The sequence below is a fragment of the Mycobacterium sp. 852013-50091_SCH5140682 genome, assembly GCF_001665685.1.
Classification (GTDB): Bacteria; Actinomycetota; Actinomycetes; order Mycobacteriales; family Mycobacteriaceae; genus Mycobacterium.
The window spans coordinates 113,541-196,945 of the sequence record NZ_LZTB01000057.1 but is presented as its reverse complement, the minus strand read 5'-3'; the positions used below and the strand labels follow the sequence as shown (position 1 = coordinate 196,945).

Annotated in this window: 85 protein-coding genes and 1 pseudogene (1 of these 86 only partly in view); 53 read left to right on the top strand and 33 right to left on the bottom strand. The window is 65.5% G+C overall.

The features are described from left to right. The coding region (locus A5784_RS17770) for a serine/threonine-protein kinase (protein WP_232006097.1) at nt 1-926 on the bottom strand (926 nt) is incomplete at its 3' end. A 111-nt stretch (nt 927-1,037) separates the two neighbouring features. Between A5784_RS17770 and A5784_RS17765 the strand changes: the two genes are divergently transcribed. Both A5784_RS17765 and A5784_RS17760 read left to right on the top strand, forming a co-directional pair. After that, on the top strand, nt 1,038-2,420 hold the full coding sequence (locus tag A5784_RS17765) for a sigma 54-interacting transcriptional regulator (protein ID WP_064946206.1): 1,383 nt from the start codon (nt 1,038-1,040) through the stop codon (nt 2,418-2,420). After that, nucleotides 2,413-4,401 (top strand): vWA domain-containing protein, encoded by a 1,989-nt coding sequence (locus tag A5784_RS17760; protein ID WP_064946205.1) that lies wholly within the window; start codon nt 2,413-2,415, stop codon nt 4,399-4,401. Before A5784_RS17765 ends, A5784_RS17760 begins: the two co-directional genes overlap by 8 nt. Here the strand turns inward: A5784_RS17760 and A5784_RS17755 are convergent. Then, nucleotides 4,398-4,994 carry a YdcF family protein gene (locus tag A5784_RS17755; protein ID WP_064946204.1) on the bottom strand — a complete coding sequence of 199 codons (597 nt, stop codon included), beginning with the start codon at nt 4,992-4,994 and terminating at the stop codon, nt 4,398-4,400. The two genes, A5784_RS17760 and A5784_RS17755, sit on opposite strands and share 4 nt — an antisense overlap. Before the next feature lie 118 nt (nt 4,995-5,112). Between A5784_RS17755 and A5784_RS17750 the strand changes: the two genes are divergently transcribed. Then, complete coding sequence (locus A5784_RS17750; protein ID WP_064946203.1) at nt 5,113-5,970, top strand: type IV toxin-antitoxin system AbiEi family antitoxin; 858 nt, start codon at nt 5,113-5,115, stop codon at nt 5,968-5,970. On the opposite strand, the gene A5784_RS17745 is transcribed toward A5784_RS17750, so the two are convergent. Continuing rightward, nucleotides 5,929-6,600 carry an HAD hydrolase-like protein gene (locus tag A5784_RS17745; RefSeq protein ID WP_064946202.1) on the bottom strand — a complete coding sequence of 224 codons (672 nt, stop codon included), beginning with the start codon at nt 6,598-6,600 and terminating at the stop codon, nt 5,929-5,931. The genes A5784_RS17750 and A5784_RS17745 overlap by 42 nt on opposite strands. Nucleotides 6,601-6,825: 225 nt before the next feature. On the opposite strand from A5784_RS17745, the gene A5784_RS17740 reads away from it, so the two are divergent. From A5784_RS17740 to treS, 3 genes are all read left to right on the top strand, one after another. Then, nucleotides 6,826-7,719 (top strand): dihydrodipicolinate synthase family protein, encoded by an 894-nt coding sequence (locus tag A5784_RS17740; RefSeq protein WP_064946201.1) that lies wholly within the window; start codon nt 6,826-6,828, stop codon nt 7,717-7,719. A gap of 78 nt (nt 7,720-7,797) precedes the next feature. Continuing rightward, on the top strand, nt 7,798-8,826 hold the full coding sequence (locus tag A5784_RS17735; RefSeq protein WP_064946200.1) for a proline racemase family protein: 1,029 nt from the start codon (nt 7,798-7,800) through the stop codon (nt 8,824-8,826). Nucleotides 8,827-8,909: 83 nt separating this feature from the next. Next, nucleotides 8,910-11,153, top strand: a complete 2,244-nt coding sequence (gene treS, locus A5784_RS17730; protein WP_064946199.1) for a maltose alpha-D-glucosyltransferase — start codon at nt 8,910-8,912, stop codon at nt 11,151-11,153. Here the strand turns inward: treS and A5784_RS17725 are convergent. The 12 genes from A5784_RS17725 to A5784_RS17675 all read right to left on the bottom strand — a co-directional run bounded on the left by A5784_RS17725 (nt 11,138) and on the right by A5784_RS17675 (nt 22,361). After that, nucleotides 11,138-11,596 (bottom strand): allene oxide cyclase family protein, encoded by a 459-nt coding sequence (locus A5784_RS17725; protein WP_064946198.1) that lies wholly within the window; start codon nt 11,594-11,596, stop codon nt 11,138-11,140. The genes treS and A5784_RS17725 overlap by 16 nt on opposite strands. A 20-nt stretch (nt 11,597-11,616) precedes the next feature. Continuing rightward, nucleotides 11,617-13,146, bottom strand: a complete 1,530-nt coding sequence (locus A5784_RS17720; RefSeq protein WP_082944910.1) for an APC family permease — start codon at nt 13,144-13,146, stop codon at nt 11,617-11,619. Between the two features lie 129 nt (nt 13,147-13,275). Further along, nucleotides 13,276-14,613 carry an alpha/beta hydrolase-fold protein gene (locus A5784_RS17715; RefSeq protein WP_064946197.1) on the bottom strand — a complete coding sequence of 446 codons (1,338 nt, stop codon included), beginning with the start codon at nt 14,611-14,613 and terminating at the stop codon, nt 13,276-13,278. Nucleotides 14,614-14,646: 33 nt separating this feature from the next. Then, nucleotides 14,647-14,904, bottom strand: a complete 258-nt coding sequence (locus tag A5784_RS17710; protein ID WP_064946196.1) for a hypothetical protein — start codon at nt 14,902-14,904, stop codon at nt 14,647-14,649. After that, a complete protein-coding gene (locus A5784_RS17705; protein ID WP_064946195.1) occupies nt 14,901-16,331 on the bottom strand; it encodes an aldehyde dehydrogenase family protein in 1,431 nt (476 codons plus the stop codon). Before A5784_RS17705 ends, A5784_RS17710 begins: the two co-directional genes overlap by 4 nt. Before the next feature lie 28 nt (nt 16,332-16,359). Beyond that, nucleotides 16,360-17,832: an APC family permease gene (locus A5784_RS17700; protein WP_082944909.1), complete on the bottom strand. Its 1,473-nt coding sequence runs from the start codon at nt 17,830-17,832 to the stop codon at nt 16,360-16,362. Nucleotides 17,833-18,079: 247 nt separating this feature from the next. Then, entirely contained in the window at nt 18,080-18,799 is a 720-nt protein-coding gene (locus A5784_RS17695; protein WP_064946194.1) for a GntR family transcriptional regulator, read from the bottom strand. A 47-nt stretch (nt 18,800-18,846) separates the two neighbouring features. Then, complete coding sequence (locus A5784_RS38350; protein ID WP_156750628.1) at nt 18,847-18,990, bottom strand: hypothetical protein; 144 nt, start codon at nt 18,988-18,990, stop codon at nt 18,847-18,849. A 6-nt stretch (nt 18,991-18,996) separates the two neighbouring features. Further along, complete coding sequence (locus A5784_RS17690; protein ID WP_064946193.1) at nt 18,997-19,488, bottom strand: hypothetical protein; 492 nt, start codon at nt 19,486-19,488, stop codon at nt 18,997-18,999. Further along, nucleotides 19,485-21,104, bottom strand: coding sequence for a GMC family oxidoreductase (locus tag A5784_RS17685; RefSeq protein WP_064946192.1), 1,620 nt, complete (start codon nt 21,102-21,104; stop codon nt 19,485-19,487). The genes A5784_RS17690 and A5784_RS17685 overlap by 4 nt, the downstream gene beginning before the upstream one ends. Before the next feature lie 30 nt (nt 21,105-21,134). Next, nucleotides 21,135-21,893, bottom strand: coding sequence for an SDR family NAD(P)-dependent oxidoreductase (locus A5784_RS17680; RefSeq protein WP_064946191.1), 759 nt, complete (start codon nt 21,891-21,893; stop codon nt 21,135-21,137). 159 nt (nt 21,894-22,052) lie between these two features. Next, on the bottom strand, nt 22,053-22,361 hold the full coding sequence (locus tag A5784_RS17675; protein WP_064946220.1) for an SDR family NAD(P)-dependent oxidoreductase: 309 nt from the start codon (nt 22,359-22,361) through the stop codon (nt 22,053-22,055). Between the two features lie 483 nt (nt 22,362-22,844). On the opposite strand from A5784_RS17675, the gene A5784_RS17670 reads away from it, so the two are divergent. Beyond that, on the top strand, nt 22,845-23,435 hold the full coding sequence (locus tag A5784_RS17670; RefSeq protein WP_156750627.1) for a hypothetical protein: 591 nt from the start codon (nt 22,845-22,847) through the stop codon (nt 23,433-23,435). A gap of 53 nt (nt 23,436-23,488) precedes the next feature. On the opposite strand, the gene A5784_RS17665 is transcribed toward A5784_RS17670, so the two are convergent. The 4 genes from A5784_RS17665 to A5784_RS17650 all read right to left on the bottom strand — a co-directional run bounded on the left by A5784_RS17665 (nt 23,489) and on the right by A5784_RS17650 (nt 26,074). After that, nucleotides 23,489-24,076 carry a DUF1707 SHOCT-like domain-containing protein gene (locus A5784_RS17665; protein WP_064946189.1) on the bottom strand — a complete coding sequence of 196 codons (588 nt, stop codon included), beginning with the start codon at nt 24,074-24,076 and terminating at the stop codon, nt 23,489-23,491. A gap of 95 nt (nt 24,077-24,171) precedes the next feature. Further along, on the bottom strand, nt 24,172-24,933 hold the full coding sequence (locus A5784_RS17660) for an SDR family oxidoreductase (RefSeq protein WP_064946188.1): 762 nt from the start codon (nt 24,931-24,933) through the stop codon (nt 24,172-24,174). Nucleotides 24,934-25,001: 68 nt separating this feature from the next. After that, nucleotides 25,002-25,508, bottom strand: coding sequence for a hypothetical protein (locus A5784_RS17655; protein WP_156750626.1), 507 nt, complete (start codon nt 25,506-25,508; stop codon nt 25,002-25,004). 269 nt (nt 25,509-25,777) lie between these two features. Beyond that, a complete protein-coding gene (locus A5784_RS17650) occupies nt 25,778-26,074 on the bottom strand; it encodes a hypothetical protein (protein ID WP_064946186.1) in 297 nt (98 codons plus the stop codon). A gap of 436 nt (nt 26,075-26,510) precedes the next feature. Between A5784_RS17650 and A5784_RS17645 the strand changes: the two genes are divergently transcribed. Both A5784_RS17645 and A5784_RS17640 read left to right on the top strand, forming a co-directional pair. Then, nucleotides 26,511-27,779, top strand: coding sequence for a hypothetical protein (locus A5784_RS17645; protein ID WP_064946185.1), 1,269 nt, complete (start codon nt 26,511-26,513; stop codon nt 27,777-27,779). Nucleotides 27,780-28,015: 236 nt separating this feature from the next. Beyond that, complete coding sequence (locus tag A5784_RS17640; protein WP_156750625.1) at nt 28,016-29,227, top strand: hypothetical protein; 1,212 nt, start codon at nt 28,016-28,018, stop codon at nt 29,225-29,227. Nucleotides 29,228-29,294: 67 nt separating this feature from the next. Here A5784_RS17640 and A5784_RS17635 read toward each other — a convergent pair whose 3' ends face one another. Continuing rightward, a complete protein-coding gene (locus A5784_RS17635) occupies nt 29,295-31,388 on the bottom strand; it encodes a hypothetical protein (protein WP_064946183.1) in 2,094 nt (697 codons plus the stop codon). Nucleotides 31,389-31,603: 215 nt separating this feature from the next. Between A5784_RS17635 and A5784_RS17630 the strand changes: the two genes are divergently transcribed. Beyond that, nucleotides 31,604-31,819 carry a hypothetical protein gene (locus A5784_RS17630; RefSeq protein WP_156750624.1) on the top strand — a complete coding sequence of 72 codons (216 nt, stop codon included), beginning with the start codon at nt 31,604-31,606 and terminating at the stop codon, nt 31,817-31,819. A gap of 172 nt (nt 31,820-31,991) precedes the next feature. Here A5784_RS17630 and A5784_RS17625 read toward each other — a convergent pair whose 3' ends face one another. The 3 genes from A5784_RS17625 to A5784_RS17615 all read right to left on the bottom strand — a co-directional run bounded on the left by A5784_RS17625 (nt 31,992) and on the right by A5784_RS17615 (nt 36,679). Next, on the bottom strand, nt 31,992-34,043 hold the full coding sequence (locus A5784_RS17625; RefSeq protein ID WP_064946181.1) for a beta-propeller fold lactonase family protein: 2,052 nt from the start codon (nt 34,041-34,043) through the stop codon (nt 31,992-31,994). A gap of 480 nt (nt 34,044-34,523) precedes the next feature. Then, nucleotides 34,524-35,483 (bottom strand): 2-hydroxyacid dehydrogenase, encoded by a 960-nt coding sequence (locus tag A5784_RS17620; RefSeq protein ID WP_064946180.1) that lies wholly within the window; start codon nt 35,481-35,483, stop codon nt 34,524-34,526. Further along, nucleotides 35,480-36,679 (bottom strand): pyridoxal phosphate-dependent aminotransferase, encoded by a 1,200-nt coding sequence (locus A5784_RS17615; RefSeq protein WP_064946179.1) that lies wholly within the window; start codon nt 36,677-36,679, stop codon nt 35,480-35,482. The genes A5784_RS17620 and A5784_RS17615 overlap by 4 nt, the downstream gene beginning before the upstream one ends. Nucleotides 36,680-36,823: 144 nt before the next feature. Between A5784_RS17615 and A5784_RS17610 the strand changes: the two genes are divergently transcribed. After that, the gene (locus A5784_RS17610; RefSeq protein WP_064946178.1) at nt 36,824-37,975 is read left to right on the top strand and encodes a glycerate kinase; all 1,152 of its coding nucleotides are present in this window, start codon (nt 36,824-36,826) and stop codon (nt 37,973-37,975) included. 8 nt (nt 37,976-37,983) lie between these two features. Here the strand turns inward: A5784_RS17610 and A5784_RS17605 are convergent, their stop codons facing one another. Continuing rightward, complete coding sequence (locus tag A5784_RS17605; RefSeq protein ID WP_064946177.1) at nt 37,984-38,397, bottom strand: DUF3060 domain-containing protein; 414 nt, start codon at nt 38,395-38,397, stop codon at nt 37,984-37,986. Nucleotides 38,398-38,415: 18 nt separating this feature from the next. Continuing rightward, entirely contained in the window at nt 38,416-38,799 is a 384-nt protein-coding gene (locus tag A5784_RS17600; protein ID WP_082944907.1) for a DUF3060 domain-containing protein, read from the bottom strand. A 143-nt stretch (nt 38,800-38,942) separates the two neighbouring features. Between A5784_RS17600 and A5784_RS17595 the strand changes: the two genes are divergently transcribed. From A5784_RS17595 to A5784_RS17550, 10 genes are all read left to right on the top strand, one after another. After that, a complete protein-coding gene (locus A5784_RS17595) occupies nt 38,943-39,494 on the top strand; it encodes a DUF3558 domain-containing protein (RefSeq protein ID WP_064946176.1) in 552 nt (183 codons plus the stop codon). A gap of 1 nt (nt 39,495) precedes the next feature. Beyond that, nucleotides 39,496-40,011 carry a DUF3558 domain-containing protein gene (locus A5784_RS17590; protein WP_064946175.1) on the top strand — a complete coding sequence of 172 codons (516 nt, stop codon included), beginning with the start codon at nt 39,496-39,498 and terminating at the stop codon, nt 40,009-40,011. Between the two features lie 101 nt (nt 40,012-40,112). After that, nucleotides 40,113-40,727, top strand: coding sequence for a TetR/AcrR family transcriptional regulator (locus A5784_RS17585; protein WP_064946174.1), 615 nt, complete (start codon nt 40,113-40,115; stop codon nt 40,725-40,727). Nucleotides 40,728-41,008: 281 nt separating this feature from the next. Next, nucleotides 41,009-41,383, top strand: coding sequence for a 30S ribosomal protein S12 (gene rpsL / locus A5784_RS17580; protein ID WP_003881867.1), 375 nt, complete (start codon nt 41,009-41,011; stop codon nt 41,381-41,383). Continuing rightward, nucleotides 41,383-41,853, top strand: a complete 471-nt coding sequence (gene rpsG / locus A5784_RS17575; RefSeq protein WP_018601866.1) for a 30S ribosomal protein S7 — start codon at nt 41,383-41,385, stop codon at nt 41,851-41,853. Before rpsL ends, rpsG begins: the two co-directional genes overlap by 1 nt. An 88-nt stretch (nt 41,854-41,941) precedes the next feature. Continuing rightward, entirely contained in the window at nt 41,942-44,044 is a 2,103-nt protein-coding gene (fusA, locus tag A5784_RS17570; RefSeq protein ID WP_064946173.1) for an elongation factor G, read from the top strand. 83 nt (nt 44,045-44,127) lie between these two features. Further along, complete coding sequence (gene tuf / locus A5784_RS17565) at nt 44,128-45,318, top strand: elongation factor Tu (protein ID WP_064946172.1); 1,191 nt, start codon at nt 44,128-44,130, stop codon at nt 45,316-45,318. 180 nt (nt 45,319-45,498) lie between these two features. Beyond that, the gene (locus A5784_RS17560) at nt 45,499-46,311 is read left to right on the top strand and encodes a cutinase family protein (RefSeq protein WP_064946171.1); all 813 of its coding nucleotides are present in this window, start codon (nt 45,499-45,501) and stop codon (nt 46,309-46,311) included. Between the two features lie 153 nt (nt 46,312-46,464). Next, nucleotides 46,465-46,761 (top strand): hypothetical protein, encoded by a 297-nt coding sequence (locus tag A5784_RS17555; RefSeq protein ID WP_156750623.1) that lies wholly within the window; start codon nt 46,465-46,467, stop codon nt 46,759-46,761. 480 nt (nt 46,762-47,241) lie between these two features. Beyond that, on the top strand, nt 47,242-47,934 hold the full coding sequence (locus A5784_RS17550) for a hypothetical protein (protein WP_064946169.1): 693 nt from the start codon (nt 47,242-47,244) through the stop codon (nt 47,932-47,934). A 63-nt stretch (nt 47,935-47,997) separates the two neighbouring features. On the opposite strand, the gene A5784_RS17545 is transcribed toward A5784_RS17550, so the two are convergent. Further along, the gene (locus tag A5784_RS17545) at nt 47,998-49,371 is read right to left on the bottom strand and encodes an MFS transporter (RefSeq protein WP_232006094.1); all 1,374 of its coding nucleotides are present in this window, start codon (nt 49,369-49,371) and stop codon (nt 47,998-48,000) included. 86 nt (nt 49,372-49,457) lie between these two features. Here A5784_RS17545 and A5784_RS17540 point away from each other — a divergent pair, with 86 nt between their 5' ends. The 4 genes from A5784_RS17540 (at nt 49,458) to A5784_RS17525 (ending at nt 53,981) form a co-directional block, all read left to right on the top strand. Continuing rightward, nucleotides 49,458-50,276 carry an SHOCT domain-containing protein gene (locus tag A5784_RS17540; protein ID WP_064946168.1) on the top strand — a complete coding sequence of 273 codons (819 nt, stop codon included), beginning with the start codon at nt 49,458-49,460 and terminating at the stop codon, nt 50,274-50,276. 30 nt (nt 50,277-50,306) lie between these two features. Next, a complete protein-coding gene (locus A5784_RS17535; RefSeq protein WP_064946167.1) occupies nt 50,307-51,755 on the top strand; it encodes a basic amino acid/polyamine antiporter in 1,449 nt (482 codons plus the stop codon). A gap of 31 nt (nt 51,756-51,786) precedes the next feature. Further along, nucleotides 51,787-53,031 carry an arginine deiminase gene (locus tag A5784_RS17530; protein WP_064946166.1) on the top strand — a complete coding sequence of 415 codons (1,245 nt, stop codon included), beginning with the start codon at nt 51,787-51,789 and terminating at the stop codon, nt 53,029-53,031. A gap of 101 nt (nt 53,032-53,132) precedes the next feature. Next, the gene (locus tag A5784_RS17525) at nt 53,133-53,981 is read left to right on the top strand and encodes a mycofactocin-coupled SDR family oxidoreductase (RefSeq protein ID WP_064946165.1); all 849 of its coding nucleotides are present in this window, start codon (nt 53,133-53,135) and stop codon (nt 53,979-53,981) included. Between the two features lie 88 nt (nt 53,982-54,069). Here the strand turns inward: A5784_RS17525 and rocD are convergent, their stop codons facing one another. Further along, the gene (rocD, locus tag A5784_RS17520; RefSeq protein ID WP_232006103.1) at nt 54,070-55,299 is read right to left on the bottom strand and encodes an ornithine--oxo-acid transaminase; all 1,230 of its coding nucleotides are present in this window, start codon (nt 55,297-55,299) and stop codon (nt 54,070-54,072) included. Nucleotides 55,300-55,301: 2 nt separating this feature from the next. Next, nucleotides 55,302-56,147, bottom strand: a complete 846-nt coding sequence (gene ddaH / locus A5784_RS17515; RefSeq protein ID WP_082944905.1) for a dimethylargininase — start codon at nt 56,145-56,147, stop codon at nt 55,302-55,304. 116 nt (nt 56,148-56,263) lie between these two features. Between ddaH and A5784_RS17510 the strand changes: the two genes are divergently transcribed. Together A5784_RS17510 and A5784_RS17505 are read left to right on the top strand one after the other, a co-directional pair. Continuing rightward, the gene (locus A5784_RS17510; RefSeq protein WP_029369136.1) at nt 56,264-56,710 is read left to right on the top strand and encodes an Rv2324 family transcriptional regulator; all 447 of its coding nucleotides are present in this window, start codon (nt 56,264-56,266) and stop codon (nt 56,708-56,710) included. A gap of 59 nt (nt 56,711-56,769) precedes the next feature. Then, complete coding sequence (locus A5784_RS17505; RefSeq protein WP_064946163.1) at nt 56,770-57,945, top strand: NAD(P)/FAD-dependent oxidoreductase; 1,176 nt, start codon at nt 56,770-56,772, stop codon at nt 57,943-57,945. A gap of 67 nt (nt 57,946-58,012) precedes the next feature. Here the strand turns inward: A5784_RS17505 and A5784_RS17500 are convergent, their stop codons facing one another. From A5784_RS17500 to mftR, 3 genes are all read right to left on the bottom strand, one after another. Then, nucleotides 58,013-59,296: a VOC family protein gene (locus A5784_RS17500; RefSeq protein WP_064946216.1), complete on the bottom strand. Its 1,284-nt coding sequence runs from the start codon at nt 59,294-59,296 to the stop codon at nt 58,013-58,015. Continuing rightward, nucleotides 59,296-59,811 (bottom strand): RNA polymerase sigma factor, encoded by a 516-nt coding sequence (locus A5784_RS17495; protein ID WP_064946162.1) that lies wholly within the window; start codon nt 59,809-59,811, stop codon nt 59,296-59,298. Before A5784_RS17495 ends, A5784_RS17500 begins: the two co-directional genes overlap by 1 nt. Before the next feature lie 62 nt (nt 59,812-59,873). Further along, entirely contained in the window at nt 59,874-60,458 is a 585-nt protein-coding gene (gene mftR / locus A5784_RS17490) for a mycofactocin system transcriptional regulator MftR (RefSeq protein WP_064946161.1), read from the bottom strand. Between the two features lie 93 nt (nt 60,459-60,551). On the opposite strand from mftR, the gene mftA reads away from it, so the two are divergent. From mftA to mftG, 7 genes are all read left to right on the top strand, one after another. Continuing rightward, a complete protein-coding gene (gene mftA / locus A5784_RS37645) occupies nt 60,552-60,647 on the top strand; it encodes a mycofactocin precursor MftA (protein ID WP_063827636.1) in 96 nt (31 codons plus the stop codon). A 2-nt stretch (nt 60,648-60,649) separates the two neighbouring features. Next, entirely contained in the window at nt 60,650-60,961 is a 312-nt protein-coding gene (mftB, locus tag A5784_RS17480) for a mycofactocin biosynthesis chaperone MftB (protein WP_064946159.1), read from the top strand. After that, a complete protein-coding gene (gene mftC / locus A5784_RS17475) occupies nt 60,958-62,151 on the top strand; it encodes a mycofactocin radical SAM maturase (protein WP_029369128.1) in 1,194 nt (397 codons plus the stop codon). Before mftB ends, mftC begins: the two co-directional genes overlap by 4 nt. A gap of 2 nt (nt 62,152-62,153) precedes the next feature. Beyond that, nucleotides 62,154-63,347, top strand: a complete 1,194-nt coding sequence (gene mftD, locus A5784_RS17470) for a pre-mycofactocin synthase MftD (RefSeq protein ID WP_064946158.1) — start codon at nt 62,154-62,156, stop codon at nt 63,345-63,347. 147 nt (nt 63,348-63,494) lie between these two features. Next, on the top strand, nt 63,495-64,238 hold the full coding sequence (gene mftE, locus A5784_RS17465) for a mycofactocin biosynthesis peptidyl-dipeptidase MftE (RefSeq protein ID WP_064946157.1): 744 nt from the start codon (nt 63,495-63,497) through the stop codon (nt 64,236-64,238). Then, nucleotides 64,235-65,647 carry a mycofactocin biosynthesis glycosyltransferase MftF gene (mftF, locus tag A5784_RS17460; protein ID WP_064946156.1) on the top strand — a complete coding sequence of 471 codons (1,413 nt, stop codon included), beginning with the start codon at nt 64,235-64,237 and terminating at the stop codon, nt 65,645-65,647. The genes mftE and mftF overlap by 4 nt, the downstream gene beginning before the upstream one ends. 1 nt (nt 65,648) lies before the next feature. Then, nucleotides 65,649-67,073, top strand: coding sequence for a mycofactocin dehydrogenase MftG (gene mftG / locus A5784_RS17455; RefSeq protein WP_064946215.1), 1,425 nt, complete (start codon nt 65,649-65,651; stop codon nt 67,071-67,073). Nucleotides 67,074-67,087: 14 nt separating this feature from the next. Here mftG and A5784_RS17450 read toward each other — a convergent pair whose 3' ends face one another. After that, complete coding sequence (locus A5784_RS17450) at nt 67,088-68,341, bottom strand: cytochrome P450 (RefSeq protein ID WP_064946155.1); 1,254 nt, start codon at nt 68,339-68,341, stop codon at nt 67,088-67,090. Between the two features lie 188 nt (nt 68,342-68,529). Between A5784_RS17450 and A5784_RS17445 the strand changes: the two genes are divergently transcribed. Together A5784_RS17445 and A5784_RS17440 are read left to right on the top strand one after the other, a co-directional pair. Continuing rightward, complete coding sequence (locus A5784_RS17445; protein ID WP_232006102.1) at nt 68,530-70,056, top strand: carboxylesterase/lipase family protein; 1,527 nt, start codon at nt 68,530-68,532, stop codon at nt 70,054-70,056. Nucleotides 70,057-70,058: 2 nt separating this feature from the next. Next, entirely contained in the window at nt 70,059-70,412 is a 354-nt protein-coding gene (locus A5784_RS17440; protein WP_064946154.1) for a nuclear transport factor 2 family protein, read from the top strand. A gap of 4 nt (nt 70,413-70,416) precedes the next feature. Here A5784_RS17440 and A5784_RS17435 read toward each other — a convergent pair whose 3' ends face one another. Further along, nucleotides 70,417-70,902 (bottom strand): hotdog fold domain-containing protein, encoded by a 486-nt coding sequence (locus A5784_RS17435; RefSeq protein WP_064946153.1) that lies wholly within the window; start codon nt 70,900-70,902, stop codon nt 70,417-70,419. Nucleotides 70,903-71,356: 454 nt separating this feature from the next. Here A5784_RS17435 and rpsJ point away from each other — a divergent pair, with 454 nt between their 5' ends. The 17 genes and pseudogenes from rpsJ to A5784_RS17350 form a co-directional block, all read left to right on the top strand. Next, nucleotides 71,357-71,662: a 30S ribosomal protein S10 gene (gene rpsJ / locus A5784_RS17430; protein ID WP_003883485.1), complete on the top strand. Its 306-nt coding sequence runs from the start codon at nt 71,357-71,359 to the stop codon at nt 71,660-71,662. A 14-nt stretch (nt 71,663-71,676) separates the two neighbouring features. After that, nucleotides 71,677-72,330 carry a 50S ribosomal protein L3 gene (gene rplC, locus A5784_RS17425; RefSeq protein ID WP_064946152.1) on the top strand — a complete coding sequence of 218 codons (654 nt, stop codon included), beginning with the start codon at nt 71,677-71,679 and terminating at the stop codon, nt 72,328-72,330. Further along, nucleotides 72,330-72,977, top strand: coding sequence for a 50S ribosomal protein L4 (rplD, locus tag A5784_RS17420; protein ID WP_064946151.1), 648 nt, complete (start codon nt 72,330-72,332; stop codon nt 72,975-72,977). Before rplC ends, rplD begins: the two co-directional genes overlap by 1 nt. Further along, a complete protein-coding gene (gene rplW / locus A5784_RS17415; protein WP_064946150.1) occupies nt 72,977-73,279 on the top strand; it encodes a 50S ribosomal protein L23 in 303 nt (100 codons plus the stop codon). Before rplD ends, rplW begins: the two co-directional genes overlap by 1 nt. A 28-nt stretch (nt 73,280-73,307) precedes the next feature. Next, entirely contained in the window at nt 73,308-74,144 is an 837-nt protein-coding gene (gene rplB, locus A5784_RS17410) for a 50S ribosomal protein L2 (protein ID WP_029369115.1), read from the top strand. Between the two features lie 12 nt (nt 74,145-74,156). Further along, entirely contained in the window at nt 74,157-74,438 is a 282-nt protein-coding gene (gene rpsS / locus A5784_RS17405; RefSeq protein WP_011558433.1) for a 30S ribosomal protein S19, read from the top strand. Continuing rightward, nucleotides 74,435-74,923 (top strand): 50S ribosomal protein L22, encoded by a 489-nt coding sequence (gene rplV / locus A5784_RS17400; protein ID WP_064946149.1) that lies wholly within the window; start codon nt 74,435-74,437, stop codon nt 74,921-74,923. The genes rpsS and rplV overlap by 4 nt, the downstream gene beginning before the upstream one ends. Continuing rightward, nucleotides 74,923-75,753 (top strand): 30S ribosomal protein S3, encoded by an 831-nt coding sequence (gene rpsC / locus A5784_RS17395; protein WP_064946148.1) that lies wholly within the window; start codon nt 74,923-74,925, stop codon nt 75,751-75,753. Before rplV ends, rpsC begins: the two co-directional genes overlap by 1 nt. Nucleotides 75,754-75,755: 2 nt before the next feature. Then, on the top strand, nt 75,756-76,172 hold the full coding sequence (gene rplP / locus A5784_RS17390; RefSeq protein ID WP_064946147.1) for a 50S ribosomal protein L16: 417 nt from the start codon (nt 75,756-75,758) through the stop codon (nt 76,170-76,172). Further along, entirely contained in the window at nt 76,172-76,405 is a 234-nt protein-coding gene (rpmC, locus tag A5784_RS17385) for a 50S ribosomal protein L29 (protein ID WP_029369110.1), read from the top strand. The genes rplP and rpmC overlap by 1 nt, the downstream gene beginning before the upstream one ends. Beyond that, nucleotides 76,405-76,701: a 30S ribosomal protein S17 gene (gene rpsQ / locus A5784_RS17380; protein ID WP_064946146.1), complete on the top strand. Its 297-nt coding sequence runs from the start codon at nt 76,405-76,407 to the stop codon at nt 76,699-76,701. Before rpmC ends, rpsQ begins: the two co-directional genes overlap by 1 nt. A 159-nt stretch (nt 76,702-76,860) precedes the next feature. Continuing rightward, nucleotides 76,861-78,030: pseudogene (locus A5784_RS17375) on the top strand (cytochrome c biogenesis protein/redoxin); the annotation flags it as partial. 33 nt (nt 78,031-78,063) lie between these two features. Next, a complete protein-coding gene (gene sigK, locus A5784_RS17370) occupies nt 78,064-78,627 on the top strand; it encodes an ECF RNA polymerase sigma factor SigK (RefSeq protein WP_064946144.1) in 564 nt (187 codons plus the stop codon). Further along, entirely contained in the window at nt 78,624-79,310 is a 687-nt protein-coding gene (locus tag A5784_RS17365; RefSeq protein WP_064946143.1) for an anti-sigma factor, read from the top strand. The genes sigK and A5784_RS17365 overlap by 4 nt, the downstream gene beginning before the upstream one ends. 316 nt (nt 79,311-79,626) lie before the next feature. Further along, on the top strand, nt 79,627-81,153 hold the full coding sequence (locus A5784_RS17360; protein WP_232006092.1) for a hypothetical protein: 1,527 nt from the start codon (nt 79,627-79,629) through the stop codon (nt 81,151-81,153). 81 nt (nt 81,154-81,234) lie between these two features. Then, a complete protein-coding gene (locus tag A5784_RS17355; RefSeq protein ID WP_232006090.1) occupies nt 81,235-83,160 on the top strand; it encodes a cellulose biosynthesis cyclic di-GMP-binding regulatory protein BcsB in 1,926 nt (641 codons plus the stop codon). A gap of 2 nt (nt 83,161-83,162) precedes the next feature. Beyond that, nucleotides 83,163-83,405 carry the beginning of a hypothetical protein gene (locus A5784_RS17350; RefSeq protein ID WP_082944903.1) on the top strand. The gene runs 1,284 nt beyond the window's last position, so only the first 243 of its 1,527 coding nucleotides appear in the window; it begins with the start codon at nt 83,163-83,165; its stop codon lies beyond the right edge, outside the window.

Here is an 83,405-nt window from a genome sequence, read left to right as displayed (position 1 = left end):
TATGCGATCGTCGGCAGCGTCAGATGTGTATAAGAGACAGCCGGCGGCGGGGGCGCGAGCGCAGGCATCTTGAGGGTCGCCGACGCGCCCGCGGCTGCCTCGGCCAACGCATTGGCGAAGTCGTGGCAGGTGTCGTACCGGTCCTTGGGATCTTTCGCCAAACCCTTGGCCATCACCGAATCAAACACGGCCAGTTCAGGTTTGGTGGCCGCGAGCTTGGGAACCGGGGAGCTCAGGTGGTGGCTGATGACGACTGCCGGGTTGCTGTGCGCATACGGCGGCGACCCGGTGAACAGGCGGTAGGCGGTGGCGGCCAGCGAGTACTGGTCGGCCCGGCCGTCGAGGGTCTGGCCCATCAGCTGTTCAGGCGCGGTGTAGGACATCGAGCCCACAGTGATGTTGGTGGACGTCAACCCGTTCACCTCGTCGGCCCGGCGTGCGATGCCGAAGTCGGTGAGCATGATCCTGCGTTTGGCACCGTGTTTGCCGGCGACCAGTATGTTGGCCGGTTTGACGTCGCGGTGCAGCAGCTTTCGCTGATGGGCGTAGTCGAGCGCGTCGCCCACCGCGGCTATGATCTCGATCACATCGGCGGCGGGCATCCCGGACGGATACACGTCGTGCAGCAGCCGGGCGGCGTCGTGACCGTCGACGTAGTCCATCGAGATCCACAACCGGCCTTCGAACTCGCCTCGATCGTGGACGCCCACGATGTGTGGGTGCCACAGCGTGGCGGCCATGTCGGCTTCGCGGATGAACCGCTGCCGGAACTCATTATCTGCGCTAACGGTCTGCGGAAGCACCTTCAGGGCGTCTTCGCGCGGCAGCCGGGGATGGGCCGCCAGATAGACCTCGCCCATGCCACCAGTGCCCACCAACCTGACGATGGTGAACCCCGCGAAGACTTGACCGCTAGCCAACGGCATGGGCGCAGACTACCGGGCGAGTGCCAGTCGCCACGACTTTGTGGCCCTATGGTGACCGCAAGTCAGACCGGTGACCATGCCGAGCCGCCGGAGCAGTCGTAGCTTGGTGTAGTGAGTCTTCCCAAGGATCTGCCTCGCACGGTCGGTGAGCTGCGCGCATCCGGGCACCGTGAGCGAGGCGTCAAAGCCGAAATTCGGGAGAATCTGCTGGCGGCCCTTGCCGACCGGCGTGACGTATGGCCCGGCATCCTCGGATTTGACGACACCGTGATTCCGCAACTGGAGCGGGCCCTGATCGCCGGACACGACGTGGTGCTGCTGGGCGAACGCGGTCAGGGCAAGACGCGACTGTTGCGGGCGTTGACCGGGCTTCTCGACGAGTGGACACCGGTGATCGCCGGCGCCGAACTGGGGGAGCACCCCTACAGCCCGATCACGCCGGAATCCATCCGGCGTGCTGCCGATTCCGGTGAGGACCTGCCGATCGAATGGCGGCACCGCAGCGAGCGGTACACCGAGAAGCTCGCTACTCCGGACACCAGCGTCGCCGACCTGGTCGGTGACATCGACCCGATCAAGGTGGCCGAGGGCCGCAGCCTCGGCGACCCCGAAACCATCGCCTACGGCCTGATTCCGCGGGCGCATCGCGGCATCGTGGCCGTCAACGAGCTGCCGGACCTCGCCGAGCGGATCCAGGTGTCGATGCTCAATGTGATGGAGGAGCGCGACATCCAGGTGCGTGGCTACACGCTGCGGCTGCCGCTCGATGTGCTCGTCGTCGCCAGCGCCAACCCCGAGGACTACACCAACCGCGGTCGCATCATCACCCCGCTCAAGGACCGGTTCGGCGCTGAGATCCGCACGCACTACCCGCTGGAGATCGAATCCGAGATCGGAGTGATCCGCCAGGAGGCGCACCTGTCCGCCGAGGTGCCCGACTATCTGCTCGGCGTGCTTGCCCGCTTCTCGCGCAATCTGCGGGAGTCGAGCTCGATCGATCAGCGATCGGGTGTGTCGGCGCGGTTCGCCATCGCGGCGGCCGAGACGGTCGCCGCCTCGGCCCGGCACCGTGCGGCGATCATCGGCGAGGACGATCCGGTGGCGCGCGTGGTGGATCTCGCCACCGTGATCGATGTGCTGCGCGGCAAGTTGGAGTTCGAGACCGGCGAGGAAGGCCGTGAGCAGGCCGTGTTGGAGCATCTGTTGCGCCGGGCAACCGCCGACACCGCGCAACGGCTGTTGGGCGGCATCGACGTCGGCCCCGTGGTGGCTGCTGTCGAGGAGGGCTCACCGGTGACCACCGGCGAGCGGGTGTCCGCCAAGGACGTACTGGCAGCCCTTCCCGCCCTGCCTGCACTGGACGCGGTGGCCGCACGACTGGGAGCCCGATCGGTCGGAGAACGGGCCGCAGCGATCGAACTGGCCCTGGAAGCGCTCTATCTGGCCAAGCGCATCGACAAGGTGTCGGGCGAGGGGGAGACGGTCTATGGCTAGTGGCCAGGCGGCCAGAGGGCACGGGCACACCTCGCGGTATTCGCGATACAGCGGCGGCCCGGATCCGCTGGCGCCCCCGATCGATCTGCGCGACGCACTCGAGCAGATCGGCCAGAACGTGATGGAGGGCAGCTCGCCGCGCCGCGCGCTCTCGGAGTTGCTGCGCCGCGGGACGCGTGACATGCGTGGCACCGACCGGCTGGCCGCCGAGGCCAATCGGCGTCGGCGGGAACTGCTGTCCCGCAACAATCTTGACGGCACGTTGCAGGAGATCAAGAAGCTGCTCGACGAGGCCGTGCTTGCCGAGCGCAAGGAGCTCGCCCGAGCCCTCGACGACGACGCCCGCTTCGGCGAACTGCAGCTCGAGTCGCTGTCGCCGTCACCCGCCAAGGCCGTGCAAGAGCTCTCGGAGTACTCGTGGCGCTCGCCGGAGGCCCGCGAAAAGTATGAGCAGATCAAGGATCTGCTCGGTCGCGAGATGCTCGATCAGCGTTTCGCCGGCATGAAGCAGGCGCTGGAGAACGCCACCGACGAGGACCGCCAGCGGGTCAACGACATGCTCGACGACTTGAACGACCTGCTGGACAAGCACGCCCGCGGCGAGGACACCCAGCAGGATTTTCAGGACTTCATGGACAAGCACGGCGAGTTCTTCCCGGAGAACCCGTCGAACATCGACGAGCTGCTCGACTCGCTCGCACAGCGCGCGGCCGCCGCGCAACGTTTCCGCAACAGCCTCTCGGCGCAGCAGCGCGCCGAGCTGGATGCCCTGGCGGAGCAGGCTTTCGGGTCTCCGTCGCTGATGAACGCGCTGAACCGGCTCGACGCCCACCTGCAAGCCGCGCGTCCCGGCGAGGACTGGTCGGGGTCGCAGCGGTTTTCCGGTGACAACCCGATGGGCATGGGCGAGGGCGCGCAGGCGCTGTCTGATATCGCCGAACTGGAGCAGCTCGCTGACGCGCTGTCGCAGAGCTATTCCGGGGCCACGATGGAGGACGTCGACCTCGACGCGCTGGCGCGTCAGCTGGGCGACCAGGCCGCCATCGATGCCCGCACGCTCGCCGAGCTGGAGCGGGCCCTGGTCAGCCAGGGCTTCCTGGACCGCGGCTCCGACGGGCAGTGGCGGCTGTCGCCCAAGGCCATGCGTCAACTGGGCCAGACCGCCCTGCGTGATGTGGCGCAACAACTTTCGGGCCGGCACGGGGAACGCGACACCCGTCGGGCCGGCGCGGCGGGCGAGCTGACGGGAGCGACCCGGCCCTGGCAGTTCGGCGACACCGAGCCGTGGAACGTCACCCGCACGGTGACCAACGCGGTGTTGCGGCAGGCGGGCACCGGTGTCGCGGAGCGGCCGATCCGGTTCGCCGTCGAAGACGTCGAGATCTCCGAGACCGAGACCCGCACCCAGGCGTGTGTAGCGCTGCTGGTCGACACCTCGTTCTCGATGGTCATGGAGAACCGCTGGCTGCCGATGAAACGCACGGCGCTGGCGCTACATCATCTCGTCAGCACGCGGTTCCGGTCAGATGCGTTGCAGATCATCGCGTTCGGACGCTACGCGCGCACGGTCAGCGCCGCCGAGTTGACCGCGCTGGAAGGGGTTTACGAGCAGGGCACCAATCTGCATCATGCGTTGGCGTTGGCGTCGCGGCATCTGCGGCGGCATCCCAACGCGCAGCCCGTCGTTCTCGTGGTCACCGACGGCGAACCCACCGCCCACCTGGAGGGATACGACGAGGGGGCCGAAGTGTTCTTCGACTATCCACCGCACCCCCGCACCCTCGCGCACACCGTGCGCGGTTTCGACGAGGTCGCCCGGCTCGGTGCGCAGGTGACGATCTTCCGGCTCGGCAGCGATCCGCAGCTGGCGCGGTTCGTCGACCAGGTCGCGCGGCACGTCGCCGGTCGCGTGGTGGTGCCCGATCTCGACGGGCTGGGTGCCGCGGTCGTCGGCGACTATCTGCGAACCCGCCGACGCTAAGTGCCCTGCGCCCGCCGGACCAGACGGCGGACGATTTCGTGCCCCGCCATGACCGCGTGCAGGGGACCCCACTCGGCGGGGAGGTAATCGCGGGCCCGCACCAATCGTGCTGCCAATTCCGGTGATTCGTCGTGCAATATGCGTCGCGCCCGACGCGCATGGAACGTGTTCGACGCGATCTTGATGGCCGGAGCGTCGGACAACAGCGGTATCGAATTCCTGATGTTCTCGACCGTCGTGCGCGACTGATCGTCGAGGTGAATGTTGGCCGCGGGCACTCCGCGTGACACGACGGCATAGTTGGCCATCATCTGCGCTTCCGAGAGTTCGGACCGCACGGCTCCGCCCGAGAACACGAAGCGCGCATGTGACGGATCGGTCGAGCGCATCGCGATGCGCACGCGCCAGCGGTGCAGGACAGGCTCGGGGCAGCCGAGAACGAGAATCGCCTCGCCGGGTGTGATCCGGCCGGGGTCAAGACCGTCGGCAGGCAGCGCGTCCCGTGATGCCCGCCATGTTCTCCATTCACACCACGCCAATACCGCACCGGCCGTGACCGTCGCGAGACGGAGGTTTCTGGTCCACGTGCTCATGGCGCCATTATCGTGCGTCCATTTCGACGACAGTGTTGCGCAGCCGGCCACGCAGCGACATTTGCGTCGAATTCGAGGCCGGGGGAGCCGAAATCGCTCGGCGTGCGTCTAAGCAGGTGTGCGCATTCCGTTCGTCGGCAGCGACGCCGTAGCCGCAGGTCACCTCACCAAGGGCCAACTGCGGCATCGGTACCGGCCGATCTATCGCGACGTGTACGTGCCGCTACGGCACCAGGTATCCCTACGAGATCGGATTCGCGGCGCGACGCTCACGTCCGGCGGCGTGATCGCCGGGGTGGCCGCGTCGGCGGTCCATGGCGCGAAATGGGTCGATGACGACGTCCCCGTCGAGGTGTTCACCGCGGGAAGGCACCAGCGTGGCCTGGTGATCCGCTACGACACGCTGCACGCCGACGAGGTCATGACAGTCGCAGGCATGCGCGTCACCACGCCTGCGCGTACCGCGTTCGACCTGGCCCGCCGCTTGCCTCGCGGCAAGGCCATCGAACGCCTGGATGCGCTCATGAACGCCTGCCCGTTCTCGCTCGAGGACGTCATGCTGATCGCCAAACGTCATCCCGGGGTCCGTGGCCTGCGTCGCCTCCGCGTGGCATTGCCACTCGTCGACGGCGGAGCCGAGTCGCCGAGGGAGACGTGGTTGCGGCTGCTGTTCGTCGACGCGGGATTACCCAGGCCGGCCACTCAATTCGTCGTCTCTGACCACGGCCGCTACGTGCGACGGATTGACATGTGCTGGGAGGAGTTCAAAGTGGGTGCCGAGTATGACGGCGAGCAACACCTCACCAGCCGTTCTCAGTACGCCCTGGATGTCCGGGTGAACCGCGTGCTGCAGCGCCTCGGCTGGCACGTCATCCATGTCATCAAAGAGGACGACGGCCGGGACATCGTCGACCAAGCACGCACAGCGCTGCGCTCACGTGGCTGGCAGGACAGCACGCGTGAGCGCGTCCGCTGAGCCGACCGTGGCGAGCGCCTGGGTGTGCTCGGCGGGTGTCCCGTATCCCCAGTCGACCAGGATGGTGGGGACGCCGTGTTCGGCTGCCCCGACGACGTCGTGCAGGCGATCGCCGACCATCACGGGATTGCTGGTGTCGACGCCGTCGGCGCTCAGCCGACGCAGTGCCTCGCCGACGATCGACGCCTTGTCACTGATGGTTTCGTCTCTCGACGCGCCTGAGACCGTGACGAAATAGTCGGCCAGGCCGAGCCGGCCGAGCACCTCGATCGCGGTGTGTTCAGGCTTCGACGTCGCCACCGCCATGGGAATACCTTGCTGCGCAAGTGCTTCCAGAGCCGGAAGGACCTCGTCGAACGGCCGGATGTCGGCATTGCCGATCCGTTGATAGTGCTTGCGGTACACCTGCCGCGCGTGCTCGGCCGTGGCGTCGTCGAACCCGAACCGCACCCGGAACGACTCTGCCGGTGGCGGGCCCACCCAGGTGCGCAGTTCGGCAGGCGGCGGGACGGGCAGGCCCAGCTCGCTCAGCGCCGCGGCGAAGGATTCGGTGATGTTCTTGGCGGAGTTGGCGATGGTGCCGTCGAGGTCGAACAGCACGCAGGTCCACTTGGTGTCGGGAGAACTCACTCGCCAACCCTAATCGGGTCGCGTGTGCCGATGGTGGCGGCCAAACGCGCCGAGTTCGACGAAAACGCTGCTCCCGGCGACGTGAACACGACACTTGCGTTGAAGTCGAGCTCCGCAGCATTGTGTACTTGTCGACAATCAGCAATCTCGCTATGCTGATCACGAGCGGCTCGCTCGGACAATTCGCGGTCACGAAGACCGCTCCCAGTGCAAAGGACACACACGATGACCAGGAAGCTCGGCGGCATCCTTGCCGCGGTATCCACCCCATTCGGTGCGGATGGCGAGGTCGACGAGAGCCGGCTGCGGTCTCATGTCGACTTCCTGATCGACAATGGTCTGCACGGCCTGGTGCCGGGTGGTAGCACCGGCGAGTTCGCGGCACTGACGCTCGACGAGCGCAAGCGGGTCAACGAGATCGTCATCGAACAGGCCGCGGGCCGGGTTCCCGTTGCGCCGCAGACCGGTTCGACGCGCACTGCCGAGGCGGTCGAGTTGTCCAAGCATGCCGCGGCCGCCGGAGCCGACGCGGTGCTGGTGGTGCAGCCGTTCTACGAGGCGCCGACGCGTCGTGAGGTCATCGAGTACTTCGCCACCGTCGGCGAATCAGCGGGCATCCCGGTGATCGCGTACAACCTGCCGGGCGTGACCGGCATGAACCTGGACCGGCCGTTCTACCGTCAGCTGCTTGAGCGCACCGACGCGGTCAAGTACGTCAAAGACACCTCCGGGTCCATCGAGCAGGCCTTCGATCTGATCTTCAACCTCGGCGACGTGATCGACACCTTCGTCGGCTGGGACACCATCGTGCTGCCGGCATTCTCCGCGGGCGCTGCCGGATCCATCTGGGGCGCACCGAATTTCGCCCCGAAGGAATGTGTCGCCATCTTCGAGCTGGCCAAGGAAGGCAAGACCGCCGAGGCCTTGGCCATCTTCAAGCGCCTGTGGAACGTGTTCGACTTCCTGGGCAAGGAAGGCTATGCCGTGTCGACCAAGGCGGTCGCGCAGGCCGTCGGCATCGATCTGGGCAGTGCCCGCGCCCCCTACGGCGACCTTGAGCCCGAAAAGCTCGATGAATTGCGCAAGCTGGTCGCCGAGACCGGACTCAACTACGCCTAACGTTCTGTACCGGGTCACCGGGGTCGTGGCTGCAACCGCGGCCCTGGCGACGCGAGCGCGCCGAGCCGAGGAGGACGCATGCGCTGGAGTCGGATGATCAACGTGGTGAAGTGCCACGTGGGCGGTGAGATCAACAACGTCGTCACCGGCGGCATCGGTGACGTGCCCGGCGCCACCGTGTTCGAGAAGATGAAGTTCTTCCGCGATCACGACGACGACCTGCGCAAGCTGCTGCTGCACGAACCCCGCGGCTCCGTCACTCATTGCGTGAATTACGTTGTGCCCGCCACTGATCCAGAAGCCCAGCTGGGCTATGTGATCTCCGAGTCGACGGAGTATCCGGCGATGTCAGGCTCGAACACCATCTGCGTCACCACCGCGCTACTGGAAACCGGGATGATCCGCATGGTCGAACCGGTCACCGACGTCGTGCTCGAGGCGCCCGCCGGGCTGATCCGCATTCGCTGCACCTGTCAGGACGGCAAGGTGACCAGCGTCGAGTTCGAGAATCAGCCCGCGTTCGCCTATCGATTGGCCGCGCCGCTGGAGCTCGAGGGCTATCCGACGCTGACCGTCGACGTGGCCTGGGGTGGCATGGCCTATGTGCTGGCATCGGCGCAGGAACTGGGCCTGCAGCTGACCCCCGACGAGGCCCGTGACCTGTGCGAACTCGGTCAGCGCGTGAAAACTGCTGCTGCTGAACAGATTCCGGTGACCCACCCGGAGAACCCCGAGTTTGCAGGAATCACCCAGACGGAGTTCGTCGGCCCGCTGGACCGGGTGGACGGCGTGCTGACGTCACGCAACGCCGTCATCGTCTCGCCCGGACGCCTCGACCGCTCACCGTGCGGCACCGGGACCTCGGCCCGGCTTGCGGTGCTCAAGGCCCAGGGGCTGATCGATGTCGGCGAGCCGTTCATCCACGAGTCGGTGATCGGGTCGCAGTTCGGCGCCCGCATCGACCGCATGAGCACCGTCGGGCCATACGACGCCGTCATCCCGCGGATCAGCGGCCAGGCCTACATCACCGAGATCAGTCAGGTCGGGCTCGACCCGGCCGATCCTTTCCCGACGGGATACAAGCTGTCCGACACCTGGCCGGTGTGAGCCGAATTCGACGCAAGTGTCGTGCGGACGCCCGTTGCGCGGCATTTTCGTCGAACTCGCGGAGCCTTGCCTAGGCTGGCGACATGACGGCAGAGCCGGAACCCGACGACCAGACCAACGAGCCGACCGAAATCACTTTCGACGAACACCTGCACCCCGCGCGGCCTCGGGCGTTGCGGTTTCGCCCGAGGGTCAAGTCGCCGTTCGTCCGCCGTTCGGTGGCCCAGGACGGGCCCGCCACCGGCGACAACCCGGCATATGTGTCCTGGCTGCTCAGCCAGTCGATGCTGGCCGACGCCAACGAGATCAGCCAGCAGTTTTCGGGCCAGGGCTCGATGTGGCAGAACCCCTATGCCACGCCCAGCCCGCGGGGCGCCGTCGAGACCGCGGCGGTCTGGTTCACGGCGTATCCGCTTTCGCTGATCACCCGTCCCGGGGAGTCGTTTCTCAAGGCCATGGCCGATGAGGACATGTGGAAGGCGTTCGCCGAGATCGGCGTCGATGCGATCCACACGGGCCCGGTCAAACGTGCGGGCGGCATCTCGGGCTGGCAGCTGACGCCGAGTGTCGACGGGCACTTCGACCGGATCAGCACTCAGATCGACCCGGCATTCGGGACCGAGGAAGAGTTCCGGCAGATGTGCGGGACGGCCAACTGGTACGGCGGCACCATCATCGACGACATCGTGCCCGGACACACCGGCAAGGGCGCGGATTTCCGGCTGGCCGAGATGAAATACGCCGACTATCCGGGCATTTACCACATGGTCGAGGTCGACCCCCTGGACTGGGGCCACCTGCCCGAGGTCCCGGCGGGCCACGATTCGGTCAACATCGACACCGTCACCGAGGACTGGCTCGACAAGGCCGGGTACATCATCGGGCGGCTGCAGCGGGTGATCTTCTACGCCGAAGGCGTCAAGGAGACCAACTGGAGCGTCACCCGCCCTGTCATGGGCATCGACGGCGTGGAGCGGCGCTGGGTCTATCTGCACTACTTCAAGGACGGGCAGCCGTCCATCAACTGGCTGGACCCGTCGTTCGCGGGTATGCGGCTGGTGATCGGCGATGCGCTGCATTCCCTGGCCGACCTGGGCACCGGTGGACTTCGCCTGGACGCCAACGGTTTTCTGGGTGCGGAGAAGACGGCAGCCGAGGACAGCACCGCCTGGTCGGAGGGCCACCCGCTCTCAGAGGCGGCCAACCACCTGATCGCCAGCATGGTCCGCAAGGTGGGCGGGTTCACATTCCAAGAGTTGAACCTGACCATCGACGACATCCGGGAGATCGGGGAGGCCGGCGCTGACCTGTCCTACGACTTCATCAACCGCCCGGCCTACCAGCATGCGTTGGCCACCGCAGATACCGAGTTCCTGCGGTTGACGCTGCGCACCACCCTCGAACTCGGCGTCGAGCCGGCTTCGCTGGTGCATGCGTTGCAGAACCACGACGAGCTGACCTACGAGCTGGTGCACTGGTCGACCGGCCACCGCGACGACATCTACACCTTCCGGGGTGAGGAGGTCACAGGGGAAGCCCTGGGCGACATCATCCGTGGCGACCTCACCGAGAAGCTCACCGGTGAGAATGCCCCGTACAACCTGGTTTTCACCACCAACGGCATCGCCTGCACCACTGCGACCGTCATCGCCGCGACGCTGGGCATCACCGATCTCGACGACATCGAGGATATCGATCGGATCCGGCGGGCTCACCTGTTGCTGGCGATGTTCAATGCGCTGCAGCCGGGCGTGTTCGCGCTGTCGGGCTGGGACATGTGCGGGATGCTGACGTTGCCGCGCGCCGACGTCGAGGAGCTGCTGCACGGCGGCGACACCAGGTGGATTCACCGCGCCGCGCACGACCTGATGGGGCACAATCCGACGGCAACCCGATCGATCGCCGGGATGCCCAGGGGGAGAAGCCTTTACGGGTCGATCCCGGAGCAGCTCGCGGACGAGACCAGTTTCCTGCGGCAGCTGCAGGCCATTCTGCGGGTGCGCAAGCACTACGAGATCGCGACCAGCCGACAGGTCGACATCCCCGAGGTGTCCCATCGCGGCATGCTGGTGCTCGTCCATGAGCTCGCGGGCGGTGACCACCAGCTCACGGTGCTCAACTTCGCCAACGAGGAGATCGCGGGCACTGTCCGCTCGAAGGCACTGCCGCCCGGCGCGTCGGTGTCGGACATGTTCACCGGCAAGCCCTTGGCGACCGTCGACGATCTGCACAGCTTCGCGATCGAAATGCCCGCCCACCACGGCATGTCGCTGCTGGTGGACGGGCTCGAAACGGTCGGTAAGAAAGAGTCTCAGCCCAGCCGATAGGTGAACTGGTACTTGCTGCCGTCGGGCGTGATGTGGGCCAGCGCCATTTCCCCGCGCGCCGCGAAGTAGCGTCCGGTGCCGCCGGTGATGGACAAGACCGAATCCGCGGCGTCGAAAAATGGGCCCTGGACAGTGATCTGGCCGTCGGCGAGGCTCAGTGTCCAGCCGCAGTCCCACTCCACGCCGACCACGGTGCGGGTGCACACGCCGGTGGATTTGCCCACGGGTTGCCCGTCGGCGGCGTCGAAGACCTCGTTGGAAAAGGTGAGCAGATCGCCGACGCTGTCGCCCTTGGCGCCGAGATCGGTGACGGTGTCGGTCGTGGCGTGTTCGATCACCGTGACGGTGCCGGGATCGGCAGTTGCCGCGGCCGATGTGGCGACAGCGACACCACCCAGTGCCGCGACGGCGATCATGAGGCTGGGAACAGCGTTGGGGCGCATGGTTTTTCTCCTGATGTCGGTCAGTGTTCGAGGGAGGTTTCGGGAACGGTACCCGCGCGGCGCAAGGCCCGCAGGCGATCGGCGACCTCGATCGCGTCGTTCTCAGGGATGTCGACGCTGTGGCGGTCGGGCTTGCCGAGCAGCAGATACATCGCGCCGGAACCGATCACGACCACCAGGCCGATGGCCACGATCCAGCGATTGACGAATCCTTCGGACCCGGGCACGGGGATCACCATCAGGATCATTGCGGTGATGCCGTAGAGCAGCGCGATGACGTTGACGGCCATACCGAAGCGGCCGAGAGTCCAGACCCCGCCGGGACGCCAGCCCTTCAGGCGCTGGCGCAGTGCGGCGAGCACCACGGCTTGGAATGCGATGTAGATGCCGCACACCGCGAATGCCGTGATGCGGGGGAGTGCGTCAGGATTCCAGTAGACGAAGAGGCACAAGACGATCGGCACCAGGCACGCGGTCAGCAATGCGTTCGTCGGCACGTGGTTGGCCGACATGCGCGACAGCCAGGAGCTGGCGGGAAGCATGCGGTCTCGCGCGAACGAGTACAGCAGCCGGCTGGCCGCAGCCTGCAGCGAGAGCACGCAGGAGACGAAGGCCGTCACAGCGATGACGAGAAACAGCTTGGATCCGAGATGGCCGAGTGCGCCGTCGAGGATGGACGGGATCGGGTCGGTCACTGCGCCGTTGACGATCTCCTGCAGGTTCGGGGCCGCCAGCACGTAGCCGACGTACGACATGAGCGCAGACACGCCGCCGATGACGATCGTGAGGATCATCGCCTTGGGAATACCGCGGCCCGGGTCGGCGACCTCTTCGGCGACATCGCCGCATGCCTCGAATCCGTAGAACAGGAACAGGCCCGTCAACGCCGACGCGATGAACGCGAGGACGTACGGCTGATCGCCGCCCGCGCCCATCGAGTCGAACAGGATGCCGAACGAGTGCTTACGTTCGAACAGCAGCAGATACAGCCCTAACGCGATGACGCCGATCAACTCGGCGGCCAGACCGATGCGCGCGATGCGGGCCAGGGCCTTGGTCCCGCTGAAGTTGAACGCCAGGGCCAGGAGTAGCAGACCCACGGCGATCGCGAGGCCGCTGAGGTCCGACGCCGCGATGCCGAACAGCGGTCCGACGAACGCCGCGCCGAATTCGGCGACCGACGTGACGGTCACGATCATGGCGCAGAGGTAGATCCAGGAGACCAGCCAGGCGTACTTGCGTCCCCACAGCCGGCGTGTCCACGGGTAGATGCCGCCGGCGACGGGGTACTGCGAGACCACTTCGCCCATCACGAGTGCGACGGTCATCTGACCGAGCCCGACGATCACGATCCACCACATGGACGGCGGACCGCCCAGCGTGAGACTGAACGCGAACAGCGAGTACACGCCCACCAGCGGGGACAGGTAGGTGAATCCCAGCGACAGATTGGCGAACAAGCCCATCGAGCGCTTGAACTCGCCCGTGTAGCCGAGCACGGCCAGCTGCTCGTCGTCCCCGTTACGGGCACTTTCGTTCGGCGTGGTCATCGAGTCGAATCTCTCCCTCACTCAGTCATGAATGAATGAGAGTGTGTGCCACGCCACTGCTCCACGACACGTGACGTGTTGGAGCGTCAGTGGTGCGCGGCACGCCGAATTGGCGCTTGCCAAGAACTCCTAGGCCGCGGGGCGAAGCCGGGCAATGATGCCGTCGAGGTCGATGGCAAACATCTCGGGTCGGAACACGTGGCCGCCGGGCACCTCATGCCAGTCTTGGGGAATGCCTGCGGCGTCGAGCAATCCGCGGAACTCTCGCTGGCCGGCGAGCACCTCGGTCTCGTTCGCGCTGTCGAACCAGTTGATCGGGTCCGGGCTGGTGCCGGCCACCAGGAAGACCCGCTTGTTGCGGTAACTTTCGATGCGCTCGACCGGGTTGTCGGCGCTGACCCTGGCCTGGTCCCACAGCGGTGCGCCGTAGACCGTTCCGCCGGCCAGGTCGAGAACTGCCGATGTGATGTTGGCCCAGTGCACGACGAGTCCGAAGTCGCGGCGCAGGCTCGCCGGCCCCGAGTGGGCGCTCACCGACGCGAAATGGCCGTAGTACTTGGCGGCGTACTTCAGGGCGCCGAAGCCGCCCATCGAGAATCCGCCCACTGCGCGTCCGTCGTATTCGGCATAGGCACGGAAGTTCGCTTCGATCCAGGGCAGCAATTGGGCGATGTGGAAGGTCTCCCAGTTGCGCGGCCCGACGAATGAACTGACGGGATTGGAGTACCAGCCCGCGTGCCCGCCGTCGGGCATCACGACGATGATCGGCTTACCCGCTGTCCAGTCGCGGATGCCCATGAAGTCGAACGAGCGGAAATCGTCGTTGCCACCGTGGTACATGTACAGCACGGGATAGGTGCGGCCGCTGCTCTGATAGTCGTCGGGCAGCAGCACATTGACGCCGGGGTTCCACCCGATGGCGTCGGTCTGGAAGCGGTAGTACCAGAGCCGCGGGTCGCTCTCGTTGCGGTCGACGATGCGCAGACCGAAGCCGTCGCTGCGCCCGGCGAAGATGATCAGCGACTGCCCGACCGATAAAGCGTTGGGGTCGGCGATGCCGTTGACGGTGGCGATCACGGGGAAGAAGTTGGCGTCACCGTAGAAGCGCAACGCCAGTGCCGACAACGTATCCCCGGAAGCAACGTGGTATTTCGTGACGTTCGGGATGATCAGCTGCTGACCTGCGACCAGTGCCGAGTTGTCGGCGATGCCGCTGGATGCGGCGATCAAGTGGGCCAGGCCCGCGTCGCCGTAGAAGCGCACGGCCAAGTCCGACAAGGTGTCTCCCGCGGCGGCGGGGTACCGGGTGAAGTCGGGAAAGATGAGCTGTTGTCCGATATTGATGACGTTGGGGTCGGTGACGCCGCTGGCGGTGGCGACCAGCCGGTACAACTCGGCTTCGCCGTAGTAGCGCAACGCCAATGCCCACAGCGTTTCTCCCGCGACCACCGTGTGTGTTCTGACCATTTCCGTCTCACTCCCCTCGCGTCGAAACAGGCTCTACTTCGATTGTGCGCCCGTTTCAGGGGAATCGGTGGAATGGAATTGGTAGCCGGCCGATTCGTCGTCGACGCGCCACACGTCGACCTCGCCGTCGATGAAACAGACGAGCCAGCAGATGCCGGAGGCGGACGGCACCGTCATCGCGATCTGGGCCCACGGGGTGTAGCGGTGGGGGTCTCGCGAATCCAGACGCCGCACGTATTGGCGTACCCGGACATCTGGGTCGGTCGTTGCGGTGCCGTCTTCCTCGGTCATGACAGGCTCAGGATGACCTGCTTGGTGCGGGTGAATTCCTCGAGTCCCGCGGTGCCGCCTTCTTTGCCGTAACCCGAACCTTTGAACCCGCCGAGCGGACCTTCCGGTCCGACGGCCATGTGGTTGTTCACCCACACCACGCCCGCCTCAATTGCGTTGACATTGCGCAACGCTCGGCCGATGTCGCGGGTCCACACCGAGGCGGCCAGCCCTTGTTCGACGGCGTTGGCCTTCGCGAGCGCGTCGGCTTCGTCGGTGAATGTCTGGACGGTGGCAACCGGTCCGAAGATCTCCTGCTGCACGAGATCGTCGTCCTGGCCGAGGCCGGTGATCAGCGTGGGCTCGAAGAAGAAGCCCGGCCGGTCGAGGGCGTGGCCGCCGGTGACGAGCTCAGCACCGGCGGTCCGGCCGTCCACCAGACCGACCACCCGATCGCGCTGCACCTGCGAGATGAGCGGTCCCAGAACCGTGTTGGGATCTGAGGCATCCCCGACGTTGACGGCCTTGAGCTGATCGGCCAGCGCTGCGACGAAGGTGTCGTGGATCTTCTCGCTGACCAGCATCCGCGTCGCCGACATGCACTCCTGGCCTGCGTTGAACAACACGCCGTTGGTCAGGATGGGCAACGCGGCTTCGAGATCGACGTCGTCGTAGACGATCACCGGTGCGTTGCCGCCCAGCTCGAGTACCAGTCGCTTGGGGGTGCTTCCGGCTGCGGCGGCGATCTTGCGGCCTGCCGCAGTGGAACCGGTGAACGACACCAGGTTCACGTCGGGATGACGCACGAGGGCGTCGCCGATCACGTCTCCGGATCCGTGGACGATGTTGAGCACGCCAGGCGGCAGGACCTCTTGGGCCAGTTCGGCAAAACGGATGGTGGCCAGCGGTGTCAGCTCGGCCGGTTTGATCACCACGGTGTTGCCCGCGGCCAATGCGGGCCCGAGCTTCCACACCGCCTGCCACAGCGGGAAATTCCACGGCGTGATGCCGAGGACAACGCCGAGTGGTTCGCGGCGGGTGTAGCTGCTGTTGTTCTCGACGAATTCGCCGGCCGCCTGGGCGGTGAGAACGCGTGCGGCACCGGCGAAGTGGCGCAGCGCTCCCGCGATGCCGGGCAGTTCCACATCCCTGGCCGCCGTGGTGGGTTTGCCTGCGTCAATCGTCTCCAGCCGGGCCAGTTCGTCGATGTTGTCCTCGAGGACCTTGACGAGTTGATGCAGTAGTTCGGATCGGGCGCCCGCAGTGCGCGCCGCCCACGCGGGAAACGCTGCGCGGGCCGCGGCGACGGCGCGATCGGCGTCGTCGACGGTGGACTCGGTCACCTCGGCTATCACCTCACCGGTCGACGGATTGAGCACCTCGCGGGCCTGGTCGGAGGAGCCGGGAAGTGTCTTGCCGTCAATGAGGTTCGCGACGGAGATGGTCATAGCGGAGTGCCTTTCGGTTCTGTGTGGATCAGAGGTGGCCGGTTTGCGTATCGATGGACTTGCCGCGGCGGCTCTTCGGGATCGTCATGTAGATCACTGCGCCCGCGCCGATCACCATCACCATGCCCAGCCCGACATGGATCGGGTCGGAGTAGACCAGCAGGGTGCACAGGACGGCCGACCACGCGATCGCGAGGACGAAGATCACCGGGCTCAATTTGCCGTAATGCCAAGGATGTTTGGGGAGCTTCTTCTTGAGCAGGGCGTACAGGCCGACGGTGACGACGACGCCGTAGGCCAGGCCCCACGCCAGTGCGGTCATGGCGGTCAGCACCGACAGCAGCGACGACCACAGGGCGAAGACGACCGACAGCGCGAAGATCGTCAGCGTCGCGTTGATCGGGATGCGTTGCGTGCTCACTTTGCGCATCCAGGGCGCGGCGGGAATCTGGCCGTCGCGGGCTTGCGACCACAGCACGCGAATACCGGTGAGCTGCAACATGACTACGGCGGCGAACAGGGCGACGATCGCGACCGCTTCGAAGACGTTCGCGAAGGCCGAGCCGACCGCGGTGTCGAGGATGTCCTTGACCGGCAGGGCGCTGCCCATGATGGCGGGCAGGTCCTGGATGGCCAGCATCAGCATCCCCACCATGACGACACCGACGACGTAGGACGACACGTTGGCCAGTACGGAGGCCAGCGGTGCTTTCAGCGCGGCGTTCTTGGTCTCTTCGGACGCGTTGCCGGTCGCGTCGAAGGACGATATGGCGTAGGCGGGCAGGATCATCGCGAACAGGAACGGGACGAACCAGTGGCCGCCTGTGGCGGTGCCGCCGGAGTCGGTGAGGAAGGCCAACGGCTGGGTCGGATGCTTGAAGAACACCAGCACGCCGATGAGGCCGAACACGCAGATGCATTCGGCGACGACACCGATATTGTTCAGCAGCGCCGCAACTTTGACGCCGGCGATGTTGATGATCGTGGCCAGGACGATCAGCCCGAGTGTCCAAGGCAGCGCGTCGACCGCATTCTCGAACGTCACACCGAACCAGCCGGCGATGAACGGGGCGATGCTCACCGAGCAGGCGGTGACGGCGACGGTGTGCGCGATCAGCAGCCACCAGCCGGTCTGCCATGCCAGCCAGGGCTTGCCGGTGATGCGCCCGGTGATCTGGTAGACGCCGCCGGCCAGTGGGTAGGACGACACCAGCATGGCCACGGCGAGTCCGACGGTGAACACCTGCAACGCGCCGCCGACGAGGAACGACCAGAACGCGGCAGGCCCGAAGAAGCCGATGCCGACGACCAGGGTGGTGAAAATGCCCGAGGCGATGGCGATCGAGGTGAACTGGACGCCGAACGCCGAGAACAGTCCCAGGCTGCGGTTGAGTTCCTGCTTGTAGCCGAGCTTCTCAAGGTAGGCGGCGTCGGCGTCGACTGCAGGAGTGGACGGAGGTCGACGGTGGAACACGCCAGACTCCTCGGGGGTAATCGCCATGGTGACCTCATGTTTTCAATAAGCGGGGGATGCGGCTGCGGAATGGATGACGGCTGACCCGCGACCCTTGTTTTGTACTACTGTCGACAATCTACACGTCTGGGAAGGTGATCGCAATCACTATTTGGCGGCTAGCGGCCCGTCATAGGCGTCGGCGGGAGGGGCCATCGCACGTCGACGAGCCCGCGGCCCGGCGGTCTCTGGGTGCTCAGGGCAGCGGGCATTGCGAGCTCAGGGAGCGGGCGCTTCACGCCTTCCTGGCGGCCGCTTCGGCTTGGGGCCGGCCACCGTGCACGTGCCGGTCGATTTCGGCGGTGATGGCGTCCAGATCGCCGGTGTCGATGATCTTCAGCAACCGCTTGTGATCGGCGACCATGTCGTGCAGGTCGGCGAAGGCCTGGTGATCGGCCGAGAAGAACAGTTGCAGTTGAGCTTCCCAGCTGCGCCACAACTCCAAAAGCAGTTTGTGGCCGGACAATTCATAAAATCCCCGGTGAAAGCTCATGTGAGCGTCGATGGTCGCCGTGGGATCGTTGTTGTCTGCGCCGATCTCCATGTCCTCAAGTGCGCGGGTCACCTTCACGCGCCCGCTTCCGCGCAGGCTCGGCAGCGCCAGTTCGATGGCGTATGGCTCGAGACGCTTGCGGAGGCTGGCGATTTCGGCCATCCCGTCAGCGCTGACTTCGGCGACGAACGCGCCGCGGTAGGGGATCTTGTCGACGAGCCCTTCTTCGGCGAGCAGGCCCAACGCTTCGCGCAGGGGTGCCCGGCTGACGCCGAGGTCGGTGGCGAGGTGGGTTTCGCGTAGCTGGCTTCCGGGCTTGAGGGTTCCGTCGAGGATCGCGGTACGGAGCACCTGGGCGACAGAACTCGGCGTCGTCCGTTGCGTGATTCGCCCCAGCGATACCGCGTCACGGCCTGCCTCGCTCAGCGTTGACAGCGCGCCGTCTTGCGGGACTGCAGCCATCAGGAAACTCCTCCCAGCCTTGTTGCCTAATTGTCGACAGTAGTCCTTCACGCTGTGCTGTCTACGTCGTACGGCATGTGCGGCCAGATGTCGTCGATGGGGTTGGGCAGCCAGGCTTCGTCGGTGATCAACGGGATCTCACCGGTGGCGAGCCGCTGGAGCAGCTGCCGCCCCCAGTCGACGAGGTGCACGGCTGCTCACTCCCCGGCGGCGGAGACGTAAATCGGCCCGCGCTCTATGACGGGGTCGAGGATGCCCGTCTCCAATTCGTTGGCGGCGTCCTCCAAGCCGGCGGGATCGCGGTGCTGGCCGGGATAGCCGATGAGTTTCTTGACCTGTGGCGTCATGAAGTACGCGCCGGCGATCACTGACGACAGCGGATCGAAGGTGAATTTGTCCTCGGCCCACATCTTCTTGAGGGCGCCGCGCAGCTCGCCGTCCGGCACGTCGGACAGGGCGTGCACAGCCGTCAGGACGGCGTCGAACACGTCCGCGCGCGCGGCCAGCGCGAGCTGAAGGTAGGGCTGAAACTGTTCGGCCGCACTGGCTTTGGGATTGGGGCCAGCTTCGGGGATCAGCGTGTCGGCGATGCGCAGCAGGGTGGTGAGCTCCGTGTCGGTGAGCGGACGCGGTGGCTTGGTCACCCGGGGTGGAACCGACAGACGCTTCTGATCGGACTGGATCGTCATGCCATTGCCTTTCTGGCCGTCGTCTGTTCCACGACCTTCTTGCCGACCCGCAGCGCGAGGGCGGTGATGGTGCAGGTGGGATTGGCCGATCCCGACGTGACGAAGATGCTTCCGTCGGCGATGTAGAGGTTCTCGACGTCGTGGCACTTGCCGTACGAGTCGACGACGGAGGTCTTGGGGTCGTCGCCCATGCGTGCGGTGCCCAGCAGGTGCCCGGGTTGGTCGACCCAGAGTTCTTGAGTGATAACCCGTTTGGCGCCGGCGGCCTCGTGGGCTTTGACCATCTGCTCGACGGTGAACTTGAGGAGCTTGCGGGTGTTCTCGCTGACCCGGTACTCGACTTTCGGGGCGGGCAGCCCGTCGGAATCCACCAGGGTCTTCGAGAGGGTCACGCGGTTGTGTTCCTCAGGCAGGTCTTCGGTGTTGGCCGCCCAAAGGATGCCGTTGCGGGCCGCGCGGGCCACGTCGTGGATGGCCGGACCCCAGAGCTCGTCGAAATCGAGTTCGCGGTGGGCTTCGATCGCGTTGAGCGGACCGGGTGTCGGCAGCGCGTGCAACTTGGCGCCGCGGACGAACCCGCGTGAGGCGTCGGTCTCGTAGAACTGCATGGAGTGGATCAGCTGACCGGCCGGGCCGCGCCAGCTTTCGAGGTCCTCCTCGTAGTAGCCCAGCGCGGTGCAGTTCGGATGCAGCATGAGGTTCTTGCCGACCAGGCCCGACGAATTGGCCAGGCCGTCGGGGTGGCGGTCATCTGCCGACAACAACAGCAGCCGCGGGGTGCCAATGCCGTTGGCGCACAGCACTACCGACTGTGCCGGTTGGAACCTCAGCGTGCCGTCGCGGTCGATGTACTGGGCGCCGGTGGCCAATCCGTTTTCGTCGGTGACGATCTTGGAGACCCGCGCTCCGGTGACGACCTCGGCGCCGGCTTGCTGCGCCTGAGGCAGGTAGATCAGGTCGAACGAGGCTTTCGCGCCTTGCGGACAGCCCCACTCGCAGACACCCCAGCGGGCGCACTGTTCCAGGGTCTTGTTCTTCTGGCTCGGGATCGCGTTGGTCCCGGGCCACCAATGCCAGCCGAGCGCGTTGGCCGCCGCGGCCGCTTTCATACCGGGCTTCCCCAACGGGTGCGGCGGCAGGGGATAGTCCAGGCCCTCCGGATAGGCGGTGTCCCCGCCGACGCCCGAGACACCGATGAATTCGTCGACCTCATCGTGATAGGGCTTGAGGTCGTTGTAGCTGATCGGCCAGTCATCGGCAACGCCGTCAAGGGTTTTCACGCGGAAGTCCGACGGCAGCAACCTGGGCCATTCGGCACCGTAGTAGATGGAACTGCCGCCGACGCCGTTGAACATGACCGGCCACATGTCCGAGTCGGTGACGTCGACCGGATAGTCCGACGGCAGGCCGCGGACGTTGGGGTCGTGCGCCCAATTGTGTTGGATGAGCAACTCCCATTCCGGGAAGTTGGCGGGGAAGTCGCTCGGGTTGACCCAGTCGCCCTGCTCGAGGCAGACGACGCTCAATCCGGCAGCGGCCGCCGTGTGGGTGACCACTGCACCGGACGGGCCTGCGCCGATCACCAGTACGTCGACCGGCTTGTTATCGAATGTCATTGCCTGGCCTCACTTCCTGTGCGACGTGACCTATGCGCCCGCGAGCACGCCGCCGTCGACGACGAATGCGGTGCCGGTGATAGCGGTGGAGTGGTCCGACAGCAGGAACGCTACCGAGTGGGCGATCTCGATGGGCTCGATCGCGCGTCCGATCGGTTGGAAGTCGGGCAACCCGGCCTCGAGTGCTTCTCGGCCGCCGAGTGCCTCGTAGTGCGGCACGTTGAGCGGGGTGTCGACGAAGCCGGGGCACACTGTGTTGGCGCGAATGCCCTGAGCGCCGAAGTCCAGCGCGATGGCCTTTGTCAGCGTGAGCACGGCACCCTTGCTGGCCGTGTAGGTGGTCAGCAGCTTCTCGGCGCCAATGGAATTGATCGATCCGAAGTTCACGATCGAGCCTCTGCCGGCCTTGAGCAGCTCCGGAATCGCGTACTTGGAGCCGAGGAAGACGCCCTTGACGTTGACATCGAACGTCTTCTGGAAGTCCTCGACCGAGGCGTCCAGGATGGTGCCGGGGATCAGGATGCCCGCGTTGTTGACGATGCCATCGAGCTTGCCGAAGGTGTCGACGGTGAACGCGACGAGGTCTTTGACCTGTTGCTCGTCGGTGACGTCGACAACCCGGCCGATCAGGCGGTCGTCGTCAACTTTGAGCTGCGGCAGGTGCTCCGGCGAACGAACGGTGGCGACCACCTGAGCGCCCTCTTCGTGCAGGTGGTGGGCCGTCGCCAGGCCAATGCCGCGTGCGGCGCCGGTGACGATGACGGTCTTCCCTGACAACAGCGTGCCCATCGGGTGCTCTCTTCCTGTCGATGGCCGGAGGGTCGTCCGGCGGATAGTCGAAATTGTGCATTTGTCGACAATTGGTCAATACGAGTGTGCCGTGAGAGCGCGTGGCCGTCAAGCATGAGTTTTGTGCGGGGCCGGCCGGGCGGCTGTCGAACGCGGCGATCAGGACGCCAGTGCCAGCCCCTGCCCGACGCTGTCGGTGCTCACGATGCGGTCGACGGCATGGCCGAATCGGAGTTCGACCCGGGCGATGAGATGGTCGAGCGCAGCCGCATCCGACGGGTCAGCGGCGATCGCGATGATCTGAGATGCACTGTAGCCATGCATGATCCGTGCCAGTGGTGCTGCATGCCGGGCGCTGACGGCTACGCGGCAACCCGCCTGCAACAGCTGGTGCGCGGTGCTGCGCCCACGCTCGGTGTCCGCGTCGAGTACCAGGACGACTTCGCTGTTGCGCGGCTGTGCTGACATCGTTTTCTCCTTCGCGTTCAGATGTTTCGAGCCAACCGCCGCCACCTTGGTGGCCGATGAGAAACCGATGTGATGTGCACTTGAATTGGGCGAGAAGGGGATTGGCCAGGTCGCAGACGCGCCACGCTCGGCGGGACGGGCCTTCCGTTGGGTCCCGCGGGATGACTGGGTTGTTGGCAAGCGTGGGCAGGCAAGCGGAAGTACGGGCAATACTTGATTTGCGGTGCGGGGTCTAGCAAATAATGTGCGTGATGCCGCCCACACTCGCGCCGGGGAACACGCCGAACGCGTCAGATGCCGTCGAAAATTAAGGTGTTTGTCATTGTTCTTATCGCTGACCGAACAACCGGTGAACAACATGGGTTTTCCCTTGGCGCGCTCTGTCAAAGTGCCTTACATTTCGCTCCGTCTCAGCGCCACAGCACGTCGCGGGGACCTGAATCGAGCTGCGGCGCAATGCCGAAATGACGAAGGGGTACAGGCATGGCAAAACATCGCAAGGCTTCTGAAAGATCGGTGCGCACGCGCACGTTGGTGGCCGGTGTGCTGGCCGGTGGCGCGCTGGTCGCGGTCGTCCCTGCAAGCATCGCGTCGGCGTCCACCGATCCGTCGGCTGATGCTGTCAAGCGTCCCGGATTCGGAAACCCTGCTCCTGGCGTGCGCGTCGCACAGGCCGTCGGTGACAAGGTCTTCAACCAGACGCCGGGTATCAACAAGACGCTCGACGACAGCCCGCTGGGCGAGGGCTACCACATCAACTTCGGCACACCGGCCGGCGGCGTCGACACCAGCACCCGCACGGCGAGCAACCCGAACCCGGCTCCCCTCACCACCGGCACCAACGGCGCCGTCCAGGGTGAGCTGAATGTCAACGCCGGCAAGTACTACTACGACCAGACCCAGAAGTGGGCGGAGTTGACCGTCGGCAACAAGATCCTCCCGGACGAGAGTGACCTGCCGGGCACCCTGCCGAAGGCGGTCGCCGGGGCCAACGTCCTCAATGCCACGAGCGCCAAGCCTTCCAACGCCAACAAGTCGCTTACTTGCGTCGCCGCAGCCACCTGCAACCACTGATCAGCACGAAATACAGCAGCGGGCGGGCCAATCGGCCCGCCCGTTCTTCGTCGCTACTCTTCGATCTGGTTGCGTCGCTTCTTGCGTTTGATCCCGACGCTGCCCCATAACGAGAAGCCACGGATACGCACGCGCGGGGCTCCGGGGGAGCCCTCCCCGGGAACGGACTGGTCGAAGCTGCCCATGACGGCGAGGCCATTGACTTCGACGTTGACTTCCGGTGGCACCAGAATGGTCTGCCCGCCACAAATCGAATAGCACCGGATTTCGACTTCCGGCGCGGTGAAGTCGGCATAGCGCATATCGACAACGCCGCCGCCGAAAAGGGTGAATGTGGTGAGCTTCATCGGCACATTCCACCGGCCCCGACGTTCGAATCCGCTCATGATGGCCAGCAACAGCGTCGACGGCGCGGGATGGCAAGGGCCACCTTTGTTGCATGGAATGGCGCCGGGCAGATCGTTGCTCAATCGCGCCAAATCGGCATACGTCTGCGCCGAGTAAGCCTTGGCTAACCGATCCTCGTATTCCGGCATCGGCAGGCGGCCCGCGGCTGCGGCCTCAGTGAGCAGCTGCGCCACCTGAATTCGATCAGTGTCGGCAGCTCGCGTCGACCGGCTCTGCGGCGCTGAAGTGCTCATCAGACACGAGCCTACGACGAACGCCTGCACATGCAAGACGGTTGGCCAAACTGTGGCTTCCCTCGCACCAGCGAAACCGCCAGTCTGCCGAATTTTTATCTGGCTGAACTGAGGTAATCCTGAAAAGTTTTGGTGCCGACCGCATTTTCCGGCACCAGATTGGCCCCAGCTTTGTAACCCGCGACAACACGACCGCCGAGCGTGAGACTGAACACGTGCCGCCTGCTGCCCCGCGCCGCGAGGTACATCCGCCCGAGTTCGTCGTGGCCGTGCACCGCCGGGCCCCCGATGTCGGGCACCCGCCCGGACGGAGGGGCGTCGACCAGTTCGGCCAATCTGACGGCGACATCCCGCGTGTCGATCGGCTGGAACCGCACGCCGCTCAGGGCCCACAGGACCGGTGAGAAGCGCTGGACGGCGAAGATCTTCTCGATCAGTTCGTGGAACTGGGTGGCGCGCAGGACGGTGTGCCCGACGCTCGACGCCGCCAGTGCCTCTTCGACCCGAAGCTTGGCCTTGTAGTACGGCAGCGGGATCTGGTCGATGCCGACGATCGACATGTAGACGATGTGCTCGACGCCGGCCCGGGCCGCCGCGGCGAGCAGGTTCTCCGTGGCGGTGACGTCCTTGCTGCCGGTGGGTTGCGTCGCGCAGTGGATGACGACGTCGACGCCGTCGAGCGCGGCGTCCAGGCCTGCGCCCTTGGTCAGATCGCCTTGGCACCAATGCACACCGGTGTATCCGACACGCTCCCGGCGGCTCAGCGCCCGTAGTGAGTGTCCGGCCGCCGTCACTTCCGGCACCACGTGGTGTCCGAGTGTTCCGGTGGCGCCGGTGACCAATACGCACCGAGGCATGCACCAAGGCTAGGTGCGGCTACCAAAAATCCACACCCCCGCTGCGGTGGCGATGTGCTGCGAGCGGCTCAGCCGAACGGCGAGAGTGCCTTGGCGATGCCGCCGGTGAGCTTGTCGACGGCGTTTTCCCAGGGCCCCTTGGCGTCTTTGCCCGGCCAGATCTTCTCCCACGGGCCGTTCGAGGTGGCCTGCTCCCAAGGGCCCTTGCCGCTGCTGCCACCGAAGACCTTTTCCCACGGGGCATTCGCGGTCACGGTCTCCCACGGGCCGTTGGCGGTCAACGCCTCCCATGGCGCTTGCGGAGTGCTCGCACTCGATGACTTGGACGACGTGCTGGGCGCACCGCTGGCGGTGACCGTGGTGGTCTTGCCGGACGTCGGCGGCTTGCACGGATTGGAGCAACTGACCGTGCTGCTGGGGTCGGCCAGGGCAGGTGCGGCGAAGGCCAGTGGTGCCGCGATCAGAGCGGCGCCGACCGCAGTGCGGCGAATGAGCTTCTCGAGTCCTTTGGTCTTTGCGCGCGAAGGCTTCGCACCCGGCGTCATTGTTTGCTGAAAATTTTTCACCAGCGTCATAGATCGGCACTCTAAGTCCCGGTTTCGGGTCCTGCAGCGCGGGTGGTTCGGCGCGGGCGCGGCGCTTCGTTGCAGGTCGTCTCGTTGTTGAGCCGATTGCACCCTAGGTCCGCGTTTTCCCAGGAAACATCCCGATGGTTCGACTCTTCTTCAGTGTTGTGGTTCACAAAGTTAGCCCACTGATACCTCGCTCACGCTCGTTCCTGCCAATACGACAACACCCCCGCAGGAGCCTGGCTCCCACGAGGGTGTTGTGTGAATCGAGTTTGTTACTCGGCGGGCGGGAACGCCTTCTCCCACGCGCCGCCGTTGATGGCCTCGACGCCGGACTCCCAGGCGCCCTTCTTATCGCCGAGCGTTCCGTTTGTACCGTCGAACACCGTCTCCCATGGGCCGAAGGACGTCACTTCGTTCCATACCGGGTCGTTCTTCCCGTCATTGTTGATGTCGCCGACGCATGGAGCGCAGTCGAAGTTCATGCCGCTGGGCTTGGCCATTGCCGGCGCGGCGAAGGCGAGTGGGGCCGCGATCAGAGCGGCGCCGACGGCAGTGCGTCGAAGAATCATGTCGGCTCCTTGTGATGTTTGCTGAGTGCTGTCCTTAATGTACGGCGTGAAGTCGCTGGACACCAGCTGTGAAATCGTCGTGAGTTGGCCCTTCTTTGCATATGCAATGAGCCATCGACCCTGCTCAGGCGGGCTTTCTCTGGCGAAATCGCGGCTGCCTCGGACGATGCCAATCGTGGGCCACGGACCTTGCCGACGCGGAGTGAGATATTTGCTGGTGTGTCAATCTGCCCAGGTCGGCAGTGTTCACCGCGTCGGCAGTGGCGATCGGCGCTTCGCGACATCCGGCGAAATTGCCCCGATGAGCAGGAGATACATCGCGCATCTCAGCGGACTTTAAGGTATTTTCCTACGCAACCGTGTGACAGCGTTCTTTCAAGTGGGACACAGCTGGATCACAGTCAGGCGTAGAGCATCCGAGAGAGGAACACAGACGATGGCGTGGACCAAGATTCCTGCCGCTGCGGCGTCGATCGCATGCGCGGCCTGCATCGCGGCTGCGACGGCAGTGCCGGGCGCCGAAATGCAGGCGGCCCACCTCGCCAAGGCTGTGAGCGGGGACGTTCGCCTGTCGGCCGACTTCCTCCAGCTGACCCAGCTCGACTCCTTGAATGGGATCCCGGCGCTGCTGGAGTTCCTCGTGACTCAAGACCCATGGGCATTTGTTCCGGTCTCGGACGACCCCACAACTCCGGACGTAGACGAGAGCTGGCCCGGCTATGCCGCGCTCAGCGCCCTCTGGAATTACCAGAATCTCCTCGGTGGCGACTTGGGGTATGACGGGTTGAGCGGCATTGCCGCGTTCGACGCGATTCCGATTTACCTGAGCGGACCGGACGCCATCCTCACGTATTCCGCTGCGGTCAACGGTATTCCGGGGTATGTGAATGCGCTCGGCGGTGACTTCACCGGCGTATCCGTTTTTGACGGGATCACGTCATTCCAGAATTTCCCGACCCAGGGACTCGACGCGTTTGTTCCTGTGGAAGACGATCCGACCACGCCTGACGTCAACGAATCGCAGGCGGGCTACGCCGCTCTAAGTGGGCTTGCGTCGTACCGCGACTTCATCGAATCCGGCGGTGACGTAACGAAGCTGGCTGGCATCGACGCCTTTAGTGCGATCCCGAACTGGAAGAACTTCATCGAGAGCGGCGGCCAGGATGTTTCATCCGACGGACTCGGTGGCATTGACGCGTTCAGCGCAATACCTGTGTACAAGGCGGCACTTACGACGGATCCCCCCGAAGAAACCGCGGACGTCGCAGGCGAAACGGACGATCAGGGAGCGGCGGCCAAGGTCGCGTTGAACAAGAATGTCGTGACCGAGAAGTCCGACATTGAGCCGAACAAGGTGCCAACCCTGAGCAACCCGGTGGCGGCGATGTCCAATGTCACGCCGCCGGCTGCAGAGTCGGTGGAGGCTGGAGCCCCAGCGGCCGCACCGGCCGCACCCGAAGCCGCGTCCGCTCCGGCGGCCGCTGACACGAGCTCCGGATCCTCCGGCAAGCAGTCCAACGGGTCGTACTCGGGCGTCTTCAAGCCCAACAATCCGGTCGTCCTGTTCGGGACCGGCAAGGGCGGCGGCGCCGACAACGGCATCCGCGGTTGGGACAAGGTGGCCAACGGGATTCGCGGCGCACTTGGCCTGCCCAAGGACAACAGCGGTTCCGGCGACAGCGGAAGCAGCAGCGGCGCAGAGTAGATCGCCCGAGCTAGTCGAGCCGCCAGACAGCGGACTGGCGGCTAACTCACAACATCACGTCCGGCACGCGGGCGGCGGAGGTATTTCCCCTCGCAAGCACTCCTGACGTCGGCGTCCATTACGGGGTGCGACCGCGTTCCTTTTGAGGTACTTTGCTGCCATCGTGTGGAGGGGCAACCCGGGGCGTCAGCAAACAAAACACTGTCGTCATCCACATCCGAGAAGGGTGGACGTCGATGGCGTTGTCGAAGGTTCCGAGTGCCGTAGCCGCTTTGGCTTGCGCGGCGTGCATTGCGGCTGCGGCGGCGGTGCCGGGCGCTGAGATGCAGGCAGCCCACGTTGCCAACGCTTTCAACGGTGACGTACGCCTGTCGGCGCTCACGGACCTCGACTGGCTGAGCGGTATCCCGGCACTACAGAACTTCCTCGCCACTGGCGATCTGCATTCGTTTGTTCCGGTCGCCAATGATCCTGAAGATCCTACGAATCCGAATCAGGCCGGCTACGCAGCGCTTAGCGCGCTGTGGTTCTACCAGAATTTCTTTAGTACTGGCGATATAACCAATGCGTCCGGGTTGGGCGGCATCGATGCTTTCAGCGCCGTTCCTAACCTTCTCGCCGGAGATTTCACAAAGCAGGCCGCATTTGATGCAATTCCCGTCTATCAAAAGATCGCGAGCGGTACTGCGACCGTCGATGATCTGGCACCTCTGTCATCGGTCAATGCACTAGTTGCCTTCTCGCGAGTTCCCAGCGAGGGATTGCAGGCATTTGTGCCGGACGCGACGACTGGAAACCCCGGCTACGCCGCACTCAGCGGAGCGTATGCCTGGCAGCAGTTCCTCCAGACAGGTGACGTCACAAAGTTGGCGGGTATCGATGCATTCAGCGCGATCCCGAATTGGCAGAGTTTCCTGACGAGCGGCGACATCTCGGTGAAGACCGGGCTCGGCGGTATTGCCGCATTTAGTGCGGTGCCGGTAATCGCGGACGCTGTCACCAATGCCACTCCTTTTGCCGCCACGCAGAACACGACCAAGCAGGAAGCACCTCAAACCCTCACGCCGACCACGTTGAGCAAGACGGTCGACACTCAGGCGCCTGAAGGTCAAACGCCGAAGGTCACCAACCCGATCACGACGGCTCTCTCCAACGTCACGCCGCCGTCGTTCAACACCGGTAAGCAGGACGCTCCCGAACAGGCACCGGTCACCCCGGACACGCCGAGCCTGCCGACCTCCAACGACAAGAGCACTCTTCCGACCGGCAAGCCGTCCAATGGCTCGTATTCGGGTGTCTTCAAGCCCAACAACGGCTCGCCCATCTTGTTCGGTACCGGCGGCGGTGGCAGCGCCGACAACGGCATTCGTGGCTGGGACAAGGTCGTCAGCGGCATCAAGGGCGCCCTTGGCGGTGGCGACAGCAGCAGCTCAAGCAGCGGCGGCTAGTCAGCCGAGAACCTCACGCAAATCGGGCGGGCTCGCAAGAGCCCGCCCGATTTGTCTTGATCGTGAGCTACGCCGCGGCCTTGCCGGAAGCCTTCGTGGACTTGCCCTTTGACGAGCTGTCCTTGTCGTGATCCTTCACCGGTTTGGTCGCTTGGTCGATCTTTTTGGCGATGTCCTTGCCCGCCTGTTCGACCTTGCCCGCGGTGTCGTTCACGCCGGCGCGGACCTTCGCCACGGTGTCCTTGACCGACTTCTTGAGCGGATCGCTCGGATCGGCGGCATGCTTTCCGGGCGCGCTCTTGAGCGACTCGGTGATCTTCTGCGCGGTCTTGTCGAGCCTGGTGGAGCTGCTCGCCACGTCGACAGTACGCACTGCGGTCCCCGTTGACGGAATCGAGGTGACCGGTGCCGGTGCCGCCGCGAGCGTCGTCGACTTTGCCGTCGTCTTGGCGGGTTCCTTGACCTTCAGCGCCGTGTCGATGGCCCCGGTGACCTGCGTGTTGACCCCGTCGAGTGCGCCGGTGACCGGTGCGAGCCCGGTCTCGACGGCATGGAACATCGGATCGGTGACGTTCTTCTGGATCTGGTCGATCGCGTCGCGCAGCGCCTTCGCCCCGGCTTCGGACAACGCGTTCTGTGTTACGGGGGAGAGGTCGACCCCGGGCAGCTTCGGTGTCCACTTCGACGGGGTCAAGGCGTTGGCCTCGATGCCGTCGACAAGGGCGTTGAACACGGTCTGCGTCGCAGCGAGCTGCTGAGTGGGGGTCAGCGGCGAATGCCACAGGTAGGCCTGGTCGCCGCCCATGGTGTATGTGCGCTGCAGGGTCACCGGGTCGACGTCCTGGTAGCCCATGTTGACCAGCATGCGCAGCGCGTCCTCGACACTGTCGGTCAGCGGCGTCGGAACATGAACTCCCGGAACCAGATTCAGCAGGCGTGGCGCCATGTTGAACGGTTCGAGCAAGGGCAGATTGCCCGAGTCATAGGTGATGTAGGTGGCGGTGCCCGGGAACTTGGTGGCGTCGGCGACCTTGTCCAAAGCCTCACCCAAACCGAGGTGCAGCCAGTCGATGTCTTTGGCGGTCCGGACGATGTCGGCCCACCCGGGGACCATCGCGACGCCCTGACCGCCGGTGGGGTCCAGCATCACCTTGAGGCCGTCGGCGATCCCGAGGCCCAAGGGCACTATCAGGCTGTCGATGTTGTTGCCGTCGCCGGGAATCAGGTAGGTGAGGAACACCCCGCCGGCCGCGGCGTTGGCCCAGGCCAGGGGATTCAGCGTGGTCGGAGCGTCTGACAGCGGGTTGTAGGCCCAGGTGATGTCGAGGATCGAGGTGTTGAGGACCTTGGTCATGTTGCCGTTGTTGGCGTCCGCGTTGGTATAGCTGCCGGCCGGTGGGGTCGAGAGGTTAACCCCGAGCAGGTTCGTGAAAGGCGTTGCCAGGGCGAACAATCCACCTCCGGGGCGGCTGGGGTTGTTGAAGAACACCAGCCACTGGCCGGTGACGCCCACGCCCCAGTCGGGATCGTTGGACTGCACGGCCTTGATCATGTCGCGGTAGGCCAGCGAGGTGGTCAGCCCGCCGAGGCTCTCGGAGAAGATGATGGCCCGGCGCTGGTTGAGGATCGGCGCGGTCTTCACCAGGGCTGCAACAGCGTTGGCGAACGCCTTGGCGAGGGCGGGGCCGATCACCGGGATGCCTTTGATCGGCGCGGTCAGGGCATCCGCAACGCCGGTGGTGGTGTACTGCAGCCCGTTGACAGCGTCGTAGACATCGCTGGGCAGCGGGCCTTTGACCCCGGCCTCGATCGGCGAGATCTTGTCGAGGACGTCGAGCAGCTCGTTGACGGCCGTGGCCAACTCGCTGCCGCCGACCACTCCCGCGGCTGCTTCAACGACATTCTGCGGCGTGATGCCCAACAGCTCGGCAGCCCAGAAAACCGGCCCGACCCCGTAGATGCCGACAGTTTTCGGCATCGATGGCAACTGGGGTGCCGCGGTGAGGCTGACTTCCGTTGTAAGCGTTCGTTTTTCGGCCAGCAGTGCGCCCGGCGCGGATGACGCGACACCAGCGGTGAGCGCGGCGGTGGTGGCCACGACGGCGGTCGCGACCGCGGCAGCCTTGGTCTTCTGGAGCCGCGCAGGAGTGGGGTGGGACAAGTCGCTTCGGGCCTTCGCTGTGAAGTGGCTGACAGGGCGTGCACACTTTAGCAATACTGTCTAGTTGGCCTGCGGTATTTGCCTGAAAAACTATCTCACGCGTCAAAAATGGCTGGTCGGCCGCCGTAGGCCGGGCCGCGTTTGCGAAAACGCCGCAGTCGTTGTTGTGACCAAGTCACCAAATCTTGCGGGCCGCCGGCTTCGGCGACGTCGAGATGACCGCACTGAGTGCCCCGATGTATTACGGCCGCGACATCGATGACGCGTTTAGCTTCATCGCCGCCCAGTCGGCGGGGGCATTCGGTGAACTCGACGATCGATCCCGCCGTCGTGCGCCGGACACGTTAAGAGCCAACATCGCCGATCATCTGACCGACCAAGGCGTGTTCTACGGTGCTGCCCACTGGCTCATCCGGGCTAAACGGCGTTGACGATCGCGCTCGTTGTCGAGTAGCCGAAACTGTTGTGTGCGGACAATTCCGCAGCCACCAGATGTACTTCCGAGATTGGTGATCCGATAATCTCCAGCGCGGAGTTCTCTGTCCATGGTGTGAGGCTAACGCCGGTCTCTCACGGGAGTTCTCGCTCTGCCCGCCCGGGCGGTCAGCGGTGCTGCAGGATCGAAATCGTATTGTGCAGCATGCTCACGGCGTAGACAGTCTTTCCGTCCGGGCTGACGGCCACTGGCCCGAGGTCGTCCTCGACAGGGATCGTCCTAGACATGGAGTTGGTGGTCAGATCGACTACCCCGATTCCGTAGCCGCCGGTGACATATGCGGTGGTGCCATCGGGACTCACCGCGACGTCCTTTGCGTTGGAGACTCCCTTTAGGGCCACGGTGGCCAGCACCGTCCTGCTGGAAGCATCAATGACAGTCAGCGTGCTGTCGAGAGTGTTGACGGCATAAACGGTGTCCCGGTCGGGAGCTGCCGCTATCCCGCGGGGATGCCGGCCCACCCCAACATGATTCGTGAAACCCTCATCCGGGACGAGGGTCACTACGTCGTCCTCCATGCTGTAGGTGACAAATGCGGTGCCGTTAGGAGCAATCGCGATCTCTGTGGGAGAGTCACCCTTGCCCACGACCTTTGCCTCTTTCTTTGCGGTGAGGTCGATGACCGACACTGTCCCTGCGGAATTGTTGGCCGTATAGGCGGTGGCACCGTCGGGACTTAACGCAATCCCCTCCGGGTCGCCGCTGATCGCGATGGTGTCGGTGATCACCTTCGCGCCTAAATCGACGACCGATATCGATTTTGCGCCAGAGTTGGCGACGTATGCGGTGTTGCTGTCTGCGCTGATAGCGATCCCGGCTGGATACATGCCAACCGGGATCGTGCCTGTCACAGCATTGCTGGCGGTATCGATGACAGACAGGGTGCCGTCACTGGAGTTCGTGGCGTACACAGTCTTGCCATCACGGCTGAGGGCAATACTTTTGACACCCTTGCCGACTGGGATCGTCGCAGTGATCGTATTCACTGGCAGGACAGGCGATTCGACGCTCGCGGACTGGCTCCCGTGATCGCGCACAAAGTACACGGCAGCTGACGCCAACGCAGCTACCAGAGCCGCTGCGCCAATGATCCCGACCGTGCGCAACAACCATTTCCGGTTTGACGACGGCCCTCCGTGCGCAGGCGGTTCCGGCGGTGGCTGCAGTGATGCGCCAGCTTCAGACTGAACGGGGCGCCGAGCCACCGGCATCGCCTGAGGTTGCGCACCGGGCGACGGCACCGCAGGGGCAGTCCGTCCAACGCTGACGGCGATGCCGAAAAGCGTCAGGAACACTAGCGACAGCATGAACAGCGGTCCGCTCGCTTCGATGCCGAATACAAACCACGTGATGACGTGCAAAGTCTCCAAAACGCCGTATCCGACGCCGGTAATCAGACCAAACTTCCGAAATATCGGCCGCCCGTTGACGGCGAGGACCAGCACGGCGACTCCAAAGACTGCCGACGGAGCCACAATCAACGCCGCCGCTGCAATTTCGGGTAACGCGTTGACGGTCGGCGCTGCCGCGAGCGCCGCCACAGCACTCGCCAGCGCAGCTGCGGCGGTGGTGACGGCGAGGCGTCGCGCCGACGGGGCAGTAGCGCCCATCGAGTGTGCGATGAGACCGAACGCCACAGCCAGGCCCAACCAGATAACGACCGACCACAGCGTCCACGTTCCGATGCCTTGTGCGGGTCCTGGCAGGCTGGGGTCGCGGGTGTCGCGGATCAGAAAGTCAGCCGTCTGAGAGGCAAACATAACGACCGGACTCAATGCGACGAGAATCCCGCCCGCAAGAAGCCCCGCGCGGCGCGTAGGTGACTTGGTTTTAAGGTCTGCTGGCTGGGGAGCGGGTGCACGGGTGGCCTTGGGTGCCGGCTGTGGTGGCTGAGGCGGCGCACCATTGCCGAAGCTGGCCGACGCGAGCCCACCGAGCAAGGCGCGCAAATGCCCGTCATGTTCGAGATCGATGTCGTGCTCGAAAGCCCGGCCAACGACAGCCATCACCTCGTCGCGGCTAAGGGTTCGCCCGGTCAGTGCGGTGATTCGCTCAGAAAGCGCGGCGAGCCGATCGGGCACTGTCATGGCGGTCATTCTAATGACGCGGTTGATCTGCAACTCGGCGCCGAGTTCGTCGATGCGTTCGACGGCGAGCATCGTGTCGTCCCGCGCTGTGTACCGGGGCCTCATCGATAAGCGATTCCGTCAGATCCCGCGCGTCGTAGGCTCCCTGGCCCACCTGGGTGTCACAGCAGACCTCCCAATGACTCCCGAATTCATGATCAATCCAGCAGCACAGCCACCAGAAGTGCTTCCGAGATTGGTGATCAAACGACGCCCTAATCAGCAGTCAAAATCATTTGTGCTCGGCGCAGTCTTGACCTATGTCATCCACGCGCCGACGCAGCATCAGGCTTTTGCCTTATCAGTGGCGGACGAAAAATTGCCTTGCGTGATGACCGGCGCGATGCGAACAGTGAATTCCTGCAACAGGCCCGCAACGAATTGTATTCGCCCGAAATCTTCGAGGACGACCCCGAGCGGCGCTTCAGGCTTCCGCGATTTCGCTGAGAACCAACGAACGCGAATACGCCCGACCACCCGAAGGCATACCTCCGAGTGGTCGGGCGCCAGCGGTCAGCTGATCGGGGTAGGCGGCAGCTCTCCGCCCAGCACGGCAAGGGCGTTGTCGGCGGCAAGCGTCGCCATGGCGGTTCGCGTCTCGATGGTGGCCGAGCCGAGGTGCGGCACGAGCGCCACGTTCGGAAGCTCGATGAGCTCGGGGTGCACCTCGGGCTCCCGTTCGAAGACGTCGAGGCCCGCCCCGGCGATCGTGCCGTCGCGCAACGCGGTGGCCAGCGCCGCCTCGTCGACGATCGGTCCGCGCGCCGTATTGACCAGGTACGCCGAGCTCTTCATCGCGGAGAGCTGCTCGGCGCCGATCAGATGATGAGTGGCCGGCCCGTAGGGGCAGTGCAGCGAGACGACGTCGGACACGGCCAGCAGCTCATCGAGCTCGACGCGCCGCGCGCCGAGCTCGGCCGCGACGTCGGGGTCGATCTCGCTGCGCGACTGGTAGACGACGTCCATGCCGAACGCCTTGGCGCGGCGTGCGGTCGCCTGGCCGATGCCGCCCATGCCCACGACGCCCAGGGTCTTGCCCTGCAGGCCCGTGCCGAGGAGGAAGAACATGCCCCACTTCCACGGCTGGCGGTCGCGGATGATGCGCTCGCCCTCGCCGAGTCGGCGGGTGGCCATGAGGATGAGGGCGAACGCGATGTCGGCGGTCGCCTCCGTGAGCACGCCGGGCGTGTTGGTCGCGACGACGCCGCGCTCGCGGCACGCCGCGACGTCGATGTTGTCGTACCCGACGGCCACGTTCGCGACGACCTTGAGCTGGGGGCCTGCGGCGTCGAGGAGGTCTCCGTCGACGCGTTCGGTGAGCAGGGTCAGGATGGCGTCGGCGCCGGCCACGCGGCGCAGCAGCTCATCGCGGCTGATCGACTCCGGGCCCGGCCACGCGTCGACCTCGTGCTCGACGCGCAGCTTCTCGAGGGCGGCATCGGGAACTCGCCCGGTGACCACGACGCGGCTCATTTGGCGCTGATCCACTCGTTCAGACGGCCGAGGCCCTCGCGGATGTCGTCGACCTCGATGCCGGAGTAGGCGAGGCGGATGTACTGGCGCTCCTCGCCCGGCTGGCGCCGGCCGAAGTGCTCGCGGGTGCAGAACGAGACGCCCGTCTGGTGCAGCGCGACGGCGGCGAAGTCGCCGACCGCGGTGTAACCCATCCGATCCATGGCCTCGGTGACATCGGGGAACAGGTAGAACGTCGAGTGGGGCACAGCGACATTCATACCGGGAATGGCGTTCACGGCCTCACATGCGGCGTCGCGCCGCTCGCGCAGGGCTTTGAGCATCTGGTGCACGGGTTCCTGGGTGCCGCGCAGCGCCTCGACGCCCGCCCACTGCACGTAGTGCGTCGTGCATGACTCGTCATTGGTGTTGAGCGTGCTGAACACCTTCGCGAGGTCGACGGGGGCGACGGCACAGCCAAGGCGTGAGCCGGTCATCGCGAATTTCTTGCTGAACGTGTACAGGATGACCGTGCGCTCGAGCATGCCGGGAAGTGACGCGATGGAGCTCGAGACGCCTTCGTAGCGCGTCTCGAAGTAGGCCTCGTCGGAGAGCACCCAGAGGTCGTGCTCCTGCGCGAGTTGCGCGATGGCCTCACGCTCGGCCGCCGTCGACTCGGCGGAGATGGGGTTTTGCAGGTCGTTGTAGATGATCGCGACCGTGTTCGGCGTGATCGAGGCCCGCAGCTGATCGAGGTCGATCGCGAAGCCCTCGTCGGTGGGGACGTAGCGGTAGGGCAGCGCCGTGCCGCCGAGGTACTCGATCTGCGACTCGTAGATCGGGAAGCCGGGGTTCGGGTAGAGCACTTCCTGGCAGGGGTTCATGACCGTCTGCAGGAACTTCGTGATGACGGGCTTGCCGCCGGTCATCACGACGACGTTGTCAGGGGAGAGGTCGATGCCGCGGGCCGATCCCAGGTCGTCGGCGAGCGCTTCACGCAGCTGGGGGATGCCGGGGCCCGGGCAGTAGCCCGTGTAGCCGTCGGCGATCGCCCGGTTCATCGCATCCACGATGTGTGGGGCGGTCGGGATGTTGATGTCGCCCAGGTGGAAGGGATACACGCGGTGTCCCTTCGCCTTCCAGGCCGCGGCGGCCTGCGCGACGCTGAACGCCGTCTCGGTCCCCAGACGTTCGAGCCGGTGGGCGAGTTGCTGCATCCTGTCGTACTCCTCATCAGCTGATCACGGCGATGGCCGAAAGTTTCGCCATTGGTATATGGTTGGCGTGCGACTAGTATATTACTGATGTATCAGTACGTCGAGAGGCAAACGCGGGTGAATTCCGCACGACTCGGGAGCCCCATGCGCATCGTCATCGCGCCGGACAAGTTCAAGGGCTCCCTCGGCGCGGAAGAAGCCGCCCAATGCCTGGCTGCCGGAATTCGGGAGGCCCGACCCGACGCTGCGACGACCGTCGTCCCGATGGCCGACGGCGGCGAGGGCACCCTCGACGCCGCGCTCGCGAACGGCTACGAGCGCCGGGAAGCTGTCGTCCACGGCCCGCTCGGCGCCCCGGTGCAGGCATCGTTCGCGTTGAGGGGCGACGAAGCCGTCGTCGAACTCGCCGTCGCCTCGGGACTCGCGCTGGTCCCCGCGGATCGCCGCGACGCACTGGCCGCAAGCTCACGGGGAACGGGTGAGCTGATCGCGGCCGCGCTCGACGCCGGGGCAACGCGCATCGTGCTCGCGATCGGCGGTAGCGCCTCGACCGACGGCGGCGCCGGCCTGATCGCCGCTCTCGGGGCGAGACTCCTGAACGCCTCGGGCACCGAACTCGCCGACGGTGGGGGAGTCCTGCGCGAGCTCGCGGTGGTCGACCTGTCTGGACTCGATCCGCGCGTGGCCCGCACTCGTTTCGTCCTGGCCTGCGACGTCGACCACGTGCTCCTGGGGCAGGCGGGCGCAGCGACCGTGTTCGGCCCGCAGAAGGGAGCGGACGCTGCGCAGGTCGCCGCGCTCGAGGCCGGCTTGACGACGTTCTCGCGCCTGATTCAGCGGGCTCTGCAGGACGAACGCGACCTCGCGCTCATGCCCGGCGCCGGAGCGGCGGGTGGTGTCGGATTCGCCGCACTGGCCGTACTGGGCGCCGAACGCCGAGCGGGCGTCGACGTGGTCGTCGACCTCGTGCGCCTGCGTGACCGACTCGTCGGCGCCGACCTCGTCGTCACCGGCGAAGGATCATTCGACGAGCAGAGCCTCGGTGGCAAGACACCGATCGGCGTCGCCCGCGTCTCGGCCGAGCTCGGCATTCCGGTCGTCGCGGTGTGCGGCCGCACGACGTTGGGCGAAAAGGATTGGCGGGCAGCGGGTTTCGTGCAGTGCTACGCGACGCTCGACCGCGCTCCCGACGCGGAGACGAGCATGCGGGAGGCTGGCCGGCTGCTCGCCGAGATCGGCTACGAGATCGCGGACGGCACCTGCCGGCCCAGCGGTGTCGAACCGTCGAAAAGTTAGGGGTCCGGTCAGCCCTTGTTGACCGTGTTGTTGTTACCGGTGTTCGACACCTTCGGGTCGCCGGCCTTGTAGGTCACGGTGTTGTTGAACCCGAGCACGGCCAGATCCTTGTCGATCTTCTCGAACGTGATCTTGTTGTCCGAGCCGCCGATGTTGACGCTGGAGCACGTGCCCTTGACGGTCAGCGTGTTGTTGGTGCCGCCGATCGTGAGCGATTTGCCGCTGGCGCAATCGATGTCGGCGGTGGTGCCGACCGAGGCGTAGTTGATGGTGTTGCCGATCTCGACGTTGAGGCCCGACGTGCCTGCCGTCGCGGACGCCGACGAGTTCTTGTTGTCCGATCCGCCGCCGCACGCGGACAGCGCGAAAACGGCGGCACCTGCCGCGACAACGCCGATGATCCCGGTGGTGTAGCTATGCATGTTCTCTCACTTTCCGTATCAGGCGGGTACGCGATCCAGTCGGTTCGTCATCCCGAGCTCACGGCCACGGTCGACCAGGACCGGGTCGCCGCCCTTGAAGAACACCGTCTGATCGAAGCCGTAGACCGTGACGTCGTTGATGATGTTGTCGGCGACGACGATGTTCGACGACCCCTGCACCGTGACCGCATAACAGGTTCCGAGGGCGGTGACCGTGTTGCCGGTGCCGTTCACGAACAACGTCGCGCCGTTGCAATCGATGGTCTGGTTGATGCCCTGCCCCGTGATGTGGGTATCGCCGTCCTTGGCGGAGGCCGGGGCCACACCCGCGGCCAGCGCCAGCGGTACCACCACCAAACCCGCACTCAATCTTCGGCATGCAGCTGTCCAACGCACGGTCATCCCCTTCGTCCGAATCCGGTGCAACGACATCCGATGCAGGGAAGCGTACGTTGCGCCGCCATCGCTTCGGCGGCCCTTGGGCGGTTCGGGGTGCCCGGGTGATCAGTCGCGGGAGTTCGCAGTGCTCGGTAGCGTGTTGTCCGATGCGTCGGCGTGTTGTGGAGGCTGCTGCCGTGGCGGTCACCGCGATAGTGACTGTCGCGGGGTGCTCGCATACCGTCAGCGGCACGGCACAACGGGCCGATTCCGGGGGCGCAGGCACCGACCGCGGCTACGGATATGTGGACGACCGCTGCGGTCTATTGACCGACAGCTCGGTCCAGGAACTGCTCAAAGCCGACCACATCGTCCGCCCCTACAGCGGCGCGGTCTGCCAGTACGTACTGTCCCGCAAGGCCGGCTCCAACGCGTCGCCGGTCATGCTCGATGTCGTCTTCTCGTGGTTCGAGTCCGGATCGCTTGAGCGGGAACGGGCGGTGGCGCAGGAGCGCAAAGCACAGATCACCGACACCGTCGTCGAGCGCCATCAGGCGTTCCTCGCGCGCCGCGACATCACCGGCGCGGCATGCGCGGCCACTGCCGCCGCGGGATCGGGCGTCTTGAGCTGGTGGGTGCAGTACCGCGGGCAGACCAGCGGGGACCCGTGCAAGGACGCCCAGATGCTGCTGTCCAAGACCCTGCAGGCGGAGCTCTGACATGGCAGCGCGAACCCTGATCCTCGGTGCCGCGGTCGGTGCGGCGGTACTGACCGCGTGCGGACCGTCCGAGCAGCCCAGCCAGCCCGCCGCACCCGCGCCCAGCGATGGCTTCCACTCTGTGGACTGCAACGGCATCACCGATGCCGATGTGACGAAGGCTGCAGGCTCGATGTTCACCAAGGCCGTGGTCAGTGACACCGGCTGCTTCTGGCAGGAGAACACCATGCTTGGCACCTTCGGGGCCGGCATGGGCATCTCGACCTGGTGGTATCGGGGCAGTGACATGGACGCCGAACGGACGTTGGAACAGCGCGCCGGACGCACATTGACTGAGGTGTCCATCAACGGCAACAAGGGGTTCAAAGCCCAGGACGCCAATGTCTGCAGCATTTACATCAGTAAGGGCAGTGACGTCATCACCTGGTCGATCCAGTCGATGAACCCTGCTGTTCTGCCCGATCTGTGCACGGTCACCGGGCAACTCGCCCAAGTCAGCCAGGACCGCGTGAACTGACGTTTACCGACAGGGAACGGCTAGAGTTTCACCGCGACCCAGTTCAGGGTCCCTTCCCGTCGACCAGAAACGTCCCGTCGACTCGACTAGGTGGAGCGCACATGTCATCTCGGCCGGATTCGCAGGCGGCCGGTGGCCGACCGCGCCCGGCGCGGACCACCCGGCTCAGCCGCGACGCGATCGTGAACGCCGCCCTGACGTTCCTCGACCGCGACGGTTGGGACGCGTTGACCATCAACGCACTGGCCAGCCAGCTCGGCACCAAAGGGCCGTCGCTGTACAACCACGTCGACAGCCTCGAAGATCTGCGCCGCACGGTCCGGATGCGCGTCATCGACGACATCATCGGGATGCTCAACACCGTCGGGCAGGGCCGCACGCGCGAAGACGCCATTGTGGCCATGGCCAGCGCGTACCGCAGCTATGCCCATCACCACCCGGGCCGGTATTCGGCGTTCACCCGGATGCCGTTCGGGGGCGACGACCCGCAGTACTCCGCGGCCACGAAGGCCGCCGCCGGACCGGTGATCGACGTGCTGGCCTCGTTCGGGCTGGAAGGGGAGGACGCCTTCTATGCCGCGCTGGAATTCTGGTCGGCACTGCACGGTTTTGTACTGCTGGAGATGACCGGCGTGATGGACGATATTGACACCGATGCGGTGTTCACCGACATGCTGCTGCGCCTGGCGTCCGGGATGCAGCGTCGACAGGCGTAGGCTCTGACCTGCGATTAGTCGGCTGCGCACGAGTTTGGTTCGTCGCGGTCGGCCCTGGTATTGTGGTGGATCGTGCCTGGCCGGAAAGGCGCATGCGGCTAAGTGTTTCGCAAGCGTGCCCGCACGCCGGGCCAATTCGCATGTCTTACACGCATCGGAATTTCTCCGGTGTGAGCACGTGCGACACGCCCGGCCGCGGGGTACGCGCCTCGGGGGTAACTGCAGTACAGAGACTTGAAGAACAACAGAGCAGCACAAAGCAACACACAGAAAGCCGGTACATGCCAACCATCAACCAGCTGGTCCGCAAGGGTCGCCGCGACAAGGTCGCGAAGGTCAAGACCGCGGCCCTCAAGGGCAGCCCGCAGCGCCGCGGCGTGTGCACCCGCGTGTACACCACCACCCCGAAGAAGCCGAACTCGGCGCTTCGTAAGGTTGCCCGCGTGAAGCTGACCAGTGGCGTTGAGGTCACCGCTTACATCCCGGGTGAGGGTCACAACCTGCAGGAGCACTCGATGGTGCTCGTGCGTGGTGGTCGTGTGAAGGACCTCCCCGGTGTCCGTTACAAGATCATCCGCGGGTCGCTGGACACCCAGGGTGTCAAGAACCGCAAGCAGGCCCGTAGCCGTTACGGCGCCAAGAAGGAGAAGAGCTGATGCCGCGCAAGGGTCCCGCGCCGAAGCGTCCGTTGGTCAACGATCCGGTCTACGGGTCGCAGCTGGTCACCCAGCTGGTCAACAAGGTTCTGCTGGACGGCAAGAAGTCCCTGGCCGAGCGCATCGTCTACGGTGCGCTGGAGCAGGCCCGCGACAAGACCGGCACCGATCCGGTCGTCACGCTCAAGCGTGCGCTCGACAACGTCAAGCCCGCCCTCGAGGTGCGTAGCCGCCGCGTCGGTGGCGCCACCTACCAGGTGCCGGTCGAGGTTCGTCCCGATCGTTCCACCACGCTGGCCCTGCGCTGGCTGGTGAGCTTCTCCAAGGCCCGCCGCGAGAAGACCATGGTCGAGCGGCTCGCCAACGAGATCCTCGACGCGAGCAACGGCCTTGGCGCCGCTGTGAAGCGTCGTGAGGACACTCACAAGATGGCCGAAGCGAACCGGGCTTTCGCGCACTACCGCTGGTGATGTCCGCCCTCCGGGCGTCCAGTGTCGGACGCCCGCGAGGGTGCATCCGAACACCTAATCAAGCAAGCGAAAGAGTGGGAATCTAGCCGTGGCACAGGACGTGCTGACCGACCTCACGAAGGTCCGCAACATCGGCATCATGGCGCACATCGACGCCGGCAAGACGACGACGACCGAGCGCATCCTCTTCTACACCGGTATCTCGTACAAGATCGGTGAGGTGCACGACGGCGCCGCCACGATGGACTGGATGGAGCAGGAGCAGGAGCGGGGTATCACCATCACCTCGGCTGCCACCACCTGCTTCTGGAACGACAACCAGATCAACATCATCGACACCCCGGGGCACGTCGACTTCACCGTTGAGGTGGAGCGCAGCCTCCGAGTGCTCGATGGCGCCGTGGCCGTGTTCGACGGCAAGGAAGGCGTGGAGCCGCAGTCCGAGCAGGTGTGGCGTCAGGCCGACAAGTACGACGTTCCGCGCATCTGCTTCGTCAACAAGATGGACAAGCTGGGCGCCGACTTCTACTTCTCGGTGCAGACCATGAAGGATCGCTTGGGCGCCAACGTCGTCCCGATCCAGCTGCCCATCGGCTCCGAGGGTGACTTCGAAGGCGTCGTCGACCTGGTCGAGATGAAGGCCAAGGTGTGGCGCGGCGAGACCAAGCTCGGCGAGAAGTACGACGTCGTCGACATCCCGGCCGATCTTCAGGAGAAGGCCGAGGAGTACCGCACCGCCATGATCGAGGCGGTCGCCGAGACCGACGACGCACTCATGGAGAAGTACCTCGGTGGCGAAGAGCTCACGATCGACGAGATCAAGTCGGGCCTGCGCAAGCTGACCGTGACGAGCGCCGGCTACCCGGTGCTGTGTGGTTCCGCGTTCAAGAACAAGGGTGTGCAGCCCATGCTCGACGCGGTCATCGACTACCTGCCGACCCCGCTGGACGTCGCGGCCGCCGAAGGCCACGTTCCGGGCAAGGAAGACGAGATCATCTCCCGCAAGCCGTCGGCCGATGAGCCGTTCTCCGGGCTGGCGTTCAAGGTGGCCACGCACCCGTTCTTCGGCAAGCTGACCTACGTCCGCGTCTACTCGGGCAAGGTCGACTCCGGTGCCCAGGTCATCAACTCGACCAAGGGCAAGAAGGAGCGGCTGGGCAAGCTGTTCCAGATGCACTCCAACAAGGAGAACCCGGTCGAGACGGCCTCCGCCGGCCACATCTATGCGGTGATCGGCCTCAAGGACACCACCACCGGTGACACCTTGAGCGATCCGAACAACCAGATCGTGCTCGAGTCCATGACCTTCCCGGACCCGGTCATCGAGGTGGCCATCGAGCCCAAGACCAAGAGCGACCAGGAGAAGCTGGGCACCGCGATCCAGAAGCTCGCGGAAGAGGATCCCACCTTCAAGGTGCACCTGGACCAGGAGACCGGCCAGACCGTCATCGGCGGCATGGGCGAGCTTCACCTGGACATCCTCGTGGACCGCATGCGTCGCGAGTTCAAGGTCGAGGCCAACGTCGGCAAGCCGCAGGTGGCCTACCGCGAGACCATCCGCCGCAAGGTGGAGAAGGTCGAGTACACCCACAAGAAGCAGACGGGTGGCTCGGGCCAGTTCGCAAAGGTCCTCATCGATCTGGAGCCGTTCCACGGCGAGGACGGTGCGACCTACGAGTTCGAGAACAAGGTCACCGGTGGCCGCATCCCGCGCGAGTACATCCCTTCGGTGGATGCCGGTGCGCAGGACGCCATGCAGTACGGCGTGCTCGCCGGCTACCCGCTGGTGAACGTCAAGGTCACCCTGCTCGACGGCGCCTACCACGAGGTCGACTCCTCGGAAATGGCATTCAAGGTTGCCGGCTCGCAGGTGCTGAAGAAGGCCGCCCAGGCCGCTCAGCCGGTCATTCTCGAGCCCATCATGGCCGTCGAGGTCACCACGCCCGAGGACTACATGGGCGACGTGATCGGCGACTTGAACTCCCGCCGTGGTCAGATCCAGGCCATGGAGGAGCGCAGTGGTGCGCGCGTCGTCAAGGCGCAGGTTCCGCTGTCGGAGATGTTCGGCTACGTCGGCGACCTTCGGTCGAAGACCCAGGGCCGGGCGAACTACTCCATGGTGTTCGATTCGTACGCCGAGGTTCCGGCGAACGTGTCGAAGGAGATCATTGCGAAGGCGACGGGTCAGTAGCCCGGTAGCGTCGCAGACCGCACAACTGAACACATCAACACTGCTTAAGTACAAGCACCAACACAGTCCAGGAGGACACCACAGTGGCGAAGGCGAAGTTCGAGCGGACGAAGCCGCACGTCAACATCGGGACCATCGGTCACGTTGACCACGGCAAGACCACGCTTACTGCAGCAATCACCAAGGTTCTGCACGACAAGTACCCGGAGTTGAACGAATCGCGCGCATTCGACCAGATCGACAATGCGCCTGAGGAGCGTCAGCGCGGTATCACCATCAACATCTCCCACGTGGAGTACCAGACCGACAAGCGCCACTACGCCCACGTGGACGCCCCCGGTCACGCCGACTACATCAAGAACATGATCACCGGTGCGGCCCAGATGGACGGCGCCATCCTGGTGGTCGCCGCCACCGACGGCCCGATGCCGCAGACCCGCGAGCACGTGCTGCTGGCCCGCCAGGTGGGTGTGCCCTACATCCTGGTCGCGCTGAACAAGTCGGACGCGGTGGACGACGAGGAGCTCATCGAGCTCGTCGAGATGGAGGTCCGCGAGCTGCTGGCTGCGCAGGACTTCGACGAGGAGGCCCCGGTCGTCCGCGTCTCGGCGCTCAAGGCGCTGGAAGGCGACGAGAAGTGGGTCAAGTCGGTTGAGGAACTGATGGACGCGGTCGACGAGTCGATCCCGGATCCGGTTCGTGAGACCGACAAGCCGTTCCTGATGCCCGTCGAGGACGTCTTCACCATCACCGGTCGTGGCACCGTGGTCACCGGTCGCGTCGAGCGTGGCGTGGTCAACGTGAACGAAGAGGTCGAGATCGTCGGCATCCGCCCGACCACGACCAAGACCACCGTCACCGGTGTCGAGATGTTCCGCAAGCTGCTCGACCAGGGCCAGGCCGGTGACAACGTCGGTCTGCTCCTGCGTGGTATCAAGCGTGAGGACGTCGAGCGTGGCCAGGTTGTGGTCAAGCCCGGCACCACCACCCCGCACACCGACTTCGAGGGCCAGGTCTACATCCTGTCCAAGGACGAGGGTGGCCGCCACACGCCGTTCTTCAACAACTACCGTCCGCAGTTCTACTTCCGTACCACGGACGTGACCGGCGTGGTGACCCTGCCCGAGGGCACCGAGATGGTTATGCCCGGTGACAACACCGACATCTCCGTCAAGCTGATCCAGCCCGTCGCCATGGACGAGGGCCTGCGCTTCGCGATCCGCGAGGGTGGCCGTACCGTCGGCGCCGGCCGGGTTACCAAGATCAACAAGTAGGTTCGCCTACAAGTAGTTGATCTGACTGCTGCAGAAGCGGCGCTCACCTTCGGGTGGGCGCCGCTTTTGCGTTTTCGCGTAGCAATTGCGTAACGCCTGTGACTACTGGGGCGATAGTGCAGGTAGTTTTGCTGTGCGTGGGTTGGGGGTTCCGCTGTGATTCGTCGTCTCTTCGTGGCTATGTGGTGCGCCGTCGGCGCCGTGGGGCTCGTCGGATTGACGGCCGCTCCGGCCAATGCCGTGGCGTGTCCGGACGTGCACTGGATGGGTGTTGCCGGCTCGGGTGAGCGTGACGATCCGGCTTCGTACGGCGGCATGGGCCGGGTGGTGTACCAGTCGTTGCAGGACCTGTCCCAGCAGGTGCAGAGCGACGGCAGGACCATGACCGCCGAGGCGGTCAACTATCCGGCGGTGGCGGTACCCGACACCGGCAATCTGCTCGGCTGGGCTGGCTTCATGAGCAGTGTCGACGCCGGCGTCGCCGCGCTGGCAAATCAGTACACCGCCTTTACCCAGCAGTGCCCGTCGACCAAGGTGGTGCTCGCCGGCTATTCACAAGGCGCGATGGTGGTCCACCGGAACCTGCAACCTCTGGCAGGCAATCCCAATCTCGCGGCGGTTCTGCTGGTTGCCGATGGTGACCGGTTGCCCGCCGATCCTACGTACAACCTCGGCAGCGCTACCGCCGTGCGCGGTGCTGCAGGGAAGGGGATGGCGCAGCAGTGGCCGCTCATGGCGCATGCGCCGACGACTCCGCTGCCGGTATCCGTCGGCTCCCGCACCATCAGCGTGTGCGATGTCGGCGATCCGGTCTGCGACGCGATCACCGACGACGACGAGGTGACACCGGCCGGGGTGGCCATCCACACGAGCTACGCGCGGGCGCGGTCCGGCGGGTACGCGTGGACCTGGCCGCTCTACCAGCTGCTGGGATCGGCGCTGCCTGCGGGCAACATTGGCAGCAATGTCGGCACTGTCGGACCGCCGATGTGACGGTCTCGCGCAGAGCGGCCGATCGCCTTACCAGTCGAATCGCACCTGAGGTGGCGATTCTGGCAAATTTTTCTGCAGATAACGGTTAGATCGAGGTCGTCTGCACAGCGTTTGCTGAAAGTTTGCTGTGAGCAATCGGATCGCATGCTGGATGTGAGCGGGGGCGGCGGTTCGACGACCGTCGTCGGCACGACCGGCAACGGCAACACCACCCAGCAGTCCAACCGGTCGGGGCAGATCTTCAACCGCCAGACGACCTCGGCCCTGCCTTCGCTGTCGTTCCGGCCGCCGACATCGGCATCCGGGCCTGTCCGGTCAGTCCGGCAGCAGCCCGCGGCACGCGAAGGCCGACGGATGACGCCGCGTTATCAGCAGCACACCGACCTGCCGCCGTCAGTGCGCGCGCAGATTAGTTTCCCGCGGACGGGCCCGTGCGGGCGCCGTCGATGAGCCATCGCCTTTTCTGCGATGGAAGATGGGCTTGATTGTCGCCGACGGCTGCCCGTTGAATTCTGCTGTAATTCGACGCTGCGCGCGCGGTGCATTCGACGTGTAATTCAATCTACTGTGAAGTTTTCGCGTGCGTGTGACCCCGCGAAACGGTATTCGCTGCCGTTATGTTTGCAATTTAAAATGCAAACAACACGAGCGAAATTAAATGCTTGACACGCTTGTGTAACCGCAATAGATTCCAGCGCAAATGGCATTTCAGGGGAGGTGTATAGGCGTGACACCCTGCAGGCTCGGTGCGTACGAATTGGAAGACATAAGCCGTAGTCCACCTGGTGATTAGGCGCGGTATGCGCCTTTCTGATGGCGGCTGATGCAGGCCGAACAGGTGCGAATGCATTTCCATGGATCGGACCTATATCGGTCCCTCAATTAATACAGCCATGCCCAAAAACGGCAAAATACCAAGGAGCTTCGAAAATGGGTAAGCACACCAAGCCTCGCAAACCGACGTCGTGGAACAAGACGCTCGCTGCAGGCACTGTCGCCGGTACCACTGCGCTGGGATTCGGCGCCCTGGCTGCGTTGGATTCACCGATGGCCAACGCCTCGTTGTTCAATTTCTCCAACCTGTTCAACCCCAGCCCTAAGCCCACCACGGTGGTCGGCACCACGGGCAACGGCAACACCACCCAGAAGGCGACCGCGTCGGGCAACATCAACAACCCGCAGGCCAGCGTCCTGAGCCCGGCCATCGGTGGCGTGTCCACCAGCGGTCCGGCCACGTCATCGGCGGTCGGCGGCCCCGGCACGAGCACGTCGGCCCATACCGCGGTCAACGCGGGTGGTGCGGCGGTCGGTGGTCCCACGACGGGCGGTACGGCGGCGAGCACCACGACGGGCGTCAGCCCGGCGGTCGGCGGAGCCGGCGTCGGTGGCGCGACGACGGGTGGTAATGCCACGACCGGCAACACCACCGGTGGAACCACCAAGGGCGGCAGTGCCACCAGCACCCAGTCGAGCACCAGCACCGCGACCGGCGGCAGTGCTACCAGTGGCAGTGCGACCAGCTCGGCCAACTCGAGCGCCAACAGCGGCAATACGTCGAAGAACAAGACGAGCGTCAACACCTCGAAGTTCAACGGCAACGGTAGCAGCGTCAAGATCGGCTGACACCGCGAAGGAACCACTGAATGCTGGACCGTCGCCGTCACCGGCGGCGGTCCGGCACTTCTCTCACCGGGTGCTCTGTTTGGCCCACCCCAGCACCAGAAGCGAGGTGGGCAGCAGCAGGATCGCCATGGTCAGCAGGATGGCCGAAATGCCGCTGCCGGCAGACGATCCCGCGTGTACGAGCATCTCCAGCGCAGTGCCGGTGACTGCGATGCCGACGCCACCCAGCGTCACCATGGAGGTCAGTGCCACGCCCGCCGCGGCGCCGGCCCGCTCCGGCGGCACCACCGCCTGGGTCGCCACAGTCGTGAAGGCGTATACCAGCCCCATGGTGAAGCCGCAGGCCGTCAGCGCGATGAGATAGGGCGGCCAGCTGTGTGAGAGGGCAAGCACGGCAAGCGAAATCGCGGCGGCCGCCCCTGTCGTTCCCATCACCGCCATGGGTGGGTACTTGGTCGCCAGCCGTCCCGAGAGCACACCGCCTGCGGCCGCACCCGCAGACGGGCCCAGGAATGCCAGCCCCGCCGTCAACGGATCGAGGCCCCGCACCTCCTGCAGATTCAAGGTCGAGAGGTAAATCGCCACCACATAGGCGATGTTGGCAACCGTGCCCGTGACGATCAGCACGCTGAACCGTTGGTCTCGCAGGAGCGAGAGATCGACCAGCGGCCATTTGACCCGGTGTTCGGTAACGACGAACGCCGTCATAGCCACGACCGAGACGATGAACGCTGCCACCGTCGGCAGCGACAACCAACCCCAACTCGGACCGCGATCGAACGTCAGCGTGAACAGGCCGATGCCGATGGTGATCAGAGCGAGCCCGGTGAGATCGACCCGGCGCGGCACCGTGCGGTCGGAGCTCTCCGACATGGTGATGCCGCCGACCACGGCGGAGACGACGGCCAGCGGCACGAGCAACCAGAAAATCGCGCGCCATCCGACGGTCTGGGTGAGTAGGCCGCCGACCAGCGGGCCCGCGGCGTTGCCCAATCCGCCTATCCCGTAAGCCAATCCGATGGCCCTGGCGGCCCGATCGGCCGGAAACGAATTGGTCAGCACACTGACCGAGACGGGGAAGATCAGCGCCGCGCCCACTCCCTGGGCCGCTCTCGACCCGATCACCCACGCTGCGGACGGGGCCACGGCGCACACCGCCGATGACGCACCGAATACGGCGATGCCGATCAGCAGGGTGCGGCGGCGACCGAAGATGTCACCGATGCGACCGGCGGGCACCATGCATGCTCCCAGCGTCAGCATGTAAATGCTGATCACCCACTGCAGATCGGTGGCCGTGGTACCCAGGTCATCTGCCATCTTGGGTAGTGCCAGATTGACCGCGAAATAGTCCAACTGGACGCAGAACAGCGCGGTGGACACCGCCGCCAGAATCCAGCGGTCGCGCGGTGGCGTCACCGCCCGTTGATCTGTCACACGCGTAAGTTTCCTGCGCGCAGGCCAGACATCGAGCTTTAATGGCGATAATCTGACACCCGTATCGGCGATCCGAGGAGGGTCACGTGGTTGGGCGGTATCTGAAAGCTCAGCTGTGGGTGCTGCTGTGCGGCGGCCTGGTGGGGCCGATCTTCCTCGTCGTGTACTTCGCCATCGGTGAGAGCGACCTGCTGCGGTGGATGTTCTGGGCCGGTCTGCTGATCACCGCGGCGGATGTCCTGGTCGCATTGGCGATGACGAACTACGGCGCCAAGTCGGCGGCCAAATCCCAGTTCCTGGAGCAGCAGGGAGTGCTCGCACTGGCTCAGGTCATCGGCATCGCCGAGACCGGCACCCAGATCAACGACCAACCACTGGTGAAGCTCAATCTTCGGATCGAAGGGCCGGGCCTGACGCCGTTCGAGAGCCAGGATCGGGTCATCGCCTCGGTGACGCGGCTGCCGCTGATCACGGCCCGCAAACTCGTCGTGCTCGTCGACCCTGCCACCAACGACTATCAAATCGATTGGCAACGCAGTGCTTTGGTGGGTGGTTTGGTGCCGGCACAGTTCACTGTGGACGAAGACCACCGGACCTACGACCTGTCGGGCCAGGCCGGGCCACTGCTGGAGATCCTGCGGATTCTCAAGGCCAACAACGTCCCGATGAACGGCACCGTCGACATCAGATCCAACCCCGTGGTGCGTCAACAAGTCACCAACGTCGTGCGGCGTGCGGCCGCGCAGCAAGCCCCGGCGGCTGCGCCGGTGCCGGCGCCGACCATGCCCGCTCCCGAACCGTCGACCGCGCAACGGTTACAGGAATTGGAGACGCTGCGCGCCACCGGTGCCATCACGGACACGGAGTACACGGCAAAACGGCAGCAGATCATCGCGGAGTTATAAGCGCAGGCAGATCAACTCGGGGGGACGGCAGTGGTCACATCCGACCAACAGACGGCGGAGAAGGATCAAAAGGTAAGCCTGCCGACGTTGACCGCCATGGTCGTCGGATCGATGGTCGGCTCGGGTGTCTTCCTGCTGCCACGCCGATTCGGCGTCGAGACCGGCGTCGCCGGTGCGCTGATCGCCTGGACGATCGCGGGTACCGGCATGCTCATGCTGGCGTTCGTGTTCCAGCGGCTCGCCACGCGCAAGCCCGAACTGGACGCCGGTATCTATGCCTATGCAAAGGCGGGATTCGGCGATTACGTCGGGTTCAATTCCGCGTTCGGATTCTGGGCGTCGGCGTGCGCGGGTAATACGTCGTACTGGGTGCTGATCATGACGACGACAAGCGCACTGTTTCCCGCGCTCGGCGCAGGGGATACTGTCGTCGCGGTGCTCTGCTCGTCGGTGGGCGTCTGGTTGTTCTTCGCCCTGATCCTGGCGGGCGTCAAAGAAGCTGCGATCATCAATCGGATCGCGACCTTCGCCAAGGTGATCCCGATCCTGGTGTTCATCGTGATCGCCCTGATCGCCTTCAAGGGTGGCGTGTTTGCCGACAATTTCTGGGGTGGCGACGGAAACTATTCCTGGGCATCGCTTTTCGATCAGGCCAAGGGCACCATGCTGATCACGGTCTTTGTGTTCATGGGTATCGAAGGCGCCAGTGTGTATTCGCGATTTGCGCGCAAGCGCGAGGATGTCGGCCGCGCCACCGTGATCGGTTTTCTTTCGGTGCTGGCGGTGTTCATGCTGGTGACGTTGTCGTCCTATGGCGTGCTGCCGCAGTCCGAGTTGGCCGGAGTCGCCCAGCCGTCCATGGCCTCTGTGCTGGAATCGATTGTGGGGCACTGGGGCTCGATTTTCATCAGGGTCGGAGTGATCCTGTCGGTGCTCGGCGCGTATCTGGCGTGGACGTTGATGGCTGGCGAAATCCTATACATCCCGGCCAAAACCGACGATATGCCGAGGTTCCTGGCCAGGGAGAATGCCAAGGGCGCACCTGTCACCGCGCTGGTGATGGCCGGCGGGCTTGTGCAGCTGCTGCTGATCCTGCTGCTGTTCACGTCCGAGGCGCTCGATTTCATGCTGGATCTGACGGCGGCGCTGGCGGTCATCCCGTATCTGCTGGCCGCGGGGTACGCCCTGAAACTGACCATCACGCGCGAGACTTACGGCGACCGGCGCTCACTGGTCCCCGACACAGTCGTTGCGGCGCTGGCTACGTTCTACACGTTGTTCCTGGTCTATGCCGCCGGGTGGGATCACCTGCTGATGTCGTGCATCCTCTACGCCCCTGGGGCCCTGTTGTATTGGATTGCTCGGCGCGAACGCGGCCTGCGCGTATTCCGCCCGGCCGAGGCTGCGCTCTTCGTGGTCATCCTGCTCGGGGCGGTGGGGGGCGTGTACGGCCTGGCTTCGGGAGCCATCCAGATTTAGCTGTTTCGAGGGTGCGACGAGAGGAAACGACATGGATCCGGCCGAGGACTACGGCGTGCATTCCGAGGTGGGCAAGCTGCGCAAGGTGCTGGTGTGCTCGCCCGGCCTGGCCCACGAACGGTTGACGCCGACCAACTGTGACGACTTGTTGTTCGACGATGTGTTGTGGGTGCAGAACGCGCGGCGCGACCATTTCGACTTCATGGACAAGATGCGCGAGCGTGGGGTCGAAGTGGTCGAGCTGCACAACCTGCTCACCGAGACCATGGACATACCCGAGGCCAGGGCATGGCTGCTGGATCGCAAGATCGTTCCCAACGAGGTCGGCCTCGGCCTGGTCGACGACACCCGTGGCTTCCTCGACTCACTGACGTCGCGACGGCTCGCCGAACTGTTGATCGGCGGGATGTCGATACGCGACCTGCCGCCCGAAATGTGTTCGGGTTACCGGTCGTTGGCGCGGGAGGCCGCGGGTATCACCGAATACCTCATGCCGCCGCTGCCCAACACCCTCTACACCCGCGACACCACCTGCTGGATCTACGGGGGCCTGACGCTCAATCCGCTGTTCTGGCCTGCCCGCCACGACGAGACCCTGCTGATGAAGGCCATCTACATGTTCCATCCCGATTACGTCGGGGCCACCGTGTGGTGGGGTGATCCCGAGGAGAGCTGGGGTCTGTCCACGATCGAGGGCGGAGACGTCATGGTGCCCGGCAACGGCATCGTGTTGATCGGGATGAGCGAGCGAACGTCGCGGCAGGCCATCACGCAGGTGGCGGCTGAGCTGTTCGCCAACGAAGCGGCCGAGAAGGTGCTCGTGGCGGGCATGCCGAAGCTGCGTTCGGCGATGCATCTCGATACCGTCTTCACCTTCGCCGACCGTGACGTGGTCACCATCTATCCCGAGATCGTGGATGCGATCCAGACGTTCGTGCTGCACCCCAGCGATACCGCGCCGGGGGTTGAGGTCGAGGAAGCCACCAAACCGTTCGTCGAGATGGTTGCCGCCGAGCTGGGGCTTCCTCGCCTGCGCGTCGTGGAAACCGGTGGCACGAAATACGATTCCGAGCGTCAGCAGTGGGACAGCGGTAACAACTTGGTTGCCGTCGAACCGGGCGTGGTGTTCGCCTACGACCGCAACACCCACACCAACTCGCTGCTGCGCAAGGCGGGCATCGAGGTGATCACCATCGTTGGCGCGGAACTGGGCCGCGGCCGCGGCGGCGGGCACTGCATGACCTGCCCGATCATCCGCGACCCGTTGCCGTGGTGACGGGCGGATAGCTTCCTGGCGCCCAGCACGCACACTGGGGCTAGAACACGTTCTACTTTTGCTGTTAGCCTGGTCGCTGGCTCAGTGAAAGGACCGGTGACGTGGCAGATAGTGGAACGCTCGAGGGTCGGGTGGCATTCGTGACCGGGGCGGCCCGCGGTCAGGGCCGGGCCCATGCGGTGCGCCTCGCGAACGAGGGTGCCGACATCATCGCCATCGACGTATGCCGTGCGGTGGACGACACCATCACCTATGCGCCGGCCACGCCCGAGGATCTCGCCGAGACGGTCCGCGCGGTCGAGGCCGCGGGCCGCAAGGTGCTGGCCCGTGAAGTCGATATCCGCGACCTCGCCGCCCAGCAACAAATCGTCGCCGACGGTGTCGAGCAGTTCGGCCGTCTGGACATCGTCGTGGCCAACGCCGGTGTGCTCAGTTGGGGCAGGCTCTTCGAGATGTCGCCCGAGCAGTGGGACACCGTCGTCGACGTGAACCTCAACGGCACCTGGCGGACCATCCGCGCCGCGGTGCCCGCGATGATCGAGGCCGGCAACGGCGGGTCCATCGTCATCGTGAGTTCGTCGGCGGGTCTCAAGGCAACGCCGGGCAACGGGCATTACTCGGCGTCCAAGCACGGCCTGGTGGCGCTGACCAATGCGCTGGCATTGGAGGTGGGTGAGTACGGAATTCGGGTCAACTCCATCCACCCGTACTCGATCGACACCCCGATGATCGAGCCGGAGGCCATGGCCGCGGTGTTCTCGAAGTACCCGAACTACCTACACAGCTTCGCGCCCATGCCGCTGCAGCCGGTGGGGCAGGACGGCAAGGGGCTGTCCACCTTCATGACGCCCGAAGAGGTCTCCGACGTGGTGGCGTGGCTGGCCGGGGACGGCTCGGCCACCCTGTCGGGCAGCCAGATCGCCGTCGACCGCGGTGTGCTGAAATACTGAGTTTTCCCGCGCCTTTCTCCCGCGAGCAGACGCTGCGGCACGCGACACGCCGTGGTTGCAGTACCGCGGTGTCTGCTCGCGCAACTGACTACCGGCGCGCGTCGGCGAGGGCCTCGGCGAATTGATCAATGGCCCAGTCGATCTCGTCGGCTGTGACCACCAGGGGCGGGGCGAACCGCAGCGTGGACCCTTGAGTGTCCTTGGCGAGCACGCCACGTTGGGCCAGCGCCAGGCACAGCTTCTTGCCGCTGCCGAGGTCCGGGTCGATGTCGACGCCTGCCCACAGCCCGAGTCCCCGTACCGCATGAACGCCGTGACCGATCAACTTCACTAGCCGGCTGTGTAGATGCTCACCGAGTTCTGCTGAGCGGGACTGGAATTCACCCCGCTGCAGCATGCTCACCACAGTGCTGCCGATCGCCGCGGCCAGCGGGTTGCCGCCGAAGGTGGAACCGTGCTCGCCGGGGTGCAGCACGCCCAGCACGTCGCGATCGGCCACCACTGCCGACAGCGGCAACACACCACCGCCGAGTGCCTTGCCCAGCAGATAGACATCGGGGACGACGTCCCAGTGCTCGCACGCGAAGGTGCGGCCGGTGCGACCGAGCCCGGACTGGATCTCGTCGGCGATCATCAGCACGTTGCGCTCGGTGCAGATCTGGCGCACCCGCGGCAGGAAATCCGCGGGCGGGACGATGATGCCGGCCTCGCCCTGGATGGGTTCGATCAGCACTGCGACGGTGTTGTCATCGACCGCGGCGGCCAGCGCGTCGGCGTCACCGAACGGCACCGAGCGGAACCCGGGTGTGTACGGGCCGAATCCGCGGCGCGCGGTCTCGTCGTCGGAGAAGCTGATGATCGTGGTGGTGCGGCCGTGGAAGTTGTTGTGGGCGACCACGATATTGGCAGCGTCCGGGGCTACGCCCTTGACGTCGGTGCCCCACTTGCGGGCCACCTTGATCCCGCTCTCGACGGCCTCGGCGCCGCTGTTCATCGGTAGCACCATGTCTTTGCCGCACAGCTCGGCCAGCGCAGCACAGAACGGTGCCAGCCGATCGGAATGGAACGCGCGGCTGACGAGCGTGAGGGTGTCGAGCTGGGCGTGCGCGGTCGCGATGATCTCCGGGTGGCGATGGCCGAAGTTGACGGCCGAATACGCCGCGAGGAAGTCCAGGTACCGGCGGCCGGTCACATCCGTGATCCACACCCCCTCCGCGCTGGCGGCCACCACCGGCAGTGGTGCGTAGTTGTGTGCGACGTAGCGATCGTCGAGTGCGATGGCTGCGGAGACTGTGTCGGTGTCCACGCCATCCAGCATGCTCACGGGTGTAGCTCCAGGGTGCAACATTTGACGGATCCGCCGCCTTTCAACAGTTCGGTGAGGTCGACGCCGATCGGTTCGAATCCGGCGTCGTGGAGTTGGGTCGCGAAGCCGGTGGCCGCCGCGGGCATCACGACGTGACGGCCATCGGAGACGACATTGAGGCCCAGCACATGGGCGTCGGCGTCGGCGACCTCGATGGCATCGGGAAACAGCTCAGCTATCCGAGCCCGGCCGGCGTCGGTAAACGCCGGTGGGTAGTAGGCGACCGTGGTGTCGTCGAGCACGGCCAGGGCGGTGTCGAGGTGGTAGAAGCGCGGGTCGACCAATTCCAGGCTCACCACGGGTAGTCCGGTGATGGCGGCGATCTCGTCGTGCGCGTCGCGCTCTGTGCGAAAACCCCAGCCTGCCAACAGAGTTGATCCGACGACGAGGAGGTCGCCCTGACCCTCGTTGACATGCTGGGTGCGGGCGAGCGTGAGGCCACGGGCAGCCATCCACTCGGCGTAGGCGTCGGCCTCGGGCGCGCGTTGCGGGTACGCGAACCTCGCCACCACGGCGGTGTCGCCGACGACGATGCCGCCGTTGGCGGCATACACCATGTCGGGCAAACCCGTGCGGGGCGTGACGAGGTCGACGCAGTGGCCGAGGTCGAGGTATGTCCGACGGAGGACGTCCCACTGGTCCACCGCGCGCTGCGGGTCAACCGGGGTCGAGGTGTCCATCCATGGGTTGATCGCGTACTCCACGGCGAAATACCGGGGTTCCGTCATGGCGTAGCGGCGGGTGGTGGCGCGGCGAGGTCTGGGCACGGCCGCGGGCATGACATCGTGCAGTGTTGTCATGAATCGACGATAGAAAGCTGTCGTCACGCAATCAATCGCTGGTTATTGCGCGTCTACCAGCGATACATTGCAACAAAAGCATCGTCGCGGTGTTTTGTTGCGTGCAGAGGAACGACATGGAACGTCTTGACGAGACCGACGAGCAGATCCTCGCCGAGCTTGCCGAACATGCCCGAGCCACCTACGCCGAGATCGGTCAGCGGGTGAGCCTTTCGGCGCCCGCAGTCAAACGGCGAGTCGACCGCATGATCGCCGACGGGGTGATCCGTGGCTTCACCACCGTGGTGGACCCCAACGCACTGGGGTGGCGTACCGAGGCCTACGTTCAGGTGTTCTGTCATGGCACCATCGCACCTGCCGAGCTGCGAGCCGCGTGGGTCGGCATTCCCGAAGTCGTCAGTGCCGCAACGGTAACCGGCACCGCCGACGCCATCCTGCACGTTCTCGCGCGCGATATGCGGCACCTGGAGGAGGCGCTGGAACGCATCCGGGCCAGCGCCGACATCGAGCGCAGTGAGAGCATCGTGGTGCTCTCCAGGCTCATCGAGCGGGCCAGACCGTAACAGTGCCCATCCGTAGGGTGGCCTACCACCCTGCGAGATGATCGTGTAGAAACCCCCTCGTGACTACACCTGGGGGCATCGTCATCGTCGGAGGCGGCCTCGCGGCTGCCCGGACCGCTGAGCAGCTGCGACGTTCGGAGTACTCCGGAGCGATCACGATCGTCAGCGACGAGGACCATCTGCCCTACGATCGGCCACCGCTGTCCAAGGAAGTGTTGCGTGCCGAGACCGATGACGTCACGCTGAAACCCGCCGAATTCTATGCGGACAACAACATCACGTTGCGCCTCGGTTCGGCCGCGCAGTCAGTGGACGCCGGTGCCAAGACGGTCACGTTGGCCGACGGCAGCCAGCTGGCCTACGACCAGCTGATCATCGCAACGGGCTTGGTACCCAAGCGCATTCGCTCTTTCCCGGATCTGCCGGGTATCCGCGTGCTGCGGTCCTACGACGAGAGCCTGGCTCTGCGTGCCGACGCCGGCTCGGCCCGCCGCGCCGTGGTGGTCGGCGCCGGTTTCATCGGCTGTGAGGTGGCCGCCAGCCTGCGCAAGCTCGGCGTCGAGGTCACGCTGGTCGAGCCGCAGCCCACGCCGCTGGCGTCGGTGCTGGGGGAGACGATCGGCGCCCTGGTCACCCGCTTGCACCAGGCCGAGGGTGTCGATGTCCGCTGCGGCGTCGGTGTCACCGAGGTGCGCGGCACCGACAAGGTCGAGCAGGTCGTGCTGGGCGACGGCACCGAGTTGGACGCCGACCTGGTCGTGGTGGGCATCGGCTCGCATCCGGCCGTCGAGTGGCTCGACGGCAGCGGCATCGCGGTCGACAACGGTGTGGTGTGCGACGAGGTGGGCCGGACCAATATCGCCGACGTGTGGGCCATCGGCGACGTGGCGTCATGGCGCACCGCGGTCGGAGACCAAGTGCGCGTTGAACATTGGAGCAACGTGGCCGACCAGGCCCGGGCTCTGGTTCCTGCGCTGCTTGGCCAGGAGGCTTCGACGCTGAGCTCGGTGCCGTACTTCTGGAGTGACCAGTACGACGTGAAGATCCAATGCCTGGGCGAACCCGAGGCCGAGGACACCGTGCACGTCGTCGAGGACGACGGCCGCAAGTTCCTGGCCTACTACGAGCGGGACGGCGTGGTCGTCGGCGTCGTCGGCGGTGGCATGCCGGGCAAGGTGATGAAGGTCCGCAGCAAGATCGCCGCAGGCGCTCCCATCGCCGACGTCCTCGGCTGACCCCTCTCCCCGTGCGATTTGTGCACCTGCCGTAACGCTGAGCGTTACCGGAGGTGCACAAATCGCGCTAGAACTGGCCGAGGTAGAACCGGCTGCCCTGGTCGTCAGTGCACTCGGCCATCAATCCATACGGTTGCTGGGCCGGCTCCTGCAGCACGGTGCCGCCGGCTTCCCGCACGCGCGCGACCGCGGCCTCGATATCGGCGACGGTCCACATCGGCACGGTGGTGGTGGTCGCACTGCCGCCTGCCATGCCGGACATCGGTTGGCTGCCCTCGATGGCCCAGCCGTCTTGGATCCGGCCCGGCTCGAACGTCCAGGAGAACACCCGGCCGTAGAACTCCTTGAATGCCGCTGAATCGGTCACTTCGTAGGTGAGATACGAAAGTTCGCCCGGCCCTGCGCCATTGAGGGCGGGGCGGGGAACTTCGGTCGACGGCTGGAACACCGCGAAGGGCGTCCCGCTGGGATCGGTGGCGTCAAGCACCGTGCCGAATTCCATCGCCTGGGTTTCGCCGGCGACCCCGCCGCCCGCGGTGATGGCCTGCCGAGCCGCGTCCAGATCGGTGACGGCGTAGCAGCAGAACAGCGTGGGTGCGCCCGGCATCGGATAGATACCGATGTGCTGCACGGTGTTGATGATCTTGCGGGCGACCGGGTCGTAGATCCAACCAAGCACATGTCCGTAGAACACCGCGGCCTTGTCGGGGTCCGGGGCCCACACCGACACATATCCGACGTCGCCGTGCTGGATCAGCGCGGGCAGACCGGTCGACGGGCCGGACAGCATCCAGCGGTGGCCGGAAGGGTCGATGATGGTCGCATTGCGCGATCCGTAGTTTTCATACGGTTCCCGCTGCACATGCGCGCCGTGCCGGCGGGCCCGATTCAACGCGGCGTCCGTGTCGGTCACGTGCAGCATCAGGCTCACTGAATTCGACTGCGGTGCCGGGGCTTTGAGGCCCATCTCGGGAAATTCGTCGGCGAGGTACAGCACGCCCCCGGCCAGACTGAGTTCGGCGTGGCCGATGCGGCCGTCATCCATCACGATCGGCTCGCCGACCTGCACGGCACCCAGCGCCTCGATGTACCACGCGATGGCGGCGCGGGCGTCGGGCACGGCGAGGTAGGGGAGTGCGGCACCGCGGGGTGGTTCCTGGGCGGTGACGGCGGGGGCATTGAGGTCTGCGATGGCGGTATCGGTGCCGGTCATAACAACTCCTTGCGTTCGATTCGGAAGTGTGAGAGCCGATTCCAGACGCGCTCGCAGCCTCGCCGCGAACTGCGGATCAGGGGAAACCGGGAGGTCGGCGTCAGCCAGCACGGTCAGCGGATCGTGGTTGTTGTTGATCATGACTTCCCTCCTTCCGGTTCTGGATAATGCGTTCGAAACGCCCGGCGGGCCCGCACCAGCAGGGCTTCCGTGGCCTGCACGGTGCGACCGATCAGCTCGGCACACTCGGGGACCGAGCAGTCGTCCATGTAGCGCAGTGCGAGCACGGTGCGGTGTTGCTCGGGCAGCCGGGCCAGCACGCTTTCGGCCACGATGCGGTCCAGCTCGGCATCCCAGTCGTCGGCCGGGTCGACCGGCTCGGGCAACTCGGCGACCGGGATGCTGAATCGGTCGTGGCGGCGCCGGTAGTGGTCGGCGAGCTTGTGCCGGGCCACCCCGATTAGCCACGGCACCGAGAGCTGCGGCGGGGACGGTTTGCGGGCGGCATCCATCGCCGCCAGGAACGTCTCCGACGTCAGGTCCTCGGCAGTTCCGCGGTCACCGCAGCGCCGGGCGAAGTACCCGTACACCACTGGCAGCGCCTCGTCGTAGAGGGCTAACAGTGCCCGCGGAGCGTCTGTTTCGGCGCTCACACCCCTATCGTCGCCGTTGGAGCCCAAACTCCGACACCCCAATTTCAACGAAAAACCGTTCGCTACTCGGCGAGCACATCCAGCCCCGGTGCGACGATGTCGAATGCTTCGCCGATGGCGTCGGTTAACGACACCGACTCGTCGGCGAGCCAGTTCTCGTAGGCCGACAGCGCGACTCCGAGCATGAGCCATGCCACGGTCTGCGGGATCAGGTCGGTGGCTGCCCGACCGGTGCGGACCGCCACGTAGCTGGCGATGACCTCGCGCCAGCCTGCGTACATGGTCATTGAATATGCTTGCAGCCCAGCGGTTTCCAGGATGACACGCATCCGTTGCCGATGCTGTGCCATCTCGTCGGCCTCGTAGGTGTTGAACGCCAGCAGCGCCTCGCGCAGGGCTTCCCCGAGCGTGACGCGTGGGCTCAGCGTCGCGAGCAGTTCGCGCAACTGCTGCAGGTGGGCATCGAAATTGCCCCACGGGATGGCGTTCTTCGACGGGTAGTACCGGAACAGCGTGCGCCGCGAGATGCCGGTCGCGGCGGCCACGTCGTCGACGCTCACCTCGTCGAACCCGCGGGCCGCGAACAACTCGATGGCCACTCCGGCGATGTGGTCCTGGGTGGTTGACCGACGCCGTCCCGCACTCATCTGAAACCCGGCCTTCCATTTCGGCACTCGATGCCATATTGTTGCGACCTGGGTCACAATAGTCCAGGCCCAGCGTACGAAAGGGGTAAATCCATGGAACCGAATCAGCAAGTCGAATCCGACACCGAACTCGTGACCGAGACCCTCGTCGAAGAGGTGTCGATCGACGGGATGTGCGGGGTCTACTGACCATGACCGGGCCTGTGTCCGCGCCCACCGGCGCGGCACCGTCGTTCGATCCCGAACGCGGCTGGCGGCTGCACCACCAGGTGGCGGTGCGGCCGGAGCCGTTCGGTGCATTGCTGTATCACTTTGGTACGCGCAAGCTTTCGTTCCTGAAGAACCGGACGATAGTGACGGTGGTCAATTCTCTGGCCGACCATCCCGACGTCCGGTCGGCGTGCCGGGCCGCCGGGGTCGGCGACGATCAGCAGGCCCCGTACCTGCATGCCCTGGGCGTGCTTGCCCAGTCCAAGATGCTCGTTCTCAAGGAGGTCCCATGACCGTTCTGGATTCGGCTCCCGCGCCGGCACCCGTACCGCGACTGGTCGAGCAGTTCGAGCATGGCCTCGACGCTCCCATCTGTCTGACCTGGGAGCTCACCTACGCCTGCAACCTGGCGTGCGTGCACTGCCTGTCGTCCTCGGGCAAACGCGATCCGCGTGAGCTCAGCACGCAGCAGTGCAAGGACATCATCGACGAGCTCGAACGTATGCAGGTGTTCTACGTCAACATCGGCGGCGGCGAACCCACTGTGCGGTCGGACTTTTGGGAGCTTGTCGACTACGCGACCGCCCACCATGTCGGCGTGAAGTTCTCCACCAACGGCGTGCGCATCACGCCGCAGGTGGCAACGAAATTGGCGGCCAGCGATTACGTCGACGTTCAGATCTCCCTGGACGGGGCGACCGCCGAGATCAACGACGCGGTGCGCGGCCCCGGCTCGTTCGCGATGGCCATCCGGGCCTTGGAGAACCTGAAGGCCGCCGGTTTCAAGGACGCCAAGATCTCGGTGGTGGTGACTCGCCACAACGTCGATCAGCTCGACGATTTCAAGGCGTTGGCCGATCAGTACGGCGCCACGCTGCGCATCACGCGGCTGCGGCCCTCGGGGCGCGGCGCAGATGTCTGGGACGAACTCCATCCGACCGCAGCCCAGCAGCGTCAGCTGTACGACTGGCTGGTGGCCCACGGTGAGCGGGTGCTCACGGGGGATTCGTTCTTCCACCTGTCCGGCCTGGGTGAACCGGGTGCGCTGGCCGGTCTCAACCTGTGCGGAGCCGGCCGGGTGGTCTGTCTGATCGACCCGGTGGGCGACGTGTACGCCTGCCCGTTCGCCATCCACGACCGCTTCCTGGCCGGAAATATCCTGTCAGACAACGGTTTCCAGAATGTGTGGCAGAACGCCCCGTTGTTCCGCGAGCTGCGGGAACCGCAGTCGGCCGGTGCGTGCGGCAGCTGCGGGCACTACGACAGCTGCCGCGGTGGCTGCATGGCCGCCAAGTTCTTCACCGGTCTGCCGATGGACGGGCCCGATCCCGAGTGCGTGCAGGGCTACGGTGAGCCCGCCCTCGCGCTGGAGCGGGACAAGCCCAAGTCCAGCGTCGACCATTCCCGCTCGAGCAAGGGACCGATCCCGCTCAAGCTCCTCACCGTCCCTCCGAAGAAATTCTGCAACGAAAGTCCGATCTGATCATGGCCCGCGATACCTGGTTCGAAACCGTCGCCATCGCTCAGCAGCGAGCGAAGAAACGTCTGCCCCGCTCCGCCTACTCCTCACTGATCTCGGCCAGTGAGAAGGGCGTGTCGGTCTCCGACAACGTCGAGGCATTTGCCGAGCTCGGCTTCGCCCCGCACGTCGTGGGGGCCACCGAGAAGCGTGAGATGTCGACAACCGTGATGGGTCAGGACATTTCGATGCCCGTCATCATCTCGCCGACCGGCGTGCAGGCCGTCGACCCCGACGGCGAGGTGGCGGTTGCCCGCGCGGCCGCCGCACGCGGTACCGCGATGGGGCTTTCGTCGTTTGCCAGCAAGCCGATGGAAGAAGTCACCGCGGTCAACGACAAGATCTTCTTCCAGATCTATTGGCTCGGCAGCCGCGACGAGATCGCCGAACGTGTACAGCGTGCGAAGGATGCCGGCGCGGTCGGCCTGATCGCGACGACCGACTGGAGCTTCAGTCACGGCCGTGACTGGGGTAGCCCCAAGATTCCCGAGCGCATGGATCTCAAGACCATGATCAAGATGTCGCCGGAAGTGCTCACCAAGCCGCGGTGGCTGTGGAGCTTCGGCAAGCATCTGCGTCCGCCGGACCTGCGGGTTCCGAATCAGGGGCGACGCGGCGAGCCGGGGCCCACGTTCTTCGAGGCGTACGGGCAGTGGATGGGCACCCCGCCGCCGACCTGGGATGACATCGCCTGGCTGCGCGAGCAGTGGGGCGGTCCGTTCCTGCTCAAGGGCATGGTGCGGGTCGATGATGCCAAACGTGCTGTCGATGCCGGGGTTTCAGCAATCACCGTCTCCAACCATGGCGGCAACAACCTCGATGGCACGCCTGCCGCGATTCGGTGCCTGCCTGCGATCGCCGAGGCGGTCGGTGACCAGGTCGAGGTTTTGCTCGACGGCGGTGTCCGACGGGGCAGCGACGTCGTCAAGGCCGTGGCGCTGGGTGCGCGTGCCGTCATGATCGGTCGGGCATATCTGTGGGGTCTGGCTGCCAACGGACAGGCCGGCGTGGAGAACGTGCTCGACATCCTCTCGGGTGGGATCGACTCGGCGCTGCGCGGGCTCGGTAAGGCCTCGATCCACGATCTGTCTCCCGATGACATCTTGGTGCCGCCGGGATTCCTGCGGTCGCTGGGAGTGCCACCGACCGCTGGCATTTGACCGGGGGTCTGGTCGGGACGGTCCGTAGCGCGTAACCTCCCCGTGACAGGGGTGGCTGGAGAGGCGCACGTGATGGCTTTGGGGAGCCGGCGGAGAAGTTCCGGGAAATCAATTGCTGCTCATGCTTCAACAATTGGCGCACTCCAGGTGAATTCGGCCTACCATCGGCACGTGGCTTTCCCCAGCGAGCTCGGGAACTCGACGACGAGGCAGCTACGCAACGTGTCGCCCATGTTGGTCATCCCGGTCGGTTCTACCGAACAGCACGGACCGCACTTGCCGCTGGACACCGACACGCGCATCGCCTCGGCGGTGGCGCGTGCCGCGGTCGAGCGACTCGGCGGCGTGTCCGGCTCCGACTGGGTTCTGGCGCCGGCGATCGGCTACGGAGCCAGCGGGGAGCACGAGGGGTTCGCGGGCACCATATCGATCGGCACCGAGGCATTGCGGCTTTTGCTGGTGGAGTACGGCAGGTCGGCCACGAGCTGGGTGTCGCGTCTGGTGTTCGTCAACGGCCACGGGGGCAATGTGGAGGCGCTGGCAACGGCTACCGCACTGCTCCGATCGGAGAGCCGCGACGTCGGCTGGGTCCCGTGCGCGACGGTCGGTGCCGACGCGCATGCCGGCCATACCGAAACTTCTGTATTGCTACATATTTCACCGAGCGATGTGTGGTGCGACGAGGTCGCACCGGGGAACACAGCGCCACTGGCGGAATTGATGCCGCAGTTGCGTCGTGGTGGCGTTGCCGCGGTCAGCGCGGCAGGAGTGCTCGGTGATCCGACCACCGCCACTGCGTCCGAGGGGGAGCGTATCTTTGCTGAGATGGTCGAGGGGTGCACGGATCGGATCCGTCGCTGGCTGCCCGACCGGAACGGGATGCTGACGTGACCGGGCCGAGGCTGCCTGACGGCTTTGCCGTGCAGGTGGACCGTCGCGTCAAGGTGCTCGGTGAGGGGTCCGCTCTGCTGGGTGGATCGCCGACGCGCCTGCTGCGACTCGCCCCGACTGCGCAGACCATGCTCAACGGGGGTCGCCTCGAGGTCCACGACGCTGTCAGCGCGCAACTGGCACGCACCCTGCTCGACGCCACCGTCGCTCATCCGCGCCCCGCAAGCGGACCGTCGCACCGCGACGTCACCGTGGTTATTCCGGTACGGGACAACGTATCTGGACTGCATCGGCTGATCGGGGCGCTGCGCGGCCTTCGGGTCATCGTGGTCGACGACGGCTCCGCGGTGCCGGTGTCCGAGGAAGAGTTCGCCGCGATGCACTGCGACGTCCAGGTGCTGCGGCACGCCCGCAGCAACGGGCCTGCAGCTGCCCGCAACACCGGCCTGGCGGCCTGTGAGACGGACTTCGTGGCGTTCCTCGACTCTGATGTCGTCCCGCGTCGTGGTTGGCTGGAAGCGTTGCTGGGGCATTTCTGCGATCCCGCCGTGGCGTTGGTCGCGCCCCGGATCGTCGGGCTGCACACCACCGACAACCTGGTTGCCCGGTACGAGGCCGTGCGGTCATCGCTGGACCTCGGTGTCCGAGAGGCCCCGGTGGTTCCGTACGGGACGGTGTCCTACGTGCCCAGCGCGGCGATCATCTGCAGGCGCTCGGCGCTGCTCGGCGTCGGCGGATTCGACGAGACCATGCAGTCCGGTGAGGACGTCGACCTGTGCTGGCGGTTCGTCGAGGCCGGCGCCCGGCTACGGTACGAGCCCATCGCGCTGGTTGCCCACGATCACCGCACAAATCTTCGAGACTGGTTCAGCCGCAAGGCCTTCTATGGCACATCTGCTGCTCCGCTGACCGTGCGGCATCCTGGGAAGACGGCGCCGCTGGTGATCTCCGGCTGGAGCCTGGTGGTCTGGTTGTTGCTGGCCATCGGTTCGTGCATCGGCTATCTGGCCTCGTTGATCGTCGCTGTCATGACCGGCAGGCGCATCGCCCGCTCGCTCAGCACGGTCGACACCGAACCCCGGGACGTCGCCGTCGTCACCGCGACCGGATTGTGGTCCGCTGCTCTGCAGCTGTGTTCGGCGATCTGTCGGCACTATTGGCCCATCGCGCTGATCGCCGCGCTGCTCTTCCGCCGGGCCCGGCAGGCGGTGTTGCTGGCGGCCGTGGTCGACGGGGTGGTGGACTGGGCGACCAGACGCGGTAACGCCGACGACGACACCAAGCCCGTCGGCCTGCTGACCCACATCATGCTCAAGCGCCTCGACGACATCGCATACGGCACGGGTCTGTGGACCGGTGTCGTGCGCGAGCGCAACCTCGGGGCACTCAAACCGCAGCTGCGGAGTTAACCTGCGCCCGACAGTCGACGTTCTGGTTGTGGGTGCCGGCAGCGCCGGATCGGTCTTGGCCGAACGACTTTCCTCCTTTCCTGACTGCCGCGTGTGTGTCGTCGAAGCCGGGCCTGCTCCGTCGGACCCGCGGGTGGCCGCTCAGATCACGGACGGACTGCGGCTACCGATCGGCGCCGCCAGCGGGGTGGTGCGCCACTATCGGTCGACCTTGACCGAGCATCCGCCCCGCCACACCGAGATCATCCGCGGTTCGGTCGTCGGCGGCTCGGGGGCCGTCAACGGGGGCTACTTTTGCCGCGGGCTGCCCCCGGACTTCGACGGCTGGGCAATTCCCGGCTGGAGTTGGCGCGAGGTGTTACCGCATTTCCTTGCGATCGAGACGGATCTGGACTTCGCTACCGCACTGCACGGCTCCGACGGGCCGATTCTGGTCCGGCGCGTGCATGAATTCGACGGGTGTACGGCCTCTTTCGTAGCCGCGGCGACGGCGGCGGGATTCGGCTGGCTGCCCGATCTGAACGGGTCGGACATCGATGCGACGTTGCCGGCAGGTGTGGGCGCGGTGCCGCTGAACATCAACGGCGGAACCCGCCTCGGCCCGGGCGGTGCCTACCTGCAGCCGGCATTGCAGCGCCCCAACCTGGAAGTCCGCGCCGACACCAGGGTCTGCCGGATCCTGTTCGCCGGGACCCGCGCCGTCGGCGTGGAGTGCCTCGGCGGTGAAATCCTCGCCGCGGATCGAATTGTGTTGTGCAGCGGTGCAATCGGATCGGCTCAGCTGTTGATGCTGTCCGGCATCGGCCCGGCCGTCGATCTCGAGCGGTTGGGGATCGCAGTGTTGGCGGGATTGCCCGTCGGGACCGCGACGGTGGACCACCCCGAGTGGGTGCTGCCCGTCGACTGGACGCCCACCCACGACCTGCCGCCACTGGAGGCCGTGCTGACCACCGCAGACGGTATCGAAGTGCGGCCGTACACGGCGGGGTTCGCCGCGATGGTGCACGGGCCCGAGCACGATCCTGCCGAGTTGCCGCACCTCGGGGTGGCGCTCATGCGGCCGCGGTCGCGCGGGCGGGTCCGGCTCGCCTCGGCAGACCCGACGACGGCTCCTATCATCGAGCACCGCTACGACAGCGTGGCTTCCGATGTCGAAGCGCTACGCGAAGGCGCGGCGCTGGCTCGTGAATTGATCGGGGGCACTGCGGAAGTCGGTGCGCCGTCGTGGTCGACGTCGCAGCATCTGGCGGGCACCGCGCCGATGGGCAGCGGCCCCGGCGCCGTGCTCGACCCGACCTGCCGAGTGCACGGAATCACCGGGCTCTGGGTGGTGGACGGTTCGATCATGCCGTCGATCACCAGTCGTGGACCGCACGCGACCATCGCGATGATCGGCCATCGCGCCGCGGAGTTCATCGTCCGCTGAGCGCGCCGACGGTATCAACGCAACGAGTAGCGCACCGGCAGGTGTTTGAGCCCTCCGACGAAGGTCGTGGCGGAAAGCACTGGCGTCCCGGATAATTCGATGTGGTCCAGACGCGCGAGCAGTTCGGTGAACAGGCTCGCCATCTCCATCCTGGCCAGCGCCGCGCCCAGGCAGAAGTGGACGCCGTAGCCGAAGGCCAGGTGCTTGTTCGGGTCGCGCGCGACGTCGAAGCGGAACGGATCAGCGAACACGTCTTCGTCGCGATTGCCGGAAACGTAAGCGAGGTAGACGGATTCGCCCTTGGCGATCGGGACGCCACGCACTGTCGTATCGGCTGTCGCCGTCCGCATGAATTCCTTGACCGGCGTGGACCAACGGATCATCTCTTCGACCGCGGTGCCCATCAATTCGGGGTTGGCCCGTAATTTCTCCAGCTCGCCGGGGTTTTCGATGAGGGCAAGCAGCCCTCCGGAGATCGCGTCCTTGGTGGTGTCGTGGCCCGCGCTGGCGACGATCACGTAGTACGAGGCGGTGTCGACGTCGGACAGCGGTTCTCCGTCGATCCGTCCGTTGGCGATGGCCGACGCGAGGTCGCCGGTCGGGTTGGCCCGCCGCGACGCGGTCAACTGCGAGAAGTACGCGAAAAAGTCGAGCAGCACGGCCAATTGGTCGTCCAGCGATCCGCCCTCGCGCTTGTATTCGTCATCGTCGCCGCCGAACATTTCCTGGGTCAGCATGTGCATGCGACCGAAATCCTCCTCGGGCAGCCCGAGCAGCGACATGATCACGTACAGCGGGAAATCGACCGCCACCGCGGTGACGAAATCGCATTCCGGTCCGGCCGCGGCCATCTTGTCGACATAACGCGTGGCCAGTTCGTCGACCCGGACTTTGAGATCTCGCATTGCCTTGGGGCGGAACCAGTCTGCGCCGATGGACCGGACCTTGCGATGGTGCGGATCGTCCATGTGGATCAGTGTCCGCAGACCCATGCCGGCTTCGAGTTGTTGTCGGGCGAGATCGTCGGCGGCCGCGGTGGCCAGCAGCGGTCGTGGCTCGCTGATGAACAGGTCGTTGTCGCGTTCGACGGCCATGATGTCGGCGTGCTTGGTGATCGCCCAGAACGGGCGGTACGGCGGGTTGTCCACCCACGCCACCGGGTTCTCGGCGCGCAGTCGGGTCAGTGCCGCGTGGAGGCGGGCGTCGTCGGCGTAGGCCGTTGGATCGGCCAGGACCCTGGCGGCGTCGTCCATCGCAGGCGCGCTCATGCAAAAACTCCTCCAAGCAGCAGTTGACGGGTGTCAAGTAGCCAGTCTATGTGATCGGCGCCACTTCGGGCGCGGGATTGCCGGATCGCCACCGGCTAGGCTCGGCGACTGTGCAGCCAGCAAAGGTGCGCCGGCCGGGTCGGCGTTTGACGGCCGTCCTCGCCGTGGTCGTGGTCATCGCGGGATTGATGCTCGCGGGATGCGGTCGCGGCGCCACTCGGACGGTGTCGGGGTCCGCGGAACCGGCGGCGGACCCGTCGTACGTACACGTCGCACAGGGCACGCTGCGCGGTAACGTGGCGGTCGATCACCGGTTGTTCGCCGGGATCCCTTACGCCGCCGCGCCTGTCGGGCCTCTGCGATTCGCACCGCCGGCTCCGGCACCCGGGTGGGCCGGAGTGCGCGACGCTTCGGTGTTCGGACCCCGATGCGTCCAGGACCCGACCGCCGATCCCGAGCGGGGGCGCAACACCTCCGAGGATTGCCTGAGCCTCAACGTGTGGACGCCGCCCGCATCCGGCGAGCGCCGACCGGTGATGGTGTGGATCCACGGCGGTGCGTTCGTCAACGGCAGCAGCGGAGTGTATGACTCCCGCTGGCTGGTGGCGCGCGGCGACATCGTCGTCGTGAGCATCAACTACCGCCTCGGCACTCTCGGATTCCTGGCTCATCCGGGGCTCGGGCCGGCAGGCGATGTCGGCAACTACGGGATGCTCGACCAGCAGGCCGCGCTCCGGTGGGTACATGACAACATCGCCGCGTTCGGCGGCGATCCGGACCAGGTGACCATCGCCGGGGAATCCGCCGGCGGGATGTCGGTGTGCAATCACCTGGTGGCGCCCGGGTCGGTGGGGCTGTTCCGGGCCGCAATCCTCATGAGCGCGCCGTGTCAGGCGCAGGCCGACCTGGCCACCGCGCAGCGCCGAAGCCTCGACTACGCGGCCGCTGTCGGGTGCCCCGACCCGGCGACCGCGGCGGACTGTCTGCGTGCGCTTCCGGTGGACCGGTTGCGAAAGCCGGTCTGGTACTACAACATCGGCCGCGACGAGCTGACCGGTCCGGTCACCGGTACCAAGGTTCTGCCGGTTGCGCCGTTGGCGGCGTTCGCGGAGGGGAAGGGATCCCGTGTGCCCGTGATGGTGGGCACCACCCGCGATGAGTTCACGTTGTTCGTGGCGATGCGTTACCTGCAGGCGGGGGAGCGCTTCACTGCGGACGAATACCCGCGGCTGCTCGCCGAGACGTTCGGCGCCGACGCCGGAAAAGTCGCCGCACAGTATCCTGCGGATCGGTACGGCGGTGTGGCGCAGGCATATTCGGCGGCAGTCACCGATGCCGACTTCTCCTGCGTGGCAGACCGGATGGCCGCGACGCTGCCAGGGCCGGTGTACGCCTACGAATTCAACGACCGGGATGCTCCCGCGCCCGAACCCTTCCGGACCCTGCCGTTCCCGGTCGGTGCGAGCCATTCACTGGAGCTGCGGTACCTGTTCGACATCGGCGGTGCCCCGCCGCTGAACCCCGCGCAACAGACGTTGTCGGACACCATGATCGACGACTGGAGCCGGTTCGTCGCCGGTGGTAGTCCGGGCTGGCCGGCCGCCGACGGCGCGGGTTCGCCTCGAATGTCGTTGCAGTCCAGCGGTAGTCACATGGCCGACGGGTTCGAGCAGGAACACCAGTGCCCGTTCTGGGCCGGACTGAAAGGTCGCTGAGGATGCCGACACCGCAGCCGCGGGCTTTTGCCGACGCCTGGGTCACGGCCTGGAACGCCCACGACGTCGAAGCCGTCCTGGCACATTTCCACGACGACGTGGTGTTCAGTTCGCCGGTCGCTGCGCGCGTCGTGCCCGAAAGCCGCGGGGTGGTGCGGGGCAAGGCCGCGCTGCGGGACTACTGGACCACCGCGCTCGCCGGGATGCCGGATCTTCATTTCGACGTGCTCGCGGTGTACCGCGGCGAATCCAGCTTGGTGATCAACTACCGCAACCAGCGCGGTGGACTCGTCAACGAGGTGCTGATCTTCGACGGTGAGCTCGTGCGGGAAGGGCACGGCACCTACGTCGAATAGGGCGTCAGGCCGGGGTCACCCAGGTGGTGATGTCGGCGTGTACGACCTCGACGCCGTGGCGGTCGGTGACGCTGACGGGCACGACGATGTCGGCGCCTTCAGTGATCAGCGCGAAGTCCGGCGGGTCCAATCGAGCCGTTGCGCGCAGTGATGTGGTGGCCTTGGCCAGGTAGCTCACCGTCATGGCCTTGGGGATCCAGCGGTGGCTGGTGGGCACCGTCGCCTCCATCAACATGCCCATCGCCATCTCCGCGGCATTGCACGACGCGATCGCGTGCACGGTGTGCAGATGGTTGTAGATGAAGAACCACTTGGGCACCGTCACCTCGGCCAGGCCGGGCTCCATGCGCACGACGTGCGGCACGATCGAGGCGAAATACGGAACGCGTGCCATGGCGGCCGCGGAGAACAATCGGGTGCCCAGCGGCTTGCCTGCCAACTGTTGCCACGCCCGGTAGGTGGCGCTTTGCGCCCCTGAGATGGTGGTCATGGGCCTTATCTTACTGAGGAGTAAGGTATGTCTCGGCTGGTGGACGCGGATCCGATGCGCCGAGATTCACGTAGCGATAAACTCGGCGTCTCATCTGTCCCTACGGTGGATCTCGATGGGCAGGCGGGGCTCTGTTGCGGCTTCGACCAGGGATTTGGCGCCCGCGACGATCTAAGGCATACTGTTCAGGTTGCCTTGAGCTGGGTACTCCCTGGCCCGGGCATCCGACCAGCGTCCACATGGGCGCATCCGGTTCCAGCCTCGATTGTGACGGATTTCCTGAGCGAGCGAGTGTGCGGGAGGGCGACACACCCGACCGCGGGGGCCGGTGAACCATAGACAGGTAAACAGCGGCGGCAATTCTCGGCGCAATCCGCGCCGGGGCACCAGGCCCGACGGGTTCGTCCCCGGGACGGCCGGCCGATGTACGAAGCAGGAGCGAGGTAGGAGAAGCGTGGCGGGACAGAAGATCCGCATCAGGCTCAAGGCCTACGACCATGAGGCCATTGACGCCTCGGCGCGCAAGATCGTCGAAACGGTCACCCGTACCGGTGCCAGTGTGGTGGGCCCTGTGCCGCTGCCGACCGAGAAGAACGTGTATTGCGTCATCCGGTCGCCGCACAAGTACAAGGACTCGCGCGAGCATTTCGAGATGCGCACGCACAAGCGGCTGATCGACATCCTCGACCCGACGCCTAAGACCGTTGACGCTCTCATGCGCATCGATCTGCCGGCCAGTGTCGACGTCAACATCCAGTAGGAGACCCGAATCAAATGGCTAGAAAAGGCATTTTGGGCACCAAGCTGGGCATGACGCAGGTGTTCGACGAGAACAACAAAGTCGTCCCGGTGACGGTCGTCAAGGCCGGCCCCAACGTGGTGACCCGTATCCGTACCACCGAGCGCGATGGCTACACCGCCGTGCAGCTCGCCTATGGCGAGATCAGCCCGCGCAAGGTCAACAAGCCGGTCACCGGCCAGTACGCCGCCGCGGGCGTCAACCCGCGTCGCCACCTGGCCGAGCTGCGGCTCGATGACGAGGCTGCTGCCGCCGAATACGAGGTGGGTCAGGAACTGACCGCCGAGATCTTCGCCGACGGTGCTTACGTCGACGTGACCGGCACCAGCAAGGGCAAGGGCTTCGCAGGCACCATGAAGCGCCACGGCTTCCGTGGCCAGGGCGCCGCACACGGCGCCCAGGCTGTGCACCGTCGCCCCGGCTCGATCGGTGGCTGCGCCACCCCGGGCCGCGTCTTCAAGGGCACTCGCATGTCGGGCCGGATGGGCACCGACCGGGTGACCACGCAGAACCTGAAGGTGCACAAGGTCGATGCCGAGAACGGCGTGCTGTTGATCAAGGGCGCCATCCCCGGACGTAACGGTGGACTGGTTGTTGTCCGCAGCGCAATCAAGCGAGGCGAGAAGTAATGACTCTGAAAATTGACGTTAAGACTCCGGCTGGTAAGACCGACGGTTCCGTCGAGTTGCCCGCTGCGTTGTTCGACGTTGAGCCCAACATCGCGCTGATGCACCAGGTGGTCACCGCGCAGTTGGCGGCCAAGCGTCAGGGCACGCACGCGACCAAGACTCGCGGTGAGGTCTCCGGCGGTGGCAAGAAGCCGTACCGGCAGAAGGGCACCGGCCGCGCCCGTCAGGGCTCGACCCGCGCACCGCAGTTCACCGGTGGTGGCGTCGTCCACGGACCGCAGCCGCGCGACTACAGCCAGCGGACCCCGAAGAAGATGATCGCCGCCGCGCTGCGCGGTGCGCTCTCGGACCGGGCCCGCAACGAGCGGATCCACGCGGTCACCGAGCTGATCGAGGGCCAGACCCCTTCGACCAAGAGCGCCAAGACGTTCCTGGGCAGCTTGACTGAGAACAAGAAGGTGCTCGTCGTCATCGGTCGCACCGATGAGGTCGGCGCCAAGAGCGTTCGCAATCTGCCTGGCGTGCATGTGATCTCGCCGGATCAGCTCAACACCTACGACGTGCTCCACGCCGACGACGTGGTGTTCTCGGTCGAGGCCCTGAACGCTTACATCAGCGCGAACACGAAAGAAGGAGCGTCGGTCTGATGGCAACGATTACAGACCCCCGCGACATCATCCTGGCTCCGGTCATCTCGGAGAAGTCGTACGGGCTGATCGAGGACAACGTGTACACGTTTGTGGTGCACCCGGATTCGAACAAGACGCAGATCAAGATCGCTATCGAGAAGATCTTCAACGTCAAGGTCGATTCGGTGAACACCGCGAACCGGCAGGGCAAGCGCAAGCGCACCCGCGCCGGCTTCGGGCAGCGCAAGAGCACCAAGCGCGCCATCGTCACGTTGGCCGCGGGCAGCAAGCCGATCGATCTGTTCGGAGCACCGGCGTAACGCCGGGAACTAAGAGGATTTAACTGATATGGGAATTCGCAAGTACAAGCCGACGACCCCGGGTCGTCGCGGTTCGAGCGTCTCCGATTTCGCCGAGATCACTCGTTCGACTCCGGAGAAGTCGCTGGTTCGTCCGCTGAGCAGCACTGGTGGGCGTAATGCTCACGGCCGCATCACCACCCGGCACAAGGGTGGCGGCCACAAGCGCGCCTACCGCGTGATCGACTTCCGTCGCCACGACAAGGACGGCGTCAACGCCAAGGTCGCGCACATCGAGTACGACCCCAACCGCACCGCGAACATCGCGCTGCTGCACTTCCTTGACGGCGAGAAGCGCTACATCATCGCGCCGCAGGGCATCAAGCAGGGCGACGTGATCGAGTCGGGCGCCAACGCCGACATCAAGCCCGGTAACAACCTGCCGCTGCGCAACATCCCGGCAGGCACCGTGATCCACGCCGTGGAGCTGCGGCCCGGTGGCGGGGCCAAGCTGGCCCGCTCCGCCGGTGTCAGCATCCAGCTGCTCGGTAAGGAAGGCACCTACGCCTCGCTGCGTATGCCGTCGGGCGAGATCCGTCGCGTCGATGTGCGCTGCCGCGCCACCGTCGGCGAGGTCGGTAACGCCGAGCAGGCGAACATCAACTGGGGCAAGGCCGGCCGTATGCGGTGGAAGGGCAAGCGCCCCACCGTCCGTGGTGTCGTGATGAACCCGGTCGACCACCCGCACGGTGGTGGTGAGGGTAAGACCTCCGGTGGTCGTCACCCGGTGAGCCCGTGGGGCAAGCCCGAGGGCCGCACCCGTAAGCCCAAGAAGGCGAGCGACAAGCTCATCGTCCGTCGCCGGCGCACCGGCAAGAAGCGCTAGGAGTAAATAGCGATGCCACGCAGCCTGAAGAAGGGTCCGTTCGTCGACGACCATCTGTTGAAGAAGGTCGACGTTCAGAACGACAAGAACACCAAGCAGGTCATCAAGACCTGGTCGCGTCGGTCGACCATCATCCCGGACTTCATCGGGCACACCTTTGCGGTGCATGACGGCCGCAAGCACGTGCCGGTGTTCGTGACCGAGGCGATGGTCGGGCACAAGCTCGGCGAGTTCGCCCCGACGCGCACGTTCAAGGGTCACATCAAGGACGACCGGAAGAGCAAGCGTCGATGAGCACTGTTACCGAATACCCGTCAGCGACGGCGAAGGCGCGCTTCGTGCGCATCTCGCCGACCAAGGCCCGTCGCGTTATCGACCTGGTCCGCGGCAAGAGTGTCGAGGAAGCCCTCGACATCCTGCGGTGGGCGCCCCAGGCCGCCAGCGAGCCGGTCGCCAAGGTGATCGCGAGCGCTGCCGCCAACGCACAGAACAACGAAGGGCTCGATCCGGCCACGCTGGTCGTCGCCACCGTCTTCGCGGACGAGGGCCCGACCGCCAAGCGCATCCGGCCGCGTGCCCAGGGCCGTGCGTTCCGAATTCGCAAGCGCACCAGCCACATCACCGTGATCGTGGAAAGCCGTCCGCCCAAGCAGAAGGGTGCGTCCGTGCAGTCGGCTCGCAGCCGTCGTGCCCAGGGCAGCAAGGCTTCCGCTGCCGCGAAGGCGGCAGCCTCAGACACGGCCGCGAAGTCCGCTGACTCGAAGGGAGGCTCGGAGTAGTGGGCCAGAAGATCAATCCCCACGGCTTCCGACTCGGCATCACGACCGAATGGAAGTCCCGCTGGTACGCCGACAAGCAGTACAAGGACTACGTCAAGGAAGACGTCGCGATCCGTCGCCTGCTGGCCACCGGCCTGGAGCGGGCCGGCATCGCCGATGTGGAGATCGAGCGCACCCGTGACCGGGTTCGCGTTGACATCCACACCGCGCGTCCCGGCATCGTCATCGGCCGCCGCGGCACCGAGGCCGACCGCATCCGTGCGGACCTGGAGAAGCTGACCGGCAAGCAGGTTCAGCTCAACATCCTCGAGGTGAAGAACCCTGAGTCGCAGGCTCAGCTCGTCGCCCAGGGTGTCGCCGAGCAGCTGAGCAACCGTGTCGCGTTCCGTCGCGCCATGCGCAAGGCCATCCAGTCGGCGATGCGTCAGCCCAACGTGAAGGGCATCCGGGTGCAGTGCTCGGGCCGCCTCGGCGGTGCTGAGATGAGCCGCTCGGAGTTCTACCGCGAGGGCCGGGTTCCGCTGCACACGCTGCGGGCCGACATCGACTATGGCCTGTACGAGGCCAAGACCACCTTCGGCCGGATCGGCGTGAAGGTGTGGATCTACAAGGGCGACATCGTCGGTGGCAAGCGCGAGCTCGCTGCCGCCGCGCCGGCCGGTTCCGACCGTCCGCGTCGTGAGCGTCCTTCGGGCAGCCGTCCGCGTCGTAGCGGTTCGTCGGGTACCACCGCGACGAGCACCGAGGCCGGCCGTGCTGCCGAGGAGACCGCGGAGTCCGCAGTGCCGGTGACGGCTGAGGCGCCCTCCGCAGAGAACACGGAGAGCTGAACATGCTGATTCCCCGCAAGGTCAAGCACCGCAAGCAGCATCACCCCGAGCAGCGTGGCATCGCCAGCGGCGGCACCTCGGTGAGCTTCGGTGATTACGGCATCCAGGCCCTGGGCCATGCCTACATCACCAACCGGCAGATCGAGTCCGCTCGTATCGCCATCAACCGGCACATCAAGCGTGGCGGCAAGGTCTGGATCAACATCTTCCCGGACCGCCCGCTGACCAAGAAGCCTGCTGAAACCCGTATGGGTTCCGGTAAGGGTTCGCCGGAGTGGTGGGTCGCCAACGTCAAGCCCGGACGCATTTTGTTCGAGATCAGCTACCCCGACGAGAAGATCGCCAGGGAAGCGTTGACTCGCGCAATCCACAAGTTGCCGATCAAGGCACGCATCGTGAGTCGAGAGGAGCAGTTCTGATGGCAGTGGGAACTTCGCCTGGTGAACTGCGCGAACTGACCGACGACGAGCTGACGAGCAAGCTCCGCGAGTCGAAGGAAGAGCTGTTCAACCTGCGCTTCCAGATGGCGACCGGGCAGCTGGCCAACAACCGTCGGCTGCGCACTGTGCGCCAGGAGATTGCACGGCTTTACACCGTGCTGCGTGAACGTGAGTTGGGTCTGGCTTCCGGGCCCGGTGGTGAGGATTCGTAATGGCAGAAACTAAGGGCCCCAAGCACACCCCGGCCACCGAGCAGCCCCGTGGCCGTCGTAAGACCGCCATCGGCTACGTGGTGAGCGACAAGATGCAGAAGACCATCGTGGTCGAGCTGGAAGATCGTAAGAGCCACCCGCTCTACGGCAAGATCATCCGCACCACCAAGAAGGTCAAGGCGCATGACGAGAACGGTGACGCCGGCATCGGCGACCGCGTCTCGCTGATGGAGACCCGGCCGCTGTCGGCCAGCAAGCGCTGGCGGCTGGTCGAGGTGCTCGAGCGCGCCAAGTAATTTCTCTGAGCGGGTAACTTCCCGCGCGAGCAGACGTGAATGTCCCCCAAAACTCCGGTTTTGGGGGACATTTGCTGGGGGCCCCTCCCGCTTGCGGGGGACTGCTCGGCAGAGAAAAATGGCACCAATCCGCGCCGGCGTCCGCTCCGAATACGGGGCATGTACACACTCGTGCTCATCGGATTTCTCGGCGGTCTTCTCACCGGCATCTCGCCGTGCATTCTGCCGGTCCTGCCCGCGGTCCTGTTCTCCGGCACGAACAGGGCACCCTACCGGGTGATCGCGGGCCTTGTGCTCAGTTTCAGCCTGGTGACGTTGGCGGGGGCCGCGGTGTTGCAATCGCTGCACCTGCCCGCGGACATCATCCGCTGGGTCGGCCTGCTGGCATTGGTGGTCATCGGAATCGGCCTGATCTTTCCGCGCGTCGAGCAACTTCTCGAACGGCCGTTTGCGCTCCTCCCGCAACGTGACATCGCCGACGGGCGCCGAGGATTCGGCCTCGGCTTGGCACTGGGCGTGCTCTACGCACCGTGTGCGGGGCCGGTTCTCGCCGCCGTCGTGGTCGCGGGAGCAACGGGACGGGTGGGTTTGGACACCATCGCGTTGACGTTGTCCTTCGCGGTTGGCACGGCCCTGCCACTGTTGGTGTTCGCTCTGGCCGGGCGCCGAATTTCTGAGCGCGTCAAAGCCTTTCAGCACCGGCAGCGGCAGGTTCGCATCGCAGGTGGTGTCGTCATGCTGGTGGTCGCCGTGGCGCTGGCGCTGAACCTGCCTGCCACGGTGCAACGGAACATCCCCGATTACACCGCGTCCCTGCAGACTCAGATCGCGCCTGCGAGCAACGCCTTGTCCACCTGTGTCGAGGGCGCCAGTCGACTGCAGGACTGCGGCGCCGCCCCGGACATCGTCGGTATCGACAGCTGGTTCAACACTCCGTCTGACGCACCTGTCGACCTGAAAGCGTTGCGCGGCAAGGTGGTTCTCGTCGACTTCTGGACGTACTCGTGCATCAACTGCCAGCGTGCGATCGAGCATGTCACCTCGTGGTACGACCGGTACAAGGATCAGGGCTTCACGGTGATCGGGGTGCACACCCCCGAGTATCCGTTCGAGCAGATCCGCGCCAACGTCGTCAAGGGCGCTGCGGATCTGCACATCAAATACCCGGTCGCCCTGGACAATTCGTACGCTACCTGGACCAATTATCACAACCAGTACTGGCCGGCGAGCTATCTGATCGACGCGCACGGTGTGGTGCGGCATCTGAAGTTCGGGGAGGGCGACTACGACGTCACCGAGGGCATGATCCGCGATCTGCTGGCGCAGGCGAAGTCATGACCAGTGGCGCTAGGCTGCTCGACGATGGCCCCGACGTCTGAGCGCAGCCCCGATCTCGACGCCCTGTTGCGCGGTGTTGCCGACGGCGATGCCGACGCCTTCGCGGCGCTGTACGACGCGACCTGTGCTCGGGTGTTCGGACTGGTACTCAGGGTGTTACGCGACTCCGGGTACAGCGAGGAGACGACGCAGGACGTGTACGCCCAGGTATGGCGTTCCGCAGATGGCTTCGACCCTGCCGAAGGCTCCGCGCTGGCGTGGCTGATGACGCTTGCTCACCGCAGGGCCGTCGACCGGGTGCGTGCCGAGGTCGCGGGTAGCCGCCGCGAACTGCACTATGGCACAACGCATATCGATCGGGCATCCGATGTGGTGGCCGACGCGGTGGTGCTCGTCGATGAGCGCCGCCGGGTGGCTGGGTGCCTCGAGGGGCTTACCGCCGTGCAGCGACAGGTGATCGATCTGGCCTACTACGACGGCCTGACCTACGTACAGGTGGCAGAGCGGTTGTCTGCGAGTCTCGGGACCGTGAAATCGCGGATGCGTGACGGGATACGCAAGCTACGTGATTGTCTGGGTGCGCCATGAGCAATCCTTCCGAACCCGACCTGCTCGACCTCGTGGTGCCGTACGCCATGGACGCGGTCTCCGATGCCGAGCGGGCCGACATCGAGCAGCGCGTGGCAGGGGCGCCCCGCCCCGTGGCGGATGCCTTCCGGACCCAGGTGGCCGAGGTCCGGGAGTCGATGGCTGCGCTTTCGGCGACGACGGCCGCCACGCCGCCTGCGGGCCTGCGGGATCGGGTTCTGGCGGGTAGCGCAAAACCGGACCGCGGAACCCGGCCGCGTTATGCGGTTCTTGCCGCGGCGGCTGCGCTGGTGGTCGCGGGCGGGGCGTTTGCGGCAGGTTGGGTATCGCGGCCTTCGCCTACACCGCCGGTCGCCGAACAGGTGCTGACCGCTCCCGACGTGCGTGCCGTGTCGACCGGGCTGCGTTCCGGGGGCACCGCGACGGTTGTGTACTCACGCGAACGCGGCAACGGGATCCTCGTGCTCGACGGTGCCACTGCGCCGCCCCCGGGGATGGGTTACCGGGTGTGGCTGATGAAAGACGGCGTTCCCGTACCTGCCGGGTCGGCGGCCGGTGATGCGCGCACGGTCATGGTCGCCGATATCGGACCGGCCTCGGCGCTGGGGCTGACCGTCGAGCCACTGGGAGCAGCGGGGACAGCGCCGCCTGCCGACATGGTCGGCCGGGTGGTGCTGCCGTGAGGCCCGTCCCGGGAATTTGACCTCCGGCTCGCGCGTTTTCGCCGCTACCGCATTACCGAGGCAAAAGTCGACCGCCGTTGCTGGTCACCACTCGCCGCAGAGATTTGCTGTATCGGCATGGCGGTGTAACGCCTGATCTGCGTGGCCGATTCGTGTTTGCTCACCGGTGCGGCTGTCATACCATCGCGCGTATGGGAGCGGGGAAATGGCATGTTGTCGAGGACTATTGGGCTGAGCGTAGAAACTGTGTATTGACGGCCCGGTTAGCCATGAGCGTGCGCCGCCGGCGGGGATGACGACGACATCATCGGCAACGGTGTCGTCGGCAGTCTCGACGCGCCGGGCCGGATTGACGACGATTCTGGCGCGGTACTACGACGTCCATCCGTTTTATCGACTTGCCCTGCGGTGGGCGTTGATCATCGGCCTGACCGCGTTCGCGTTTCACGACAGCTTCGGCAGTCTGATCGCCACCACCAGGGCGGGCGGGATCGGCGGTTACGTGTGGACCGTGCCGGTAGCAGCCGCGCTGGTGGCCGTCGGGGTATCCCGACGCAACCGCACCGAGCTCCCGATCCACGACCGGCAGACCGACATCATCGTCGGCATCATGTGTTTGGGCTTGGCACTGATGATCCAGGCTGCGCTGCTCGACCGATACGCGCTGTACTTCCATCTGCTGCGGCTGGATCTGGTCGCGGCGTGGTTGTTCGTGTTGTGCTGCTGCATCGTGCTGTTCGGCCTTCGCCCGGTGCTGCGGTTCTTCTGGGTGTGGACGCTGTTCGCGTTGGGGTTCTCCTTGCCGTACTACCTCACGGTGGTGATCCTCGGCGGGGGAAAGTTCGCCGCGGGGGCGGCCACGCTGATCGTTGCCGCGATCGGCACCGGTATTGCAGTGGGCCGGACGGTTCGTCGTGGGATCATCGGCTCGGTGGGTGCGTGGGTGTTCGGATTCGCGGTGCTCATCACCATCAGCGTGGTGCATCCCGCTGCGCCGCTGATCGTCTATCAGCAAGTGCCCGCCGTGTCGGCGATCTGTGTGGTCAACGTCGTGATGTATTTGGCGGCGCGCCGCGGTGTTCCGAAGCGGTGGTTGGACCGCAGGGTGGAACCTCTTGCCGCCAGGCAGGTGTGGGCAGGTGTTCCGCTCGTCGTCGTGGTCGCGGTGGCACTGTCGTTCTGCGCGTTGCCGACTCAGGTGACCACGGCCCCGATCAGCCGGTCCAGCCCCGATGTGTTGTCGCCGGGCCAGCCGCTGGACGCACCGCAGGGGTGGTCGACGACAGCTCGCGAAAACCACCACGAGGTGCATCGGTTATATGGTGACAATGCTGTTCTGGTGCGCCAATACATGCGTGCGGACACCGGAAATCCGAGATGGGACAAGCTGGCCAAGCCGCGCACCCTCGTGGTCGACAGCATCGTCAGTGAGCGGCCATTCACGTTCGGGGTGTATCCGGCACGGGTCGTGTACGGGCTGACCGGTGCGCGGCTGAGCGAACTGCGCCCGGTGGATCTGGGCAACGGAGTGCACGGCCAGATGCTGTCGGTGGTGGACGACAATCTCCTGGTGACCTGGAATTCGCTGCAATTCGCTTGGGGTGACAAGGATCTGGCGCAGCGCGTGACGGTCTTCGCGGTCGACAATCACGAACCGAATGCCCCGTTTCCCCACCCGTCGGAGGACATCGCGTCCACCCTGCGGACATTGGTCACGCTGTTGTTCCGCGGCAACGCCGTTCTCGACGAGCAGACCCCGACCTTCAAGGACGTTGAGCTCCTCACCCTTTTCGGGCGAGCCTTGGTGGCCGCACAGTTCCCCTGCAGCGCTCGATGCCAATGACGTTGATGCACCGTCCTTACGGAGATAACGATTTCTGTGAACCCGGGCGCATCGGTAATGTCCCGGCTTAGGCTTCGACGTGTGACTGCACGGATGCTGCCGTTGTTCGCTGCTGTGATCGTGGTTGCCGGAACAGTTCTCCCGGGGGTGGCGACTGCTGCGCCGGAAGATACTCCGTCGCTGGCAAATTCGCCGACACTGAGCCTGAGGACGTTGGGTTCCGATCCTGACATCGCGCTCTACGGCGTCGAAGGCGTACAGGCTGTGACGGTCCCGGTGCAGCCGGGACTCACTGCGGCCGAATTGGTCGCAACCGCGGTGCTGCCGGTCAATGCGCGGGGCGGAACACTTGACGTCACCCAGGAGGACCGCACACTGGCTCGTGTTCCGCTGCCTGCGGGCCAAGGACCCATATCCATCCCGCTGGCCGGCGCCCGAGTCGTCGACAATGCGGTCACGGTGTCTTTGCGCAGTTATCTCACGCTGCCGGACGGGTACTGCGTCTACGATGCGACCAACCCGTTGCGGCTGGTCGACGCGGCGATCCGTTACACGGGCCAGGAACTACCGCCCGCCACGATCGCCGACTTCCTGCCGCCGGTATTGCAGAAGATCACGGTGTTTGTCCCGTCGAATCCGTCGAAGGCGGAGTCGGACGCGGCGCTGCGACTCGTCACGGCGACAGTGGCTCGCTACGGCCTGCAGCGCACTGCCGTCGACCTCGTGCCGACCGACGGCGGGCCGGTACCACCTCCGGCCCCGCTGGAACGGCAGATCGTGGTGCGCGAAGGACAAGCGCCCGGCCTGAGCCTGGAAGGACCCAATGCCGTTCCCACCCTCGTGGTTTCGGGGCCACCCGGGGAGCTGACCAATCAGGCCCGGCTGCTGTCCAGTGACATCTCGAAACTTGCCGTTCGCTCCAAAGCCGTCGCCGGGCCGTTGTCGACGACTCCGCAGCTACCCGGAGACATGACCACCATCCGCAAGCTCGGACAGCCAGGCGTCAATGCCACTGCACTGGTCAACCCGCGGGTGACTGTGCCACTGGACCAGACCAGGCTCGGCAGGTCTGTTCACGGCGTCAGAGTCCATCTGCAGGGGTCCTACACGCCACTGCCGTCGAGCGTGGCCGGACAAGTCGTGGTGAGCATCGGGGGACAGACCATCGACAGGTGGGCAACCGAGAGCGACGGCCGCATCGACCGCTGGATCGACGTGCCGGACCGGTTGTTGCAGCGCTACACGAATCTGGACGTCGCCGTGAATGCGGCGGGAAACACCGGGCGGTGCGGGGAGTTCCAGCCCATCACCCTTACCATCGACGGTGAGACGCCGGTGGAGAGCAAGCTGGCCAAGCCTCCGGTTCCCGGCGGTTTCCAGGCGTTGCCCCAGGCGTTGATGCCGCGTCTGGAGGTCGGGATCGACGACGGTTTCGCCAATCTGCGGCGGGCTGCATTGATCCTCACCGGTCTGCAGCGCCTGAGTGCTCGTCCGTTCGACACTGCAGTGGTATCCCGCCAGGACGCCATCACGTCTTCCAACCCCGCTGTGGTGGTGAGCCCCGATCGCTGGGACGCCGCGTCGATCGCTCTGCCGGTGTCGGTGGATTCGCAGGACAAGATCACCGTCGAGAATGTCGACGGCAGTGGCACATCGAGCACCCTCACGCTGGATCCGAAGATCGGATTCGGCTCGTTGCAGACGTTCTACTCCGGTGGGCGCACGCTGCTGGTCGCGACGTCCACCAACACCCCGGATGAGCTCGATCGGCTGCTCGGATGGCTCAACGCCGACACGGCCCGATGGTCCGGCCTGACCGGCAATGCACTGATCGCCGTGGCCGACCGTGACCCCATCGAAGTCAACACTGCGGCACCGCAACCGGAGTCGGTGGCGGCGAGCGGTGACCGAAAGGCGCTCTACCTCGGTATCGGTGCCGTCGTGGTCGTCCTCGCTGCCCTCAGTGCCGGGGCCGTCGCCTGGCGCGCCCGGCGGTCGCGGGGCTAGCCGTGACCGTGACCGTCGACGCCGACGCGGGGCGATGGGAGTCCTTGCAGTCATGGTGGCTCGGCCTCAATCCCACGGTTCGGCTGGTGTCGCGGTGGCTTCTCATCGCCCTACTGACGCTCGTCGCGTTCTGGGACAGCGTGCTCAACCTCATCGACACCACGTTGGCAGGCGGCCTCATCGGCTACGTGTGGATGGTTCCGATCGCGGGGTTGCTCGCCGCGTTGGGGGTGAACTTCCGACGG

Coding starts and splice junctions, on each gene's coding strand:
- A5784_RS17675 (WP_064946220.1), bottom strand. CDS start 22,361: ATGTCAGCACAGCCGCGCAACAGCGAAGTCGTCCTGGTACTCGACGCG.
- A5784_RS17590 (WP_064946175.1), top strand. CDS start 39,496: ATGGCAGCGCGAACCCTGATCCTCGGTGCCGCGGTCGGTGCGGCGGTA.
- A5784_RS17645 (WP_064946185.1), top strand. CDS start 26,511: ATGGCGTGGACCAAGATTCCTGCCGCTGCGGCGTCGATCGCATGCGCG.
- mftD (WP_064946158.1), top strand. CDS start 62,154: ATGGCCCGCGATACCTGGTTCGAAACCGTCGCCATCGCTCAGCAGCGA.
- ddaH (WP_082944905.1), bottom strand. CDS start 56,147: ATGACAACACTGCACGATGTCATGCCCGCGGCCGTGCCCAGACCTCGC.
- A5784_RS17695 (WP_064946194.1), bottom strand. CDS start 18,799: ATGGCTGCAGTCCCGCAAGACGGCGCGCTGTCAACGCTGAGCGAGGCA.
- mftR (WP_064946161.1), bottom strand. CDS start 60,458: ATGAGTGCGGGACGGCGTCGGTCAACCACCCAGGACCACATCGCCGGA.
- A5784_RS17435 (WP_064946153.1), bottom strand. CDS start 70,902: ATGACCACCATCTCAGGGGCGCAAAGCGCCACCTACCGGGCGTGGCAA.
- A5784_RS17450 (WP_064946155.1), bottom strand. CDS start 68,341: ATGAGCGCGCCTGCGATGGACGACGCCGCCAGGGTCCTGGCCGATCCA.
- A5784_RS17660 (WP_064946188.1), bottom strand. CDS start 24,933: ATGCCTCGGTGCGTATTGGTCACCGGCGCCACCGGAACACTCGGACAC.
- A5784_RS17735 (WP_064946200.1), top strand. CDS start 7,798: ATGCGCTGGAGTCGGATGATCAACGTGGTGAAGTGCCACGTGGGCGGT.
- A5784_RS17615 (WP_064946179.1), bottom strand. CDS start 36,679: ATGCAGCAACTCGCCCACCGGCTCGAACGTCTGGGGACCGAGACGGCG.
- A5784_RS17595 (WP_064946176.1), top strand. CDS start 38,943: ATGCGTCGGCGTGTTGTGGAGGCTGCTGCCGTGGCGGTCACCGCGATA.
- rplV (WP_064946149.1), top strand. CDS start 74,435: ATGAGCACTGTTACCGAATACCCGTCAGCGACGGCGAAGGCGCGCTTC.
- A5784_RS17720 (WP_082944910.1), bottom strand. CDS start 13,146: ATGACCACGCCGAACGAAAGTGCCCGTAACGGGGACGACGAGCAGCTG.
- A5784_RS17605 (WP_064946177.1), bottom strand. CDS start 38,397: ATGCATAGCTACACCACCGGGATCATCGGCGTTGTCGCGGCAGGTGCC.
- A5784_RS17530 (WP_064946166.1), top strand. CDS start 51,787: ATGGATCCGGCCGAGGACTACGGCGTGCATTCCGAGGTGGGCAAGCTG.
- A5784_RS17625 (WP_064946181.1), bottom strand. CDS start 34,043: ATGCTCGCCGTCGAACGCATCGACGAACTCGGCGCCGAGTTGCAGATC.
- A5784_RS17740 (WP_064946201.1), top strand. CDS start 6,826: ATGACCAGGAAGCTCGGCGGCATCCTTGCCGCGGTATCCACCCCATTC.
- rpsQ (WP_064946146.1), top strand. CDS start 76,405: ATGGCAGAAACTAAGGGCCCCAAGCACACCCCGGCCACCGAGCAGCCC.
- A5784_RS17550 (WP_064946169.1), top strand. CDS start 47,242: ATGGGTAAGCACACCAAGCCTCGCAAACCGACGTCGTGGAACAAGACG.
- A5784_RS17600 (WP_082944907.1), bottom strand. CDS start 38,799: ATGACCGTGCGTTGGACAGCTGCATGCCGAAGATTGAGTGCGGGTTTG.
- A5784_RS17690 (WP_064946193.1), bottom strand. CDS start 19,488: ATGACGATCCAGTCCGATCAGAAGCGTCTGTCGGTTCCACCCCGGGTG.
- A5784_RS17665 (WP_064946189.1), bottom strand. CDS start 24,076: ATGAGCACTTCAGCGCCGCAGAGCCGGTCGACGCGAGCTGCCGACACT.
- A5784_RS17680 (WP_064946191.1), bottom strand. CDS start 21,893: ATGGGCACGCTGTTGTCAGGGAAGACCGTCATCGTCACCGGCGCCGCA.
- A5784_RS17670 (WP_156750627.1), top strand. CDS start 22,845: ATGGCAAAACATCGCAAGGCTTCTGAAAGATCGGTGCGCACGCGCACG.
- rplW (WP_064946150.1), top strand. CDS start 72,977: ATGGCAACGATTACAGACCCCCGCGACATCATCCTGGCTCCGGTCATC.
- A5784_RS17715 (WP_064946197.1), bottom strand. CDS start 14,613: ATGGTCAGAACACACACGGTGGTCGCGGGAGAAACGCTGTGGGCATTG.
- A5784_RS17725 (WP_064946198.1), bottom strand. CDS start 11,596: ATGCGCCCCAACGCTGTTCCCAGCCTCATGATCGCCGTCGCGGCACTG.
- A5784_RS17610 (WP_064946178.1), top strand. CDS start 36,824: ATGCGCATCGTCATCGCGCCGGACAAGTTCAAGGGCTCCCTCGGCGCG.
- rplD (WP_064946151.1), top strand. CDS start 72,330: ATGACTCTGAAAATTGACGTTAAGACTCCGGCTGGTAAGACCGACGGT.
- treS (WP_064946199.1), top strand. CDS start 8,910: ATGACGGCAGAGCCGGAACCCGACGACCAGACCAACGAGCCGACCGAA.
- rplC (WP_064946152.1), top strand. CDS start 71,677: ATGGCTAGAAAAGGCATTTTGGGCACCAAGCTGGGCATGACGCAGGTG.
- A5784_RS17510 (WP_029369136.1), top strand. CDS start 56,264: ATGGAACGTCTTGACGAGACCGACGAGCAGATCCTCGCCGAGCTTGCC.
- mftB (WP_064946159.1), top strand. CDS start 60,650: ATGACCGGGCCTGTGTCCGCGCCCACCGGCGCGGCACCGTCGTTCGAT.
- A5784_RS17710 (WP_064946196.1), bottom strand. CDS start 14,904: ATGACCGAGGAAGACGGCACCGCAACGACCGACCCAGATGTCCGGGTA.
- A5784_RS17705 (WP_064946195.1), bottom strand. CDS start 16,331: ATGACCATCTCCGTCGCGAACCTCATTGACGGCAAGACACTTCCCGGC.
- A5784_RS17640 (WP_156750625.1), top strand. CDS start 28,016: ATGGCGTTGTCGAAGGTTCCGAGTGCCGTAGCCGCTTTGGCTTGCGCG.
- mftC (WP_029369128.1), top strand. CDS start 60,958: ATGACCGTTCTGGATTCGGCTCCCGCGCCGGCACCCGTACCGCGACTG.
- A5784_RS17585 (WP_064946174.1), top strand. CDS start 40,113: ATGTCATCTCGGCCGGATTCGCAGGCGGCCGGTGGCCGACCGCGCCCG.
- A5784_RS17700 (WP_082944909.1), bottom strand. CDS start 17,832: ATGGCGATTACCCCCGAGGAGTCTGGCGTGTTCCACCGTCGACCTCCG.
- A5784_RS17560 (WP_064946171.1), top strand. CDS start 45,499: ATGTGGTGCGCCGTCGGCGCCGTGGGGCTCGTCGGATTGACGGCCGCT.
- A5784_RS17655 (WP_156750626.1), bottom strand. CDS start 25,508: ATGACGCTGGTGAAAAATTTTCAGCAAACAATGACGCCGGGTGCGAAG.
- A5784_RS17440 (WP_064946154.1), top strand. CDS start 70,059: ATGCCGACACCGCAGCCGCGGGCTTTTGCCGACGCCTGGGTCACGGCC.
- A5784_RS17760 (WP_064946205.1), top strand. CDS start 2,413: ATGGCTAGTGGCCAGGCGGCCAGAGGGCACGGGCACACCTCGCGGTAT.
- A5784_RS17365 (WP_064946143.1), top strand. CDS start 78,624: ATGAGCAATCCTTCCGAACCCGACCTGCTCGACCTCGTGGTGCCGTAC.
- A5784_RS17650 (WP_064946186.1), bottom strand. CDS start 26,074: ATGATTCTTCGACGCACTGCCGTCGGCGCCGCTCTGATCGCGGCCCCA.
- A5784_RS17755 (WP_064946204.1), bottom strand. CDS start 4,994: ATGAGCACGTGGACCAGAAACCTCCGTCTCGCGACGGTCACGGCCGGT.
- rplB (WP_029369115.1), top strand. CDS start 73,308: ATGGGAATTCGCAAGTACAAGCCGACGACCCCGGGTCGTCGCGGTTCG.
- sigK (WP_064946144.1), top strand. CDS start 78,064: ATGGCCCCGACGTCTGAGCGCAGCCCCGATCTCGACGCCCTGTTGCGC.
- rpsL (WP_003881867.1), top strand. CDS start 41,009: ATGCCAACCATCAACCAGCTGGTCCGCAAGGGTCGCCGCGACAAGGTC.
- A5784_RS17685 (WP_064946192.1), bottom strand. CDS start 21,104: ATGACATTCGATAACAAGCCGGTCGACGTACTGGTGATCGGCGCAGGC.
- rpmC (WP_029369110.1), top strand. CDS start 76,172: ATGGCAGTGGGAACTTCGCCTGGTGAACTGCGCGAACTGACCGACGAC.
- rplP (WP_064946147.1), top strand. CDS start 75,756: ATGCTGATTCCCCGCAAGGTCAAGCACCGCAAGCAGCATCACCCCGAG.
- mftA (WP_063827636.1), top strand. CDS start 60,552: ATGGAACCGAATCAGCAAGTCGAATCCGACACCGAACTCGTGACCGAG.
- rpsG (WP_018601866.1), top strand. CDS start 41,383: ATGCCGCGCAAGGGTCCCGCGCCGAAGCGTCCGTTGGTCAACGATCCG.
- rpsS (WP_011558433.1), top strand. CDS start 74,157: ATGCCACGCAGCCTGAAGAAGGGTCCGTTCGTCGACGACCATCTGTTG.
- A5784_RS17445 (WP_232006102.1), top strand. CDS start 68,530: ATGCTCGCGGGATGCGGTCGCGGCGCCACTCGGACGGTGTCGGGGTCC.
- A5784_RS17630 (WP_156750624.1), top strand. CDS start 31,604: ATGACCGCACTGAGTGCCCCGATGTATTACGGCCGCGACATCGATGAC.
- A5784_RS17620 (WP_064946180.1), bottom strand. CDS start 35,483: ATGAGCCGCGTCGTGGTCACCGGGCGAGTTCCCGATGCCGCCCTCGAG.
- rocD (WP_232006103.1), bottom strand. CDS start 55,299: ATGCTGGATGGCGTGGACACCGACACAGTCTCCGCAGCCATCGCACTC.